Origin of the sequence: Stenotrophomonas sp. 2619 (assembly GCF_040548725.1) — a bacterium.
Classification (GTDB): Bacteria; Pseudomonadota; Gammaproteobacteria; order Xanthomonadales; family Xanthomonadaceae; genus Stenotrophomonas; species Stenotrophomonas maltophilia_AP.
Map to the genome: position 1 here is coordinate 111,692 of NZ_JBEPSF010000008.1, position 101,133 is coordinate 212,824.

Consider the following 101,133-nt stretch of genomic DNA (forward strand, 5'->3'; position numbering starts at 1 on the left):
TCGTCCAGGAAGCCCAGCAGTTCTACGAACTCGGCGTCGGTCTCGCCGGGGAACCCGACAATGAAGGTCGAACGCACGGTGATGTCCGGGCACAGCTGGCGCCAGCGCTGCACGCGCTCGAGGGTCTTGTCGACCGCACCCGGGCGCTTCATCAGCTTCAGGATGCGCGGGCTGGCGTGCTGGAAGGGGATGTCCAGGTACGGCAGGATCCGGTTTTCGGCCATCAACGGCACGATCTCGTCCACGTGCGGGTACGGGTAGACGTAATGCATGCGGGTCCAGGCATCCAGTTCGGACAGGCCTTCGCACAGCGCCTTGAGCCGGGTCTGGTAGGCCTTGTCGCGCCACATCCGCTCGGCGTACTTGACGTCCACGCCATAGGCCGACGTGTCCTGGGACACCACCAGCAGTTCCTTCACCCCACCGCGCACCAGCCGCTCGGCTTCGCGCAGCACCTCATCGACCGGGCGCGAGACCAGCTTGCCGCGCATCGAGGGAATGATGCAGAAGCTGCACTTGTGGTTGCAGCCTTCGGAAATCTTCAGGTACGCGTAATGGCGCGGGGTCAGCTTGATGCCGTAGTCGGGCACCAGGTCCACGAACGGATCATGCTTGGGCGGCAGCGCGGCGTGCACGGCCTCCATCACGCTCATGTAGTCCTGCGGGCCGGACACCGCCAGCACGTTCGGGTATGCCTCGCGGATCTGCTCGGGGCGCTTGCCCAGGCAGCCGGTGACGATCACCTTGCCGTTGGCGTTCATCGCCTCGCCGATCGCATCCAGCGACTCGGTCACGGCCGAATCGATGAAGCCACAGGTGTTGACCACCACGACGTCGGCCGCATCGTAGGAGGGCACGATGTCGTAGCCCTCCGAGCGCAGCTGGGTGAGGATGCGTTCGGAATCGACGAGCGCCTTCGGGCAGCCAAGGCTGACGAAGCCGACTTTGGGGTTCAGCTGGGACATGGAATCGCGGGACTCTGGGGGCCTGGGCCCATGCCGGAATGGCGTGGGGACCTGGGGCCGGAAACGGCGGCAAGTATACCGGCGTTGGGGGCCGGGCCCTGAATCCCGTCGGGGCGATCCCGCCAGACCCGGCACGGTCGCTGACACCGCCCTAACCGGCGCGCGGCCGATAATGAACGCCTGAACCAACAGGAGTCACGCATCATGGGTGAGTGGGTCACGCTCGATACGCACCACGGTCCGGTCCGGGCCTGGCAGGCCACGCCGGCGGGCAAACCCCGTGGCGGGCTGGTGGTCATCCAGGAGATCTTCGGGGTCAACGCGCACGTGCGCGAGGTGGCCGAAGGCTTTGCGGCGCAGGGCTATGCGGTACTGGCGCCGTCGTTCTTCGACCTCATCGACGGGGTCGAGGCCGACCCGGATGCCCTGCCCTATGACCCGGACGGGGTGAAGCAGGGGCTGGAACGGGTGAACGCGCTGGGCGTGGAGAAGGCGCTGGAGATCGTCCGTGCGGCGGCTTCGCGGCTGGCCCCGGCCGGCAAAGTGGGCACCGTGGGCTACTGCTGGGGCGGCAGCATCGCGCTGTTGTCGGCGCTGCGGCTGGGCCTGCCCTCGGTGAGCTACTACGGCGCGCGCAACGTGCAGTTCCTGGACGAAGCGCCCAAGGCACCGGTGATGTTCCACTTCGGGGCCAAGGACAAGAGCATCCCGCCCGAGGCGATCGCCGCCCACCGCGAGAAGCTGCCGCAGATGGCCACCTTCGTGTACCCGGCCGACCACGCCTTCAACCGCAGCGTCGGACATGCGTATGATCCAGACAGCGCCACCCTGGCGCTGGAACGCACCCTGGACTTCTTTGCGGAGCATCTTGGATGAGCGAGTTCGAACTGGATCCACGCCTGGCCACCGACAGCGTACTGGTAGCAGAAGGGCCGTTGTCGCAAGTGCGATTGATGAACGACGAGCGTTACCCCTGGTTGATCCTGGTGCCCCGGCTGGCCGGCATCACCGAATGGATCGACCTGGACGGCGATCAGCAGGACAAACTGCGCACCGAATTGAACCGTGCCTGCAAGGCGCTGAAGGGCACCGACGGGGTGGAAAAGATCAACATCGGCGCGCTGGGCAACATCGTGCGCCAGTTGCATTTCCACGTGATCGGCCGCCACGTCGGCGATCCGGCGTGGCCGGGCCCGGTGTGGGGCCAGGGCCAGGCACACCGTTTCGATCCGGAGGTGCTGGCCGAACGTGTCGCGCACTGGAAGGAACGGCTAGGATATTCGCCCCAGCCCTAGCGGACCCTGCCCCTGATGCGTTCCAACCTCGTCGCTGCCATCGTCCTGATCCTCGTCGGCCTGTTCCTGCTGGCCAGCAACCTGGGCTGGACCAACATGAACATGGGGAAGCTGATCCTCACCTGGTGGCCGGTGGTGCTGGTGGCGGTGGGCATCGGGCTGCTGTTCGGCCGCAAGTAGAGCGGACCGTTGGTCCGCTGCTTTTTGGGTCCGCTGCTTTTGGGTCCGCTGCTTCGGGTCACCACGCCGCACACCGGACCAAGCCACAAAAAAAAAGCGCGGAGTGATCCGCGCTTTTTTTGTGGGTGACGGTCCTCGTTACGGATCACGCAACCGCAGCCGACCAACGGTCGGCTCTACCCGTCGGGGAGCAGGCGCGCAGCAGCCCGCGCGTTCGGCAACCGGGCGCACCGCAGGGCGGGCGTTGGAGACCCGGCGCGCGGCAGTGCGTCCGCAGGGCGTGATCAGGTCCGCGGCAGGGTGACGCCGGTCTGGCCCTGGTACTTGCCACCGCGGTCCTTGTAGGACGTCTCGCAGATATCGTCCTTGTCGGCCTGGAAGAACAGCATCTGGGCGACGCCTTCGTTGGCATAGATGCGCGCCGGCAGCGGCGTGGTGTTGCTGAATTCCAGGGTCACGTGGCCTTCCCACTCCGGCTCCAGCGGGGTCACGTTGACGATGATGCCGCAGCGCGCGTAGGTGCTCTTGCCCAGGCACACCACCAGCGTGTCACGCGGGATGCGGAAGTACTCCACGGTGCGCGCCAGCGCGAAGCTGTTGGGCGGGATGATGCACTCGTCGCCCACGATGTCCACGAAGCTGCCCGGGTCGAAGTGCTTGGGATCGACGATGGTGGAGTTGATGTTGGTGAACACCTTGAACTCGCGCGAGCAGCGCACGTCGTAGCCGTAGCTGGAGGTACCGTAGCTGACGATGCGCTGGCCGTTGGCCTGCTTGACCTGGCCAGCTTCGAACGGCTCGATCATCGCCTGCTGTTCGGCCATCTGACGGATCCAGCGGTCACTCTTGATGCTCATGGGGGGTCCTGGGTGCGGAAAGGAACAACGGCACCGCCAACGGGCGCCCGGGCCACGATTCTAAACAGCCGCCCGGGTTGCGACCAGCCGCGATGCAGGGGGCGCAGACGACAAGGCCCGGCAATGCCGGGCCTTGTGCGGTTCAGACGTACCAGGCCTGGGGCCCGGGCGGTCAGATCAGGGAGGACAGAATCGGGATGCTGGCGCGCGGGCGCTTGCCCACTTCCTCGATCAGGCGCTCGGCCGCGCGCAGGTACGCCTGGGCGGCTGCCGAGTCCGGCAATGCGGCGGTGATCGGAGTGCCGGCATCGCCCTGCTCGCGGATGCCGATTTCCAGCGGCAGCGACCCCAGCAGCGGCACGCCGTACTGCGCGGCCATGCGCTCGCCCCCCCCGTCGCCGAACAGATGCTCGCGGTGGCCGCAGTTGCTGCAGGTGTGCACGGCCATGTTCTCCAGGATGCCCAGTACCGGCACTTCCACCTTCTCGAACATCTTCAGTGCCTTCCTTGCGTCCAGCGTGGCGATGTCCTGCGGCGTGGTGACAATCACCGCGCCGGCCAGCGGAATCTTCTGGGTCAGGGTCAACTGGATGTCGCCGGTGCCCGGCGGCAGGTCGATCAGCAGGTAGTCCAGGTCGTCCCAGAGGGTGTCATTGAAGAACTGGGTCATCGCCGAGGTGGCCATCGGGCCGCGCCAGATCATCGGCGTCTCGTCCTCGATCAGGTAGCCGATCGACATGGTTTCCACGCCGAAGGCGCGCATCGGTTCGATCGACTTGTTGTCCGGGCTTTCCGGGCGGCCACTGAGGCCGAGCATGGCCGGCACGCTCGGGCCGTAGATATCGGCGTCAAGCAGGCCGACGCGCGCGCCCAGCTTGGCCAGGGCCACGGCCAGGTTCACCGCCGTGGTGGACTTGCCCACGCCGCCCTTGCCCGAGCCCACGGCAATCACGTTGCGGATGCGCGGATGCGGGCTGAGCCCTTTCTGCACCTGGCTGGCGTGGGGACGACGCGACTGACTGCTGCTCACTGCATGGCTCCGGGAAGACCGCGATGGGAACCGGCAACTATACAACCCCGGCCGGGCCGCGCCCCGCTGCGATGGGCGGACGTGGACGCCGTGGTGCGTTTCCCAGCCCGCATCCCGCCATGCAGGTGCGACCGCCGCCATTGATGGAAACTTGTCCAAGTATCCCGGTTGTTAACTTCGCTATATATTCATCATTTATTCATAGTTATTCTGAAACCACTCTTTGATAATCCGTAACTGCATGTTTTTTCGTATGTTTTTTACGAATAAACGAATATTGTTTCCAAGACATATATTTCAAGTTAAGCCTGTGCTACGGTCGAAAAACGCTGAAACCCAGCTGAACGATCCGGGTATTGCCAGGAAAGGGAATACCGCGCCATTACCAGTACGGAGATCCACATGTTCCGCAAAGGCCTCAAGTACCCGCGTCACCCGCTCACCGCCGCCGTCCTGTCCGGCCTGCTGTTCGCCAGCGCAGGCGCGCTCGCCCAGGATGCAGCGACCACCGACCTGAGCCGCGTCACCGTCACCGGCTCGCTGATCCCGCAGACCGAGATCGAAAACCAGACCCCGGTACTGACGGTCACCGCCGAGGACATCCAGACCCGCGGCTTCTCCAGCGTGGCCGAAGTGCTGCAGCAGAACTCGCTCACCACCGGCGGCCTGCAGGGTGGCCAGAGCTCGGCATCGTTCACCCAGGGCGCCGAGGCGTCGGGCATGTTCGGACTCAACCCGGGCTACACCAAGTACCTGATCAATGGACGGCCGATGCTGTCCTACCCTGCCCTCTACAACGGCAGCGATACCTTCAACAACCTCAGCGGCATTCCGATCGACATCGTCGAGCGCATCGAGATCCTGCCCGGCGGGCAGTCCTCGCTGTATGGCTCGGACGCGATCGCCGGCGTGGTCAACATCATCCTCAAGGACCGCATGGATGGCGGCGTGCTCAACGTGCGCGGCGGCGCCTATACCGAGGGCGGTGGCAACAGCTTCCGGCTCAGCGGTGCGCATGGCTTCAATGCGCTCGACGACCGCTTCCACGCGCTGGTCAACGTGCAGTATGAAAAGAGCAGCCCGATCTGGGGCTACCAGCGCGACCTGACCAAGGTGAACAATCCGGTCGGCTATTCGGCGCAGGTCCCCACCAACGACTTCCTGGTGTACCTGCCGGACCAGCAGAACGCCTTCGTGATGATGGACCCCACCCGGTGCGCAGGCGTTGCGGGGCAATTCGGTGGCACCACCGTGCTGGGCACGCGCGCCACCGGCGAATCCTGCGGTTCGGCCTACAGCCCCGGCTACAAGACCCTCAAGAACGGCAAGGAAAGCAGTCAGTTCTACACCTCGATGAGCTTCGATGTGAACGACAATTTCCAGCTGTTCGGCGATGCGCTCTACAGCCTGGAAGAAGTCGACTACACCTCCGGCTCGGGTTATGCGTTCTGGGGCAGCGATGTGGGCTTTGGCCAGTTCTACGACCAGACCAGCCAGCAGTACATGAACCTGCAGCGCGCCTTCGCACCGGAAGACATCAGCGGTGCCGGCTACCGCGACATCCTCAGCACCGACCGCAACAAGTCCTACCAGGTCACCCTGGGCGGCCGCGGCAGCGCCGGCAACTGGGATTACAGCGCCAGCTTCAGCCGCGGCGAATACCGCCTGACCGAGCGCAGCTTCGCGCGCTGGGCCGACGAGATCGACAGCTACTTCGAAGACCGTGTGCTTGGCCCGGTGCTGGGCACCACCGATGACGGCTACAACATCTACAACCCCAACTGGGGTGCGTTCTACTCGCGCCTGCCCGCCGGCGACTTCCAGACCTTCACCGGCTTCACCTACAACGAAAGCAAGACCTGGCAGAACCTGGGCCGCGTGCAGATCACCAACGGCTCGCTGTTCACCCTGCCCGGCGGCGATGCCGGCTTTGCGGTGGTCGCCGAGGGCGGCAGCGAAGGCTGGTCCTACCGTCCCGACCAGCGCCTGCTCGATGGCGAGGTGTGGGGCACCACCGCCGTCTCCGGCGCCGGTCACCGCAGCAATTACGCGCTGACCACCGAACTGCGCATGCCTTTGCTGGAGTCGCTCACCGTGACCGGCTCCGGGCGCTACGACGCCTTCAAGATCGCCAACAACACGGTGGACAAGGCGACCTACAGCATCGGCGTGGAATTCCGCCCGATCCAGAGCCTGCTGTTCCGCGGCAAGTACGGCACCGCGTTCCGCGCGCCCAGCCTGTCTGATGCCTTCCAGGGCCGCAGCGGTTATTACGCCAATGCCTCCACCGACTACTACCGGTGTGGCCAGCTCGGCTATGACCCGGCCGATACCCTCGGCTGCGCCTACGACAACGAATCGGTGTTCGGCGAGCAGTCCGGCAACCCGGACCTGGAACCGATCACCGCCGATGTCTGGAATGCGGGCGTGGTGTGGGCACCGATGAACAACCTGTCGGTGTCGGTGGACTACTACAACTGGAAGATCAAGAACGAGGTCAACGTCCTGTCCTCGGACCAGCTGCTGCTGGCCGAGTACTACTGCCGCAATGGCCTGACCAACAACACCTCGGCCAGCTGCCAGAACGTCGACGACTGGATCACCCGCGACGCGGCCGGCAACCTGGAACAGATCTACACGCCCAAGTTGAACGTCGCCGCGCAGAACCTGCAGGCGGTCACGGCGAGCTTCAAGTACGTGCAGGAGATCGGCCGCTTCGGTGCCCTGCAGTTCGGCGCCAACTACACCAACATGCTCAAGCGCGAACTGCAGCCGCAGCCGGGCGATGCATTCCTGGACCTGTTGGGCGACCCGTATGCAATGTGGAACTACGACCAGTTCGCCAAGGTGCGCACCGACGGTTCGGTGGGTTGGGCCAAGGACAAGTGGACCACCACGCTGTACTTCAACTACATCGGCAAGACCCCCAACCGCATGGCGTACCTGGGCAACGGCTACGACTATGTGCATTCGTCCGGCTACAAGGCCGGCAAGTGGGGGTCCTACACGACCTACAACCTGAGCGTGAACTACCAGGCGCTGGAGGACCTGACGCTGTCGGTGATGGTCAACAACGTGTTCAACAAGATGCCCGACGGCCAGGCCCACAGCTACGCCGGCAACGTAGGCGCGCCCTACAACAGCGGCATCTACAACCCCTATGGTCGTGCGGTGTACGTGCAGGCCAAGTACGACTTCGGCCGGTAAGCGCCGACGTCAGCGCTGCAAAGGGCCCCGCTTCGGCGGGGCCTTTTTTTTGTCTTGGCAATCGCTCATTCCCATTTGTCATTAGCCACGAAAATGAACCGTGCATGTACGCCCTGCCGTGTCGCCCGGACAGCACGGGACAGTCCCGAAATCCCGCCCGGGTCGTTTCAACAGCAACTAATTTTCGTTTAATCAATAACTTGGACAAATTGCCCGTCAGCGTTGGCTTGAGCCCGGCTATGTGCCGATCCTGCCTTTATGACGGGGTGATGAACAGTTGACAGTGCAAGTTAAGCTCGTGTTAACTTCTGGTCATCGGCTTGTGAAGCTGATTACAGGGGGCAGCGGTCGGGGCCCGTCGGGAGCACAAAGGTGTCGGAGCCGGCCAAGAAGGCCTACATCCCGCCACCTGGCGCACAGAACTGATTTAAAGGGGAACTATTCATGGCAAATCGCACGCTGCTCAGCCGCAACCCGCTGAGCTTTGCGCTGGCATCGGCGCTGGTCGTTTCGGCCATCGCACCGGCCTTCGCACAGGAAGCCGGCAACGAGGTCGGTGGCAAGAACGCCACCAACCTGGACCGTGTTTCGGTGGTGGGCTCGCGCATCAAGCGCTCGGAAGTCGAAGGCCCGGCGCCGGTGACCGTGATTACCCGCGGCGACATCGACCGTGAAGGCTTCCAGACCGTCGGCGACATGCTGCAGACGCTGACCCAGAACACCACCGCCTCGTTCACCGGCGATCTGGCCGTGTCCGGCTTCACCCCCAACGCCCAGGTGGTCAACCTGCGCAACCTGGGTCCCGGCTACACGCTGACCCTGGTCAACGGCCGCCGCCCGGCCCAGTACCCGCAGCCGTACAACCGCGACAACAACGTCGCCAACATCAACTCCATTCCCAGCAGCATCGTCGAGCGCGTTGAAGTGCTGACCGGTGGTGCTTCGGCCATTTACGGTTCCGACGCCGTCGCCGGCGTGGTCAACATCGTGTTGCGCGAGCACTTTGACGGCAACCTGGTGCGCCTGACCACCGGCACCACCGCCGAAGGCGGCGGTGACACGGTGAATCTGGAGCTGACCGGTGGCCGTACCGGCGACCGCTGGAGCGCGGTGTGGGCACTGCAGTACAGCGACCGCGAACCGGTCTTCGCCAGCCAGCGCAAGTGGCTCTCGGACGTCCGCGAAGGGCCGCTGGGCAGCACCGCTACCCCGGGCCTGTCGCTGATCGCGATCCGCGGCCTGGCCTCGGCCAACGGCCCGGTCAACCACAATGCCTACTACCCCGGCCAAGCCAACTGCGATGCACTGGGCTTCACCACCGTAACCACCAATGCCCGCGGTACCTACTGCGGCTCGTATGACAGCAGCGCCTCGCGCTCGATCTCCAACAAGCGCCAGTTCTACTCCGCCTACGGTTACGGCACCTTCGATTTCACCGACACCACCCAGGGCTGGGCCAGCGCGAACTACTACACCACCAATGGCAAGGCCAGTTCCGGCACGGAGTTCTGGGCCACCAACGGTGACAAGTTCAACATCCTGTCCAATGGCAGCACCAGCGCCTTCTACTACGATGCCGGCCTGCGCGACATCGTGCAGTTGCAGCGTGTGTTCACCGCCGATGAGCTGGGCGGCAACGAAGCGGCCAGCACCACCTACGACGAATACACCTACGACTTCGCCGCGGGCGTGCGTGGCACCATCGCCGATCGTTTCGACTGGGAAGCCAGCGGCGGTTACGGCTATTACAACTACAAGATGGATCGCCCGCGCCTGCTGGCAAAGTCGGTGCATGACTACTTCCTGGGCCCGCAGCTGGGCTGGAGCAACGCGGCCGGCACCGGTACCGGCGTCTATCCGATCCATGCACTGAACCTGCAGCGCTGGGGCTCGCCGATTACCCCGGAAATCTACCAGTCGTTCGCCACCCGCGTGATCAACCGCTCGGAAACCAGCGTCGCCAACGCCACCTTCAACATCAGCGGCGACCTGTTCGAACTGCCGGCCGGTGCCGTCGGCTTCGCCAGCGTGCTGGAGTGGAACCGTCAGAAGATGGACATGGTGAGCGATCCGCGCACCGACCAGCTGCGTCCGATCGATGGCCAGACCATCTACAACCTGACCAGCTCCGGCGAAACCCACGGTACCCGCGACCGTTACGCCGTTGGCGCCGAGTTCCGCGTGCCGATCTTCAGCAGCCTGAGCGCGAACGCGGCGGCCCGCTACGACAAGTACGACGATATCTCGTCGGTCGATGCGGCCAGCACCTACAACCTGGGCCTGGAATGGCGCCCGTTCAGCAACCTGATGTTGCGTGGCAGCTACGCCACCAGCTTCCGCGCGCCGGACATGCAGCTGATCTACGCCGGCGGTGCCGCGTCCTACACCACCGAGCTGGATGAGTACGCCTGCCGTTCCGGTACCGGTGCAGGTGCTGCCCAGGGTCCGCGTACGCGCACCCAGTGCAACGCTCCGACCAGCGATCCGACCAAGTACTCGGTGCAGACCCAGGTTGCCGGCAACCCGAACCTGACCGAAGAAAAGGGCAAGTCGTGGGGTGGTGGTTTCGTGTGGGACATCACCGACGGCATGTCGCTGACGGTGGACTACTACCGCATCCAGCTGGAAGACGCCGCCGCACAGCTCAGCAATGACTACCTGCTGCGCGCCGAAGCGGCCTGCCGTCTGGGCAGCGCCAGCGACGGTCGTGCCGTGCCGAGCCCGTCGGTGTGCGCCAACGTGCAGAGCCTGATCACCCGTGTCAACCTGCCCGGCTCGCCGGATGACGGTCGCATCCAGCTCATCAACAACGCCTACATCAATACCGCGCTGCAGGACACCAGCGGTATCGATGCCAGCTACAAGTACGCGCTGGATACCGACCGTTGGGGCCGTTTCAACGTCGACCTGGGCTACTCGCTGACGCTGACCAACAAGTACAAGCAGACTGCCGACGACGAGCTGATCGACTACCGCGATCTGCCGCCGGAGTTCTTCTACTCCGAACGCAGCCGCGCCCGCGGCAGCCTGACCTGGACCAAGGGTGACTGGGCATCGACCGTCTTTGGTACCCGTTACGGTTCGGCCTTCAGCCAGGCCGAAGCGGACGGTGTCAACGCTGCGGGTGCGTTCTACCCGCGTCGCCTGGCGCCGTACTTCCTGTGGAACCTGAGCGTCGGCAAGAAGTTCGGCGAGAACGTGCTGGCAACCTTCCAGGTGGTCAACGTGTTCGACAACCAGTACCGCAAGGACAACAGCCGCACCACCTACCCGTTCTTCGACCCGTACATCGGTGCCGATCCGCTGGGCCGCCGCTTCTACGTGAGCCTGCAGTACAAGTTCTGATCACCTCCGGGTGATGTAAGGATGCGTGGGAAAGCCCGGTCCTTGACCGGGCTTTCCTTTTTTGACTGCCGCTGCCGGCGACGCAGCGGCCCTGGACAGGAACAGGAACACATGCAGATGAAGTCGATGCTGTACGCCCCCCTGGCGCTGGCAATGGCCTGTGCCGCAGCGCTTCCGGCGGCACAGGCGGCCACCCCGGCCAACACGCCTTACTCGATTGAAGATTTCGCCAAGCACGCCAGCTTCAGTTCGGCCAAGATCTCGCCCAATGGCGACTACCTGGCCATCAGCGTGGACCTCGGCGACCAGGATGTACTGACCATCCTGCGCACCAGCGACCTCAAGGTGCTGAAGATCAACCAGCTGCCGGACAAGAAAAGCGTCGGCAGCTTCTACTGGATCTCGCCCCAGCGGCTGATGTTCAACGCGGTGAAAAAGCAGGGTGGCTATGCCCAGCCCTTCCCCACCGGGGAGTGGTTCGCGGTGAACGCCGACGGCAGCCTGGCCCGCCCGGTGATTTTCTACGGCACCCGCGATGCCACCCAGCGCGGCAAGAGCGTCGGCAACGAGTCCTACTCGCTGCTGGACACCCTGCGCGGCGATGACCAGAACGTGATCATGCAGGTGCGCTATCCGCGCTCGTCCGAAGGCGCTGGCACCCAGGTGGTGAGCCTGGACACCGTCAGTGGCCGGCGCACGCCGCTGGCCCGCGCGCCCAAGGAAAACTGCGACATCGCGCTGGATGCCGCCAAGGAACCGCGGTTCGCGGTGTGCAGCTCCAGCCGCGATGAAAGCGGTGAGTACGACGAGCGCAGCGAGCTGTATCGCCGCGACGGCACCAACTGGACGCTGATCAATGCCTCCAAGTCCGACGGCAAGCACCTGCGTGTATTGCGCACCACGGCCGACGGCACCGTTTACGCCGAGCAGGACGACGGCAAGCTGCCGGCGGCACTGGGGACGCTGGATACCGCCAGCGGCCAGTTCAACAGCCTGTTCCAGGACCCGGTCACCGATGTCTCGCAGATGATGTGGAGCACCGATGACAAGCGCCTGCTGGGCGTGATCAACCAGTCCGGCGCCCCGAAGGTCACGTTGATCGACGAAGACCACGCCGATGCGAAGCTGTACCAGTCGCTGGCTGCGGCGTTCCCCGACCAGATGGTGCAGTTCTCCAGCTATACCGAGGACGGCCAGAAGATCCTGGTATCGGTCTACAGCGACACCAATCCCGGCGAGCTGTACCTGTTTGATCGCGGCACCGGCCAGGCCCGTTTCCTGCTGCAGGGGCGTGACTGGCTCGACCCCAAGCGCATGGCCAGCGTTACCCCGTTCACGCTCAAGGCCCGCGACGGCCGCCAGCTGTACGGCTACCTGACCGTGCCCAAGGGGTCGGAAGGCAAGCCGCTGCCGATGATCGTCAACCCGCATGGCGGCCCGATCGGTCCGCGCGACAACTGGGGCTTCAACCCGGAAGCGCAGCTGCTGGCCAGCCGCGGCTATGCGGTGTTGCAGGTCAACTTCCGCGGGTCGGGTGGCTTCGGCAAGGCATTTGAAGACGCCGGGCACCGGCAGTGGGCCGACGGCATCCAGAACGACATTCTGGACGCGACCCATTGGGCCATCGCCCAAGGCGTGGCCGACAAGGACCGTCTGTGCATCTACGGGGGCAGCTTCGGCGGCTACTCGGCGCTGATGGCACCGATCCGTGAACCGGGCCTGTTCAAGTGCGCGTTCGGCTATGTGGGCGTGTATGACGTGGACATGCTGTTCACCAAGGGCGACATCCCGCAGCGCGAGTCCGGCCAGCGCTACCTGCGCCGCACCCATGGCGTGGATCCGGCCGAACGTGCCAAGGCGTCGCCGGCCAGGCGCGCTGCCGAAGTCCGCATTCCCGTGTTCCTGGCCGCCGGCGCGCGCGATGCCCGTGCGGTGCCGGAACAAACCGAACTGATGGCCAAGGCGTTGACCGAGGCCGGCAACGCACCGGAGGAAGTGATCATCCAGTCCGGGGAAATGCACGGCTTCTACGGAGTCCCCGCACGCGTGAACCTGTACACGAAAATGCTGGCCTTCTTCGACCGCCACATCGGTACCGGTAGCAAACGCTGACCGCAACACGGGCGCGTGGCCGTGAGGTCACGCGCCCTGTCTTTTGGCATAGTGACGTACGCCGCATGCGCCCGGCCCGATCGCGGCCGGACCATGCCCCGGTCGGCATCCGCCCCGGGATGATCAAGGAATGATGCTATGAATACGCCGCGTTATCTGCTTTACCCCCTCTTCGCAGCGCTGCTGCTGCCGGCCGTTGCCACCGCCGCCCCACCGGCGGCCAAGGCCACCTCCCGCACCGCATTGCCCAGTGATCCGGCCGACGATCCGCTGATGATCAGCGCCGGGTTCCTCAACGGCCACCCGGACCTGCGCTTCCGCATGCTGGGCATGGAAAAAATGCGGGGCAACAACCCGACCGCCGCGTTCGCGTTCTTCCAGCGCGCCGGGTTCTATTCGGACAAGGTGTCCCAGGCAATGGTGGCCGAGATGCTGTGGAACGGAACCGGCACGCCGGTCAACCGCGCGTTGGCCTACGCCTGGATGGACCTTGCCGCAGAGCGTGGCTACAAGGGCTTTGTCGAGCTGCGCGAACGCTACTGGGCCGGCTTGAGCGCTGCCGAGCAGACCCAGGCCATCGCCGAGGGTGAGGCGATCTATGCCCGCTTCGGTGACGAGGCGGCGGCGCCGCGATTGAACCAGGCGATGCGCCGCGAGCAGCACCGCCTGACCGGCAGCCGCACGGGCTTTGCCGGCAACGTGAAGATCCTGGTGCCGGGTCCGAACGGCGTGGTCGAGCAGATCGACGGGACCAAGTTCTATGACCAGCGCTACTGGGACCCGGACAAGTACCGCCAGTACCAGGACAGCATCTGGATGACGCCGCGGGTGGGCCGGGTCGATGTGGGGACGGTGAGCACGGTCCCGGTCAGCGGCGACCGCAGTTCGCGCATCCCCGAGGTCAAACCGCAAATGGATGCCAGCGAGCCGCAGACCGAAGAGGTGCAGCCGGATCTCGACGGAAAGTAGCGGCCCCGCTGCTGCTCAGCCGCGCAGGATCACCTGCGCGGCGTTGTGCCCCGGCGCACCGGTGACACCGCCGCCGGGATGCGTGCCGGACCCACACAGATACAACCCCGGCAACGCGCCGCGGTAATCGGCCTGGCCCAGCATCGGGCGTGCACTGAACAGCTGGTTGAGGCTCAGCGCGCCGTGGAAGATGTCGCCGCCGATCAAGCCGAAGGTCCGCTCCAGGTCCAGCGGGCTCAGAACCTGCCGGCCCAGCACCGAGGCGGCAAACCCCGGCGCATGCTGTTCCACCGTGGCGATCATCAGGTCGGCCACTTCATCGCGATGATCGTCCCAGCTGCGCCCGTGCGGCAGCTGCGGTGCCACGTGCTGGCAGAACAGGCTGGCCACGTGCTGCCCGGGCGGTGCCAGCGAATCATCCAGCGTGCTGGGAATGAGCATCTCCACGATCGGTTCGCGCGACCAGCCATGCTGGCGCGCATCGCTGTAGGCGCGGTCCATGTAATCCAGCGACGGAGCGATGATGATGCCGGCGGTGAGGTGGTCGCCCGCGCCGGGCAGGCAGCGGAAGTCGGGCAGCCGCGACAGCGCCACGTTCATGCGGAACGTGCCCGAGCCGCAGCGCCAGTTGGCCATGCGCTCGCGCGTGGGCGCAGGCACCTCGTCGGCGGCCAATAGCTGTTCGTAGAGCAGCTTCGGATTGACGTTGGCCACCACTGCGCGGGCGTCGATGCGCTCGCCATCCAGCGTCTCCACGCCCACCGCCCTGCCCGCCTCGACCCGCACGCGGCGCACGCCGGCATCGGTGCGGATCTGCGCGCCGGCCTGCACGGCCGCGCGCGCCATCGCCTGGGTGATCGCGCCCATGCCGCCGATGGCATGGCCCCAGGCGCCCTTGACGCCGTTGCTCTGGCCGAACGCATGGTGCAGCAGCACGTAGGCAGTGCCCGGCGCATACGGGCTGGCGTAGTTGCCCACCACGCCGTCGAATCCGAACAGCGCCTTGATCGGCGCACTCTCGAACCAGCGGTCCAGGTACTCGGCTGCGGAGATGGTGAACAGGTCCAGCAGTTCCTGGCGCAGCCCGGGCGACAGCGCGTGCAGCCGCCGCCCCAGCTGGCCCGCGCGCCACAGTTCCGGCAGGGCCTGCAGCCAATGTCTGCTGCCCACATTGGGGGGCGCCTGCAACGCCACGGCACGCAGCACGTCGGCGAACACCTCCAGCCGGTGTTCGTACGCCGGCAACTGCTGCGCATCGCGCACGGAGAACCGGCGCAGCTCGGCCTGGGTAAGACCGGCGCCGGCCAGCAGGTAACCGCCGTCGGGCAACGGCAGGAAGTTGTTGATGCGGCGTGGCACCACGGTCAGCCCGTGCGCGGGCAGGTCCAGGTCGGCGATCACCTTGGGCTGCAGCAGGGATACCGTGTAGGACGCCACCGAATTGCGGAACCCCGGATGGAATTCCTCGGTGACCGCCGCGCCCCCGACCACCCCGCGCCGCTCCAGCACCAGCACGCGCTTGCCAGCGCGCGCCAGGTACGCCGCGCACACCAGGCCGTTGTGCCCGGCACCGATGATGACCGCGTCCCACGCCTGCGCAGAAGGGTTTGCCATGGTCGTTATATACACCGCCACGGCAGGGCGTGTCGCCCGATGGGCCCCGGCTTTGCCGCTGCGGTCGTCCGGGCGTGCCGAAGGCGGTGACCGGCCCCACGCAGGCGCGGCTTGCCATCGGCCATGACCTTCGACACCCTTGCAGGCCGGGCCAGCGGCGTATCGTCTGGCCCACGGCCCCGCAGGGGCCAGCCCACGCATGACCCATCGGCCTGGAGGCCATTCACAGTGATCGCTCGCACTCCCAAGATTGTTCTGCTGACCCTGGCCGTTTCGGCCGCGCTGGTCGGCTGCGGCAAGAACGAAACCCCGGCTACGGACAGCGCGGCCTCCACCGCCGCACCGGCCACCCCTGCCGCTGCGGCCACCGAGTACAAGCTCGACGAAAGCAAGCTGCCGGCCTACAACGCCTTCCACCCGTCCGACCTGGACACCAGCCTGGACGCCTGCAACGCGTTCGGCGACTACGTCAACAGCAAGTGGCTGGCCGCCAATGAGATTCCGGCCGACCGCACCAGCTGGGGCGCCTTCACCATCCTGGACGAGCGTTCGGTCGCCGTGCAGCACCAGCTCGCCGAGCAGGTCGCAGCGGTGAAGAACCCGAGCGGCATCGAGAAGATCGTCGGCGACTTCTGGGCCACCGGCATGGACGAAGCCAAGATCAACGCGCAGGGCATCGAGCCGATCAAGGCCGACCTGGCCGCCATCGACGGCCTGCAGAGCAAGGAGGCGGTCGCCGACTTCCTGCGCAGCAGCGCGGCCAAGGGCGAGAACGTGCTGTTCGGCTTCGGTCCGGAAGCGGACTTCAAGAACTCCAGCATGAACATGGCCTACGCCAGCCAGGGCGGCCTGGGCCTGCCGGACACCACCTACTACACCGACGCCAAGAACGCCGACAAGCTCAAGGCCTACCAGGCGCACGTGGCCAAGGTGCTGGAACTGTCCGGCGTTGCCGCCGCCGATGCGGCCAAGCAGGCCGCCGACGTGGTGAAGTTCGAAACCCGCCTGGCCAAGGCCTCCAAGTCCAGCGTCGAGCTGTCGCGCGATGTGTCGCTGTACTACAACCCGGTCACCCTGGCTGACGCCGACAAGCTGACCCCGAACTTCAGCTGGACCGAGTTCTTCAAGGCCCAGGGTGTGGCCGCGCCGGAGAAGTTCTCGCTGGCCATTCCGACCTTCCACCAGGAAGTGAGCAAGGCGCTGGGCGACACCGATCCGTCGGTGTGGCGCGCCTACCTGCGCTTCCACACCGTGGACGGCGCCTCGCCGTACCTGGCCGATGCGTTCGTGGATGAAAACTACGCGTTCTACGGCAAGACCCTGAACGGCCAGAAGGAACAGAAGCCGCGCTGGAAGCGCGTACTGGGCACCATCGAGAACGACGCCGGCGATGCGTTCGGCCAGCTGTACGTGAAGGTTGCCTTCTCGCCGGAAGCCAAGGCCAAGATGGAAGAACTGGTCAAGAACCTGGCCGCCGCGCTGAAGGAGCGCATCCAGGGCCTGACCTGGATGAGCGACGAGACCAAGGCCAAGGCGATCGCCAAGTGGGAAACCTTTACCCCGAAGATCGGCTACCCGGACAAGTGGCGTGACTGGAACGGCCTGACCACCGGTCGCGACAGCTACTTCGGCAACGTGCGCGCGGCCAATGAATTCAACTACAAGTGGTCCCTGTCCAAGATCGGCAAGCCGGTGGACAAGACCGAGTGGGGCATGACCCCGCAGACGGTCAACGCCTACTACAACCCGCTGCAGAACGAGATCGTGTTCCCGGCCGCGATCCTGCAGCCGCCGTTCTTCGACCCGAAGGCCGACGACGCGCTCAACTACGGCGGCATCGGCGCGGTGATCGGCCACGAAATGACCCACGGTTACGATGACCAGGGCAGCCGCTTCGGGCCGACCGGCAACTTCGAGAACTGGTGGAGCGCGGCAGACACCAAGAACTTCGGTGGCCTGACCGGCAAGCTGATCAAGCAGTTCGACGGGTACAGGGTGGACGGCCAGGCGGTCAACGGCAAGCTGACCCTGGGCGAGAACATCGCCGACCTGGGCGGCGTGGCAACCGCCTACGACGCGCTGCAGAAGGCCTCGGCCGGCAAGGAAGATCCGAAGATCGACGGCTTCACCCGCGATCAGCGCTTCTACTTCAACTGGGCCACCGTGTGGCGCACCAAGTACACCCCGGAGAACGCCAAGGTCCGCCTGGCCACCGATCCGCACGCCCCGGCGCAGTTCCGCGCAATGGGCGCGCCGTCGAACCTGCCGACCTTCGCCGCTGCGTTCCAGTGCAAGGCCGGCTCGCCGATGGTCCGCGCCGGCGACCAGCAGGTCGTGATCTGGTAAACCGCACTACCGCCTGATCGGCCGCAGGCGACTGCCCGCGACTTTTCCGGCAATGCGGTTGAGTAAGGAAAAACGCCTCGATTCCGTTGGGAATCGGGGCGTTTTTTTTTGTCTTCCTCGTGGGGGAGAGGCTTGAAGGCACCGGCTATGTGCGTCGCGAGCGTCGGGGCCCGTTGGCGGCCGGCAGACCCCTGCGCAAATGTCCCCCGGCCGCCTGCGGCAGCCTCCTCCTTGAGTTTGCCAAGGGTCTGCCGGCCGCCAACGGGCGCGGCTCGCGTCAGCAACGGTCCATCTCGATCCCTTGGACGCTGGCGCTTTCCCACACAGACTCCTGGACGCCAGTCAACGCACTTCCCGCGCCTGGTCGCGGCTGATCCGCCCGAGAAAGGTCAGCTGCCATCGGTGCGTGGAGCGAAGGAGTCAACTGTTTCCGCAAGCCACGCCTCTTGGCGGCGAACAGGCCCTTGGCAAACTCAAGGAGGAGGTCGCCGCAGGCGACCGGGGGACATTTGCACAAGGGCCTGTTCGCCGCCAAAAGGCCCCAACGCTCGCGCGGGTTGCCGTTCGCCGTTGCTTCCCGCCCTTCGTAGTTATCCTCCCCATCACGCTCTTTTCGCTTTGCTTGGTACACTCGCGCGATCCCAATCCACACTGGATTCGCTTTACATGTCCAACCTCCGTCCGCTCGCCATTGCCCTGGGCCTTGGCCTGGCCTCCCTGGTCATCGCACACGATGCGCACGCTGCGCCGAAGAAGAAGGCCGCGCGTGCGCCGGCGGTCAGCGCCCAGTGCAGCGACTTCTATGAAGCCAGCAATGGCGCGTGGCTGAAAGCCAATCCAGTGCCGCAGACCGGCGCCACCACCGCCCTTGGGCAGCTGGCCGAGCGTACCCGCCTGCAGCAGCGCGACCTGCTGGACGCCTCCATGAAAACCCCGCAGGGCACCGTGCAGAAGCTGCTCGGCGACTTCTGGGCCAGCGGCCTGGACGAAGCTGCGGTGGAAGCCGACGGCTCCAACCCGATCGCCCCGCTGCTGACCCGCATCAACGCCATCAAGAAGGCCAAGGACGTCCCCGCCTCGATCGCCGCCCTGCACCAGGTGGGCATCCCGGTGGCCTTCAACTTCGCCCCCGACGTCGACCTCAAGGCGCTCGACCGCCATATCGGCTACTTCATGCAGGGTGGCATGGGCCTGCCGGACCCGGCCTTCTACACCCGCACTGACGCCGACACCGTCGCGCTGATGGCCCGCTACCGCACCTACGTCAAGCAGATCCTGGCCCTCACCGGCACCCCGGCGGCCAAGCTCGACGCCGAAGCGCAGGCCGTGATCGCGCTGGAAACCGAACTGGCGCGCAACGCACAGTCGCTGGCGGGCATCAACAACCCGTTCAACAACTATGCGCCCATCTCCACCAAGGAGCTCACCAGCCGCTACCGCAACCTGCAGCTGGATGCGTTCCTCAAGGTCCAGGGCGTCAATGACGACCTCGTCTCGCTGGCCGACCCCGCGCTGTTCAAGCAGCTGGACGGCATGGTCACCCGCATCAAGCCGGACCAGTGGAAGGCCTACCTGCGCTGGCGCGTCGGCGATGCCATGGCCCCGTACCTGTCCAAGGCCTACCGCGATGCCGAATTCGAATTCCGCGGCCGCGTGATCCGTGGCGAAACCATTGCCCCGGCGCGTTGGGAACAGACCCTGGATGCGATCAACGTCGCCGCCGGCCCGATGCTCGGCCGCGAATACGCCAGCAAGTACCTGTCCGCCGATGATCGCCGCCAGGCGGCGGTGATCGTCGACAAGGTCCGCGAAGTGCAGATCGATGCCGTCAAGCGCAGCACCTGGCTGAGCAACGAGGCCAAGACCGAGGCGCAGGCCAAGCTGGCCGCGCTGAAGATCGAGATCGGCACGCCGCTGCGCGACCTCGACTACAGCGTGCAGCCGATGGGCCGTGGCAGCTTCGGCGGCAACATGCTGATCGCCTCCACCTGGCGCCACCGCGAAGAAATGAAGCGCATCGGCAAGGGCAACGCCGACCGCCGCTGGGACGTGCTGCCGCAGCAGCCGGCGCTGGCCTATGACATCGCCCAGAACCGCCTGATCGTCACCGCCGCCGTGCTGCAGGGCCCGGTGTTCAACGCCAAGGCCGATGCCGCCGACAAGTTCGGCAGCTTCGGTGCCCTGGTCGCCCACGAACTGACCCGCGCCATCGACGCCAAGGGCGCGCTGGTGGATGCCAAGGGCGAACTGCGCAGCTGGTGGACCCCGGCCGACAAGACCGCCTGGACCCTGCTCGGCAGCCGCGTGGCCGCTCAGTACAGCGCGTACGATTTCCCGGGCATCAAGGGTGCCAAGGTCAACGGCGAGCTGACCCGCGAGGAAAACCTGGCCGACGTGGCGGGTCTCGAACTGGCCTGGGAAGCCTACAAGGCGGTGGAACCGTCGGCCAAGCCGGCCGCCCAGCAGGGCTTCTTCCGCGCCTGGGCCGCGCTGTGGGCGCAGCAGCTGTCGCCGAACGAAGCCGCCCAGCGGCTCACCGCCGACGTGCTGGCCCCGGGCCGCTGGCGCACCAATGGCGCCCTGTCCAACCTGCCGGCGTTCGGTGCGACGTTCAGCTGCAAGCCGGGCCAGCCGATGCAGCGCGTGGACAACGACCAGATCAAGGTCTGGCGCTGAGTCCAGCCGCAGACATGGCAAGGAAAAGGGCGCCTTCGGGCGCCCTTTTTCGTTTCGGACCGACGACCGCCGCCCCTGTTGCCCGGCCGCAACAGCCACGCATGGCGTGGCTCTACCGTGGATCCGCCGCCAGGCTGCCGCGGTAGGCCACGATCAACCCGACCCACGGCGCGGCGATCTCCACGTCGAACACGAAGCGGCCGTCGCGCTCGGTTTCGAACGTGCGCCCGCCCGGCAGCAGCGCCGTCGGCAGCGGAATACCCAGGCACGACCAGCGGCGCGCCACCAGCCGCAGGCAGTCATCCTCGACCACCAGGGCCAGCGCCACATCGACGATGCCGAAGCGTTCCACCAGCAGGTGGGTGTTCCTGCCCTGCCCGCGACGCTGCCAGGAGGAAAACCGGCGGCCGCCGAAATCGCGGGTCCAGCGTTCGCCGCCCCGCTCGGGGGTGAAGCCCACGCTGACCGGCACCGCGCTGGCCGCCGGCGGAAACCCGATCAGCGCCGCCACCATTCGTGCCAGCAGCCCGCGCCCGCGCCGTACCTCGGCGGTGCCCCGCCAGCGCCGTTCGCCCGTGTCGGCATGCAGCGCCTGCACCTGCGCCGGCAACTGCGCGAAGGCATTGCCCAGCACCTGCTGGTACAGGCTGGCGTGCGGGTCCTCGCTGCGGAAGCCGCTGAAGATCGCACGGCCCTCGAACAACCGGTGGTAGTCCGACAACGCCAACGCGTGCGTGGCGGGCCGCGCGCCCTCGGCCGGCCTTTCGCCGGCCAGCAGCTTGCGTACCACCGCCTCGGTCGCCATCGACGGAATGTACGGTCCGTCCTCGCCCTCGGCGAGCAGGTGCCAGCTTTCCTCCACCGCCTGGCCCCCGCGCAGGCCGGTGGCGTGCACGTACATGCCGCCGCGATGCTCGCCGAACCTCATCCGGTTGAGCACGGTGTAGAACAGGCGCGACAACGGCACCAGCGATGGCAGGCCGAACGTGGCACGCGCCCTGGCCAGCAGGTTGAGCACCCGGTGCAGCACTTCGGGCACCGGACCGGCGCCGATCCAGATGTCGGTCAAGGTGGGATGCTCAGGCGGAAGCACCTGCAGGTCGGGCACGTCCACCAGCGAAAAATGCAGGTTGCGCAACGGCACCTTGCCCGGCACGGCGATGGTGAAGCGCCGGCTTTCGGCCAGCCCGCGCCCGTGCGAAGGCACGCCGTTGCGCTGCAGTTTCACCGGTGCGCCCGCATACCCCACCACCGCGCGCATCACGTTGAGCCCGATGCCCGCATACGGCGACGGGGCGATGCCGCCTTCCACCGCCACGATGTCCATGCGCCCGGCGATCTCGCGCAGCACTGCTGCCGTCAATACCGGAAAACTGCTGACCCCGGACAGCACGAATATCCCGGCCGCCCTGGCCTGTGCATCGAACTGAGCGACGCCGAACACGAAATCGGCCGCGTCGGCGAAGTCCAGGTACGGAACACGCGCGGCAATGCAGGCTTCGATCACGCTGTACGGGTGCTCACCGTAATCCTGGAACGGACCGGAGGCGTCCACCAGCAGGTCCGGCTGTTCGGCGTGCAGCAGCGGCGGGATGTGCCGCCGGTCGGCGCGCAGCGGGCGCAGCACCGGCGCGCCGGCGTAGTCGGCACAGAACGCGGACGCCGCAGCGAGGTTGCGGCCGCAGATCAGCAGTTCGAGGTCGGCCCGGTCAGCCAGCAGTCGCGCCAGGCGCCCGCCGAAGACGCCATACCCACCCAGGATCAGTATTTTCATGCGGGAAACGTCCTTGCTTCTGTTCCACCCGTGACCTGGATACGACGAAGGGCACCGTCGGTGCCCTTCGCGTGATGTACCGCCTGCGCGTTCGTCGCTAGCGGACGCTGCGGAGGTGGTTCTTGCGCGGACCGCCACCCGGCGGGCGCTTGTTGAACGGCGGTTGGCCGCGCCAGTAACGGATCAGCAGCCAGCCAAACAGCATTCCGCCCAGGTGCGCGAAGTGGGCCACCCCCGGCTGCCACCCGGTGGCGCCAAGCATCAGCTCCATGGCGCCGAACACGATCACGAAGGTGCGTGCCTTCATCGGAATCGGCGGGAACAGCAGCATCACCCGCTGGTTCGGGAACAGCATGCCGTAGGCCAGCAACAGCCCGAACACGCCACCGGAGGCCCCGAGCACGGTGGCCGGGTCGGCCATCATCATGCCCACCAGCAGCTGGCACAGCCCGGCGCCGACGATGCAGACCAGGTAATAGGTCAGGAAGCGCTTCTCGCCCCAGGTCTGTTCCAGCGGCGCGCCGAACATGAAGAGCGCCAGCATGTTGAAGAACAGATGGCCAAAGCCGCCATGCAGGAAGCCGTAGGTCAGCAGCTGCCACGGCTGGAAGTTGCCGCCCGGCGAGAACGGATCGAAGCCATCGCGCAGCGGCTGCAGCATGAACGGCTCGAAGGTGCCGTTGCCCAGCAGGAACGGTTGCTGCAGCAGGAACAGCACGATGTTGGCAATCAACAGTGCCTTGGTGACGGTGGGCAATCGCGGAAACATGAGGGCATCCTTTGGAACCGTGCCCATCATAGCGGCAGCGCCCCGTCCTGGCCGCCTCCTGCGTCGTCGCATTCAACCACCGGCCGGCCCGTGCCGATGTCAGCCCGGCCCCCACAGGGACGCGTCGAGGTCGTCACCGGTGCTGCGCGGCATCTGCTTGACCCGCCCCCGCTCGATCGCCACCCCCTCGGCACGCAGCCGCTGGCTCTGCTCACGCCACCCGTGCGACCCCTCGGGCATGGCGATGCGACCGTCAGAGCGCAGCACCCGGTGCCACGGCAGGTCCGGGTCTTCGTTCATGCCCAGCACGCGCGCGGTGAGCCGCGCCCTGCCCGGCAAGCCGGCCTTGGCCGCCACCTGGCCGTAGCCCATCACCTGCCCGCGCGGGATCGCGCGGATCACCGCCAGGATGCGCTCGCGCGCCTGCACGGCCGCATCGGCGGCGGACGCGGCATCGGTCGTTTTCACGCGCGTACGCGGCTGACCAGCAGCACCCCGAGCAGCACCAGGGCGGTTCCCAGGATCTGCCACGGTCCCATGGGTTCGTCGAGCAGCCATAGACTCATCACGATGGTGGATACCGGCCCGAGCATACCCACCTGGGCGGCCAGCGACGAGCCGATCCGCTTCACCGCCAGCATGATGGCCAACACTGGCAATACCGTGCACAGGGTGGCGTTGATCAGCGACAGCCCGTACACCGGGGTGGGTGCCTGCCCCAGCGCGGCCAGCGGATGCAGCACCGCGAAGTGCAGCACGCACAGCACGCAGGCCACGCAGCTGGCGTAGGCGGTAAGGCGGATCGCGCCGATCCGTGCCACCACCTGGCCGCTGCCGAACAGGTACAGCGCGTAGCTCAGGGCACTGGCAAACACCAGCGCACTGCCCAGCAGGATGCGCCCTCCCTCCAGCTGCAGGTCATGGCCGAACGCGAGCAGCACGCCCAGGTAGCTCAGCCCCAGCGCAACCAGCTGCCAGCGCCCGGGGCGCTTTTTCAGCAGCACCAGGCTGATCAACAGCACCAGGGTGGGATTCAGATACAGGATCAGCCGCTCCAGGGTCACGCTGATGTACTGCAGACCCTGGAAATCCAGCAGGCTGGACAGGTAATAGCCGGTGAAGCCCAGCCACAGCACCCGGCCGCGATCGCCCCACGACAGCGCCGGAGCCCGCCGCGCCGACCACACCGCCAGCAGCGCGAACAGCGGGAAGGCCATCAACATGCGCAGCGCCAGCAGCGTGGTGGCATCCACGCCATGCCGGTAGGCCAGTTTGACGATCACCGCCTTGCCCGATGCCGCAATGGCGCCGACCGCAGCCAGCGCGATGCCGCCCGCGGCGATACGGGCGGAGGACGTGGGCAGCGCGGAAACGGTAGGCGGCATCGGGACGGCAGACGGCCGCACGGGGCGGCCGGAGGATGGGGTGGAGAACGAATTGTCGCACGGTGATCGACACCGCAGGCCAGGTCGGGACACGCCCCCGCCGTGTGACGCGCTGCTACCGCATCAACACGATCTCTTCGGCCGAGGTCGGGTGGATCGCCACGGTGTCATCGAACTGGGCCTTGGTAGCGCCCATCTTCACCGCCAGTGCGAAGCCCTGCAAAATCTCATCGGCGGCTTCGCCCAGCAGGTGCACGCCCACCACGCGTTCCTCTTCGCCCACGCAGACCAGCTTGAACAGGCTGCGCTGGGTGCCGTCGGACAGCGCCTCCAGCATCGGGCGGAAGTTGCTGCGGTACACGCGCACGTCGCCATGCTGCTCGCGCGCCTCTTCCTCGCTCAGCCCCACCGCGCCCAGCGCCGGGTGCGAAAACACCACGCTGGCCACGTTGGCGTAATCCATCTTCGCCTGCGGGTTGCCGCCAAACAGACGGTCCATCAGCTTGCGCGCCGCCGCGATCGCCACCGGCGTCAAGCCGACCTTGCCGGCAATGTCGCCCACCGCGTGCACGCTGGGCACCGCGGTGGTCTGCCACTCGTCGACCTCGACCTCGCCCTTGTCGCCCACCACGATCCCCAGCGCTTCCAGCCCCAGGCCGGCGCTGTTGCCGCGGCGGCCGGTGGCGAAGAACAGCTGGTCGAACATCGCCTCGTGCGGGCCATCGTGGCCGTAGGCCACCACCGCCTCGCCCTCACGGCGCAGTTCGCGCAGGCGATAGTTGAAATGCACCTGCACGCCCTGGTGGCGCAGGTTTTCAGCCAGCTGCGCGGTGAGTTCGGCGTCGAAGCGTTCCAGCAGCCGCGCGCCCCGCACCAGCAGCGTGACCTTGCTGCCCAGCGCCTGCAGCAGCCCGGCCAGTTCAACGGCGATGTAGCCGCCGCCAACGATGGCCACGCGCTCGGGCGCATCGCACAGGTTGAAGAAATCGTCCGAGACCGCACCCAGTTCCGCGCCGGGAATGTCCGGCCGCTGCGGGTGGGCGCCGGTGGCAATCAGGATGTGGGTGGCGCTGATGCGCACCCCATCGCTGCATTCCACCGTATGCGCATCGACCAACCGGCCCTTGCGCGGCACCCGCACCACGTTGTTCTCGTTCAAGCGTTTTAGGTAGCTGGCATGGATGTTGGCGATGTAGGCCTGGCGATGCACCACCAGTTCCTTCCAGTCCAGCGCCGGCCGCACCGGCACGTCGAAGCCCATGGCCGCGGCCATGCCGATCTTGGCCGACAGATCGGCCGCCAGCCACATCGCCTTCTTCGGCACGCAGCCCACGTTGACGCAGGTGCCGCCCAGTTCGCCGGGCTCCAGCATCGCCACGCGCTGCCCGTGTTGCGCGGCGCGGAACGCCGCCGCCAGGCCGCCGGAGCCGCCGCCCAGCACGATCAGGTCATAGTCGTAGTGATTGCTCATTGGTAGTGCTCGACTCGGTAAGGTGCGCCGCACGTGGCAACGCTGTTGCCGCCACCGCGCATGCAGGCCATGAGCATGCCATGCCCGGCCGCGATCCAGTCGTGACGACGACGGTCAGTGTCAGGCGGCCGCGCGTCGCAACGGCGGCCAGTGCAGGTAGGTCATCGCACGCCACACCCACTCCAGTGGACCGAAGCGGAAATAGCGCAGCCACACCGTGCTGGCCAGCACCTGCAGCGCGAACAGCGCCATCGCGAACGGCACCTGGCCGGCGCGCGGCATCTGTTCAAAGGCGCCCAGGCCATACCCGTAGAACACCCACGTGCACACCAGCGACTGCGCGATGTACTGGGTCAGCGCCGTCCGCCCCACCGGTGCCAGCCATGCCAGGCGCGCACGAGCCCGCACGATCCAGGCCAGGTAGCCCAGGCACATCAGCAGCGACGCCACCGAGTTCAGCGCGAACGCCGCGCCACTGGCGGCGGTGAAGGTGCCCGGCGCCAGGTACGGCTGCCAGAGCGCGCTGGCCACCATCATGACCAGCCCAGTGGGCAGTGCCACCCAGCGCAGCCGCCAGAACAGCCGGGCGAACGTGTCCGGCGTGGCCAGCGCGCCGCTGCGGGCGAACCAGCTGCCGATCAGGAACATGCCCAGCACTTCCGGGCCCACCACGATGATCGCGCTGAGCTGGGCGAAGAAGTCACGCAGGCGCTGCGCCACCGCCTGCAGGTAGGTGCCGTGGCCGTACGCCTGGCGCTGCATGTCGATGGTCTGCCCGGCCTGCGCCACGGCGTCAGTCACCTGCGTGCCAGACGGTTCCAGGTGCGCCGACAGGCCCATCAGCACGCCCAGCAGCAGCATCAGCGCGGCCGCGCACAGATACGTCAGCACCCCCATTGCGGGCAGCCAGCGCGTGGGCGCTTCGCGACAGGCCAGCAAGGGCAGCGACACCAGCGCATACACCACCAGAATGTCGCCGGACCAGACCAGCAGCGCGTGGCACAGGCCGATCAGCAACAGCGCTGCGCTACGTCGCAGGTAGAACGGGGTAAAGGCACGCCGCGCCGCCTCGGCGCGCTGGGCCATGATCGCAAAGCCGGCGCCGAACAACAGCGAGAACAGGGTGAAGAACTTGCCTTGCACCAGCACGTAGATGGCCGCGTCCGCAGCGTAGTCCAGGCCGTGCCAGTGCGGGTCGATGCCGGTGAAGGCCAGGTCCAGCGGCCCGCTGAAGGCCTCCATGTTCATCAACAGGATGCCGAACAGGGCGAAGCCGCGCAGGATGTCCAGCACCGCGATGCGGTCGCCGGCGGCAACCGGCTGCAGAAGGGGGGAAGCAGCGTTCACAGGCACTCCGTCCGGCAAGGCGGTCATTATGCGGCGGCGTGGGCGCCCACGAACGCAGCGTGCGGGGCGCACAACGGCAACGGCCCGCCGAAGCGGGCCGTTGGATCAGGCGGGTTGGCCAGCACTCAGTGCTGGTGGCCACCGTCGCCGTGCACGTGGCCGTGCTCGAGTTCTTCGGCCGCCGCTTCACGCACGTCGACGATCTCGACCGAGAAGTGCAGGTCCTTGCCGGCCATCGGGTGGTTCAGGTCGACGTCGACCACGCTCATGCCGACCTTCTCGACGGTGACCGCGCGCGGGCCGAAGTTGGTCTGCAGCACGACCTGCTGGCCCGGGACCAGCTTGCTGGTGCCGAAATGCTTCTTCGGCACGCGCTGGGTCAGGCCCTCGCGGCGTTCGCCGTAGGCATCGGCCGCCTTGACGTCCACCTCGAAGGTGGCGCCGGCTTCCTTGTCCATCATGGCGTTTTCCAGGCCCGGGATGATGTTGCCGTGGCCGATCAGGATCGCCAGCGGATCACGGTCCTTGGAGCTCTCGATCGGCTCCTGGCCCTGTTCGGCAACGGTGTAGTGGAAACGGACGACGCGGTCTTTTTCGATCTTCATGCGCAACTCTGGCTGGTCGCTGCCGATGGCAGACGGGTGGGGCGGGTTGTTCCCCGCCGGATACGCCGCCATCATGACGGCCTTCTGAGGCCGCGCATTATCCGGACAACCTGCACATGACGCCAGTTCCGCGCACGACCCGACTGGCCCTGCTGGCCCTCACCGCCCTGTTGAGCGCCTGTGGCGGCGGCAAGACCACCCGTCCCGCCACCCCGCCCGCCTCCACCCAGGTCTGGCCCAGCGTGGTTCCCAACGACCCGCAGGCAGCCAATGCGGTGCTGATGCGCGCCATCGGCCTGGTCGGCACGCCCTATCGTTACGGCGGCAACACCCCGGAGTCGGGCTTCGACTGCAGTGGCCTGGTGACCTACGTCTACCGCGAGATGGTCGACCTCAAGCTGCCCCGGACCTCGCGCGACCTGGCCGCGGTGCAGGGCCCGAAGATCGAACCCAAGCGCCTGGCACCGGGCGATCTGGTGTTCTTTGGCAGCCGCGGCAACGTGTCACACGTGGGCATTTACGTCGGCGAAGGACGCTTCGTGCACGCCCCGAGCACCGGCGGCACGGTCCGGCTGGACTCGCTCGGCGGCGCGTACTGGAAGGACCATTACACCGGCGCGAAACGCGTTCTGCACTAAGCTGAACAGGGGTAAGGGTCAAATTTGTGATGCACATCACGTGTTTGTAAACGAAAAATTAACGAAATTTGTACCTAATCACTGCGCTTACACGGCATCATCACCCATCGTTTTTATTAAGTGACCGCCGCGTGACGACAGCCGACCTGCCAAGCCAAGGCCAGACCGCCGCCCCCCAGCGCTGCACCCGCTCCGTTTTTCTCGCCGTCGCGCTCTGCCTGGCCAGCCTTCCGGCCTGGGCCCAGACCGCACCGGCCACCGCTGTCGATGCCGCTTCGGCCGGCGCCAGCACCTCCGAATCCTCCGCGGTGGCAAAGCCCAAGGCTGATGCCCCCGCCCGCAGCAAGGCCGACGCCGCTGCCAGCGCCACCCTCGCCGCCCTGCTTCCCCATCTGGCCGCGAACGACACCATTCCCCTGATGGACCGCTCGGCGATGTTCGCCGGCGACCTGAGCCGCCTGCTGGCCAACTACGACGCCAGCAGTGGTGCCAACGGCGCCGTGGTCGGCGGCGCGGCCGACAACGGCAAGGTGCAGTCGCTGCTGCGCCGCGCGATGACCCTGCTGGGCACCCCGTATCGCTGGGGCGGCACCTCGCCGGACAGCGGTTTCGACTGCAGCGGCCTGGTCGGCTACGTGTTCCGCACCGCCCTGGGCATCGAGCTGCCGCGCGTGTCGCGCGAAATGGCCCACGACGGCGAAGCCGAACTGATCAACGACCGCAACGCGCTGGCTGCCGGCGACCTGGTGTTCTTCGGCCGCAAGGGCCGGGTTGACCACGTGGGCATCTACGTGGGTGAAGGCCGCTTCCTGCACGCCCCCAGCACCGGCAAGGACGTCCGCGTGGACAGCCTGATGACCGGCTACTGGAGCGCCAAGTTCATGCAGGCCCGCCGCGTCGACCTCTAAGTTGCCGCCGCCCGCCTGTTGAAAAAAACCGCTGCCCTGCAGCGGTTTTTTTTTGGTTCTTCTCCCAACTGAAGGGCAAGCAGAAACGTGCCTTGACGCTCTCCAGGCACAGCCGTCGGCGGGTCGGGCGCTGGGCCCCCATGCCCTTTCCGGCGAATGTCCTCCGGCGTCGGCCTGCGGCCGCCCCCTCCCCCTTTACTTCGCCTCCAAGGGCATGGGGGCCCAGCGCCCGACCCACCGACAGCACCAGAAATGCCTGACGCCCCCTGCTAACCGAAAGCAGAGCCCCGTAGCGGCCGGTAGGCCTCTGGGCAAAGTAAAGGAGGAGGCCGCCCCGCGGCCGGGGGACATTTGCGCCAGGGGCCTACCGGCTGCTGCGGGGCCCTCACGCTCGCGACCAGCCCGATCGAAGGCGCCAGCGATCCGAACGGCGCCTGCACACCGGTCACCCGACGCGTCGTGCTCACTCTGCGACGGCCCCTGCAACAAGACGCTCCCCCTCAGATGGGAAACGCCCCCTTCGTTGGCCGCTGCCACCCCCAACCGGCGTTGTCCCTGTTGTCGAACACGCAACAGCCAGCAAACCAAGTGCCTGCCCGCCTCGTCGGTCCAGGCCGCGGACCCGGACGTGGGGCGGCACGTCCAAGGCCACCGGACCAGCATCAGATTCCGCCCGTGATCTTCGTCTACAAGGTGACGCATGGCGGCAGTCCCTGATTTTCCGGCCCGGTGTGTAATCTGGTTTGGGTCCCCGCAGCCGGCCGAACGGGCCGCCTTGGCGGCCGCAGGCTGGCAGGTGCGTGGCGTGGCCACCGACGACTGCGTGGCCATCGGCATGCGTGGCAGCGACCAGGTCGTCGGCCTGCTCGACCTGCGCAGCGCCTTGCCGGCCAACCTGACCCGGTTGCAGGCCCTGCTCGACGAACACCGGCACATGACCCTGCTGGCCATCCTGCCCGCCGGCGCACCGCCGCCCTCGCCCGCCCTGCAGGCACTGCTGGCCGTGTGCGCGGAGACCTTTGCCGCGCCGCTGGACCTGGGCCGCATCGTCCACCGCCTGCAGCAACTGGCCGGCGACGCCGCACAGCCCCCCACCCACGGACCGCAGCAGCTGATCGGCGACAGCGCCGTGCTGCAGGTCGCGCGCAGCGCCATCCGCAAGTTTGCCCCGGTCGACCTGCCGGTACTCATCACCGGCGAAACCGGCACAGGCAAGGAACTGGCGGCCCAGGCCCTGCACGCGTTGTCGCCGCGCCATGCCCGCCCGTTTCTGGCCGTCAACTGCGGCGCCATCCCCGCCGCGCTGGTCCAGTCTGAACTGTTCGGCCACGAGCGTGGTGCCTTCACCGGCGCCGCCAGCCGCCGGCTGGGCCTGTTCGAGACCGCCAGCGGCGGTACCGTCTTCCTGGATGAAATCGGCGACCTGCCACTGGATGCGCAGACCAACCTGCTGCGCGTACTGCAGGAAGGCACCGTCGAACGCGTCGGCAGCAACAAACCGCTGGCGGTGGATGTGCGGGTGCTGGCCGCTACCCACGTCGACCTGGAACAGGCGGTGGAGCGCGGGCAGTTCCGCCGCGACCTGTTCTACCGCTTGAACGTCCTGCGCCTGCCATTGCCCCCGCTGCGCGACCGCGGCAGCGACATCCTGCTGCTGGCCCAGCACTTCCTGGCCAGCTTCCGCGACCGCCACGTCACCCGCGCGCGCGGCTTCAGCGCCGATGCCAGGCGCGCCCTGGAGCGCTTCCACTGGCCGGGCAACGTGCGCGAACTGCTCAACCGCATCCAGCGCGCGGCGATCGTCACCGACGGCGAACTGATCAGTGCCGCCGACCTGGAGCTGGTGCCCGCGCAACTGGACATGCCGCAGCGGCTGCTGCACGACGCGCGCCGATCGGCCGAACGCGACGCGCTGCTGCATGCGCTACGCCAGAACGAATTCAACATCACCGCCTGCGCCCGCGACATGCAGGTCTCACGGGTAACGGTCTACCGACTCTGCCGCAAGCACCAGCTCGCCCTCCCCGAGTTGCGCTGAGGACGAAGCACCGCCGAAGCATGCCCTGCTCCCGAATACCCTCAGCAGCACTCCGCAAATCTATCCGCCGAAGAGCCCCCTTTTTTTGTTAAAGGGGGCGCGCCAACGGCGCGGGGTTTAGGTGGAATGCACATCGTACATGCTGTGAGCGGCACCGCTCACAGCATGTACGGCACCTTGAAGGCCAGAGTGAAGTCCGGCGCATCCGGGGTCAGACCGATGCCCAGCAGGCTCACCAGGGTGGTATTGCGGTTCAGCGCGTAGGTGATGCCCAGGTTCAGCGTGCCGGCGTTGGCGTCGCTGCCGATCACCTTGAACCACTGCCCATCACGGTAGCGCGTGGACGCGCGGCTGCTCAGCTTGTCGCTGAAGGAAATACTCAGGCTGGTGCGCTCGTTGAACGCGAACGCCACGCCCGCACCGAAGTAGTACGAGCCGCCCAGCTTCACCTCGCCGGGGTTGATCGTGTCCGGGTTGGCATCCAGGTCGTCGAAGCTGCGCGGGAAGGAATGGATGTAGCCGATGTTGGCGAACAGGATCGCCGGATCGGCGGTCTTCACTGCCGACAGGCCGACGTTGGCCTGCCACACGCCGTTGCCGGTGGGCTGCTGTTCGGGCACCGCGAAACGGATGAAGTCATCGTCGTCGCGCTCCAGCACCTTCCAGTCCAGGCCATAGGGCGCGCGTCCGGTGGGCGCGGTCGCGCCTACGGTGAGCACCGTTTCCGGCCAGCGACCGTGCTCGGCGAACAACCGGTAGTTCGCGCTCAGGCCGACATCGCCGATGCCGTTGCCGGTGGTTTCTTCCTGCGCGATCGCCGCGGCCGAACCGCCGGCACCGCCCTTCTGGAACACGGTCTTGCGGGCCAGGTAGGGCACGTCCAGGTTCAAGGTAAGCCGCGGGCTGACCCCCCAGCGCGCGGCCAGGTTGTAGGTGAGCGTGTCCGACTCGACGTTCTCGATGGCGATGTTGCCCAGGAAGATCGCATCCAGCGCCAGGAAGCCGTTGAGCGTCACCTGCTTGCGGTCATAGCGTGAGTAGGTGAGGCTGTTTTCGATGGTGAAGCGACGGCTGAACAAGGCCGCCTGCTGTTGCTTCACGTCATCCACGCTGCGCCGCGAGGCCTGCTTGGCCTGCTGCGCCTCTTCGGCGCTGCTGGCGTAGCCGTCCGCGCTGGCGGGGGCAGCCGGGGTACCGGCGGGCAGCGGTGGCGGCGGGGGTGCCGCACCGGCAACAGGCGCGGTCTTGCCCGTCAGTCGGGCCTGCATCGCCTGCACCTGCATGTCCAGTTCGCGCAACCGGCGCACTTCCTGCGCGTAGTTGGCCTTGAGGGTTTCCAGCTGCGCGATCAGCGCCTTGACGTCGGCCTCATCGGCCGGCGCGGGCTGCGCGTGCGCGCCGGCCGCGGCCATCAGTGCCAGCGCCGCCAGCGCCAGCGGTGTTGCTCGTATCGAGGTGTGCATTGCCTTGGCCCACGTTGTGTTGTCACTCCCCCTGCCCGGCCACGGGGACTACTGGCCGGGACCCATGCCGACACCCCGTACCAGCGTCATCGCCTGGGCCACGTTCTGGCTGAGCGGGACGTTGCTGGCGAGGGATTGCCGGACAAGATCGATCTGCATGCGATTGCTCACGGTCTGCCCGTCGCTGCCCAGGGCGATGCTCTGCCCGACACTGCCGCTGCGGATCCACTGCTGTACCGCGCCGACACCTTCGATCTGCAGCTGCACCTTGGCGTTGTTGCCGTCCAGCTGCGCCACCGCGCTGACCCCGCCCTGCTGCACGCTGGCCAGCTGCTGGCCCTGCGCTGCTGGCGCGGGCGCATCGCCCTCGCGCACGTTGAGGTGGGTGGTATTGCCGGCCACGTTGCCGTCACCGGCAACCTGGATGCTTTGGGTCAACCCGGCCACGTTCTGCAGGCCGCTGGCGTCGATACTGCGGCCGGTGGACACCGGCAGCGGCGCATCGGCAGCGGTGACCGTCACCGACGGGGTGAAGCTCACCTTCGGCGCACCGCCGGCACGGAAGTCCATGCCAAGGGTAAGCGCGCTGGTGGCGGCCTGGTTGCCGCTGGTCCATTGGCTGATCATGGTGACCCCGAACCACGCCACGCTGCTGCCATTGACCGTGTAGCGGCCGCGCATCAGGTTCAGCTCGGGATCGGGAATTTCACTGAGGCCCTTGCCGGGCCGTCCTTCATCGGCATGTGCCGGCATGGCCCCCAGGAGGGTCAGCAGCAATACACCGTGCGTCCAGCGTGCGATATTCATGGTGCCTCCTAGAACAGATCGGCATGGGTGAAGCCGAAATCCACCAACTCCGCGTCGGTGATCGGCCCCTGCCGGGCATACAGCGAGCGCGCACTGGGCCGCTCGCCAGGCTGCAGCAACACCGTGTTGCGATCGAAGTCAGTGCCGATCACGATGAACACGGCGCGCGACGGCCACGCCTGCAGAAATTCGCTGACGGGAATGCTGCGGTTGCCCAGGATCGGGTCGGCCACGTCCACCACATCGTTGCGGACCTGTTTAAGGACCACGAAATGGCGGAAGCCCCGCACATCCATCAACACCAGACCGGGCACGCGCAGTGAGCGCAGGCGCTCTTCGTTGACGCGGTAGCCGCGTCCGCGCATGCCCATCGATTCAACGTAACGTTTGATGTCCAGCAGCGAGAACCCGCGCTGGTGGACCAGTTGCGGGTCCGAGACCCCCATCATGCCTTCGATCACCGTCCCTTCGTCCGCCTCCAGGTGGTAGGCGTACCGCAGGATCGTGGCCAGGGCCGCCGCGCCACAGCTGTAATCGGTGTGTTGCCGCACCACGTTGCGGAAGCGCCGTTCCTGCATGCTTTCCACACGCTGGGTCAGCACCGCACCGTTGGGCAGCACGCCACTGAAACCGACATCGCCGGCGCGCGCGGCGCCGAACGGCAGCATCAGCAGCAACAACGACCCGTACAGCGCGTGCTTGAACATTGGCGTGGCTCCGGATAAGGAAGGAGCCCCTGCCCCAAAGGGGGAGAATGGGACAGGGGCCCCCGGGAGCCCGGCCATTGGCGGATGGCCGGGTTTGTTGCGCTCAACGCGTACTGCTTGCGAAAGCGGACAGACTTACTCGCCGGTGCCGCCGCCACCGCCGCCGGTGGCCGGCTGCGCAACGGCCAGGGCCAGGCTGTTGGCCTGCAGGTTGCCCGAGCCGGAGGCGACGTTCACGCCGATGTTGCCGGTGGCGCCGCGGAACGCATCACCGGACAGCGACGCGTTGTTCTCGGCATTGACGTTCACCCAACGGGTGGTGCGCACGGTGCCGCTGAGGCTGGCATACAGGTCCGCGGCCCCGACTTCGATGAAGCCCAACCGGCCTTCTTCGTCGGTGTCGAAGGCGATGCCGCCCACGCCGTCCGTATACGGGTTGGCGGTGGCGTTCTGGATCTCGCTGTCCATGTCGAGATGGCCGGTGCTGTTGCCGCCCGGATGCGGCAGTTCACCGCTCCACGAATCCAGGTAGTAGTTGTCCTTCTGGTAGGCGTTGCCACGACCTTCGTAGACACCGCCACCGATGGCCAACGTACCGCCGGCGACGCGACCACGCATGGTCACTTCGGTGGTGTCGGACATGGCGCGCGTATAGCCTTCGTTGCTCACGGCATTGCCGGTGGAGACCTGGTTGGAGCTGATGCTCGACTGCGCCATGCGCGCGGTGGACACCGAGGCGGCGAGCGCGTTCTTCTGCTCGTTGTTGTTGCCCGCTGCGCTGTTCACGCCAATGTTGCCGCTGGCATCGCGGAAGGCATTGCCGCTGAGGCTGGAGTTGTTGACCACGCCTTCGTTGACGGTGAGGTTGCCCGCGCCGTACTGGTTCACGAACACTTCCGCGTCGGACATGCCGAAGGTGAAGGAGGCATCGGCCGCAGACAGCGAGGCGGCGTTGTCCTGGGCGTTGTTGTCACCGGCGGCGACGTTGAAGCCGAGGTTGCCGGAGGCATCCTGGCCGACGTTTTCACTGATCGACGCATTGTTTTCCAGCAGCGAGTTGGACGCTTGGTTGCTGGTGATCGACTGGCGGTTGTCGATCACGGCGATCGCGGCCGAATTCACTTCCAGCTCACCGGTGATTTCCGGATCACCCGAGAAGTTGATGTCCGAGCTCAGGCGCAGGTCCTTTTCCAGGTTCACGTCGACGCCGTGGTTGTTCTTTTCCTTGCGCTCGTCGGCCTGGATGTTGCTGTTCTCGTTCACCGTCACGGTGCGGTTGCGGGTGACGTCGCTGTTGACGGTGCTGTTGCTGGTGGAATTGCTATTGGTGGTGGTGTTGCGGGTCCGGTTCCAGGTACGCGAGTCGGTGAGCGTATTGGTTTCGGTGTTGGTATCGGTGTTGGTGTTGGTGCGCGTTTCAGCCACGTTGTGGAGGTGGTTGATGTTCGCGTTCTGGTTCTGGTTGTCGCGGTCGTTGCCCCAGCCGTTGGCGCCGGCGGAAGCAGACGCGGCGGCGATGGCCAGCGCAAGTACGGTCCGTTTCATGTTGGTGTTCATGGTGCCCTCTCTCTCATCACAGACAATCGGGTGGATGTGACTACTCACGGGGTGGACTGCACCGAGATGCTCAGTTGATTGGCGGTGGCGTTGCCGGATCCCGCGATCTGATTGAGTTGCAGGACGCCGTCGAAGCCCTGCAGCGCGGTGGCTTCCACCGCCACGCTGCGGGTTCCGGCCGGCCGGCCGCGAGTAGCGGCCGCCTGCCCCCCTGCTGACACGAGCGCCCCCGATGAGGCCAGGGCCTCGTCGTTCGACTCGCGTATGCCCTGTTGCGCCAGCGTGGCAGTGACGACGTTGATGGTCGCGTTGCCGGTTCCGCTGGCCTGGTTGATCATGGCGACGCCGCGGGCGCCGCTGAGTGCCTGTCCGCCAATACTGGCGCTGGCGTCCATCGGGCCGTCGCCGAGCACCTGGTTGGCGCTGTGTTGCTGGCGGGCGTTGATGGCAATGTGTGCGTTGGAGCCGTTGGCGATGCCGAGCAGGTTGGCCTGCTGGTTGAGGTCGCCGGCGGTCATGTTGACGGTGATGGCACCGTCGGCGCCGGACAGCGCGCGGCCGTCGATGCGGCTGGTGTTGAGGTAGGACAGCATGGCGGCATAGTCATCGGCCTGCTGCGCGTGGAGCGGCAGCGGTGATGCGATGACGGTGGCCAGCAACAGGGTGCGATGCAGGCGGTTCATTTGCCGGGCCCGCCCGCAGGTTGGCCCAGCGGGAACTGCGCGAGCGCGCCGCGCACCTGGTCGCCGATGCCGCGGGTGGCACCGGTGACGGCGCCCATGGGGCCGCCGATGACGTTGCTGAGCTGGCCGCCGGAGAGCACGCCGCTGTCGGTCACTTTGCCCAGGGTGGCGGTAACGTTGGTGCCGGTGACGCGTTCGATGGTGGTCTGGGTGTGGGTGACGCCGGCGCCGGTGTTGGAGCCCAGCGAGGCATAGTCGTCGTCGCTGAGTTCGTCCATGCCGGTAGCGGTGCCCAGGGCCTGGTTGACTTCGCGCTTGGGCGAGGGGTCGGCGATGAGGGCCATGCCGGGAGGCGCGGGCCGGTACGCCGGCCGGGCGGAGACATCGCGCAGGAGGACGATTTCACCGGGCTGTGCTTTGACGCCCTGGCGCGCGCCGGAGGCCTGTGCAGCCATCGGCAGGGCCAGCGCGGTGGCCAGCAGCCAGAGCCCGGCGGTGGTGGTGCGGTGTGCGGCAACGCTGTCCATGGCGCCCTCCTCGAAACATGCGGAGGGGTAACGCAGCAATCGTGCCAAGTCCGCGCGCCAGCAAATACGGGCTTTCGCCGCCATGCGGGGTGTAACGCCGCAACAGTGGTGTTACAGATTCGTTGGAAATAACATCTGCTGAACACGACCATCACGCGCCCTACAAGCCCGCCGTTGCTCGGTTTTTGCCGGGTGTATCACCTGTGTTACACCGGCTGATACAGGGGTTACAGCGCGTAGTCAGCTTTGGTGAGCCCACTGCTCCGGGGCGAAGAGCGACGGTTGCCTTTTACTCCCGGGCTGGGGCTGGGATGGGTGGGTTCACGGGACACGCTGCAAGTACGTCCATGTAAGCTCCGTCGCGCCATCCATGGCGCTCAGGGTCCCGTGAACCCACCCACCCCACCCCTCGACAGTTGGCTGGTGGCCTCGGCAAAAACTCCCAGCAACAGCGAGCTGTCTGACTCCATTCCACTACCAGAATCCGGCCTTCGGCCAACTGCCGAACGGCAGTGCGCATGCACGTGCCCGTGTAGTTCAGCTCTCGCTCTCCTGTGCACACCGATGCAGTGTCGATGGGTCGGCAGGGGTGGGTAGCCGGGACCCTGAGCGCCATGGATGGCGCGACGGAGCCTACACGGACGTACTTGCGGCGTGTCCCGGATACCCACCCCTGCCGACCCACCCCAGCAGAATCCGGACGAGGATCTTGCTGTTGCTGTTGCTGTTGCCGTTGCTGTTGCTGTTGCTGTTGCTGTTGCTTTCAGCTTCCAAAAAAAACAGGCCCGCTTTCGCGGGCCCATCTTAATCACCACCAAACCCGGCATTCAGGACGATCGTTTTTCCAGCTCGTCCACGCCCAGATTGGTGGATGGGTTGTCGTACACCGACTGGTCCAGCAACCCCGTTTCCTTGGCCACCAGCACCGGCACCAGCATCTGCCCGGTCACATTGGTCATCGTCCGCATCATGTCCAGGATCCGGTCGATCGCGTACAGATACCCGATCGTCTCCAACGGCAGGTTGGCCGCACTCAGCACCACCGTCGCCATCACCACCGCCGTGCCCGGCACGCCCGCCGTCCCGAAACTGCCCAGCACCGAAGCGATCAACACCACGATGTACTGCTCCGGCGTCAACGGAACCCCCGTGTACTGCGCGATGAACACCGCGCACAACGCCGGATAGATCGCACCGCAACCGTCCATCTTGATGCTTGCGCCCAGCGGTACCGCGAACGACGCGTAGTCCTTGTTCACGCCCAGATTGTGCGTGATCGACCGCATCGCCGCCGGCATCGCCGCAAAGCTCGACGAACTCACGAACGCCACCTGCATCCCCGGCGCCGCCCCGCGGAAGAACTTCAGCGGATTCAACCCGTGCGACAACAACAGCCCCCCGTACACCACCACAATGTGGAACGCACAGGCCACGTACAGCGCCAGCACGAAGTTGCCCAGCGGCAGCAGCTTCTCGAACCCGTAACTGCCCACCAGCCCCGCGATCAGCCCGAAGGTTCCCAGCGGCGTCATCTCCAGCACGAAGCGCGTCACCTGGATCATGATGTCGCTCATCTGCCCGGTCAGCTTGCGCGCCTCGGCCACCTTGTCGCCCAGCTTCACCATCGCAAAGCCCAGCAGCCCCGCGAAGAAGATCACCGGCAGGATCGACCCGCGCCCCGCCGCCAGCACCGTCTCACCGGCCGCGTTCACCCGCGTGCCAATCCCCGTCAGCGCGTAGAACACATTCGACGGCACCACATCCATCAGCACCTTCACCACGCTGGGCACTTCGCGCGGCGTATAGCCGTGGTCCATGCTCAGGCTCAGGTTGCCCGTGCCCGGCTGCAGGAGCGTGCCCACCGCCAGCCCCACGCAGACCGCCAGCGCCGCGGTGATGATGAACCACAGGAACGTGCGCCCGCCCAGGGCCGCCACCGACTTCTGCCCGTGCAGCGAAGAGATCGCATTGATCACCGCGAAGAACACCAGCGGCACCGCGATCATCTTGATCAGCGTCACGTACAGATCGCCCAACGGACCGAACCATACCTCGGCCGCCGGGCCCAGCAACCACCCGGCCAGCGCACCCAGCACGAAGCCGCCCAGCACGCGTTGCCAGAACGGAATCCGCAACCACGCAGAAACCAGCTTCATGAGCTTTCCAGAGAGAATTCGACAGCTAGGCACCTTAGCCCAACCGCGCCTGCGGAACGAGGCGCACACGGAAAATCAGCGTGTCATCGGCGTGCCTTGCGCCGTTCTGCATAATGAACGCCCGATTCACCTGTGAGATATGCCTGTCCATGTCCCGTTCCACGTCCCTGGTGGCGGCCATCGCCACCACCCTGCTGCTGGGCGCCTGCGCCACCAGCACCCCCGCCGCCACGGCCCCCGGCGCGATTGCCGTCGATGTTCCCGCCGTCGCCCACCCGGCCGGTGAAACCCCCCAGTGGTGGTACCGCAGCGGGGCCGCCCGTGCCGCCGGCAGCGGCGCCATGGACGGCAAGGCCAAGAATGTCATCCTGTTCCTGGGTGACGGAATGAGCCTCACCACGGTCGCCGCCGCGCGGATCTTCGAAGGCCAGCGCAACGGCAACCCGGGTGAAGAGAACCTGCTGTCCTGGGAGCGCTTCCCGGCCACCGCGTTCAGCAAGACCTACAACACCGACTCGCAGACCCCCGATTCGGCCGGCACCATGACCGCCATCACCACCGGCGTGAAGACCCACATGGGCGCCATCGGCGTCAGTGCAGGCACCCGCAACGATTGCGCCGACAGCCTCAACAAAGGCCTGCTGACCTGGCTGCAGCTGGCCGACAGCGCGCACATGGCCACCGGCATCGTGTCCACCGCGCGCCTGACCCACGCCACCCCGGCGGCCACCTACGCGCACTCGCCCGAGCGCAACTGGGAAAACGACACCGACGTGCCCGAGGCCGCCAAGGCTGCCGGCTGCACCGACATCGCCCAGCAGCTGCTGTCCACCGCGCGCTATGGCCGGGGCCCGCTGGTCGCCCTGGGCGGCGGCCGCGGTGAATTCACCACGGTGGAAGAGCGCGATCCCGAGTATGACGACAAGGTCGGCCAGCGCCTGGACGGGCGCAGCCTGGTCACCGAATGGCAGCAGGCCCACCCGCAGGGCGCCTATGTCTGGAACGCCAAGCAGCTGCAGGCCGCGCGCAATGCCCCGGCGCTGCTGGGCCTGTTCGAGCCGGACCACATGCGTTACGAGATCGAGCGCAAGGACGACCCGTCCGGCGAACCCAGCCTGGCCGAGCTGACCAAGGCCGCCATCAACACCCTCTCCCGGCACAAGGAAGGCTACGTGCTGATGGTCGAGGGCGCCCGCATCGACCATGCCAACCACAGCGGCAACGCGTACCGCGCCCTCAGCGATACCGTGGCCCTGTCCGATGCCGTGCGCGCGGCCGTCGAGGCGACCTCCGACCAGGACACCCTGATCATCGTCACCGCCGACCATTCGCATACCCTGAACTTCGTCGGCTACCCGGCCCGCGGCAACCCGATCCTGGGCAAGGTCAAGGACAAGGGCGGCGAAGATGGCGTGGGCGGCCTGGACGTGGCCCGCGACGGCCTCGGCCTGCCCTACACCACCCTCAGCTATGCCAACGGCCCCGGCTATACCGGCGCCACCAACCAGCAGCCGGCCGGCCCGAAGGTGTACCCGCACAACCCGAGCAGCTTCGACCCGGCCGCCGGCCGACCGGACCTGAGCCACGTGGACACCGAGCACCCCGATTACATGCAGGAAGCGCTGGTACCGACCAAGAGTGAAACCCATGGCGGCGAAGACGTCGGCATCTGGGCACGTGGCCCGGGCAGCAAGGCCATCCGCGGCACCATGGAACAGAACACGATCTACCACATGATCGTGCAGGCCACCCCGCGCCTGCGCCAGCGCCTGTGCGAGGCCGGCACCTGCGACGCCAAGGGCGTGCCGGTGGACCTGCCCACGCCGAAGGCGTTCGAGCGCAAGGCCGACGCCAACTGATGCCGGCCCGGCTCTCCGCCGCCCGCAGCAGGGGCCGCCATGTGCGGTTCCTGCTGTTGATCGCCGGACTGGCCAGCACCGGCCACGCGCTGGCCCAGGGGCCGGCTTGCCGGGTCCTCACCGAGGAGCACGGGCTGTGGCCGTTGCCCGGCTGCGAGGTGGTCGACGGCGCGCCACGGATCGCCGCGGACGTCCTGCCCGACCTCCCTTACGATGCCGACGGACTGGCGGCGGTGTACGCCGCCGACAGCTTTCATTACGTCACCCGTGCCGGCCGCACCCAGGCCGTGCTGACTTGGGACAGCGGGCCGGACTACGTCGAAGAGGGGCTGCTGCGGGGCCGCGTCGGCCCACGCGTCGGCTACTTCACGCCCGCGCTTGAACAGGCCTTCCCGGCCACGTTCGACTTTGCCTGGCCCTTCGCCGATGGCATTGCCCAGGTCTGCGAGGGGTGCCGCCCCGGCACCTCCGACGGCGAGGGCCACACGCCGGTGGAAGGCGGCCACTGGTTCCATATCAATCGCCAGGGCATCCGCGTGCCCGAGCCGACCACTCCCTGATCCGCGTGCGTGGCGAGCCTGGCCCGCAGCGTCGATACTGCCTCCCTGCCCGAGCCTGCCCGAACCGATGTCGTCGCCATTACCCAACCTGTCTGCTGCACCCCGCCCGGTCCTGGTGGGCTTCAGTGGTGGACTCGATTCCACCGTGCTGCTGCATTGGCTGGCGCAGTCGGCCGCGCAGCGCGATGCCGGCGTGCGGGCGGTGCATGTCCACCATGGCCTGCAACCGGCGGCCGACGCGTGGGCGCAGCATTGCCAGGCGATCTGCACCGCCTGGAACATCGACCTGCAGGTAATCGGCGTCGACGTGGCCCGCGACAGCGGCCACGGCCTGGAAGCGGCCGCGCGCCATGCCCGCCGCGATGCCTTCGCCACCGCCCTGCGCCCGGGTGAACAGCTGGCGCTGGCCCATCACCGCGATGACCAGGCCGAAACCTTCCTGCTGCGCGCCCTGCGCGGGTCCGGCGTGGATGGGCTGGCCGCGATCCGCAGCGAGGCGCCGTTTGCCACCGGTACGGTGTGGCGACCGCTGCTGCAGGTACCGCGCGCGGCGCTGCTGGCCTACGCGCAGTCGCAGGCACTGCAGTGGGTGGACGATCCCAGCAATGCCAGCGACGAGGCCGACCGTAATTTCCTGCGCCTGCACGTGCTGCCGCTGCTGCAACAACGCTGGCCGCAGGCCGATGCCGCCTTCGCCCGCAGCGCCGCACTCTGCGCGCAGGCGCAGCAGTTGCTGGACGTGTCCGACCAGGACGCCCTGCGCCGCTGCAGCCTGGCCCCCGGCGTGCTCGATGGCACGCGCCTGCTGCGGTTGCCGCGCGAACGCCGCGCCCGCCTGCTGCGACAGTGGGTGCGCAACTGCGGACTGCCGCCGCTGCCGGCCGCTGGCGTGGACGCCATCGAGCGCGACCTGCTGCCGGCCGCGCACGACGCCGACGCCCAGTTCGCCTGGCAGGGCGCGCGGATCCGCCGTTGGCGCAGCGAACTGCACCTGCTGTCGGCCACGCTGGCGTTGCCACCGCACTGGAGCGTGCACTGGGATGGCCGTGCGCCCTTGGCGTTGCCCGACGGCGGCCAGCTGGAGCTGCTGGGCGCCAGCCAGCTGGCCACGCCGCTGCAGGTAAGCGCGCGCCGCGGCGGAGAGCGTATCCAGCTGCCCGGGCGCACCCATTCGCACGCGCTGAAGGACCTGCTGCAACAACGGGGGCTGCCGCCGTGGCAGCGGCGCCAGCTGCCGCTGTTGTTCGACGGGGAGGTGCTGATGGCTGCCGGCGACCGGGTCATCGCCGCACCGCTGCAGCATTGGCTGGATGAACACCACGCACAGCTGCGCTGGACGCCGGGCGCGGCCTGAATTGACCCCGCTGGGTTGGCGCATCACACTTGTCCCATGCCCAAGAAGTCCCCCAACGAAACCTCCCCGGTCGTCCACTTCGAGCAGTCGCTGGAAGAGCTGGAACAGCTGGTGGAGAAGATGGAAGCCGGTGATCTGAGCCTGGAACAATCGCTCAGCGCCTACGAGCGCGGCGTCGGCCTGTACCGCCAGTGCCAGCAGGCGCTGGAACAGGCCGAACTGCGCGTGCGCCTGCTCAGCGACCCGGCCCGCCCCGACACCGCCGAACGCTTCGATCCGCCCGGCCATGATGGTTGAGGCCACGTTCGCGCGTTGGCGCGACCGCATCGAAAGCCAGCTCGACGCCAGCCTGCCTTCTCCCGAACACGCACCGCAGCGCCTGCACCAGGCGATGCGCTACGCCGTGCTCGGCGGTGGCAAGCGCATGCGCCCGCTGCTGGTGTATGCCAGCGGCCAGGTATTCGGCGCCGACGAGCACGCACTGGATGCACCGGCGATGGCGGTGGAGCTGATCCACGCCTATTCGCTGGTGCACGACGACCTGCCGGCGATGGACGACGACGCGCTGCGTCGCGGCCGTCCCACCACCCATATTGCGTTCGACGAAGCCACCGCGATTCTCGCCGGTGACGCGCTGCAGACCCGCGCGTTCGGTCTGTTGGCCGATGCGGCGCTGCCCGCGCTGTTGCGCGTGCACTGTCTGCAGGCACTGACCCACGCTTCCGGTGCTGCCGGCATGTGCGGTGGCCAGGCGCTGGACATCGATGCCACCGGCCAGGCGCAGCCGCTGGCATCGCTGCAGCGCATGCATGCACTGAAGACCGGGGCGCTGATCCGCGCGGCCGTGCGCATGGGCGCGCTGTGCGGCGATGCGCCGCAGAGCGACCTGCTGCAGCTGGATGATTTCGCCAGTGCGCTGGGGCTGGCGTTCCAGGTGCGCGATGACATCCTCGACGTAGAAGCCAGTTCCGAACAGCTGGGCAAGACCGCCGGCAAGGACGAGGCGCAGGCCAAGTCGACCTTCCCCGCCCTGCTCGGCATGGACGGCGCGAAAGCCGAACTGGCCGCGCTCAGCCAGCGCATGCACGACAGCCTGGCCGGCTACGACGAACGCGCCGATGCCTTGCGTGCACTGGGGCGGCTGGCGGTCGAACGCGATCACTGACGCGCCTGGCGGCGCCGGGCGGGTGCGATGTCTTCGCTCGGCCGTTGCGCGCGCGTTCGGGCCGTTTTGGCGGTCGGCAGGCCCTTGCGCAAATGTCCCCCGGTCGACGCCTGCGCGCCGCCCTCCGCCTTGATTTTGCCAAGGACCTGCCGGCCGCCAAACGGCTCGGCGTGCGGAGGGTGAACAGCGGCGTCCACGCATGGCGAGGCGCTGCTGGATACAGGCATTCCTGCGAAACAGCACCCCCAAAAGGTACGTGGGGAGCGGGGTCGCGCCCGTTGGGGTGACGCTTTCGCTGCAGGCGAGGGCGTGTGTCTTCGGTCGGGAATCGCGCGCGCGTCCGGGCCCCTTGGCGGCCGGCAGGCCCCCTGTGCAAATGTCCCCCGGCGCCGGCCTGCGGCCGTCACCTCCTCCTTTACTTTGCCAAGGACCTGTCGGCCGCCAAGGGGCTGGACTTGCGGGCTGTGAGTGCGGCCTTCGACGCTTGCTGGTGCTGCCACCAACTCTTTGCACGCGATGCGCACGCGATGCGCATATGCGGTACGTCGCCCCCCTTTTCGCGTGTTGACCAGGCCGCGCGCCAGACCGCTTCCGCGCAGGGGATGCACACAAAAAAACGCCCGGCGGTGCCGGGCGTTTTTTGTTTCCACACTGCGGGGCGGATTACTTGATCAGGCGCAGGGTGAACGGGTAGCGGTACGCTTCGCCGTTGTTCGCCTTCACCGCGGCGATGATGCAGAAGACCAGGTTCAGGATGCCGACCAGCGGGGCCAGCAGGCCGCCGATGATCACGATCATCAGCACGAAGCTGATCAGCATCGCGATGGTGATGGTGATCTGGAAGTTCAGCGCTTCCTTGGCCTGGTCGGTCACGAACGACTTGCTGCTGTCATCCTTGTTGATCATCCAGATGATCAGCGGGCCGATGAACCAGGTGAAGATGCCCAGGATGTGGGCCACCAGCGCCATGGTGCGCTGGTCGGCCGGCGCGGCGCCGGTCGGGGCCGGCGGCGGGGCGGTGACGTTGTCGAATTCGCTCACGGTGAAACTCCTTGTTCGGTGTGTGTGGGTATTGCGCGACAGGCTCCCCGCCTGCCAGAGCAGCCGGGATAGGATACGTCAATCGTTGCCTGCAACGGTCATCCGCCCCACCAGGATCGACCCCACCTGCACGTGCGAACGACGGTCCACGTCGCTGCCCACCGCTTCGATGCTGGCGAACATGTCCTTGAGGTTGCCGGCGATGGTGACGCCATCGACCGGATAGCTGATTTCGCCGTTCTCCACGCGGAAGCCACCGGCACCGCGCGAGTAGTCGCCGGTAACCCCGTTGACCCCCTGGCCCATCAGTTCGGTCACCAGCAGGCCCTCGCCCATCTGCCGGGCGATGGAGGCCAGGTCGCCGGCATTGGCCGCCACCTTCAGGTTGTGCACGCCGCCGGCATTGCCGGTGGTGGTCAGGCCCAGCTTGCGCGCCGAGTAACTGCCCAGGATGTAGCGTTGCAGCACGCCGTCGGTGATCAACGCCGCATTGCGGGTGGCCACGCCATCGCCGTCGAAGGCCGACGAACGCAACCCGCGGCGCAGCAACGGCAGCTCTTCCACCTGGAACCACTCCGGGAACAGGCGGGTGCCGACGCTGTCGAGCAGGAAGCTGGCCCGCCGGTACAGTGCGCCGCCCGAAACCGCGCCCAGCAGGCTGCCGATCAACGACCGTGCCACCTCCGGCGAGTACAGCACCGGCATCTGCGCGGTCGCCATCGAGCGCGGCTGCAGCCGGGCCACGGTGCGCTCGGCGGCACGGCGGCCGATCGCGGCGGCCGATTCCAGGTCTTCCCGGGCCAGCGCGCTGCTGTACCAGCCATCGCGCTGCATGCCGTCGCCCTGCCCGGCGATCAGCGCGCAGCCCACCGAGTGGTGGCTGCTGCGCTCACGACCGATGAAACCGTGTGAATTGGCGTACACCGACAGGCTCTGCGAGGTGGCGGCCGAGGCGCCATCGGAGTTGCTGATGCGGCCATCGGCTTCACGCCCGGCCGCTTCACAGGCCAGGGCCAGGTCCAGCGCCTCGTCGGCGCCCAGGTCCCAGGGGTGCCAGCCGTCCAGGTCGGGGAACTCGCGCGCCATCAGGGCGGCCTCGGCCAGCCCGGCCGCGGCGTCATCCTCGGTGTGCCGGGCGATGGCGCAGGCCTGGGCCACGGTCGATTCCAGGCTGGCGTCCTGCAGGTCGGCGGTACTGGCGCTGCCCTTGCGCTGGCCGAAGTAGACGGTCACCGCAATACCGCGGTCGCGGGTGGATTCCACCGTTTCCACCTCGCCCAGGCGCACATTCACGTCCAGGCCGCGCTCGTCGCTGCAGCTGACCTCGGCCTGGCTGGCGCCCATGGCTTTGGCCCGCTCCAGCAGGCGTTGGGAGATGTCGGCCAGCTGCTCCAGGCGCTGCAGGCTGTCGTCGGCCGGGGAGACTTCAGGGGAGATCACGTTCAATGCTTTATCCTGTACGGGTGAGTGCCTGGCGCAACGCGGGGCACAGTTTACGGATGTGGAAATAAGACGATGCGCGGACGCGACGAAGATACCGGTGAATTCCTAGACATCAGCCGTAGCCAGAACCGCCGGGACGCCCTGGACGTGCTGGCGCTCGGCGAGAAGCTGGTCGCGCTGACCCCGGCCCAGCTGGCCCGGGTGCCGGTGCCCGAAGACCTGCTGCCGCACATCGCCGAGGCCAAGCGCATCACCGCGCACATCGCCCACAAGCGCCAGCTGGCGTTCCTGGCCAAGCACATGCGCCGCGAAGACGATGCCGCGCTGGATGCCATCCGCGATGCGCTGGATGCCAACAGCGAAACCTCGCGCCGTGAAGTGGCCACCATGCACCGCGTGGAAGACTGGCGCGAGCGCCTGTTGAAGGACGGCGACAAGGCGCTGGGCGCGCTGCTGGACGAATACCCGCATGCCGACCGCCAGCAGCTGCGCACGCTGGTGCGCAACGCCCAGGCCGAGAAGGCCAAGAACAAGCCGCCGCGCGCCTACCGCGAGATCTACCAGCTGCTGCGGACGCTGCTGCTGCCGGCCGCGCTGGGCCTGGACGCGGCCAACCTGACCGCGGCCGACGACCTGGATGACCAGGACGACCAGGACGGCGACGACACCGCCGAAGACTGAGCCCGGCCGCCCACGCGGCGGTGCCAGCCCAGGGCTGGCCCCCGCGGGGCGCTCGAACCGGTAGCACGGGCGCATCGCCTGGCTCAGGCCTGGGTGCCGCCCACGGTGATGCCATCGATCAGCAACGACGGCTGGCCCACGCCCACCGGCACGCTCTGGCCATCCTTGCCGCAGACCCCCACGCCTTCGTCCAGGGCCAGGTCGTTGCCGATCATGCGGACCTTCTGCATGGTTTCCGGCCCGTTGCCGATCAGCGTGGCGCCCTTCACCGGGGCGGTCACCTTGCCGTCCTCGATCAGGTAGGCCTCGGTGGCCGAGAACACGTACTTGCCGCTGGTGATGTCGACCTGGCCGCCGCCGAAGTTGACCGCGTACAGGCCCTTCTTCACCGAACGGATCATTTCTTCCGGGTCGTGCTGGCCGGCGCGCATGTAGGTGTTGGTCATGCGCGGCATGGTCATGTGCGCGAACGATTCGCGGCGGCCGTTGCCGGTCGGGGCCACGCCCATCAGGCGCGCATTGAGCGAGTCCTGCATGTAGCCGACCAGGATGCCGTCCTCGATCAGCGTGGTGCACTGGGTGGGATGGCCCTCGTCGTCGATGTTGAGCGAACCGCGGCGCCCGTCCAGGGTGCCGTCATCGACGATGGTCACGCCCGGGGCCGCCACGCGCTCGCCGACGCGGCCGGCATAGACGCTGGTGCCCTTGCGGTTGAAGTCGCCTTCCAGGCCGTGACCCACCGCCTCGTGCAGCAGCACGCCGGGCCAGCCCGGGCCGAGCACCACGGTCATCACCCCGGCCGGGGCCGGGATCGCCTCCAGGTTGACCAGCGCCTGGCGCAGCGCTTCGCGGGCGAACCGCTCGGGGCGGTCGTCGGCGAACAGTTCGGCATAGCTGTAACGGCCACCGCCGCCGGAATAGCCGGACTCGCGGCGACCGTGCTGCTCGACGATGACCTGCACGTTCAGCCGCACCAGCGGCCGGATGTCGGCCGCGAGCACGCCGTCGCTGCGCGCGATCAGCACCGTGTCCACGCCGCCGGACAGGCTCACCATCACCTGCTGCACGCGCGGGTCGGCGGCGCGCAGGTAACGGTCCAGGCGCTTGAGCACCTCGACCTTGGCTTCGTTGCCCATTCCGTCGATCGGGTCCAGCGCCGGGTACAGCGCGCGACCGTTGCCACGCACCAGCGAGCGGGCCTGCTGCGCCCCGCCCTCGCGTGAGATCGCACGGGCCGACTGCGCCGCCGCCAGCAGTGCGTCACGGTGGATGTCATCGGAGTAGGCAAAGCCGGTCTTTTCACCGGCGATGGCGCGCACGCCAACGCCCTGTTCGATCGAATGGGCACCGTCCTTGACGATGCCATCTTCCACGCTCCAGCTTTCGCGGCGGGCGTGCTGGAAATACAGATCGCCAAAATCGATGCCCGGGCCCAGCAGGGTGCCGAAGGTACGTTCCAGTCCACCGGCATCAAGCCCGGCGGGCAGCAGCAGGCGGTCGTTGGCAAGGGTAAGTGCGTTATCGGTCATGTCATCTATCTGAGGGCGCGGGCCGCTATCGCAACCCGGGCGCGGGAAAGGGGTCAGCGTACCGGGGGCGGCAACGCAACGGGAGCCGCACGTGGCGGCGGGGCATCGTCACGGTCGATCACCTCGACCTTGGGTTCGGCCCAGGGGCCGGTCACCCGGTAGGTCTTGGCCCCGATCGCCCCCAGCGGCTTGCCCAGCACCGCGTTGGCGGCGGCGCCCACGGCGGCGCCCACCGGGCCGCCGGCCACCGCGCCGACCACGGTGAGCAGGTTGCCGGCACGGGGGTTGACGTCGATGGTCTGGTCGAACTGCTGGCGGCGCAGGTCGGTCTGGCCGCGGATGCTGATGTTGGCCGCCGGGCCTTCGATCAGCACCTTGTCGGTGGTGGCCATGCCGTTGGCGAACGCCAGCGCGCCCTCGACCTGGTTGAAGGCAAAGCCCTTGGAGAAGAAGTCGCGGAAATCGAACATCAACCGGCGCGGCAGCTGGGTCACGCTAAGCAGGCCCAGCACACGCCCGGCACCGGGTTCCAGCTCGAGCAACTGGCCGTTGCGCGCATGCACCTGCAGCTGCCCCTGCAGCGCGCCCAGCTGGAAGTCCGACGGACCGCCCTGCCAGCCGGCGTCGAGGCTGAGCTGGCCCTGGCCACCGCGCAGCTGGCCGCCGTAGTCGAGGTTCTGCATCAGGCCGCCCAGGTCCTCGCTTTTCACGTCCACCGAAACCTGGGTGCGCGCAGCGGCACCCATGCCCAGCCAGCGGCCCTGGATGTCGATGGCCTGCTTGGGCGCGCGGAACTGCAGCTGGTCCACGCTCAGGCCATTGCCGAACGGACGCGTGCGCAGCACCGCCTGGCCCAGCTTGGCCTTGCCGAACTGCAGGTCTTCGATGTCCAGCGCCAGCGGCGGAATCTTCGCCGGGTTGGTGTCGTTGGCGCTGGCCTGGACCCGGGCCGGCAGGGTGGCATCGGGCGGCAGCAGGATCGGCGCGCCATCGGAGGGCACCTTGGCCGGCGTCGGCAGCGATTGCCAGTGCACGCGGCTGAGCTTGCCGACGATGGTGCCGCCCTCGGCGTTGGGCACGCTCAGGGTGCCTGCCAGCGAGGGGCCGTCCAGGCGCACCTCCACCGTGGACGGGGTGGGCCGCAGCTGCAGGCGGGTCTGCGCGAACACGCCACCGGCCAGCAGCAGCTGCCCGACCTGTACATCCACCTGGCGCAACGGCATGGCGTCCTTGCCGTCGTCGCCATCGGGCGTGCGTGCCAGGCCGATCCATTCCAGAGCATCCAGCGAACCGCTGCGGCCATTGACCGCCAGCCCACTGGCCGGCGGGTCGCGGTCGACCCGGTCGCTGCCCAGCGTCACCTGCACGCCGGTCTGGTTGTTATGGGTGCGCGCGGCCAGGGCCAGGCGCTGGCCGAACGCCACGTCCACGCGCCCGCTGCCCATCGGCAGCTGGGCGTTGACCGTGGTCGCCAACGGCACGCCCGGGTCCTTGTCCAGCGGCGCTGGCAGGTCCAGGCGGGTGCCGACCAGGTCCGAGCGCAGGGTCAGCAGGGTCGGCGGTTCGGTCTTCGCCCCGGCCGCGACCTTGGGCAGGGTCACCCCGATCGTCCAGCGCGAGTTGCCGGCGATGTAGGGCTTGAGCCAGTTCAACTCGGGCGCGCGATCCAGCAAGGTGCCGGCATCCAGTGACGCAGTGAGTTCGGATTCAAAGGCCTGCTGCGGGTCGCGTACGAAGCCCCCGGCGCGCAGGCTGAGCAGCCCGTCCTGGCCGAGGTGGCGCACGTTGAGCCCTTCGGCACCGAAGCCGTCGCGGCTGTAGCGGGCCTGGCCGCGCATGGCGTCGAAGGCCAGCGCGAAGCGTTTTTCGGTCAGGGCCACGCCCTGCAGATCGACCGTGCCCAGCATGTGGCCCGGGCCCTGGTCGGGATGCAGCGGCTGCAGCAGGTCATAGCTGACCTTGGCCGGGCCCTTGGCGGTGAGATTGTCCAGGGTCTCGGCATAGGTGAGGTGCAGCGGGCTCTGCTTGAGCATCGCCAGCAGCGCACCGGTCTCGGTCTGGGTGGTGGCCTTTACGTACAGCGGGGTTTCGCCGAAATCGACAATGCCGGCATCGAAGTGGTTGACCGCCACGCCGGCCAGGTCGCCGCCGCCGTGCAGTTCGAACCCGGGCCCGATGAAGGCGATATCGGCATCCACCTTGCCCATGGCCGGCCAGTCGTGCTGGAAGCGGATGGTGCCGTTGCTGATATGCCCGGTGGCCTCGAAGCGGCCGTTGTTGCGGTCGAACGGCCAGTCGTCGAGGTCGCCGCTGACCAGGCCCACGCCGTTGCGGACCTGCCCGGCCACCAGCGCGGCATCCAGCCAGTCGGTGGCCCCCTTGCTCATCTTGGAGTGGATCCAGAAGCGCTTGGCCACGGTCATCGGCACGTCGTCGATGCGCGCGGCCAGCTGCAGCCACGGCCGGGTGCCGTCGCCCTGGAACCAGACACTGCCACGCACGTCGGCGGCGTAGTCGGTGCCCTGCACGCGCAGTGCCGGGGTGCCGAAGCGCCAGCCGCCGGCTTCGTCACGCCAGCCGACCAGCTGCCCGGCCAGGCGCACGTCGTGGCGCTGGCCGAAGCCGCTGGGCCAGTCGAAGTGCATCACCCGGTTCGGCTGCAGGTCCAGCTGGAAACCGTCGGCGTCGGCGCTGAAGCGCCCGCCCACGCCACTCAGCCCGGGCGCGTGCCCGGACGGTGCGAAACCAACGTCGGCCAGTTCGCCCTGGATCGACACCGGGCCGCCGCGTTCGGCGGCGATCCGCACCTGGGTCATGCGCGCATGCGGCGCGGCGTGCTGCAGCCACTCGCGCAGACCCGGTTCGATGCGGTCGCTGAGCGCCAGCCCGCGCAGCAGCGCGGTGGCATCGATGTTGTCGCCGGCCAGGGCCATGTGCTGGCCCCCGGCCAGCAGCACCCCGTCCAGGCGCTGCACCGCGTTGCTGCCGGCCAGGCCGATGCGCAGCCGCGGCGCGTCGGCGCGCCAGCCGCCGGTCACCCAGCGCCAGCGCGCGCGCAGCTCCAGGGTGTCCAGTTGCAGCTGCGGGCGCTTGCCATCGGCCAGCGGGGCACCGCGCAGCAACAGGCCCTGCAGGTTGGCATCGGCGGTGACCATCACCGGGCGGTGGTCGCGCAGGTCCACCCAGGCATTGAGCTCCCCGGTGCCCTGCTGCAGCGACACCCCGGCGAACTGCAGCAGGTGCGACCAGGCACGGAAATCGGCCGGATCGGCCGACAGCCAGGCCTGGCCATCGCCCTTGGTGCGCTCGAAATCCACAACCGCGGTCAGCGGCTGACCGTCCAGGTCGGCCCAGGCACGTGCGCCCACGCGCAACCGCTGGCCGTTCACGCGCAGACGCAGGTCGATGCGGGGCAGCTCGGCCTGCAGGTTCAAGGACGGAGCATCCACCCGCAGGCGGCCACCGATCACCTGCAGTTCGCCCAACCGCCGCAGCGCATCGAGTGGATCGCCACTGCCCGACTGCGGCATCCCGCGCACCGACCAGCGGCCATCGTCGGCCCGCTGCAGCACCAGGGCCAGGCCGCGCAGGCGCAGCTCGGTCAGCGAGTGGCCCGGCAGCAGCCCGGCATACATGGACACCAGCACCTCGGCCTCGCCGATGGCGATGCCCTGCCCTTTGCCGATCCGCAGGCCCTTTAGTTGCAGCAGCGGCCCGCGCCGGGTCCAGGTCGTATCCAGATGCTCGAAGCGCACCGGCTGACCGGCACGCGCGCTCAGCCAGGCCGCCACCTTGTCGGGGTGGCGCTCGGCGAACGGCAACACTTGACTGACGGTGCCCACCAGCACCGCCACGCACACCAGCACGATCGCCAATGCATACACGGCATGGCGGCGAATCCTTCGCAGTCGCAGTCGGAGCGGCGTGCTCATCGCAACGCGAAGGCACCGGCGCGCACGCGCGCCAGTGGGCGGGAATCAGAGCAACACAACATCGAACTGCTCCTGCAGGTACTGCTCGTCGGCCTGGAAGCGGATCGACTTGCCAAGGAATTCCTCCAACTCGGCCACGGCCGTGGATTCCTCATCGGTGATGCGCGCCACCACCTTGGACGAGGCGATCACCAGCAGGCGGGCCGCATCGAACTGGCGCACCGCACGGGTGATTTCGCGGAAGATCTCGTAAGTGACCGTTTCGGCGGTCTTGATCGACCCGCGCCCGCTGCACTCCGGGCACGGCTCGGACAGCTGCCGCTCCAGGCTTTCCACGGTGCGCTTGCGGGTCATTTCGACCAGCCCCAGCGGCGAGAAATCGTAGACGGTGGTCTTGGCATGGTCGCGCGCCAGGGCCTTTTCCAGGGTGCGCAGCACCTGGCGGCGGTGCTCGGCGTCATCCATGTCGATGAAGTCGATGATGATGATGCCGCCCAGGTTGCGCAGCCGCAGCTGGCGGGCCACCGCCTGCGCCGCTTCCAGGTTGGTGCGGAATACCGTCTCTTCCAGGTTGCGCTGGCCCAGGAACGACCCGGTGTTGACGTCGATGGTGGTCATCGCCTCGGTCTGGTCGATCACCAGGTAACCACCGGACTTGAGCGGCACCTGCTTGTCCAGCGCGCGGCCGATCTCGTCCTCGACCCCGAACATGTCGAAGATCGGGCGGTCGCCACTGTACAGCTCGATCTTCTCGGCCAGCACCGGCATGTACTTGGCCACGAACGCCTGCAGCTGGGTGAAGGTCTCCTTGGAGTCCACCTTCACCTTGTCCACGTCCTTGCGGATCAGGTCGCGCACCGAGCGCAGCGGCAGGCTGAGGTCTTCGTAGATCACGCTGAGCGGGGCGGCATCGCGGCCACGCCGCTCGACCACGTTCCAGACCCGCGACAGGTAGGCCACGTCCTCGGCGATGGCTTCGGCCGGCTGGCCTTCGGCGTTGGTGCGCACGATATAGCCGTAGCCGCCGTGCTGGGCCGACAGTTCGGTAACCAGCGACTTCAGGCGCGCGCGCTCGGCCTCGTCCTCGATCCGCGCCGAGACCCCGACCACCTTGGACTGCGGCAGCAGCACCATGTAGCGCGAGGGAATGCTGATCTGGGTGGTGAGGCGTGCGCCCTTCGTGCCGATCGGGTCCTTGACCACCTGCACCACGATGTCCTGGCCGTCGCGCAGCAGCTCCACGATCGGCACCGACGACGGCGGCGGCAACGTGGTGCCCTCGGTATCCGGGCTGGCCACCGGGGCCGGGCGGATCACATCGTTGGCGTGCAGGAACGCGGCGCGCTCCAGGCCCACTTCGACGAAAGCCGCCTGCATGCCCGGCATCACCCGCTGCACCTTGCCCTTGTAGATGTTGCCCACCACCCCGCGGCGCCAGCCACGTTCGATGTGCAGCTCCTGCAGCATGCCGTTCTCGATGACGGCCACGCGGGTTTCGCGCGGGGTGACATTGACCAGGATTTCTTCAGACATGGGCGACACCCTCCGTTGGCGTGGTGAAAGCAGCGGGCGAAACGCCAAACGCCTGCAGCAACTGCTCGGTCTGTTGCAGGGGCAATCCCATCACACCCGAATAGCTTCCCGCCAGATGGCGGATGTAACGTTCGGCGCCGCCCTGGATGGCGTACGCCCCGGCCTTGCCCATCGGCTCGCCGCTGGCCACGTAGGCGGCGATGGCGGCCTGCCCGATCTCGATGAAACTCACCTCCGACACCACCAGCACACTGTCCTGGCGGCCGTGGGCCACCACCGCCACCGCGGTCATCACCTGGTGGGTGCGCCCGGACAGGGCGGCCAGCATGGCGGCAGCGTCCTCGGCATCGACCGGCTTGCCGAACACCCGTCCGTCCAGCACCACTTCGGTGTCCGAGCCGATCACCACCGCGTCGGCATCGGCGGCCACCAGGGCAAGCCCGGCCCGCGCCTTGTCGGCGGCCACGCGCTGCACGTAGCCAAGCGCCGACTCACCGGCGGCACGGACTTCAGGCACCTCAAGGTCCAGCGCACGGAACGGTCGGTCCAGGCGCGTCAACAGTTGGGTACGTCGGGGGGAACGGGAGGCAAGATAAAGCATCTTGGAAGCATAACCTGCGGCCCGTGTGTGAATCGAAAGCAACCGCACCCAATCGCCTCTCAACCCCGGAAAAGCTCACGGAGCGTTCATCGCCCCGACACCAACCTCAACGCCTTCACAAGGAGATGTACATGCGCCGCCCATCCCTGTCCCCGCTGCTGCTCGCCCTGTCCCTTGCCCTGGGAACCTCGATGACCGCCCACGCCCAGACCTCGCCCGCCGTTGCCGTCGCCGCCGACAGCACCCTGCTCAACATCTCGGCCAATGCCGAAGCCAAGCGCGTGCCGGACGTGGCCACGCTGTCGGCCGGTGTGGTCACCCAGGCCGTCGATGGCAACAGCGCGATGCGCCAGAACGCCGAGCAGATGGTCAAGGTGCTGGCCGCGATCAAGGCGGCCGGCATTGCCGAACGTGACGTGCAGACCAGCGGGGTCAACCTCAGCCCGCAGTACCGCTACGTGGAGAACGAGCCGCCGAAGATCACCGGCTACCAGGCCAGCAACACGGTCAGCCTGAAGGTGCGCGACATTGCCAAGCTGGGCAAGGTGCTGGACGCGCTGGCCGCCCAGGGCGCCAACCAGATCAACGGCCCGCAGTTCGAGATCGACCAGCCCGAACCGGTGTATGACGAAGCCCGCCTGGCCGCGCTGAAGAAGGCCCAGGCCCGCGCCGAGACCTACGCCAAGTCGCTGGGCCTGCGCGTGCGCCGCATCGTGAGCATCTCCGAGAACGGCGGCGGCAACTTCCGCCCGGTGATGATGCGCGCGGCCGCCGCGCCGATGGCCGCCGATGTCTCCACCCCGGTCTCGCCCGGCGAGTCGTCGGTGTCGGTGAACCTGGACGTGGTGTTCGACCTGGGCCGTTGACAAAAGCGGACCATGGGGAGAGCGGACCAACGGTCCGCTCCCACATGACATGCGATGACGGCGCCTGCGGGCGCCGTCATGCGTTCCGGGCCCGGTTCCTGAGCGCCAGCCAAACACCGACATGCCCCCTGACTTCCGGGCCGAGTCCCGCTCCGGTATTGCTGTCATTGCGCGGCCCCGCCTTCTGCGTCCTGCAACCCCACCGGCCGCGCCCGCACGTTTGATGTTCCCGCACATCTGGCAAGGAGAGTGGAGCATGGTCCGTACCCAACCCCGCGTAGTGCCGCTGCAGATCGAGGTTTCCCGCGTGCTCGGCTGGAGCACCGCCCTGGCCCTGCACGTGCTGGCGTTGATGCTGTTGCTGATCCCCGCGGCCTACGTGGCCGCGCCCCTGCCACGTGAACGCATGCAGATACGGATGCTGGTGCCGCCCGAGCCCATGCCGCCGGTGCCGGTGCCGACCGAGCCGGACACCCCCAGCCTGGTGCAGCCGCGCACCGTGCCCAAGCCGCAGGTGGCCCCGCTGCCGCCGCCGACCGCCAGCGCCGACGACGCCCTGGCGGTGGCCCCACTGCCGGCCAGCGAACCCCAGGCCCCGGTCCTGGCCCCCAGCGTGCCGGCGCCGGCTGCCGGCGGCGCCGGGGCGCAGCTGCAGTACCGCAGCGCGCCGCCACCGGCCTACCCGATCGCCGCCCTGCGCAACCACGAACAGGGCACGGTGCTGCTGCGGGTGCGGGTGGAGGCCGATGGCCGGGCGTCCAGTGTGGTGATCGAGCGCAGCAGCGGCTCCCGGGCGCTGGACAACGCCGCGCGCCAGCAGGTGCTGCGCCAGTGGCGGTTCGTGCCGGCCATGGTGGACGGCCAGCAGGTGCCGGCCGATGGCCTGGTGCCGGTGAGCTTCAGCCTGCCGGACTGAGGCCGCAGTGACGTAATAGGCGCGGGGGACCGGCCACGGCCTCCCCGCGCCCTTGGTCGCCGACGGACGGCGACCCGAATTAAGCAATTTTTCACGGCTTCGTCACCCTCCGGAAACCTAGATTGTCGCGGTCGTCACTCATTTTCAGTGTCGATCCATCGTCATTGTTGGTTTTCCCAGTCAGGAGAGAAGCTGTGAAACACCCGGTCCAACGGCTCAACAGCAGCCGCAATAGCCTCGCCCAATCCATTTCCACCGTACTCGCCAGCAGCACCCTGTTGCTGGTCGGAGCGCTGGCATCCTCTTCCGCGTTCGCGCAGGAACAGGCCACCAACCTTGACCGGATCACCGTCACCGGGTCCAACATCCCGCGTACGAACACCGAAACCCCCTCGCCGGTCCAGGTGATCACCCGCCAGGAGATCGACCGCACCGGCAAGACCACGGTTGCCGAATACCTGCAGACCCTGACCGCCGACGGCTCCGGCTCGATTCCCAAGACCTTCGGCAACGGCTTCGCCGGTGGCGGCGCGGGCATTTCGCTGCGCGGCCTTGGCGCCGGTTCGACGCTGGTGCTGTTGAACGGCCGCCGCATGGCCACCTATGGCCTGGCCGATGACGGCCAGAAGGTCTTCACCGACCTGAGCACCATTCCGCTGGATGCGGTTGAGCGTATCGACGTCCTCAAGGACGGCGCCTCGGCCATCTATGGGTCGGACGCGATCGCCGGCGTGGTCAACATCATCCTGCGCAGCGACTTCCAGGGCGCCATCCTGCGTGGCTCCTACGGCACCTCCGGCGACGGCGACGGCAATGCCAAGAAGGCCACGCTGACCGCCGGCACCGGCGACCTCAACAGCGATGGCTGGAATGCGTTCTTCAGCCTGGACGTGGGCAAGACCGACGCGATCAAGATCAGCGACCGCAAGAACCGCAAGTGGATCGGCACCGGCGACACCCGCCCGTGGGGCTACGCGGCCACTGACGCCCAGTTCCTCGGCGGCGCCTTCCTCAACGGCGGCACGGGCGGCGGCACGGGCCCGAACGGCTCGGTGTTCGACGCCACCGGCCACCTGGTTGCGCTGCCGGGCTGCGCCGGCCTGACCACCATCCCGGGCCAGACCGACGCCACCGCACAGGCGCAGGGCTGCCTGTGGGATCCGAACCAGCAGTACCGTGACCTGACCCCGGAAGAGAAGTACGTGAACGTGTTCGGCCGCGCCAGCTTCGCCTTCGGCGAAGGCGGCGAGGTGTACACCGAAATCGGCTACTCCAAGAAGGACACCACCTTCACCAACACCCCGTCGGGCGTGTCGGGCGGCTGGGGCTACCCCGGCGGTCCGGTCAACGCCAACAGCGGCGCTGGCGCCACCGTGCTTGGCCCGGGCCACCCGGACCTGCCGCCGGCACTGTCGGCCACCGGTGCCCGCCTGCGCTACTCGGCGTGGGACGTGGGCCCGCGCGTGACCAACAACACCAACGAGTTCAATCGTTTGCTGGTCGGCGTGAAGGGCAACTGGGGCGAGTGGAGCTATGACACCGCCTACCTGCATTCGGGTACCGACCTGACCAACAAGCGCACCGGCTTCCTGCGTTACAGCGCCGTGCGTTGCGCGCTGGGCAATGCAGCCTGCCCGGGTGGCGTGTGGCGTATCGGTGACAATGCCGGCCTGAACTCGCAGGCGCTGTACGACTACATCTCGCCGGACATCAGCGCCCGCGCCAAGTCCAGCCTGGACATGTTCGACTTCACCGTGTCGCGCAGCCTGATGGACCTCAAGGGCGGCCCGCTGGGCCTGGCGCTGGGTACCGAGTGGCGCAAGACCAGCAACAGCCTGACCCCGCAGACCTACACCGACCAGGGTGACATCATCGGCCTGGGTTACTCGGCCTATGACGGCACGCAGAACGTGTACGCCGGCTACGCCGAACTGTCGGCCCCGGTGCTGGAGCAGTTGGAACTGAGCGCCGCGCTGCGTTATGACAAGTACGAAAGCGGTGAAGGCAAGGCCACGCCGAAGCTGGGCGTGAAGTGGAGCCCGGTCGACTGGCTGGCGCTGCGTGCCAGCTATGCCGAAGGCTTCCGCGCCCCGAACCCGGCCGAAAACGGTGACGGTGGCCTGGCCGCCTTCTCCAACGCGGTCGATCCGGTCCGCTGCGGCATCACCGGCGCAACCGCCGACTGCCAGGCCCGCCAGGTGGCGATCATCACCCGTCCGAACCCGAACCTGAAGCCGGAAGAGTCCAAGAGCTACTCGGTCGGCATCGTGATGCAGCCCACCTCGACCACCTCGCTGACGGTGGATGCATGGGAGATCAAGCGCACCAACGAAATCGCCCCGGGCGACACCGACGATGCGATTGCGGCTGGCAACGTGCTGCGTGACAGCAACAACCTCAATGGCGTGCCCAACAGCGGTACGATCCTTGCGGTCAACACCGACTACGTCAACGCCACCTCCTCGCGGGTGCGCGGTATCGACACCGATATCCGCCAGACCTTCGATATCGGCCCGGGCCAGCTGGAGATGGATCTGCAGTGGAGCCATGTGCTCAAGTTCGAGCGCACCAGCGGCACCACCACCGATGACTACGCGGGCACGCACGGCAACTGCGACGTGACCAACTGCATCGGCACGCCGAAGGACCGCATCAACTTCGGCACCACCTGGAAGCAGGGTGTGTGGAGCGTGAGCGGCGTGGCCAACTACATCTCCAAGATGGACAACATCGACAAGCGCGGTGGTTCCTACCAGGCCTTCTATGCCGACGAGACGCCGGTGACGAAGATCTCCTCGTTCACCACCTTCGACCTGTCCGGCCGTTGGAACGTCACCGAAGCCTTCGAGCTGAACGCCTCGGTGCAGAACGTGTTCGACCGCATTGCGCCGCTGGATCCGACCACCTACGGCGCGGTCAACTACAACCCGCTGCACTTCAGCGGTGCGATCGGCCGTTACTTCACCGTGGGGGCCAAGTACACCTTCAACTGATGTAACCGCACGTGCGGAACGAAAAGCCCGGGCATTGCCCGGGCTTTTTTTGTGGCGGCGGCGGAGGTTTCGATCATTGCCGCGCGTTGTGTGGCCAGCCGACCAACGGTCGGCTCTACCCCCGTGCGGGCAAAAAAAAGCCTCGCATCGCTGCGAGGCTTTTCAAAACTTGGCGCCCGAAGTTGGACTCGAACCAACGACCCCCTGATTAACAGTCAAGTGCTCTAACCGGCTGAGCTATTCGGGCGGGGTGCGCATTGTAGCCCGTTTTTCACAGGATGTAACCCGTTTTCGCAGGTTTTCTTCAAGCCCGTTGTCAGGCGCGATGGTACGGGTGGTTGGCCAGCATCGCCGCCGCGCGATACAGCTGTTCGGCCACCACCAGGCGCACCAGCATGTGCGGCAACGTCAACGGACCAATCGACCATTTCTCATCGGCGAGCGCGGACACTTCGGCCGAGTGGCCCTCAGGGCCACCGATCAGGAAGGCCATGTCCCGGCCCTGTCCGCGCCAATGCTCCAGGCGCTGCGCCAGCTGCTCGGAACTGAGCTGGCGACCCGGCACATCTAGCGCCACCACGTAGGCATTCTTCGGCAGCGCGGCAATCACCCGCTTGCCTTCATCGTCGGTGGCCCGGCGCGCGTCGCGGCCCTTGCCGCGCAGGCCCGGCTCGATCTCCACCAGCTCGAAGGGCAACCAGTGCGACAGACGCTTCTGATATTCGGCAAAGCCCTGCGCCACCCAGGCGGGGGCGCGTTCGCCGGTGGCAATCAGCCTGGCTTTCATCTGCAGTCTCCCGGCATCGGCGGCGATGCCGTTGAAATGACAACGGCGCCATCGGCGCCGTCATCGTGTCCGCTACGCAATGCTTCAGCGTGCGCCGTGGCCGTACTCGTCGCCTTCTTCGGCGTCGTCGTCCAGCAGGCTCGGCGGCTGGTCGCCGACCGTCCACAGGCGCTCCAGCGCGTAGAACTCGCGCACGCGCGGCAGCATCACGTGCACCACCACGTCGCCCAGGTCGACCAGGACCCACTCGGCTTCGCGCTCGCCTTCCACGCCCAGCGGCATCACGCCCAGGGCCTTGGCGAACTTGACGACCTCATCGGCGATCGACTTCACGTGGCGGCTGGAGGTGCCCGAGGCGATCACCATGTAATCGGCGACGCTGGACTTGCCGATCACATCGATTTCGACAAGATCCTTGGCCTTCAGTTCTTCGGTGGCCTTGCGCACGCACTCCAGCAGCTGCGCGTTGGAGGGTGCCGGGTTCGGCATCTGGACCTTGATGGTCTGGGGCTGGGCTTGGTTGCTCAAAGCGGGTGAACTCGATAAATGTGGGGCCGATTATACGGGCCCGAGGCCCTGCGCGTATTCACACCCGGCGGGCACCGTACAGGCCACGGTCGGCGATGTAGTCGGCCACGGCCGGCGGCAGCAGGCTGCGCCAGTCTTCGCCGGCGGCGATCCGGGCGCGGACCGCACTGGCCGATTCCTCGCGCAGCGGGGTCTGCAGGCGCAGCAGGCGCCCGGCTGGCGCCCCCAGCAGCGCGCGCTCATGGTCGGCCCAGCGCCCGGCCAGGGCGGCCTCCAGCGCGGGCGGCAGGGCCTGCTCCAACGGGCTGCCCGGGCGGTCGGCGACGATGAAGTGGGCCAGCCCGAACAGGGCCTCCCAGTCATGCCAGCCGGTCAGGCCCAGCAGGCTGTCGGCGCCCACCAGCCAGGCCAGGGGCTGATGGGCGCCCAGCTCGGCGCGCAGCTCGCGCAGGGTGTCCACCGTATAGGACGGCACGCCGGGCTGGCGCGCGGACCGTTCCAGCTCACGCAGGTCGAGCAGCAGGCCCGGTTCGTCGCCGATCGCCAATGCCAGCATGTGTGCCCGCTGCCCGGCATCGGCGCCCGGCGCGGTCCGGTGCGGCGGGTCGGCCGCCGGCAGCAGGCGCACCGCCACCTGCAACTGGTCGCGCGCCGCGCGCGCGATCGCCAGGTGGCCCAGGTGCACAGGATCGAAGGTGCCGCCGTAATGAATGCGCAGGCCCATGCCGCTCAGGCGCGGGCCAGCAGGCGCACGGCGCGGGCTTCGGCCACGGCCAGCAGCAGGCGTTCCAGCCCCAGCCACGGGTCGCCGTCGGCACGGCCCTTGGCCATGCGGTCAACCAGCCCGGCCTCGGCCACGAAACGCTCCCAGCGCTTGGGTTCGGGATGCCGCTGCAGGGCGCGCTTGAACGGCGCCTGCCGCGATTCCCAGATCCCGCGGCTCTTCATCTCGGCGGCCAGGTTGCCGCCCCGGGCCTGCACGCGGGCGAGCCCGGCGGTGGACAGCAGTTCGCGGATGACCATCGGGGTCAGCGCCGCCACCGCTTCGCCTTCGCCCCGCAGCCCGGCCAGCATGCGCAGCACCGCCACCGGCTGCCCCGAGAACGTGGCCTCCAGCAGGCGGAACACGTCATAGCGGGCGGCGTCGGCCACCAGCGATTCCATGGTGTCCACGTCCAGGGTCTGCCCGGCAGCCAGCAGGGCCAGCTTATCGATCTCCTGCGCGGCCGCCAGCAGGTTGCCTTCCACGCGCTCGGCCAAACGCTGCACGGCGGCCGGCTCGGCGCGCAGGCCCTTGCTGCGCAGGCGGCGTTCAATCCAGTCCGGCAGCTCGTGCGGCTTGATCGCCCAGGCCACCGACAGCACGCCGACGCGATTGACCGCCTCGGCCCACTTGCCCTGGTGGGCCTTGCTCCATTCGTTGCAGGTGATCAGCAGGATCACGTCCGGCGCGGGATTCGCACAGAACTGGCTGATGACTTCGGCGCCGTCCTTGCCCGGCTTGCCGCTGGGCAGGCGCAGTTCCATCAACCGCCGTGGGCTGAACAGGCTGGGCGCATTGAAGCTGGCCTCGACCTGGTGCCAATCGAACTCGCGGCCATCCGCGTCGAAGACCTCGCGCTCGTCGATGCCGTCGGCGCGGGCGCGGGCGCGCACCGCGTCGGCCGCTTCCAGCACGCGCAGGGTTTCCGGGCCGGCGATCAGATAGACCGGGGCCAATCCCTGGCTGGCCGGTTGGCTGGCCAATTGTTCGGGTCGCAGTTCCATCCTGGCGCCGGTCCGGAGGGACCGGTCAGTGCCCCGGGATCGGAGCAGCCGGGGCCGCCGGCGGCGGCACCGCCGGTTCCACCGGCACGCTGTCCGGGGGGGCCGGCTTGGCCGGAACGCGGCCTTCCATCTCGGCGCGCACCACGCTGTCGATGCGGCGCATGATCGAGGCCGACATCTCACGACGCAGTTCGTCGGCGAGGATCTCGCGCTCGGTGGTGGTACCGGTGGCGTCGGTGGGCGGGGACACGTAGTCGCGCGACAGCTCGATCACCTGCTGCGGCACCAGCTCGCTGCCATCCTCACGCAGGAACTTGAAGATCACCGCGTAGCGCAGGCTGTATTCCTGGGCACGGCCCTGGGCATCGATGGCAATGGGCAGATCGCCCCAGCGCTCGGACAGCACCTGCAGCTGGGCCGCCTTGCCGGTGTCGTCCGACGCGGCGATCTGCGCCCCCGACGACTGCAGCCCTCGGCGCAGCAGCTTGGCCAGTTCGCTGTACGGCGCGGTGGACACCACCTTCACCGCGGCGGTATCGGCCGGCAGCATCAGCTTGTTGCGCAGGTGGAAACCGCAGCCGGCAAGGGACGCGGTCAGGACAAGGGCAAGCAGGAATCGGGTCATGGGCACAGTCTGGGGGAGCCGGGCGGGCGCGGCAACAGGCATTGAAGATGCCCGATGCCGCGTGAACGTAGCACGTAGAGCGGGGCTCTGCCCCGCTTCACGATAGCCGGGTAGAACCCGGCTCTACGCGGGTACTGCAGCCGGGTAGAACCCGGCTCTACGTGGGTGCTGCAGCCGGGTAGAACCCGGCTCTACGTGGGTGCTGCAGCCGGGTAGAACCCGGCTCTACGCGGGTGCTGCAGCCGGGTAGAACCCGGCTCTACGCGGGATCAGGCGGCCACGATGTTCACGATCTTGCCGGGCACGATGATGATCTTGCGCACCGTCAGCCCGTCCAGGAACTTGGCCGCGTTCGGTTCGGCCAGGCCCAGCGCTTCGATCTGGTCGCGCGGCGCATCGGCGGCCACCTCGATGGTGCCCCGCAGCTTGCCGTTGACCTGCACCGCCAGGGTGACGGCATCGCGCACCAGCGCACTGCTGTCGGCCTGCGGGAACGCCTGGTCTTCCAGCAGCGTCTCGCCGTGGCCCAGCACCTGCCACAGCGCGTGGCTGGCATGCGGGGTGATCGGGTTGAGCAGCAGCACGGTGGCCTGCAACGCTTCCTGGCGGACCGCACGGCCCTGCCCGCTTGCGTCGTCGAACTTGGCCAGCGCGTTCATCAGCTCCATCACCGCGGCAATGGCGGTGTTGAAGCTGTGGCGGCGGCCATAGTCGTCGCCCACCTTGCCGATGGTTTCGTGGGTCTTGCGGCGCAGCACCTTCTGCTCGGCATTCAGCGCGGCCACGTCCAGCGCCGGTGCCGGGCCTTCGGCGGCGTGCTTCTGCACCTGCGTCCACAAGCGGCGCAGGAACCGCGCCATGCCATCGACGCCGGCCTCGTTCCACTCCAGCGACTGCTCCGGCGGCGCGGCGAACATCGAGAACAGGCGCACCGTGTCGGCGCCGTACTTGCTCACCATCACCTGCGGGTCCACGCCGTTGTTCTTGGACTTGGACATCTTTTCGGTGCCGCCGATCACCACCGGCTGGCCGTCGGCGATCAGGGTGGCGCCGGTGATGCGGCCGCGCTCGTCGCGCTGCACGTCCACGTCGGCCGGGTTGATCCAGTCCTTGGAGCCATCCGGGTTCGGGCGGTAGTAGGTCTCGGCGATCACCATGCCCTGGCACAGCAGGTTCTGCGCCGGTTCGTTGCTGTCCACCATGCGCGCATCACGCAGCAGCTTGTGGAAGAAACGGAAGTACATCAGGTGCAGGATCGCGTGCTCGATGCCACCGATGTACTGGTCCACCGGCAGCCAGTAGTTGCCGCGCTTGTCCACTGCGTCGCGGGCACCGGGCGAGGTGTAGCGCGCGTAGTACCAGCTGGACTCCATGAAGGTGTCGAAGGTGTCGGTTTCGCGTTCGGCCGCGCCGCCGCAGTCCGGGCAGGTGGTCTTGCGCCATTCCGGATCGGCCTTGATCGGCGAACCGGTGCCGACGAAGTTGACGTTCTCGGGCAGCACCACCGGCAGCTGTTCTTCGGGCACCGGCAACGCGCCGCACTTTGGGCAGTAGATCACCGGGATCGGGCAGCCCCAGTAGCGCTGGCGGCTCACGCCCCAGTCGCGCAGGCGGTAGTTGACGCGGCGCTGGCCCTGGGCCTTGCGCTCGAACCGTTCGGCCAGCGCCTCGAAGGCGCCCTGGAAATCCAGGCCGTCGAACTCGTCGGAGTTGACCAGCTCGGTCTCGCGGGTCTTGTCGCCGTACCAGTCCTGCCAACGCGTGGCGTCGTACGCGCTTTCTTCCTTGCGCAGCGCCTTCAGTGCGATGACCTGGCGGATCGGCAGCGCGTACTTGGTGGCGAATTCGAAGTCGCGCTGGTCGTGGCCCGGCACGGCCATCACCGCGCCGGTGCCGTAGCCCATCAGCACGAAGTTGGCCACCCACACCGGCACCTGGGCGCCGGTAACCGGATGCACGGCGCGCAGGCCGGTATCCATGCCGCGCTTTTCCTGGGTTTCCAGTTCGGCTTCGGACACGCCGCCCTGCTTCATCTCGGCCAGCAGCGCGGCCAGGGCCGGGTTGGACTTGGCCGCGTGCTGGGCCAGCGGGTGTTCGCCGGCGATCGACACGAAGGTCACGCCCATCACCGTGTCCGGACGGGTGGTGAACACGCGCAGCGAATCCAGCGCGCTGCCGTCGGCGTCGCGCACGTCGAACTGGATTTCCAGCCCTTCGGAGCGGCCGATCCAGTTGCGCTGCATGGTCTTGACCGAATCGGGCCAGCCCGGCAGTTCATCCAGGCCGTCCAGCAGTTCCTGGGCGTAATCGGTGATGCGCAGGAACCACTGCGGGATCTCGCGCTTTTCCACCAGCGCGCCGGAACGCCAGCCGCGGCCGTCGATGACCTGCTCGTTGGCCAGCACGGTCTGGTCGATCGGGTCCCAGTTCACCACCGCATTGCGGCGGTAGGCCAGGCCCTTGCGCATCAGCCGGGTGAACATGCGCTGCTCGTGCACGTAGTACTCCGGTGTGCAGGTGGCGAACTCGCGCGACCAGTCCACCGCATAGCCCATGGCCTTGAACTGGCCCCGCATGTGCTCGATGTTGGCGTAGGTCCACTTGGCCGGCGCGGTCTTGTTCTTGATCGCCGCATTCTCGGCCGGCAGGCCGAAGGCATCCCAGCCCATCGGCTGCAGCACGTTGTGCCCGGTCATCCGCTTGTAGCGGCTGATCACGTCACCGATCGTGTAGTTGCGCACGTGGCCCATGTGCAGCGCCCCGGACGGGTACGGCAGCATCGAGAGGCAGTAGTACTTCGGCTTGTCCGAAGTCTCGCTCACCTCGAAGGCACGGGTGGCATCCCAGAACTTCTGGGCGGCGGATTCAACCTGCTGCGGATCGTAAACGTTGGGTTCGACGCTGGTCATGGAAACGCTAGTGCGGCGGCAAAGCGGGACAGGGTACCGCAGTGCGGCATGGGGCTCCAATCGAGCCCACCTACCCCGGCCTACAAAGCCCTCATCCTGTTGAATCGCCAAGGGTTTTCCCCAGGCGACCGATTCCGCTCAGCGCCGACGATGCGCCAAGGGCAGCGCCGCTACCAGCCACACCACCCAGACGGCGAAGGCCAGCCGCTGCGCCAGCGGTGCCGGCATCCACGCCTGCAGCACGAACGCGGCCAACACCATGCCCACGGCGCAGCCCAGGTGCAGCAGCGCCTGCGCGCGCCAGCCCGTCACGCGCAGCGCGCCCAGCCCATACAGGAGCGTGCCCGGCACGAATGCCAGCACCCACACCATCCACGCACTGGCATGGAACTGGCTGGCCGGGCTTTCAATATCGCTGGCGTCCAGCGGCAGCAGCCCCATCGCGGCGAAGCCGGCTCCCGCCAGCACCAGCAGCTGCACGCCCACGCGCAGCGTCCAGGGCGCCGTGCGCGGCACCCGCAGCAGCAGGCGCAGCGCCACCGCGCAGGCCAGCACCCCCGGCAGCACCAGCCCCAACCAACTGAACGCCTGCGCATGCGGCACCCCGGTGGCGCCGAGCAGTGCCACCGGATGCGACAGCGCGCGGTACCCGGGCAGCGCCGCACCGAAGCCGATAACCGCCACCACGAACGCAAGTGCGGCCAGCGCGCCGATGCCGCGATCAATACGGGGCGAAATGTGCATGAAGGTCTGCCTGGGCCAAAGAGGACGCCACGCATTGTCACCGGTTTGCGCCGATCCCGGGCGCCGGGGTTGCGTCCCGCAACCTGCGCACCCATACACTGCGTACATCTTTAATCGTTGATTGCCGACCATGAGCGAATTGCCGCACGTCTTCGACGCCACCACCGCCACCTTCGAAACCGAGGTCCTGCAGAAGTCCCTGCAGACGCCGGTGCTGGTCGATTTCTGGGCCAGCTGGTGCGAGCCCTGCAAAACCCTCGGGCCCATGCTGGAAAAGCTGGCCGGTGAGTACCACGGCGCCTTCGAGCTGGCCAAGGTCGACGTGGATGCCGAACAGCAGATCGCAGCGGCCTTCCAGATCCGCTCGGTGCCCACCGTGTTCCTGGTCAAGGGTGGCCAGCTGGTGGACGGCTTCCCCGGTGCGATCCCGGAAGGCCAGCTGCGCGAGTTCCTGGCCCAGCACGGGGTCACGCCTGCCGAGCCGGCCGCTGACGCAGTTTTCGAACCCGAGCCGCTGGACCCGCAGGCCCAGGTCGACGTGCTGCGTGCGGCGATCGCCGCCGAGCCGGACAAGGACGAGCTCAAACTGGACCTGGCGTTGGCCCTGCTGCAGACCGGTGGCACGGCCGAGGCCAGCACGTTGATCGATGCGCTGCCGGCCAACTTGGCCACCGACGACCGTGCGGTGCGTGCCCGTGCGCGCCTGGATTTCGCCAACGCACTGCAGGATGCACCGGCCGCCGAAACGCTGGACGCCCGCATCGCGGCCAATGGCGACGACCTGCAGGCCCGTCACCTGCGCGGCGTGCAGTTGCTGCTGGGCGGCGAGGATGAAGCCGCGCTGGAGCAGTTCCTGGCCATGCTGCGCAGCGACCGCAGCTTCGCCGAGGGCCTGCCGCGCAAGCTGCTGATCGACGCCTTCAAGGTTATCGCCGATGAGGATCTGGTGGGGCGCTATCGCCGCCGGATGGCCTCGCTGCTGTTCTGATCCGGCGCCGGATGCGCCACGTGTTCAGTTAGCCGGGACGAATGCCCCTCGCCCGCATGGAATGTGACGGAAGTCACGTTCAGAAACTCTGCACGGGTCCCGGGCAATAATGCGACCGCGGCGTCCACGACGCCGCGATCCATTCGGGGGGATGAGGTCTGGGCCATGGGGGCCGCACGGCTGAGCCCCGCCCAGCAGGGCCCTGATGACCGTGAGTTCGACCCGTTTGCTTCACCCCTGTTCGCTGCCCGCACGCCTGTTGATGGTGGCAGCCCTGCTGTTCTCCGCATTTCCCTTGCTGGCCCAGGACTGGACCTACCGCGTGCGTCCCGGCGACACCCTGTGGGACCTGGGATCGCGCTACCTGAAACCGTCGGTACCGTGGCAACACCTGCAATCCCACAACCGCGTGAGCGACCCCTACCGGTTGCCGCCGGGCAGCCAGCTGCGCTTCCCGGTGGCGTGGCTGGCGGTGCAGCCTGTCCCGGCCCGGGTGCTGGCCCTGCGCGGGTCCGTGCAGGTTGGCGACGCGACGCACGGCGGCCTGCGCGAGGTGATCGAAGGCCAGCTGCTGACGATCGGCCAGCATCTGGTCACTGGCGCCGATGCCAGCGTCACCCTCGTCTTTGCCGATGATTCGCGGCTGCAGCTGCGCGAAAACTCGCGACTGCGCCTGGACCAGCTCAGTCGCTACGGGCACACCGGCATGGTCGACACCCGCGTGCGCCTGCAACAGGGCCGCACCAGCAACCGGGTAACCCCCGCCACCGGTCCGGCGTCGCGCTACATCATCGATGCGCCAACGGCGACCAGCAGCGTGCGCGGTACCGTGTTCCGGGTCAGTGCCGGCGGTGACGGGCGCAGCGCGGCGACCGAAGTCATCCAAGGCAAGGTGCAGGTTGGCAACGAGCGCGGCCAACGCCTGGTCACCCGCGGCCAGGCCACCCGCAGCACATCGCAGGACACCCGCCCGGGCGAACTGGAGCCATTGCTGCCGGCGCCGTTGCTGGACCCGGCGCAGCTGCGTCTGGACCCGCTGCCCGCGCAGCTGGCGTGGACGGCGGTGGACCGTGCCGCGCACTACCGCGTGGAAGTGGTGCGTGCCGACCAACCCGAGATCCTGCTGTTCGCACAGGACACCCCTGCCACCTCCCTGACCCTGCCAGACCTGGCGCCGGGCGCGCTGCGCGTGCTGGTCCGCGCCGTCAGCGCCGACGACGTGGAAGGTCTCGACGCCGAACACGATTTCGAGGTGCGCGATCAACCGCCGCCCCCGTTGACGGTGCGCCCGGTCAACCAGGAAACCGTCAACAGTGCGCGTCCGCGCTTCCAGTGGAGCCAGGTCGATGGCGCGGCGACCAGCGTGCTGCAGATCGCGCGTGACGCACAGTTCCTTTCGCCCGTGCTGGAACAGCAGAGCACCAGCCCGCACGCACGGGCGGCCGCCGACCTGGCCCCGGGCGCGTACTTCTGGCGTGTGGCCTCGCGCGATGGCAACGGCCACCGCGGACGCTTCGGCCAGCCGGTGGCGCTCACCCTCACCGATACCCCTGTCGACCCTGCCCTGCAGCCACCGCAGGCGGCCAAGGGCCAATTGACGCTGCGCTGGCAGGCCGGTGACGCCGGGCAACGCTACCGCGTGCAGATCGACCGCAAGGGCGATTTCGCGCACCCGTTGCTGGACCGCGAGGTCGACCAGCCGGAGGTCTCGCTCAAGCGGCCCTGGCACGGCACCCTGCACGTACGCGTGCAGTACATCGACGACGACGGTTATGCCGGCACGTTCTCGCCGGCGCAGCAGGTCACGCTGCCCTGCCGCACCTGCTACGGCGCCGGCGGCGGCGCACTGCTGCTGTGGCTGCTGCTGTGACACCACTGGCACTGTCGTGGCCGCAGCGGCTGGCGCTGTCGGTGATGGTGGGCGGCCTGGCCGCCATCGCCAGCCACTTCCAGTGGTTCTGGCAGCAGGACGAGGCGGTTTACGATGCGTATGTCGGGGCATGGGACTACCCGCCCGACCCGCGCCTGCTGATCGTGGCGATCGACGACAACAGCCTGCAGCAGATCGGCCAGTGGCCCTGGCCACGCTCGACCCACGCCCGTTTGCTTGACCGCCTTACCGAGGCGGGCAGCGCGCGGGTGGTGCTGGACCTGATGCTGTCCGAACCGGACCGCCAGGACGCGGCGCAGGACGCGGAGCTGGCGGCAGCGATCCGCCGCAACGGCAAGGTGGTGCTGCCCGTACTGGCCGCCCCGGCCAGCGGCCCGAACATGGCCGAGGAACTGCTGCCGATCCCGCTGATCGCCGCCAACGCGGCCACGCTGGGGCACAGCGATATCGAAGTGGACGCCGACGGCGTGGCACGCGGCCTGTACCTCACCGCCGGGATCGGCTCACCGCACTGGCCCGCGCTCGGGCTGGCGCTGGCCGACGCGCGTGGCCCGCTGCCCGGCCTGCGCGACCCGGACCCGGGACAGTCCTCGCCCTATCAGTGGCGACGCGACCACTACGTCCGGGTGCGCTACGCCGGCCCACCCGAACGGTTCCCGCAGGTGTCCTACGTGGACCTGCTCAACGGCGACGTCGACCCGGCACTGCTGCGTGGGCGGCTGATCCTGGTGGGCATGACCGCCAGCGGCATCGCCCCGCGCCTGCTCACCCCGACCACGCGCGAGCGCTGGATGAGCGGCAGCGAGTACCAAGCCAACGTGGCCTCGATGCTGCTCACCGACAAGGTGATCACCCTGCCCCCGACGCTGTGGCGCGACCTGCTCAGCGGCCTGCTGGTGGCGCTGTGCTGCCTGGGCCTGTCACTGCCCCGCGCATCGGCCAGCGCACTGCTCGCACTGCCGTCCACCCTGCTGCTCAGCTTCGTGCTGCTGCGTGCCGGCAACCTCTGGTTTGCCCCGGCAGCAGCGCTGACCGGCATGCTGGCCGTGATCTGCGCCTGGGTGTTGTGGCGGATCAGCGCGTGGCGCCGCCAGGCCAACAGCGATGCCCTGACCGGGCTGGGCAACCGCCTGCGCTTCGAGCAGACGCTGCAGCAGGAACACGACGCCGGCCGCCGCAGTGGCCGCCCGCTGAGCCTGGTGCTGATCGACGTGGACCACTTCAAACACCATAACGATGTGTACGGCCACCAGGCCGGCGACACCGTGCTGCGCCTGATCGCCACCGAGATCGGCGCGCACGCCCGGCGGCCGCGCGACATGGCCGCGCGTTTCGGCGGCGACGAGTTCGCGCTGATCCTGCCCGATACCGCCGCCGACGGCGCGGTGCAGGTGATCGAGGACCTGCTGGCACGGGTACGCCGGCTGGAGGTACCCGGCGCGCAGGGGCAACGCATCCACATCACCCTGACCGTGGGCGTCTACACGCGTGTGCCCGCCGTCCGCAGCGAACCGCGGCACTTCTTCGAAGGCGCCGATGCGGCGCTGTACAAGGCCAAGGCCGCCGGGCGCGACGGTTACATGGCCGACGACGGCGACTGACCGCATCACGGCAGGGGAATCGCGTGGGACCTATACCAGTCTCAACACCCCTTTGGTGGTGACCCCATCGCCGAACAGGATGGATGCCCCCGGTGCGAAGGCGTGCTGTGCGTCCTCGTGATTGAGGAAGGACACCAGGCATGTGACGGATTGACCCGGCGAAATGGATTCGACCGCGCTGTCATTGATGACGAACCCGTACCACAGCTCCCCCCGCGGCGGGACAGCGCCATTGGGCGCCAGTATTTTTGCAGCATCTCCTGCACTGGCTCGCCCGATGAGTCCGTGACATCCAGATGGATTTCCGCCCACGTCGGCACCATGTTGGGGTACACAACGGCCATCTCAGCAACGCTTCCGTTGGATGTGTGAGTGGGTGGAGTGGATCCTGTGGAACTGCGAACCTGGCATGGCGATGGACTGCATGGGGCACCCTGGGGAGATGATGTTCACGATATACAGCGGCCCGCGGCGGCCAGCAAGAAACCCAGCCGCGCCCCGCGCCCACCCGCCATACGCTTGCGAATGGTAAGCTGCCCGCCTCGTTCGCAACCTGGGTCGACCCGATGAAAGCCAGCGTGTTCCGCCACGGCATGAACCTGTGGCCGCCGTTCCTGTTCACCGGCATCCACGTCAGCCAGGTCAGCCCCGACTACCGCCACGTGCAGGTCGAGCTGCGCATGCGCCCCTGGAACCGCAACTACGTGGGCACGCATTTCGGCGGCAGCCTGTTTGCGATGACCGATCCGTTCTGGATGCTCACCGTGATGCACAACCTGGGCCGCGACTACTACGTGTGGGATCGGGCCGGCGAGATCGAATTCCTGAAGCCGGGCCGCGGCACGGTGCGTGCGGAGTTCCATCTGGATGACGCGCTGCTGGACCAACTGCGTGCCGCCACGGCCGGTGGCGAAAAGTACCTGCACTGGTTCAGCAACGACATTCTCGATGCACAGGGCGAGGTGGTCGCGCGGGTACGCAAGCAGGTGTATCTGCGGCTGAAGCCGGACGCACGCAACGGCAGCGCCCGCACGGGCTGAGCACGCCGGGGGGCTTGCTATGCTCGGCGCCCCCGACACCGGTCCCTGCCCCATGCGCACCCTGTTTGCCGCCCTGCCCCTGCTGTGCCTGCCGGCGCTTGCGCACGCACTGGACATCCCGCCGGTGGACTACCCGACGCTGCCGGCCACCGCCACGGATGCCAACGGCTTCGTGCCGCGCGGCTGGCGCATCGAACAGCGGCTGGATGGCGACCTCAACGCCGACCGGCGGGCCGACCTGGTGCTGGTGCTGCGCCAGCAGGATCCCCGCAACGTGCTTGAACACGACGGCATGGGCATCAGTCCGCTGGACAGCAACCCGCGCCTGCTCGCGATCGCCTGGGCGCGGCCGGACGGCAGCTATGCGCTGGCCGCGCAGAACCACCAGCTGATTCCGCGCCACGAGTACCCGAACCTCTCGGACGTGTTCGAAGACGGCGCCGGCGGCGTATCGATCGTGCGCGGCACGCTGCAGGTGGGCCTGTACGCGTTCTCCAACGCCGGCAGCTGGGCCACCGGTTCCACCCGCTTCACCTTCCGCTGGCAGCACGACGCCTTCGCGCTGATCGGCTACGACGACGATTCCATGATGCGCAACTCCGGGCAGACCGCATCGGTGAGCATCAACTACGCCACTGCGAAGGTGCGCCGGGCGAGCGGCAGCATCGAGACCGACGGCGAGCAGGTGAGATGGGAGAAACTGGTCTCGAAGAAGCGCTGGACGCTGGACAGCATCGGCGACGGCGCGGCGTTCAATCCGCTGCCGTAACCGCGCCGCTCACTGCGGGCGCCATGCCTGCGGCAGCGGTGCGCTGATCAGGGCCGGGCCCCCGTCGCCCGCCCGAGCGTAACGCGGCACCTGCACCCGCTGCCGATCGGCACCGAGCTGCAGCGGGCGCTGCGTGCTGCGCAGCGCCGGCGGCATCACGGCCAGGCGGTCCAGCGCGTCGGCCGGGCCACGCGGCTGACCGTGCAGCCACAGCATGGCCCCGGCGAGCCGCAGCTGGGCGCCGGCATCCTGCATGCGAGGCGGGTAGCCGGCGTAGACCGGCGCACTGATGTTCATCACCACGCAGCCGGCCGCGTTGGCCACGCAGGCCAATGACCAGACCGACGGCGGCGCCGGCAACTGCACGGGGCGATCGTCGCGGATCTGCGCCTGCACCTCGGTGCTGCAGGTACGCGACATCTGCCAGGCATTGCGGGCCTGGGTCTTGCCCTCGTCGTGCAACCAGCCTTGCGCCTGCTCCAGCTCCGGCTGGTTGGCCATCGCCGCCCGCATGAAGGAGAACTCGCCGCGCAGCGGCAGGCACAGGTCCAGCTCGGCCACCGTGGGGGCGGCAAGCGCGTGGTGGCACGTGGCCGGGACAGCGGTGCCCGCCGGCAGCTCGGCCAGGATCTCGGTGAACAGACCCGCATTGCGCTCGGCCATCGCCGAACCCACCATCGCCACCAGCAGGCTGTCGCTGTGCGCCATCAGCATGCGCCCGGTGCGGATATCCTCGCAGGTGCCCTGCAATGCCTGGGCGCTGTTGCCGCGCACGTGCGCCAGCGCATGCCACGACGTGCGCTCCATCAACACCTGGAACGACGGGAACGGCATCGCCATGTCGGGCACGAACAGCGAGCGGTAGTGATCGTCCTCGCCCAGCGCCGCAATGCGGGCGTGCAACCCGTCATGGCCGGCATGGGCCTGCGCCACCGCCTCGGCGTCGGCGCGTACCGCGGCCAGACAGGCGCTGACGTCGCGCCTGCACCAGCCGGTGGCCGGCGTGACCTTGGTGAACCCCGCTTCGTCCGCGCCGTCCGGGTCCGCGCCGCGGGCCGGGCCCGGCGCCCAACGGCGCGCATCGTCGGCGGTCTGCGCCTGTATCTGCGCCGGCGTCATGCCGTCATGGTCCAACAGCCAGATCGCCGGGAACGCGTTGCGTTCGGGCGCCATCGCGGGCAACCCGGCCTCCATGACCTGCAGCGCCCGGCGTTCGTCAGCCGGCACCGGCAGCAGCCACGACACCAGCAGCACCCCGCCCACCAGCCCCCCCATGCCCAGCACGGTCACGGCCACCCACCTCAGTCCCTTCAACACAGCATTCCCTTCATGCGCCGCTCCCTGCGACCGCAGGCAGGGTAATCCGGGCGGCCGCACCGCTACAATGCGCCGATGTCGCCCGAAGCCCCCCAACTTGTTCCGCGCCCCTCCCTGCAGCGCCTGTTCCTGACCGGCCTGCTGACCCTGCTGCCGATCTGGCTGACCTGGGTGGTGGTCAAATTCGTGTTCGTGCTGTTGTCGGGCATTTCCAGCCCGGTGGTGGTGCCCCTGTCCGAGCAGATCGCCGCCTCGTTCCCGCACTACCTGGGCTGGGTCAAGGTCGAATGGATGCAGAACCTGATCGGCCTGGCCGCCACCCTGCTGGTGATCCTCAGCGTGGGCGTGCTCAGCCGGCGGGTGATCGGCCAGCGCCTGCTGCGCTGGTTCGGCGCGGTGATCAAGCGCATTCCGCTGGCCAGCATCATCTACGACAGCGCCAAGAAGCTGCTGGACATGCTGCAGACCGAGCCGGGCAGCACCCAGCGCGTGGTGCTGATCGACTTCCCGCACCGTGACATGAAGTCGGTGGGCCTGGTCACGCGGGTGATCCGCGAGCAGGGCACCGACCGCGAACTGGCCGCGGTGTACGTGCCAACCACACCCAACCCCACCTCCGGCTACCTGGAAATCGTGCCGGTGGAACTGCTGACCCCTACCGACTGGACCGTCGACCAGGCGATGAGCTTCATCATCTCCGGCGGTGCCGTCGCGCCGGAAAGCGTGCCGTTCACCCGCGCCGGCGACCGCTGACATGAGCGCGCGGCCGCTGCAGGACCGCGCGGTGCTGTTGTTCATCGCGCTGGCGGCGTTCTTCTGCGCCAACGCGGTGCTGGCCGAACTGATCGGGGTGAAGATCTTCGCGCTCGAGGACACGCTCGGGCTGGCGCCGTTCAACTGGAACCTGTTCGGCCAGACCGGCTCGCTCAGTTTCACCGCCGGCACGTTGTTGTGGCCGGTGGTGTTCATCATGACCGACACCATCAACGAGTTCTTCGGCCGCCGCGGGGTGAAGTTCATCTCATGGCTGGCGGTGGTGTTGATCAGCTACGGCTTCCTGTTTGCCTTCGCGGCGATCTCGCTGGTGCCGGCCAGCTGGTGGGTCACCTCGATGAGCGCCCACGGCGTGCCCGATTACCAGGCGGCATTCGCCGCGGTGTTCGGCCAGGGCATGTGGACCATCGCCGGGTCGTTGGTGGCCTTCCTGGTCGGGCAGCTGATCGATGTCTCGATCTTCCATCGCATCCGCCGGGCCACCGGCGAACGCCACGTCTGGTTGCGCGCCACCGGCTCCACGGCGGTGTCGCAGCTGGTGGACAGCTTCGTGGTGATCTGGATCGCGTTCGTGCTGGGCCCGCAGCAGTGGCCCACCGCACTGTTCCTGGCCGTCAGCAGCGTCAACTACGTCTACAAGATGGGCTTTGCCATCGCCCTGATTCCCTTGCTGTACCTGATGCGGCGCGCCATCACCCGCTACCTGGGCGCCGAGCGCGCCGCGCAGCTGCGTGCCGATGCCGCAGCTGACTGAGGCCCGTACCGCACGAAACTGACCAGGGGCCAGTGCTGGCCGTATGGGCACGGATCGGGCAAGCTCCCCGGTCTGTGTGTTTTACGGATACCGCCGATGCCCCATCCCGCCCGCGCCCTGGCGCTCGCCATCGCCGCCCTGCTGCTGTTCGGCAGCGCCGCCCCGGCTGAAGCTGCCAAGAAGAAGGCCAACCGGCCGGCTGCCGCGCAGACCCGCTCCGCCGCCAAGCCCAAAGCCAAGCCGCGCGCACGTCCGGCCGCCGCGCCCACGCGCCAGCCGCTGGTCCGCCAGCAGAGCAAGGCCGCCCAGCTCAACCGCATCTATGATGAATACTGGGACGCCTCGATGCGGCTCAACCCGCTGCAGGCCACCTTCCAGGGCGATGCCCGCCACAACGACCAGCTGCCCAATATCCTGTCGGCCGCCTACCGCCAGCAGTCGCATGATTTCACCGTGGAATGGCTGGGCAAGGTCGAGAAGATCGGCACCGACGGCCTGACCGGGCAAGACCTGCTCAGCTACGAGATCTTCGTGCGCGACGCGCGCATGTCGCTGGCCGCCGAGAAGTACCCCAGCTGGATGCTGCCGGTCAGCCAGTACTACAACCTGGGCAGTATCATGGCCATCCTGGGCTCCGGTTCGGGCGCGCAGCCGTTCAATACCGTGGCCGACTACGACAGCTGGTCCAAACGCTCGCTGGGCATCGCGCCGCTGTTCGACCAGGCCGTGGCCAACATGCGCGACGGCATGAAGGCCGGCGTGGCGCAGCCGCGCGACCTGATGGAAAAGGTGCTGCCGCAGCTGGATGCGGTGATCAAGCCGACCGCCGAGGAAAGCATCTTCTGGGCTCCGGTACGCAACATGCCCGAGGATTTCCCGGAGGCGGACAAGGCGCGCATCAGCGCCGAATACAAGCGCATGATCGAGTACCGCATCATGCCGGCCTACCGCGCCCTGCGCGGCTTCATCGCCACCGAATACCTGCCGGCCACGCGCACCAGCGATGGCCTGGGTGCGCTGCCCAACGGCCAGGCCTGGTACACCCAGAACATCGTGCAGAGCACCGCCGCCACCCTGGATGCCAGGCAGATCCACGCCGTGGCCGAACAACGCGTGGCCAGCCTGCAGGCGCAGATCGCCGCGACGCTCAAGGACAACAAGATCCGCGGTTCGCAGCAGAAGGTGCTGCGCAACATGCGCACCGACCGCAGTTTCCAGTACGCCAACAGCGAGGCGTTGCTGAGCCGCTACAAGCAGTTGCAGGCCCAGGTGGGCGGCCGCCTGCCAGCGCTGCTGGGCACCCTGCCGAAGGCACCACTGGAGGTCCGTGCGGTTGAACCCGAACGTGCCGCCAGTGCGTCGGCGGTGGCCTACCAGCCGCCCCTGCCCGATGGCATGCGTCCGGGCATCCTGTACGTCAACACCACCAACCTGCCGAGCCGCCGCCGCTGGGCGGCGCCGATGCAGTTCCTGCATGAAGGCATTCCGGGCCACCACGTGCAGCTGGGCCTGCAGCAGGAGCTGGACAAGCTGCCGCGCTTCCGCCGCCTCGGCGGCGATATCGCCTTCATCGAAGGCTGGGGCCTGTATGCCGAATCGCTGGGTGAGCAGCTGGGCGTGTACCAGGACCCTTACGAGCGTATCGGCTACCTGCAGGCCGCGCTGACCCGCGCCGCGCGCATGGCCGCCGACACCGGCGTGCATGCGCAGGGCTGGAGCAAGCGCCAGGCCGTGGATTACCTGGTCAAGACCGCCGACATGCCCACCGAAGATGCCACCGCCGAAGTCGAGCGTTTCATGGCCCTGCCCGGGCAGACCCTGCCCAACGGCCTGGGCGAACTGAAGATGGTGGAGCTGCGCGATCGCGCCAAGGCCGCGCTCGGCCCGCGCTTCGACCTGCGCCGTTTCCATGAGGAAATCCTGCGCGACGGCTCGATGCCCCTGGACATCCTCGACGCCAAGATGACCCGCTGGATCGCGGCCGAAATCGCCGGCACGCCGACGCCCGCAGCGAGCCCCTGACCCATGCACGGAGCCGGCCATGCAGCCCCCTGATCGCCGGCGTTACCGCAGCAGGCTGATGGCGGGCGGCCTGGTCTGGCTGGGCCTGTTGGCGGCAGGTGGCGCGCTGGCAGCGCCGGCGCCGTCGCCGCCCGACCCCGGCATCGACGCCCTGCTGCAGCGCTATGACGGCCAGGTTCCGGGTGCGGCAGTGCTGGTCCTGCACGAGGGCCAGCCGGTGTTCCAGCGCGGCTACGGGCTGGCGGTGGTCGAGGACCACACGGCCGTGACCGCCCGGACCAACTTCCGCCTGGCCTCGGTCAGCAAGCAGTTCACCGCCGCGGCGATCCTGCTGCTCGCCGAAGACGGCGCGTTGCGCCTGGACGACCCGCTCAAGCGCTGGCTGCCGTCGCTGCCCGCCGCCGCCGACGCGATCACGCTGCGCCACCTGCTCAGCCATACCGGCGGCCTGCTCGATTACGAAGACCTGATGCCGGCCGCGGCCACCACGCAGGTGCACGACATCGACGTGCTGCACCTGCTGGACGCCCAGAACCGCACCCTGTTCCCCCCGGGCAGCCAGTACCGCTACAGCAACAGCGGCTATGCGCTGCTGGCACTGGTGGTGGCCAAGGCATCGGGTCAGGACTTCGCCACGTTCCTGCGCGCCCGGATCTTCCAGCCGCTGGGCATGCGCGACACCGTAGCCCACCAGGACGGCGTGGACGACGTGGCCCGGCGCGCCTATGGCTACAGCGAAGTCGACGGGCGTTGGCAGCGCACCGACCAGAGCCCGACCAGCGCGGTGCTGGGCGACGGCGGCATCTACGCGTCGCTGGAGGACCTGGCCCGGTGGGACGCGGCGCTGTACGACCAGCGCCTGCTCACGGCCGCCTCCCTGCGCCAGGCCTTCGCCCCGGCCACGCGCACCACCGAGCCCGACGTGCCGTTCTACGGCTTCGGCTGGCGGCTCAACGGCGACGCGCAATGGCACAGCGGCGAAAGCATCGGTTTCCGCAACGTGATCCTGCGCTATCCCCGCCAGCACCTGACGGTCATCATCCTGACCAACCGCGACGGCCCCGAACCCTATCCGCTGGCGCTTCAGATCGCCCAGCGCTGGATGGACACCCTGCAATGACGCCCCCCAACGATACCCCGCTGCTCGGCATCCACCACGTGGCCGTGATCGGCGCAGACTACGCCCGCTCCAAAGCCTTCTACACCCAGGTACTGGGCCTGCGGGTCCTGGACGAGAACTACCGGGCGGCACGCGATTCCTGGAAGCTGGACCTGGCCCTGCCCGACGGCAGCCAGCTGGAGCTGTTCTCCTTCCCCGGCGCCCCACCCCGGCCCAGCCGCCCCGAAGCGCAGGGCCTGCGCCACCTGGCCTTCCGGGTAGCGGCGCTGGAACCCATGATCGCGCGGCTGGCCGCCGCCGGCGTCGACTGCGAACCGATCCGCACGGACGCGTACACCGGCCGCCGCTTCACCTTCTTCGCCGATCCGGACGACCTGCCGCTGGAGCTGTACGAAATCGCCTGACCCCGTTGCCCATACCCCGGCGAATGGGTATACAGTCGGCCTGTACCGGCACTGCGCCGGCCTTCACCGACATCCCTGGGAGGGGAACATGCGCAAGACTTTCAAGACCCTGTTGCTGGCGCTGCCGCTGATGCTGGCCGCGATGTCGGCCAGCGCCGCCGATGGTGCGGTTGGCCGCTGGAAGACGATCGACGACAAGACCGGCAAGGTAAAGTCGATCGTGGAGATCACCCAGGCCGCCAACGGCGCGCTGACCGGCAAGGTCGTGGACATCCTGCATTCGGACAAGGGCCCCAACCCGGTCTGCGACGGCTGCGAAGGCGCCAACAAGAACAAGCCGGTCAAGGGCATGACCATCCTGTGGAACCTGAAGGCCGACGGCGCCAACGCCTGGTCCGGCGGCACCATCCTGGACCCGGCCAACGGCAAGACCTACAAGTCCAAGGCCAAGCTGCAGACCGGCGGCGCCAAGCTCGACGTCTCCGGCTGCATCGCCTTCATCTGCCGCTCCCAGACATGGGTGCGGGAGTAATTTGGCGCTGATTGTCTAGTCATTGCTACGGCGTGGTCGAGGCGGGTTTACCCCCACCGGGACACGCCGTGAACCCGTCCATGGGGGCTCGTCCACGGCATCCATGCCGTGGACGGTCCCGGTGGGGGTAAACCCGCCTCGCCCTCCCGGCATGTGCATCGCCGGTTGGGAAGAGAAAGAAGGCCGAAGCGGCTGCGCCGCTTCGGCCTTTTGCATCTCTACTCTCCCCCACACCCCGAACCAAACCGCTCTGGCTCGGGCTTCGGCAGGAAGAAGCTCGGCTCGGTCCGTTTCGTCCGTTTAGTCTGTTTCGTCCCGGTTCGCTTCGCTAAGGCGTCGGCGTCGGCCTCTGCCCCCGCCGTTCCCATGCACACCAGCCAACTATGGAAGGGTTGGGGTGGGTGAGGTTGCGGGGCCCTCCACCGCATGGATGCGGTGGCGGAGCTTACAAGGACGTACTTGCAGCGTGCCCCGCGGCCTCACCCACCCCAGCCCTCCCCCAGCAGACCGGTCAACAGGCTTCGGCTCTGCTGTGGCTGTGGCTGTGGCTGTGGCTGTGGCTGTAGCCCTGGCTCCGGCTTCGAAAAAAAGCCCGCCGCAGGCGCCCACCCCCTCCATGCGATAATCCCCGGTCCCCAAAGCAACAACGCAGACCATGACCCGCACCGCTCTAGTCACCACCGCACTGCCCTACGCCAACGGCCCCCTGCATCTGGGCCACCTGGTCGGCTACATCCAGGCGGACATCTGGGTGCGTGCGCGTCGAATGAGCGGCGGCAAAACCTGGTTCGTCTGCGCCGATGACACCCACGGCACCCCCATCATGCTCGCCGCCGAAAAGGCCGGCGTCACCCCGGAAGCCTTCATCGCCAACATCCAGGCCAGCCACGAACGCGACTTTGCCGCCTTCGGCGTGGCCTTCGACCACTACGATTCCACCAACTCGGCCGCCAACAAAGCGCTCACCGAAGCCTTCTACCTCAAGCTTGAGGCCGAAGGCCACATCGCGCGCCGCTCCGTGGCCCAGTTCTACGACCCCGCCAAGGGCATGTTCCTGCCCGACCGCTACATCAAGGGCATCTGCCCGGTCTGCAGCAGCCCGGACCAGTACGGCGACAACTGCGAAGTGTGCGGCGCCACCTACGCCCCCACCGAACTGAAGGACCCGCGCTCGGTCATCTCCGGGGCCACCCCGGAAATGCGCGACTCCGACCACTTCTTCTTCGAGGTCGGCCACTTCGACGCCTTCCTCCGCGAATGGCTGGCCGGCGACGTCGCCCTGCCCGGCGTCAAGGCGAAGCTCGGCGAATGGCTCAACGCCGACGGCGGCCTGCGCGCCTGGGACATCTCCCGCGATGCCCCCTACTTCGGCTTTGAAATCCCCGGCCAGCCCGGCAAGTACTTCTACGTCTGGCTCGATGCCCCGATCGGCTACCTGTCCAGCTTCAAAACCCTGTGCGACAAGAACGGCGAAGACTTCGACGCCCACCTCCGCGCCGGCACCAGCACCGAACTGCATCATTTCATCGGCAAGGACATCGTCAACTTCCACGGCCTGTTCTGGCCCGCCGTGCTGCACGGCACCGGCCACCGCGCGCCCACCCGCCTGCATGTCAACGGCTACCTGATGGTCGACGGCGCCAAGATGTCCAAGTCGCGCGGCACCTTCGTCATGGCCCGCACCTACCTCGACGTCGGCCTGGAAGCCGAGGCCCTACGCTACTACTTCGCCGCCAAGTCCGGCGGCGGCGTCGAAGACCTCGATCTGAACCTGAGCGACTTCACCGCCCGCGTCAACGCCGACCTGGTGGGCAAATTCGTCAACCTGGCCAGCCGCTGCGCCGGCTTCATCAGCAAGCGCTTCGACCGCCGCCTGGCCGACAGCCTGCCCGATGCCGCCCAGTACGACCGCTTCGTCGCCGCCCTCGCGCCCATCCGCGAGGCGTACGAACGCAACGACCCGGCCGCCGCCGTGCGCCTGACCATGACCCTGGCCGACGAAGCCAACCGCTACATCGACGACCAGAAACCGTGGGTGATCGCCAAGCAGGAGGGCGCCGACGCGCAGCTGCAGGCGGTCTGCACCCAGGGCCTGAACCTGTTCCGCGTGCTGGTCACCGCGCTCAAGCCGATCCTGCCGGCCACCGCTGCCCAGGCCGAGGCCTTCCTGGCTGCGCCGGTGCAGGACTGGACCGACATCGCCCGCCCGCTCACCGCGCACACCATCGCCGTGTACGCCCCGCTGTTCACCCGGATTGACCCGAAAATGATCGACGCCATGACCGACGCCTCCAAGGACACCCTCGCCGCTGCCGCCCCCGCCGCCCCGGCCAAGCCCGCCAAGCCTGCTGCCGCACCGGCACCGGCCGTGGCCGCCGCACCCGCCGACGGCCCGGCCTACATCGGCATCGACGACTTCGCCAAGCTCGACCTGCGCATCGGCAAGGTGCTGGCCTGCGAATTCGTGGACGGCTCGGACAAGCTGCTGCGCTTCGAACTGGATGCCGGCGACCTGGGCACGCGCCAGATCTTCTCCGGTATCCGCGCCAGCTACGGCGAGCCGGAGAAGCTGGTCGGCCGCAGCGTGGTGTTCATTGCCAACCTGGCCCCGCGCAAGATGCGCTTCGGCCTGAGCGAAGGCATGATCCTGTCGGCCGGCTTCGACGGCGGCGACCTGGCCCTGCTCGACGCCGACAGCAGCGCCCAGCCCGGCATGCCGGTACGCTGATCGCATCCGGGGGCGGCGCTGCCGCCGTCCCCGCCTGCTGGCCTGCACGGACGGAGGTGCGGTTTGGAACTGGCGTTGTTCGATTTCGACCACACGGTCACCACCTGCGACACCTACGGCCGCTTCCTGCGCCGCGTGGCCACCCCGGAACAACTGGCCCAGGCCTGGTGGAAAGTGGGTCCCTGGCTGCTGGCCTACCGGCTCAAGCTGATCTCGGCCGCGCGCATCCGCGCCCGCGTAACCCGGCTGACCTTCAGCAACCGCCACAGCGAGGACATCGCCACCCAGGCCGCCGGCTACGCCCGCGACGTGCTGCCCGGCGTGGTGCGCCCGCAGATGCTCGAACAGATCCGCTGGCACCTGCAGCAACGGCATACCGTGGTGATCGTGTCCGGCTCGCTGGACCTGTACCTGCGGCCGTGGTGCGAATCGCTGGGGCTGGGCCTGATCTGCAACCGGCTGGAAAGCCGCGACGGTCGCCTGACCGGGCGCTATGCCGACGGCGACTGTGGCCCACGCAAGGCCGAACACATCCGGCAACGCTACGACCTGTCACGCTTCCAGCGCATCCACGCCTACGGCGACAGCCGCGAAGACCGACCGATGCTCGCGCTCGCCCACGACCGCTGGTATCGCGGCAAACCCCTCACCTGACGCCCCGCGCAGCCGACGCCACGCATGCCCAGCACCACCGCCAGTTTGATCGAACGCCTCGACCGCCTGTTGCCGCAGACCCAGTGCGGCCAATGCGGCTATGACGGCTGCCAACCGTATGCGCAGGCCATGGCCCGTGGCGAGGCCGGGGTCGACCACTGTCCGCCGGGCGGTGACGACGGCGCCCGTGCGCTGGCCCATGTGCTGGGCGTGCCCGCGGTGCCGTTCGACCGCAGCCGCGGCGCGCACAAACCCGCACAGGTCGCGCTGATCATCGAAGCGGACTGCATCGGCTGCACCAAATGCATCCAGGCCTGCCCGGTGGACGCCATCGTGGGCGGTGCCAAGTACATGCACACCGTCCTGCCCGACCTGTGCACCGGCTGCGAACTGTGCATTCCACCGTGCCCGGTGGATTGCATCGCACTGATCCCAGCCCCCATCGCGTAGCGCCGGGCTCTGCCCGGCGACCGTAAACCTTGCACGGCTGACGCGTAACCGCGTAGCGCCGGGCTCTGCCCGGCTGCCGTAGACCTTGCATGGCTGACATGCAGCCGCGTAGCGCCGGGCTCTGCCCGGCGACCGTAGACCTTGCATGGCTGACGCGTAACCGCGTAGCGCCGGGCTCTGCCCGGCGACCGTAAACCTTGCACGGCTGACAAGCAGCCGCGTAGCGCCGGGCTCTGCCCGGCTGCCGTAGACCTTGCATGGCTGACAATCAGCCGGGCAGAGCCCGGCTCTACGTGCACCGCGAACAGCCGGGCAGAGCCCGGCGCTACGTGCACCGCAAACAGCCCGGCGCTACGTGCACCGTAAACAGCCCGGCACTACGTGCACCGTGCCCGGCTGCCGTTTACGGCAACGCAGCGGTGATCACGATTTCGACCTTCCAGCTCGGGTCGGCCAGCTTGGCTTCCACCGTCGCGCGCGCCGGGGTCATGCCCGCCACCACCCACTCATCCCACGCGGCGTTCATGCCGGCGAAGTCGTTGATGTCGGCCAGGAACACTTCCGCGCGCAGCACGTGCTGCTTGTCGCTGGCCACCAGTGCCAGCAGCTTGTCGATCTCTTCCAGCACCTGCCGGGTCTGCCCGGTGATGTCCTGGCTGGTGTCTTCCGGGATCTGCCCGGACAGATAGGCAACCTTGTTGTGCACGGTCATTTCAGACATGCGCGGACCGACGTCGAAACGTTCCAACATGGCGATGGCTCCTCTGGGTGATGGGCCATTGTCACCGATGCGGCGTGAGCCTGTCCTTGCCCTGGATCATTGCCGCCACGGCAGGCACAGCGCACACCCTTGGCAAGCGTGCGCATCCGGCGCACGATGCGCGCGCACCACCGTTCCGCCTGTCTTGACTCTTTCATCGCCCGCCCCGGAGCACGCTTCACCGATGACCGAAACAACCCCTGCTCCCGCGCCGGCCCGCCTTGCCTGGCGCCGTGCCGCCACCGTCATCTTCAGCCTGGCGATCCTGGCCCTGGCCCTGCGCGGGCTGGCCAGCGAATTCGACGAACACGGCTACCGCGCCATCCGCGAGGCCTTCCGCCATCTCGGCGCGGGGCAGATCGCGCTGACCGTGGTACTGGGCCTGGCCAGCTACGCCTGCCTGATCGGCTTCGATGCCATCGGTCTGCGCCGCAGTGGCAAGCGCCTGCATCCGGCGCGCGTGGGCATCACCGCGTTCCTGGCACACACGCTGGGCCAGACGCTGGGCTTTGCCGCCCTCACCGGCGGTGCCGTGCGCCTGCGCGGCTACGGCGGCGCCGGACTCAGCCTGGGCGAGATTGGCCAGGTGGTGCTGATGAGCACGCTCGGCTTCGTGTTCGGCGCCTGGCTGCTGCTCGCCCTGGCCTTCGTGCTCGAACCCGGCGCGGCGGCGCTGGCGCTGCCGGTATCGGTGCAGGCGGTGCGCGTTGCCGGCGTCGTCGGCCTGCTCGGCTATGTCGCCACGCTGCTGCTGGTGGGTCGTGAGGGGCGCAGTTTCAGCATCCGTGGCCACGCCCTGTGGCTGCCCGACCGCCGCACCATGCTCTGGGTCACCGCCCTGAGCGTGGTCGAACTGGTGCTGGCCAGCGCCGCGTTCTACGTGTTGCTGCCGATGGACACCCCGACCGGCCTGCCCGGCTTTGTCGGCCTGTACCTGGTGGCGGTGCTGGCCGGGCTGATCTCCAGCGTGCCGGCCGGGCTGGGCGTGTTCGAGTGGAGCCTGCTCAAACTGTTGCCGCAGGTGGCACCGGCCGCCGTGCTGGCCGCCGCGCTGATCTACCGGGTCACCTACTACGTCCTGCCCTTGCTGTTGGCCACGCTGCTGGCGCTGGGTCCTGCCCTGCGCAAACCGCTGCGCGTCGGCGCCGGGGCCACCCGCGCCGGTTGGACCGCGCTGCGCCCGTGGCTGCCGCAGATCATCGCGCTGGCGGTGTTCAGCGTGGGCGCGGCGCTGGTGATCGACGGCACGTTGCCCACGCCGCGCCGGCACCTGCTCAACGCCTCGCTGCCGATCCTGGAAACCTCGCACCTGCTCGGCAGCCTGGCCGGCGTGGCGCTGCTGCTGATCGGCCAGGGCCTGCAGCGGCGCAGCCACGCCGCGTGGATGCTGGCACTGGGCATCTGCGTGATCGCGCCGCTGCCGATCTGGCTGCGCGGCGGCCAGGTGCTGATCGCGTTGTCGGCGCTGCTGGTGGCGATGGCGCTGTGGGCCTCGCGCCGCGAGTTCTACCGCCAGGGCGCGCTGCTGGACGAAGCCTGGTCGTGGCCGTGGATCCGCAACCTTGGCCTGGTGCTGGTGGCGGTGATCTGGCTGTTGTTCTTCGTCTACAGCCACGTGGAATACCAGAACGAGCTGTGGTGGCAGTTCGCCCTGCAGGGCAATGCGCCGCGCGCCCTGCGTGCACTGTTGGTGGTGGCCATCGCGTTGACCATCTTCGGCCTGGCACGGCTGCTGCACAGCACCCGCAGTCCGCTGCCACCGGCGGATATGCCCACGCTGGATGCGCTTGCGCCCATCCTGCTGGCCGCCGAAGACACCCAGGCCTGCCTGGTGCTCACCGCCGACAAGGCGGTGCTGCGTGATGCCGACCAGCGGGGCTTTGTGATGATGCAGCGCTACGGCGGTTCGCTGATCGCCATGGGCGACCCGGTCGGCCCGCCGGACGTGGCGCGCGGGCTGATCTGGCGCTTCCGTGAGGAAGCCGACCGGCTCGGCCTGCGCCCGGTGTTCTATCAGGTTGGCGAGGCCTACTGGCAGACCTACCTCGACCTGGGCCTGACCCTGGTCAAGCTGGGCGAGGAGGCGATGGTGCCGCTGCAGGATTTCGGCCTGGAAGGACGCGAACGCGCCGACCTGCGCCAGGCCTGGAACCGCGGCAAGCGCGGCGGCCTGAGTTTCCGCGTGGCCGCACCGGCCGAGGTGCCGGCACTGCTGCCCGCACTGGCAGCGATTTCGCAACAGTGGCTGGACGACAAGGCCGGCGACGAAAAGGGCTTCTCGCTGGGCAGCTTCGATCCGGACTACCTGGTGCGCTTCCCGGTCGCGCTGGTGGAAGCCGACGGCCGCATCGTGGCGTTCGCCAACCTGTGGCAGGCACCGGCCGGGCATGAGCTGTCGGTGGACCTGATGCGGCACGTCGACGATGCGCCCAAGGGCACCATGGATTTCCTGTTCATCGAGTTGTTCCTGTGGGGCCGCGCGAATGGCTTCCACCGCTTTTCGCTGGGCATGGCGCCGCTGTCCGGGCTGGCCCAGCACCGGCTGGCCGGCCGCTGGAACCGCTTTGCCAACATCGTGGCCCGCCACGGGGAACGCTTCTACGGGTTCAGCGGGCTGCGCCGCTTCAAGTCCAAGTTCGCCCCGCAGTGGCGCGCGCGTTACCTGGCCGCACCGGGCGGCGTGCACCTGCCTGCGGCCCTGCTCGATGCCACCCGGCTGATCTCGCTGGACCCGCGCCGGTAGAGCCGACCGTGGGTCGGCTGTTCGGATGCGCGGCGATACGGCAGCTGACCAACGGTCAGCTCTACCCACGGTCAGCTCTGCGGCAGCTGACTAACGGTCAGCTCTACCCACGGTCAGCTCTGCGGCAGCTGACCAACGGTCAGCTCTACCCACGGTCAGCTCTGCGGCAGCTGACCAACGGTCAGCTCTACCAACGGTCGGCTCTGCGGCAGCTGACCAACGGTCAGCTCTACCCACGGTCAGCTCTGCGGCAGCTGACCAACGGTCGGCTCTACCGCGCGGGGAGATGCTCGAGCAGTGTCTGCGCCAGGCGATCGTAGTCGCCCTTGAAATGATGGTCGCCCGGCAGCTTGATCACCTGCGCGTTGCCTGCCGGCAGCGACGGGCACAGTGCGTCGTCGTCATCTTCGCCATACAGGCACAGCGTCTTGCCCGCCGGCAGCTTGGCGATCTCCGGCGCAATCGGAATGCCGCCCCCGCCACCGCCCAGCCAGTTGCTGACGTGGAACTCGTAGTCGGCGTTCTTGCCGACCGACATCAAGCCGATCATCGCCACGTTGGCGCGCGTGGCCGGGGACAGCTGGTTGATCGCCGCCGGCAGCACGTCGGCGCCCTGCGAGAACCCGACCAGCACCACCCGCTTGCGCAGCCATTGCTGGCTGTAGTGGCTGGCAATGCGCTCCAGGTCGCGGGCAAACCCTTCCGGGGTGCGCGCCGTCCAGAAGTAGCGCAGTGAATCCACGCCGACCACCGGCACCCCCGCCTCGCCCAGTGCCGCTGCCACTTCCTTGTCCAACCCCGCCCAGCCACCGTCGCCGGACACGAAAATGGCAAACGTGTCGCCGGGCTTGCTCGCAGGCACCTCCACCACGGGCAGGCCTTTGAGCGCATCCGGCGGCGGCGCCAGGCTCACGCCTTTCTGCGCCCCGACCACCTGCGCGGCGGCCAACAGCCCGGGCAGGTCGTCGCCATCGGCGGTGCGCTGGAAATCACGCCCCATCGCCACCTTGCGCACGAATGCGGCCGCGTTGCCGGCCGCGCAATGGCTCTCGCCCGCCGCGTTCAACCACGGGAAATTCAGCTCGGCCGGTTGCAGCCGGCCATGGCTGCTGCCGGCACCGCAGACCTTGCGCTCGCGCGCGTGGTCGGGGCAGAAGCCAGTGGTCAGCAGGCCCGCAAACACCTGCGTATCGGCCTGCGCGGCCACCGCGTAGGCCAGTTCGGCCCCTTCGCCGTCACCGCCGATCAGCGGCAGGTGGTAGCCGGGTACGTGCAGGTACGCCTGGAACCAGCGCGAGAAGTTTTCCACGTCACCGGCGCCGAATGCGCAGGTGCCACTGCCTTCCTTGACCAGTACCTGGCGCAGGCGCGCAACGTCCACCTGCGCCACCAGCGCGCCCTGGGCGCGCAGGGCGTCGATCCGTGCACGGCTGCGCTCGCGTTCGTGGCCGCCGTCGAACCACACCACCACCCGCTGCGGGTGGCCGTCGGGCAGGTACATCGGCACCTGCTGGAACCGCCCATGGCTGACCTGTTGCGGGGGCGCGGCAGCTGCCATCGACACCCAGCTCCCGACCACCAGACCCAGAACCTTCCCCCACCCGGCTCGCCGCATCGTTACGCATCCCAAAAGAGTCCACGCCACGATACGCCGGTCCCCCGGCAACGGCATGTACACAGACTGGCTGCAACTTCCCGCCTGCTTACCCGGCCCGGTGGCGCGCGTGCTGCCACTGGCGCAAGGCCACCACCAACAGCCACAGCACGACGGCGGCAATCACCAGCTTCTGCCCTGCCCCGCGTGGCGGACCGCGCCACAGCACGTGCAGCCACAGCAGCACGAAGCAGCCCCAGGCCCACCACCAGGCCGGGCCCGCCCAGCGCGACCACTGCGGGTCGGCGCGCAGATACCAGCTCTGCAGCAGCATGGCCACGCTCGCGCACAGAAACGCGGTATTGGCCGCCAGCCCATGCACCAGTGGCGCCAGCAGCGGCGCGTACGTCGGCAACCAGCTGTCACCGATCGCCACGCCCATCAGGCCGAGCCCGGCCACGCAGAACAGCAGCGGTGCGGCCGTGCTGCGCCGGGGCGACCGGCTGCCGGCATGCAGCGACCAGGCCAGCAGCATGATCGCCACCGCCAGCACGCAGTACGCGCTGCGCAACGCCAGCCCGCCCGGACCGTGCAGGTAGAGGCTGAGCGTGGCCTGCACCCAGTCCAGATCCTGGCGGGCCCATTGGAGCCAGAGCGCAGTGGCGGAAAACACGACCAGCGCCGCCACCGCCACCAGCGCGGCATGGCCGTGCCGGGGCGAGACGCCGTGGGCAGCGCGCGCAACGTTCGTCACGGCCGCCCCGCTCAGTCGGTGATGTCGGGGTGGCGCAGCCTCCACGCCGCCAGCGCGGCCCGGTAGCGCTGCAGCTCGTCGCTGTACAGATCCAGCACGCACAGCGGGCAGCCACTGCCACAGCACTCGTTGGGGCCGGGTTCTTCCGGCGGCTGCGGGCGCGGGTCGGGATCAGGGGAAGCGGCAGGCAGGGACATGGGCAGACGGGACGTGGTGAAGGGAGACCGGCAGCGCCACGACGGCGCACGCCGCCATTATCCGATGCGACGGCGCAGATTGGCGCGCGCGGCGGCATCCAGCCGCGCATGGAAGAACGCGCTCAGGAAGATGCGCGGCTTGAGCAGCAGCTGCTTGAGAAAGCGGCGGCGGTTGAGCCGGAACAGGAACCCTGGCACGTGGCCAGCGTACTCCTCGGCGATGCCCTGGTCGTAAGCGTCGAACACCGCCGCCGGGGCGCCCAGGATGGCCATGTCGCAGTCCAGGAACAGGGCTGCTTCGGCATCGATGTCGGCCGCCCCCAACGCGCCGTGACGGGCCGTCAGCTCGATCAGCTGCACCACCCGGGCCACATCGATGCCGGCGTCGGGCAACCAGCGCTGGATCGCCTCGCGCGCCAGCACGGCCGAGCGCGCCTCGTTGTCGCTGCGCCCGGCGTCATAGATCGCATCGTGGTACAGCGCGGCCAACTGCACTTCGCGCGGATGCTCCCAGCCCGGGCCATCGGCCACCGCGCCGCAGTGCTGCAGCACCGCCTGCACGTGCGAAAAATTGTGGTACGCCCGCGCCGGCATCGCGTAGGCGGCTTCAAGGTCGGCCTGCATGGCCGCTGGCAAGGTCATCGGTTCAAAGCGCATGCGCCAACAGTGGCGGTCCGGCCAGCGGCTGGCAAGCGGGTGCTGATGGCGGTTTTTTGACCACCCATCGCAAAGGCACGCCGCACGGCGCGCGCACCGGCTTATCCACAGGTTTGCCCATGGCTGGTCCACACCACCTGTGGATGGGCGATCGCGCCGACGGACGGCACCCCGGCCGCCCGGCGCAGGCCTAGACTGGGGTCGGCAACGACCGTCCCCGCGAGGTGAGCGACATGTCCGCCTGGAGAATGCTGTGTGTGCTGGCCCTGCTGTCGGCGCTGCCAGCGCTGCCGGCCGCCGCCGCTGCCCCGGCCCCGGTGCCCGCACCGTGGACCGCCGTGCCCCCGCCCACGCCCGAACAGATCCTGGCGATACCGCCTGGGATGCAGGCACTGCTCAAAGAGCGGGTGATCGCCCCGGTCTACTCGCGCGAGCAACGCCTGCAGCGGCTGGTGCACATGATCTTCGACGAGGACGGCATGCACCTGTCCTACGACCCGTATGCCACCCAGACGCTGACCGAGACCTGGCAGAACCGGCGTGCCAACTGCCTGTCCTTCACCTTGATGTTCGTGACGCTGGCGCGCGCGGCCGGCATCGATGCGCGCGTGCAGGAGGTGGCCCAGGTAGTTACCTGGTATGAAGACCAGGGCGCCATCTACAACATCGGGCACGTCAACGCCGGGGTGAACCTGGACGGCCGCATCGCCCTGGTGGACCTGGATCGCAACGTGCTCTACGACCGCTACGGCCCGCAGCAGATCGAGCAGCCGCGTGCCCTGGCGCACTTCTACAACAACCGCGGCGCCATGCGCATGAGCGAGGGCGACCTGGTGCAGGCACGCGCCTACTTCCAGGCCGCGCTGGCGCAGGACCCGGCCTTCGTGGCGGGCTGGAACAACCTTGGCGTGCTGGATGCCCGCAGCGGCAACCTGGCCGATGCCGAGCGCGATTACCGCACCGCGCTGCGGATCAAGCCACGCAATGCCGCCAGCCTGACCAACGCCACCGCGCTGTACCGCCGGCTGGGCGACACCCGCCAGGCCGGGCTGCTGGCCAAACGCCTGCAGCAGGTGCAGCGCAGCGATCCGTTCGTGCAGTTCCGCCTCGGCAACGAGGCCGAGCAGCGCCACGATTACGCCGACGCGATCCGCGCCTACCGACGCGCGATCAGCCTGTACGGCACCGCGCACCAGTTCCATTTCGGGCTGGCCCGCGCCTATTTCCTGGCCGGCGACAACCGGCGCGCCTCGGTGGAAATGTCCAAGGCGCGCGACCTGGCCGGGACCAACGCCGATTTTCTCAAGGCACAGTACCAGGCCAAGCTGGACACCCTGCACCGCCTGCGGCAGGGCACCGCGGCGGTCAACTGAGGCCGGCTCAGGCCTTCTTGAGGAAGCAGGTCTTCAACACCAGGCCCTTGATCTTGTCCGAGTTGCCTTCGATATGCTCGGCGTCGTCCTCGACCAGGCGGATGTTGCGGATCACCGTGCCCTGCTTGAGCGGGATGGAGGAGCCTTTCACCTTCAGGTCCTTGATCACGGTGACGGTGTCGCCCCCGGCCAGCACGTTGCCGTTGCTGTCGCGCACCACCACGCCGCCGGTGCTGGCCTCGGCGGCGGTCCACTCATGCCCGCAGTCGGCGCAGATCCACAGCGCGCCATCGGCGTAGGTGTTTTCCAGGGTGCATTGCGGGCAGGCGGGAGCGGTCGACATGGTGAAGCCTTCGGAAACTGAACAACCCCCATTGTAACCGCCCGCCTTCCGGCCCTTGCACCGCTGGCCCGCTTGCCGCACAGTGCGCGCCCCCTGACCTCCGGCCCGGCCCCGCATGAAAATCGGCATCGACTTTGGTACCAGCAACTCCGCCGCCGCCGCGGTGGTGGACGGGAGGGTCGTGCCGATCCAGTTCGGCCAGGCCGAGCAGTTCCGCACCACGGTGTATTTCCCGGAAGTGATGCGCGACCCGAACGACTTCGAGCTGACCCCGGCGCTGGAACATGAGCTGGCCCGGCTGATCGACGCCGCCGCCCGCGATGCACGTGCGGCCGGCCAGGAGCGCGCCCACGACGCGCTGCGCCGCGAAGCGCTGCGCGTGGTGCGCCGGCAGTGGATGGAAGAGCAGATGCGCGCGCCGCTGACCTCGACCAAACTGCTGCAGAACGCGGTGTATGGCGATGAGGCGCTGGAAGCCTATTTCGAAGAGAACGAGGGCAACCTGGTGCAGAGCCCGAAGTCGATGCTGGGCTACAACCTGCATCCGCGCGCGCGCCAGACCATTACCGGTATTGCCACGCACATCCTGGAACACATCCGCCTGACCGCCTCGCGCCAGCTGGACAGTCCGGTGCGCACGGCCACGCTGGGGCGTCCGGTGCAGTTCCGCAGTTCGATCGGCGCGGCCGGCAACGACCAGGCGCTGGAGATCCTGCACAGCGCGGCGATCGCGGCGGGCTTCGACGATGTGGATTTCCTGGAGGAGCCGGCCGCGGCGGCGATGCACTACCACGCCGAGAGCACGGAGGAGCACGAGGCCATCGTGGTGGACATCGGCGGCGGTACGACCGATATCGCGCATGCGCGGGTGGGTGGGCAGCACGCGCCGAAGATCCACCGCGCGTGGGGTATCGCGCGCGGCGGTACGGATATCGATCTGGCGTTGAGCCTGGGCGCGTACATGCCATTGTTCGGCCGTGGCGTGAGTCGGGTGCCGGCGCACCATTACGTGGAAGCGGCGATGGTGCAGGACATGACGCGCCAGCGCGATTTCCGCCAGCACACCTATCGCGACGCCGAAGCCCCGTGGGGAAAGCGGCTGCAGGCGCTGCAGGACACGGGCAACACGGCGCGGCTGTACCGCGAGGTGGAACACTGCAAAATCGCGCTGAGCAGTGCGGTGGCGCATGAGAGCGCACTGGATTTCATCGAGCGCGGGATGGCGGTGCAGGTGGAACGGGCGCGGCTGGAAGCGGCGGCGGGCAACTACCTGGCCGAGCTGACGACGCTGCTGGAGCAGGTGCGTGCGGACATCGGCCACGACCCGGCTGCGGTGTTCCTGACCGGCGGGATGTCGCGCGCGGGGTATCTGCAGGACGCCGTGGCGGCAGCCTTTCCGGGTTCGACACTGATCCGCGGCAACCCGTCCTTCGGCGTCGTCCACGGATTGGCATGGGCTGCTGCGGAACAGCGGTGAATCTACGGCGGGGTTCACGGTCTTCTGGTTTGGGTCGGGGTGGGTGAGGTTGCGGGGCACGCTGCAAGTACATCCCTGTAAGCTCCGCCACCGCATCCATGCGGTGGAGGGCCCCGCAACCTCACCCACCCCGCCCCTCGACAGTTGGCCGGTGCGCATGCAAAAAGCACCGCAGCTTTTTTTGGGGGGAAGGATGCCGAGCGTAGCTCGGCACTTTCGAAGCAACGGCCACTGCCACTGCCACTGCAACAGCAAAGGCCACTGCAAAGGCCACTGCAAAGGCCGAAGCAACGGCGAAAGCAGCAGCCAAAGCAGCAGCCAAAGCAGCAGCTACAGGCGCTGTCGCTCTCGCGGCCTTTGCCCACTGCCACACCCATCCATACATCCAAACTTAAGCCGCAGCCGCAGCCTCAGACAGTGCTGCCGATCAATCCGCGTGCCCGTCCCCCCTGCCAAACCGGCTTATCTGCCGTTGCTCCGGCTATCCCCTTGCGCACCGACCCTGTGTGCAGGTGCGTCGTGTGTGGGTTGGCAGGGCCCTCCACCGCATGGATGCGGTGGCGGAGCTTACATGGGTGAGCGCGCATTGCTTGCGAGGCACTGCCTCGCATGCGCGCGAACGCACAGCCGCCAGCGGCTGGGCCGGGCCGCGGAGCGGGACTTGCAGCGTGCCCTGCCCAGCCACACACGACGCGCCCCACCCAGGACCCCGCAGCCCAAGGCTTTCGGCTTCGGCTCCAGCTTTGGACTTGGACTTGGACGTGGCTCCGGACGTTGCCCTTCGCTCTTGAATTCCACCCCTCCCACCCCCATCAAAGGGAAGGCAAGGAAGGCTGAAAGCCAGGTCCCGCAAGGGTTTCGCCCCAGCAGCCACGCGCATTAACAAAACGTTACGCCAAAAGCGCTATCATCTTTCGGCGTCAATGCGCAATGCGCACGTCGTCTCGGGCCTGGTACAGGCCACCGTCCTCCTCGATGCTGCCGCCCTGGACATGTCCCGGGCGCCGGGATCGCTTTTACGCTGTGATCCGGCTCGTTCCCAGCATGTAGCGCCCTGAGCCGCCAAGAGATATCCGATTGGGCGAACGCCTGGTTGTACCAGCCCCAGTTACCGCTGCCGAACCCGACCCCATCGACTGCCGCCGTTGTGACGCGGTCTGTTGCCGGATGTCGGTGACCGTCATGCCCGACGACAACGTACCCAGCTACCTCCTGGATACCGATGAAGCCGGCCGCACCGTCATGGCGCGCAACGACGAAGGCTGGTGCGCCGCCATCGACCCCTATCACCTGCGCTGCACCATCTACTCGCAGCGTCCCGCCATCTGCCGCCAGTTTGACATGGGCGGCGATGACTGCCGCCTTGTGCGGCAGGACTACCGTCGACAACAGCACGATCTGTCGACGCTTTTTCCCTCGTTCCAACCATGACAGGAGCATCCATGGCTCGTACGCCAAAGACCTCCCCCAAGGCAGGCAACACCGTTCGCGTCGACCGTAAGCAGGGTTCCAGCACGGCCGTCAACAGCACCAGCATCGCAGCCGACCTGGCCGCGTTCCGCAAGGGCGGTGGCAAGATCGAAGTGCTTGGCAACACCCTGGCACTGAAGAAAACCGGCTGACCTGCAGCCGTCCGCACCGGCCCCGTGCCGGTGCGGAGGCCGCACTCAACGCCCGCCCAGGCCCACCCGCACGCTGCCCGAATGGGCATTGATCGCGATATCGCCATCGCCGCCTCCCAGTTTTGCATCCAGCGTCCGGCCCGGCCCGTACCGCGGCCGCTCCACCGTGCCCGAATCGGACTGGATATCGCCACTGAACGTCTTCACGCTCAGCTGTGCCGACACCGACCGCGGCAACTGCAGCCCGATTGACCCGCTCACCGTCTGCAACGTCACCTTGCCGCCCGGCGCCAACCCTGCGGCCGCCACGGTCAGGCTGCCCGATACCGCTTCCGCCGACAGCCGCTGCACCCGGCCCGCGTCCACCCGGATGCTGCCCGACACCGTCTCCAGCGCCACCTCGCCCGACGCACCGCCGCCGGCCTGGATCGCACCGCTGACCGCCCGCAGGTCCAGCCGCGGCGTCTGCACCTGCGAACGGATCGCGCCGCTCACCGTGGTCAGCGCCGTCTCGCCGCTGCGCCCGGCCGCCGAAATGGCCCCGCTCACCGCATTGGCCTGCAACCGTCGCACGTCCACGTCGGCCACCTCGATGTCCGCGCTCACCGTGCCCAGCTGCACCTCCACCGCACGCGGCACCCGCAGTTCCAGCGTCGCGCCTCCGTTGCTCCGGCCGCGCGGATAGACCACCTCCCAGCGCACCCGGTTGGCGCTGCGGTCCTGCTTGAGCGTCAGCCCGTCGGCCATCGAACCGCTCAACGCCACTTCGTTGCGGTCCCACCCGCGCACACTGACCTTGCCGGCGATGTTGCTCACTTCCACGCGACCGCCCGCTCCCAGCGGGGCGCGCTCATCCACACGGGTGGCCGCCTGCGCCGCCAACGGCAGCAGCAGGGCCAGGGCTGCGATCAGACGCAATGAATGGTGCATGGTGGTGTCTCCTTCAGGATGGCAGGCCAGCGGCCATCACGGCCTGCTGGGTAAGTTCAAGGCGCAGCGCGTAGGTGCGCTGCAATTGCCCGAGCAGAACGCGCGAGCGGGGGTTTTCACTGAGGGCGGCGCGGATGTGGTCGGCACTGCTGTCCAGCTCGCGCAGCGCCGGCTGCCATTCGCCGCCCACCTGGGCGGTTGGCAGGGTCGCCATCGCCTGTTGGTACTCGGCCGCCATCGCCTCGGCCTGGCGCTGTACCAGCGTCGGCGGCGGGGTCTGCGGCACCGGCGTTGGCACCACCATCAGCAGGCCCAGTGCGGCCGCCATGCCCAGGCCAATGCGCAGCGGCCAGCGCCGGCGCCGGGTCCATCCGGTCACCGTTGCCGGTGTCGGCACAGGCGCGGGCATCGGCATGGCCGGCAGCTGCGCGGCAATGCCCTGCCACACCCGTGCCGGCGGCAGCCGCTCGGCCGGCAGCGCGCGCAACCGCGCCTGCAGCGCATCGGCGTCGTCGTGGTGGTTCATGTCGTTCATGCGGTTTCTCCCAGGCGTGCGCGCAACAGTCCGCGTGCACGGTGCAACTGCGCCTTCGAACTGCCCACAGCCATCTGCAGCTGTTCGGCGATCTCGTGGTGTTTCCAGCCTTCTATGTCATGCAGCACCAGCACCGCACGGGCGCGCGGCGGCAGGGTTTCCAGCGCGCGCTCCAGGTCCAGCGTGGTGCTCGCACACCGGTCCACTGCCACCAGCGTGGCCAGGCTGTCGTGCCCTTCCTCGCCGGCATCGGTCAGCTGCCAGTGCGCGCTGGCGCGCAGCTCCATCAGCGCCGCGTTCACCCCCAGCCGGTGCAGCCAGGTGGCCAGGCTGCTGTCGAAGCGGAACCCCGGCAACGCCTTCCATGCCTGCAGGAACGCGTCCTGCAGGGCGTCCTCGGCGCGTGCGGCGTGGCCGCCACACAACCGCCAGAGCACCGCGTAGATGCGCGGCGAATGGCGTCGGTAGATCTGTTCGTAGGCGGCCATGTTGCCCGCCACCGCGGCGCGGACCAGGGCGTGGTCGTCGGCGGGGTCGGCCTCGGTCGGGGCACGGGATGCAGGCATGGTGGCGTTGAGCATATCCGTTGGATGCGGGGTCCACCGAAAAGGTTTAAACCGGTTGCCGCGATGTTCGTGGGCGCCGGTTCTAAACCTTTTGGCCGCCGCCGGCATCCAAGCCTGCGTACCCCACGGGCCATCGCCAAGGAATCGCCATGTCCACCAGTTGCCTTGTTCTGTTGCTGTCGCTGGCCAGCAGCTGCACCCTTCCCTGGAGTCCGGTGACTGTCCGCCTGTCGGTGTCCCCGCAACCGGACCTGTGCGTGCAATATGCCGCGCATGACCCGGTCTGTGCCTCGGTACTGATCGCACGGCTGGCATCGCAGCCCGTGGTTTGAACGAGGGCGGCGGTCGTCGGCGCGCAGCCGCATTAAGATAGGGGCTCGACGCACTATCGCTGCAAGGATCCACGCTGCACATGAAAGACCATCTGCCTACCTGGACCCACGAGTGGCTGCATTATGGGGTCCCTGCCCTGCAGATCCTGCTGACCCTGCTGGCCGCCTGGCTGCTGCGCCTGATCGCACGGCGCCTGATCCGCCGCATCGGCGAGCACTACACGCTGCCACCGGAAATGATCATGGGTGCACGCCGCGTGTTCACCTTCGTGGTGTATTTCACGGTGCTGCTGGTGATCCTCAACATCGTCGGCGTATCGGCCACGGTGCTCTGGACCGCTTTCACCGGCTTTGCCGCCGTGGGTGCGGTGGCGTTCTTCGCCGCATGGAGCGTGTTGTCCAACATCTTCTGCACGCTGCTGATCTTCACCACGCGGCCGTTCCGCCTGCACGACTACATCGAGCTGCTGGAGAACGGCGAGAAGCCGGGGTTGAAGGGCCGCGTGATCGACGTGAACCTGATCTACACCACGCTGCAGGAAACCGACGGCCACCACGAAGGGACCGTGCTGCAGATTCCCAACAACATGTTCTTCCAGCGCACCGTGCGCCGCTGGCGTGACCCGTCGCAGGCCCCGGGCGGCATCCAGGGCGACGGTTGAACAACGGCGGCGCGGCCCCGGCGCGCCGCGCAGGGATCAGCGCAGCTGGCTGTCCTTGCTGCCACGGCGGTTGTAGCCGCCGCTCTCGTGCTGGGCCGCGTCGTCTTCTTCCTGGCAGCGCACACACAACCGCACGCCGGGCACGGCCTTTCGTCGCGCTTCGGGAATCGGCGCGTCACAGTGTTCGCAGTGGGTCAGCCCGGGGCCCTGCTTGAGCTGCGCGCGGGCGCGCTGGATGGCGTCGTCAACGGTGGCGTCGATCTGGTCCTGCACCGCGCCGTCGCCTGCCCAACCTGTCGCCATGATGTGTCTCCCATGCCGGTGTCAGGCCACCAGCATAGACCTTGCCCCGCGGGCGCAGCCGACGTGCGGCTGAACGCGGCCAGCGCCGCGTGAATGCTTCAGCCGTGGGTCACCAGACCAGGTCGTCGGGCACCTGGAACTGGGCGTAGTAGGCATCGTCGTCGGCGTTGCCGGTGCTCGGTTCGGCGCTGGGCTGGGCGTTGTCGAGCACGATGGCGCTGGCATCGCGTTCGCGCACCTTGTCAGCCGCCGCGCGCGGCAGCAGTTCGAAGCCTTCGCCGTGGCGGGCGATGACCAGCGCGCCGGACGCCAGCTGCCTGCGCAGGGGGGCGTTGACCAGCAGCGTGCGGATCACGGTGCCGTCGTTGAAGCGATACTCGCTGTCGCCGTCACGTTTGACCTTGTTGGTCTCGATGATCTGCCGGATCTGCGCCTGCAGTTCCTGCGCACGTGCCTTCTCCTTGCGCTCGGCCTCCAGGGCACGATCGCGTTCAGCTTTCTCGGCACGCAGCCGGTCCGCCTCGCGCTGGCTTTCGCTGGGCGCAACGGGGGCCTTGCCGTGACGGGCCTTGACCTGTTCACGCGCGGCCTGTGAGACCTGGGACTTTTTGACCAGCCCGGCCTTGAGCAGCTGCTCCTGCAGGGGATTTGCCTTCGCCATACGCTTGCATCTGTTGTTGCGGGATTCCGGAGGCCATCATACTGGTCTGTCCGCCCAGCCCCAACCGTCGTCCATGACCGCCCTGAAGTACCTAGCCGGTTACCCCGAGGCCCTGCAGCAGCAGGTGCGCGAGCTGATCGCGGGCGATCGCCTGGGGCCGTGGCTGGAGCGGCGCTATGCGGACCTGCACACGGTGCGCAACGATCGGCAGCTGTACGACTACACGCAGGGGCTGAAGGAGCGTTATCTGCGGCAGTCGGCGCCGTTGTCCAAGGTGGTCTACGACAGCAAACTGCAGGTGTTGAAGCATGCGCTGGGGACGCACACGACGGTGTCACGGGTGCAGGGCAGCCGGCTGAAGGCGAGCCGCGAGATCCGGATCGCAACGGTGTTCCGCGAGGCGCCAGCGCCGTTCCTGAAGATGATCGTGGTGCACGAGCTGGCGCACCTGAAGGAGTCGGACCACAACAAGGCCTTCTACCAGCTGTGCACGCACATGGAGGCGGATTACCACCAGCTGGAATTCGATCTGCGCCTGTACCTGACCCACCTGGAACGCCCCACCCGCTGACCGCCCAACGCGGTAGTGCCGCCCGCTGGCCGGCTGTCAGGTAGTGCCGGCCGCTGGCCGGCTCCTCGCGAAGCCAAAGCGGAGCCGAAGCAACAGCAACAGCAACCGCAACCGCAACGGCTTCTGGCGCAACGATCGCTGGATTGGGCGGGGGTGTGTGGGCCCGCGGGACACGCTGCAAGTCCCGCTCCGCGGCCCGGCCCAGCCGCTGGCGGCTGTGCGTTCGGGCGCATGCGAGGCGGTGCCTCGCAAGCAATGCGCCCTCACCCATGTAAGCTCCGTCGCCGCATCCATGCGGCTCAGGGTCCCGCGAACCCACACACCCCCACCCCAGACAGACCACCGGTGGCCTATGAAGAGTCAGAAGCGGGGGCAAGGGCGAGCGAAGCGCAAAGCCAAAGCCAAAGCCAGGGCCAGGGCCAGGGCCAAAGCCCAAGATTCGATTTGAATGTTAATTTCAATTCAATTTTCAAATTAATTCATATCAAGAATTAAATTTTAATATTTGAATTTTAATAATTGAATTTAGAAAATTAAATTCAAATCAGCTTTCAGCCTCAGCCGTCAAGCCGAGCCCCCACACACCAATTCGCCTCCCTGCAAAAAAAGCCGCCCCTCGCCACTCGCCGTTGCCTCCCCCAAAGGCCACCAGCCAACTGTCGGGGCTGGGGGTGGGTGGGTTGGCGGGACCGTTGGGCGCCATGGATGGCGCCCACGAGCCTCCAGGGATGGATTTACGGCGTGT

86 protein-coding genes and 1 tRNA gene (1 of these 87 running past the window's edge) are annotated in these 101,133 nt (G+C 67.9%); 43 read left to right on the plus strand and 44 right to left on the minus strand.

The genetic code is table 11. The features are described 5' to 3' along the window. Positions 1–965: the 5' portion of a 30S ribosomal protein S12 methylthiotransferase RimO gene (rimO, locus tag ABIA71_RS10005; protein ID WP_354285069.1), read on the minus strand. It extends 400 nt beyond the left edge of the window; only the first 965 of its 1,365 coding nucleotides appear in the window; the start codon lies at positions 963–965; its stop codon lies beyond the left edge, outside the window. A 204-nt stretch (positions 966–1,169) separates the two neighbouring features. Here rimO and ABIA71_RS10010 point away from each other — a divergent pair, with 204 nt between their 5' ends. From ABIA71_RS10010 to ABIA71_RS10020, 3 genes are read left to right on the plus strand one after another with little or no spacing between them, the layout of a single operon-like run. Beyond that, positions 1,170–1,841, plus strand: coding sequence for a dienelactone hydrolase family protein (locus ABIA71_RS10010; protein WP_354285070.1), 672 nt, complete (start codon positions 1,170–1,172; stop codon positions 1,839–1,841). Next, positions 1,838–2,260 (plus strand): HIT domain-containing protein, encoded by a 423-nt coding sequence (locus ABIA71_RS10015; RefSeq protein ID WP_128098168.1) that lies wholly within the window; start codon positions 1,838–1,840, stop codon positions 2,258–2,260. The genes ABIA71_RS10010 and ABIA71_RS10015 overlap by 4 nt, the downstream gene beginning before the upstream one ends. Before the next feature lie 15 nt (positions 2,261–2,275). Then, a complete protein-coding gene (locus tag ABIA71_RS10020; protein ID WP_167390309.1) occupies positions 2,276–2,440 on the plus strand; it encodes a LiaI-LiaF-like domain-containing protein in 165 nt (54 codons plus the stop codon). 284 nt (positions 2,441–2,724) lie between these two features. On the opposite strand, the gene dcd is transcribed toward ABIA71_RS10020, so the two are convergent. Both dcd and apbC read right to left on the minus strand, forming a co-directional pair. Further along, a complete protein-coding gene (gene dcd / locus ABIA71_RS10025) occupies positions 2,725–3,297 on the minus strand; it encodes a dCTP deaminase (RefSeq protein ID WP_038687170.1) in 573 nt (190 codons plus the stop codon). Between the two features lie 172 nt (positions 3,298–3,469). After that, positions 3,470–4,327, minus strand: a complete 858-nt coding sequence (gene apbC / locus ABIA71_RS10030; RefSeq protein ID WP_354285071.1) for an iron-sulfur cluster carrier protein ApbC — start codon at positions 4,325–4,327, stop codon at positions 3,470–3,472. 402 nt (positions 4,328–4,729) lie between these two features. On the opposite strand from apbC, the gene ABIA71_RS10035 reads away from it, so the two are divergent. The 4 genes from ABIA71_RS10035 (at position 4,730) to ABIA71_RS10050 (ending at position 13,960) form a co-directional block, all read left to right on the plus strand. Beyond that, positions 4,730–7,534 (plus strand): TonB-dependent receptor domain-containing protein, encoded by a 2,805-nt coding sequence (locus tag ABIA71_RS10035; protein WP_354285072.1) that lies wholly within the window; start codon positions 4,730–4,732, stop codon positions 7,532–7,534. A gap of 444 nt (positions 7,535–7,978) precedes the next feature. Beyond that, complete coding sequence (locus tag ABIA71_RS10040) at positions 7,979–10,879, plus strand: TonB-dependent receptor domain-containing protein (RefSeq protein ID WP_354285073.1); 2,901 nt, start codon at positions 7,979–7,981, stop codon at positions 10,877–10,879. A gap of 117 nt (positions 10,880–10,996) precedes the next feature. After that, entirely contained in the window at positions 10,997–12,991 is a 1,995-nt protein-coding gene (locus tag ABIA71_RS10045) for an alpha/beta hydrolase family protein (protein ID WP_354285074.1), read from the plus strand. Positions 12,992–13,129: 138 nt separating this feature from the next. Next, positions 13,130–13,960: an SEL1-like repeat protein gene (locus tag ABIA71_RS10050; protein ID WP_354285075.1), complete on the plus strand. Its 831-nt coding sequence runs from the start codon at positions 13,130–13,132 to the stop codon at positions 13,958–13,960. 15 nt (positions 13,961–13,975) lie between these two features. Here the strand turns inward: ABIA71_RS10050 and ABIA71_RS10055 are convergent, their stop codons facing one another. Beyond that, the gene (locus ABIA71_RS10055) at positions 13,976–15,574 is read right to left on the minus strand and encodes a phytoene desaturase family protein (RefSeq protein ID WP_354285076.1); all 1,599 of its coding nucleotides are present in this window, start codon (positions 15,572–15,574) and stop codon (positions 13,976–13,978) included. A 231-nt stretch (positions 15,575–15,805) separates the two neighbouring features. Here ABIA71_RS10055 and ABIA71_RS10060 point away from each other — a divergent pair, with 231 nt between their 5' ends. Beyond that, the gene (locus ABIA71_RS10060; RefSeq protein ID WP_354285137.1) at positions 15,806–17,920 is read left to right on the plus strand and encodes a M13 family metallopeptidase; all 2,115 of its coding nucleotides are present in this window, start codon (positions 15,806–15,808) and stop codon (positions 17,918–17,920) included. Between the two features lie 666 nt (positions 17,921–18,586). Then, positions 18,587–20,596: a M13 family metallopeptidase gene (locus ABIA71_RS10065; RefSeq protein WP_354285077.1), complete on the plus strand. Its 2,010-nt coding sequence runs from the start codon at positions 18,587–18,589 to the stop codon at positions 20,594–20,596. Between the two features lie 112 nt (positions 20,597–20,708). Here the strand turns inward: ABIA71_RS10065 and ABIA71_RS10070 are convergent, their stop codons facing one another. The 7 genes from ABIA71_RS10070 to ABIA71_RS10100 form a co-directional block, all read right to left on the minus strand. Next, positions 20,709–22,370, minus strand: a complete 1,662-nt coding sequence (locus ABIA71_RS10070; protein ID WP_354285078.1) for a saccharopine dehydrogenase family protein — start codon at positions 22,368–22,370, stop codon at positions 20,709–20,711. A gap of 97 nt (positions 22,371–22,467) precedes the next feature. After that, positions 22,468–23,139: a rhomboid family intramembrane serine protease gene (locus tag ABIA71_RS10075; RefSeq protein ID WP_038687159.1), complete on the minus strand. Its 672-nt coding sequence runs from the start codon at positions 23,137–23,139 to the stop codon at positions 22,468–22,470. Between the two features lie 99 nt (positions 23,140–23,238). Continuing rightward, positions 23,239–23,607, minus strand: a complete 369-nt coding sequence (locus tag ABIA71_RS10080; RefSeq protein WP_354285079.1) for an MGMT family protein — start codon at positions 23,605–23,607, stop codon at positions 23,239–23,241. Continuing rightward, complete coding sequence (locus ABIA71_RS10085; protein WP_354285080.1) at positions 23,604–24,524, minus strand: DMT family transporter; 921 nt, start codon at positions 24,522–24,524, stop codon at positions 23,604–23,606. Before ABIA71_RS10085 ends, ABIA71_RS10080 begins: the two co-directional genes overlap by 4 nt. Before the next feature lie 115 nt (positions 24,525–24,639). Then, positions 24,640–25,995, minus strand: a complete 1,356-nt coding sequence (gorA, locus tag ABIA71_RS10090) for a glutathione-disulfide reductase (protein ID WP_354285081.1) — start codon at positions 25,993–25,995, stop codon at positions 24,640–24,642. Between the two features lie 120 nt (positions 25,996–26,115). Further along, positions 26,116–27,369 (minus strand): DUF418 domain-containing protein, encoded by a 1,254-nt coding sequence (locus ABIA71_RS10095; protein WP_354285082.1) that lies wholly within the window; start codon positions 27,367–27,369, stop codon positions 26,116–26,118. A gap of 98 nt (positions 27,370–27,467) precedes the next feature. Further along, entirely contained in the window at positions 27,468–27,947 is a 480-nt protein-coding gene (locus ABIA71_RS10100; RefSeq protein WP_128096127.1) for an FKBP-type peptidyl-prolyl cis-trans isomerase, read from the minus strand. 110 nt (positions 27,948–28,057) lie between these two features. On the opposite strand from ABIA71_RS10100, the gene ABIA71_RS10105 reads away from it, so the two are divergent. The 3 genes from ABIA71_RS10105 to ABIA71_RS10115 all read left to right on the plus strand — a co-directional run bounded on the left by ABIA71_RS10105 (position 28,058) and on the right by ABIA71_RS10115 (position 31,531). Then, on the plus strand, positions 28,058–28,585 hold the full coding sequence (locus ABIA71_RS10105; RefSeq protein ID WP_502961229.1) for a C40 family peptidase: 528 nt from the start codon (positions 28,058–28,060) through the stop codon (positions 28,583–28,585). Positions 28,586–28,716: 131 nt separating this feature from the next. Next, positions 28,717–29,493 carry a C40 family peptidase gene (locus tag ABIA71_RS10110; RefSeq protein WP_502961226.1) on the plus strand — a complete coding sequence of 259 codons (777 nt, stop codon included), beginning with the start codon at positions 28,717–28,719 and terminating at the stop codon, positions 29,491–29,493. A gap of 700 nt (positions 29,494–30,193) precedes the next feature. After that, positions 30,194–31,531 carry a sigma-54 interaction domain-containing protein gene (locus ABIA71_RS10115; RefSeq protein ID WP_354285084.1) on the plus strand — a complete coding sequence of 446 codons (1,338 nt, stop codon included), beginning with the start codon at positions 30,194–30,196 and terminating at the stop codon, positions 31,529–31,531. A 158-nt stretch (positions 31,532–31,689) separates the two neighbouring features. On the opposite strand, the gene ABIA71_RS10120 is transcribed toward ABIA71_RS10115, so the two are convergent. The 7 genes from ABIA71_RS10120 to ABIA71_RS10150 all read right to left on the minus strand — a co-directional run bounded on the left by ABIA71_RS10120 (position 31,690) and on the right by ABIA71_RS10150 (position 39,431). Beyond that, positions 31,690–32,994, minus strand: coding sequence for a hypothetical protein (locus ABIA71_RS10120; protein ID WP_354285085.1), 1,305 nt, complete (start codon positions 32,992–32,994; stop codon positions 31,690–31,692). Between the two features lie 48 nt (positions 32,995–33,042). Further along, a complete protein-coding gene (locus ABIA71_RS10125) occupies positions 33,043–33,801 on the minus strand; it encodes a hypothetical protein (RefSeq protein ID WP_354285086.1) in 759 nt (252 codons plus the stop codon). A gap of 8 nt (positions 33,802–33,809) precedes the next feature. Continuing rightward, positions 33,810–34,508, minus strand: a complete 699-nt coding sequence (locus tag ABIA71_RS10130; protein ID WP_137191752.1) for a C39 family peptidase — start codon at positions 34,506–34,508, stop codon at positions 33,810–33,812. A 135-nt stretch (positions 34,509–34,643) separates the two neighbouring features. Beyond that, the gene (locus ABIA71_RS10135) at positions 34,644–35,777 is read right to left on the minus strand and encodes a FapB/FapC family functional amyloid domain-containing protein (protein ID WP_502961230.1); all 1,134 of its coding nucleotides are present in this window, start codon (positions 35,775–35,777) and stop codon (positions 34,644–34,646) included. Positions 35,778–36,109: 332 nt separating this feature from the next. Next, positions 36,110–36,748, minus strand: a complete 639-nt coding sequence (locus tag ABIA71_RS10140; RefSeq protein ID WP_354285088.1) for a FapB/FapC family functional amyloid domain-containing protein — start codon at positions 36,746–36,748, stop codon at positions 36,110–36,112. Continuing rightward, a complete protein-coding gene (locus tag ABIA71_RS10145; protein WP_354285089.1) occupies positions 36,745–37,275 on the minus strand; it encodes a FapA family amyloid fibril periplasmic chaperone in 531 nt (176 codons plus the stop codon). Before ABIA71_RS10145 ends, ABIA71_RS10140 begins: the two co-directional genes overlap by 4 nt. 827 nt (positions 37,276–38,102) lie before the next feature. Beyond that, positions 38,103–39,431 (minus strand): dicarboxylate/amino acid:cation symporter, encoded by a 1,329-nt coding sequence (locus ABIA71_RS10150; protein WP_354285090.1) that lies wholly within the window; start codon positions 39,429–39,431, stop codon positions 38,103–38,105. Positions 39,432–39,580: 149 nt separating this feature from the next. Between ABIA71_RS10150 and ABIA71_RS10155 the strand changes: the two genes are divergently transcribed. The 5 genes from ABIA71_RS10155 (at position 39,581) to ABIA71_RS10175 (ending at position 44,369) form a co-directional block, all read left to right on the plus strand. Beyond that, positions 39,581–41,290 (plus strand): alkaline phosphatase, encoded by a 1,710-nt coding sequence (locus ABIA71_RS10155; protein ID WP_354285091.1) that lies wholly within the window; start codon positions 39,581–39,583, stop codon positions 41,288–41,290. After that, a complete protein-coding gene (locus tag ABIA71_RS10160) occupies positions 41,290–41,850 on the plus strand; it encodes a WG repeat-containing protein (RefSeq protein WP_354285092.1) in 561 nt (186 codons plus the stop codon). The genes ABIA71_RS10155 and ABIA71_RS10160 overlap by 1 nt, the downstream gene beginning before the upstream one ends. Before the next feature lie 67 nt (positions 41,851–41,917). After that, positions 41,918–43,204, plus strand: coding sequence for a tRNA lysidine(34) synthetase TilS (gene tilS / locus ABIA71_RS10165; RefSeq protein WP_354285093.1), 1,287 nt, complete (start codon positions 41,918–41,920; stop codon positions 43,202–43,204). 36 nt (positions 43,205–43,240) lie between these two features. Beyond that, positions 43,241–43,501, plus strand: coding sequence for an exodeoxyribonuclease VII small subunit (locus tag ABIA71_RS10170; protein WP_038687128.1), 261 nt, complete (start codon positions 43,241–43,243; stop codon positions 43,499–43,501). Then, positions 43,494–44,369: a polyprenyl synthetase family protein gene (locus ABIA71_RS10175; protein ID WP_502961231.1), complete on the plus strand. Its 876-nt coding sequence runs from the start codon at positions 43,494–43,496 to the stop codon at positions 44,367–44,369. The genes ABIA71_RS10170 and ABIA71_RS10175 overlap by 8 nt, the downstream gene beginning before the upstream one ends. A gap of 663 nt (positions 44,370–45,032) precedes the next feature. On the opposite strand, the gene ABIA71_RS10180 is transcribed toward ABIA71_RS10175, so the two are convergent. Both ABIA71_RS10180 and pmbA read right to left on the minus strand, forming a co-directional pair. Further along, positions 45,033–45,410 (minus strand): DUF4870 domain-containing protein, encoded by a 378-nt coding sequence (locus tag ABIA71_RS10180; protein ID WP_354285095.1) that lies wholly within the window; start codon positions 45,408–45,410, stop codon positions 45,033–45,035. 78 nt (positions 45,411–45,488) lie between these two features. Further along, on the minus strand, positions 45,489–46,856 hold the full coding sequence (pmbA, locus tag ABIA71_RS10185; RefSeq protein ID WP_354285096.1) for a metalloprotease PmbA: 1,368 nt from the start codon (positions 46,854–46,856) through the stop codon (positions 45,489–45,491). Positions 46,857–46,925: 69 nt separating this feature from the next. Between pmbA and yjgA the strand changes: the two genes are divergently transcribed. Next, positions 46,926–47,534 (plus strand): ribosome biogenesis factor YjgA, encoded by a 609-nt coding sequence (yjgA, locus tag ABIA71_RS10190; protein ID WP_354285097.1) that lies wholly within the window; start codon positions 46,926–46,928, stop codon positions 47,532–47,534. A gap of 83 nt (positions 47,535–47,617) precedes the next feature. Here yjgA and tldD read toward each other — a convergent pair whose 3' ends face one another. From tldD to ABIA71_RS10210, 4 genes are read right to left on the minus strand one after another with little or no spacing between them, the layout of a single operon-like run. Continuing rightward, positions 47,618–49,063 carry a metalloprotease TldD gene (gene tldD / locus ABIA71_RS10195; protein WP_354285098.1) on the minus strand — a complete coding sequence of 482 codons (1,446 nt, stop codon included), beginning with the start codon at positions 49,061–49,063 and terminating at the stop codon, positions 47,618–47,620. Between the two features lie 53 nt (positions 49,064–49,116). Then, a complete protein-coding gene (locus tag ABIA71_RS10200; protein ID WP_354285099.1) occupies positions 49,117–52,995 on the minus strand; it encodes a YhdP family protein in 3,879 nt (1,292 codons plus the stop codon). 45 nt (positions 52,996–53,040) lie between these two features. Then, positions 53,041–54,528 carry a ribonuclease G gene (rng, locus tag ABIA71_RS10205; protein ID WP_038687114.1) on the minus strand — a complete coding sequence of 496 codons (1,488 nt, stop codon included), beginning with the start codon at positions 54,526–54,528 and terminating at the stop codon, positions 53,041–53,043. Beyond that, entirely contained in the window at positions 54,521–55,129 is a 609-nt protein-coding gene (locus tag ABIA71_RS10210) for a Maf-like protein (protein WP_354285100.1), read from the minus strand. The genes rng and ABIA71_RS10210 overlap by 8 nt, the downstream gene beginning before the upstream one ends. A 131-nt stretch (positions 55,130–55,260) precedes the next feature. Here ABIA71_RS10210 and ABIA71_RS10215 point away from each other — a divergent pair, with 131 nt between their 5' ends. The 3 genes from ABIA71_RS10215 (at position 55,261) to ABIA71_RS10225 (ending at position 59,904) form a co-directional block, all read left to right on the plus strand. Then, positions 55,261–55,995, plus strand: a complete 735-nt coding sequence (locus ABIA71_RS10215) for an SIMPL domain-containing protein (protein WP_354285101.1) — start codon at positions 55,261–55,263, stop codon at positions 55,993–55,995. A gap of 256 nt (positions 55,996–56,251) precedes the next feature. Beyond that, positions 56,252–56,911, plus strand: a complete 660-nt coding sequence (locus ABIA71_RS10220; RefSeq protein ID WP_354285102.1) for an energy transducer TonB — start codon at positions 56,252–56,254, stop codon at positions 56,909–56,911. 194 nt (positions 56,912–57,105) lie between these two features. Continuing rightward, positions 57,106–59,904: a TonB-dependent receptor gene (locus ABIA71_RS10225; protein WP_354285103.1), complete on the plus strand. Its 2,799-nt coding sequence runs from the start codon at positions 57,106–57,108 to the stop codon at positions 59,902–59,904. 170 nt (positions 59,905–60,074) lie between these two features. Here ABIA71_RS10225 and ABIA71_RS10230 read toward each other — a convergent pair. From ABIA71_RS10230 to ABIA71_RS10265, 8 genes are all read right to left on the minus strand, one after another. After that, positions 60,075–60,151: transfer RNA gene (locus tag ABIA71_RS10230), tRNA-Asn, on the minus strand. Between the two features lie 69 nt (positions 60,152–60,220). Beyond that, positions 60,221–60,691, minus strand: coding sequence for a 23S rRNA (pseudouridine(1915)-N(3))-methyltransferase RlmH (gene rlmH, locus ABIA71_RS10235; protein WP_038687106.1), 471 nt, complete (start codon positions 60,689–60,691; stop codon positions 60,221–60,223). Between the two features lie 84 nt (positions 60,692–60,775). Next, positions 60,776–61,180, minus strand: coding sequence for a ribosome silencing factor (rsfS, locus tag ABIA71_RS10240; protein ID WP_051598970.1), 405 nt, complete (start codon positions 61,178–61,180; stop codon positions 60,776–60,778). Between the two features lie 97 nt (positions 61,181–61,277). Further along, positions 61,278–61,943, minus strand: coding sequence for a nicotinate-nucleotide adenylyltransferase (nadD, locus tag ABIA71_RS10245; RefSeq protein WP_354285104.1), 666 nt, complete (start codon positions 61,941–61,943; stop codon positions 61,278–61,280). 5 nt (positions 61,944–61,948) lie between these two features. Next, complete coding sequence (holA, locus tag ABIA71_RS10250; protein ID WP_354285105.1) at positions 61,949–62,986, minus strand: DNA polymerase III subunit delta; 1,038 nt, start codon at positions 62,984–62,986, stop codon at positions 61,949–61,951. 25 nt (positions 62,987–63,011) lie between these two features. Next, positions 63,012–63,611: an LPS-assembly lipoprotein LptE gene (locus tag ABIA71_RS10255; RefSeq protein WP_354285106.1), complete on the minus strand. Its 600-nt coding sequence runs from the start codon at positions 63,609–63,611 to the stop codon at positions 63,012–63,014. A 269-nt stretch (positions 63,612–63,880) separates the two neighbouring features. Continuing rightward, entirely contained in the window at positions 63,881–66,520 is a 2,640-nt protein-coding gene (leuS, locus tag ABIA71_RS10260) for a leucine--tRNA ligase (protein WP_128097957.1), read from the minus strand. Positions 66,521–66,658: 138 nt separating this feature from the next. After that, positions 66,659–67,264, minus strand: coding sequence for a DUF998 domain-containing protein (locus tag ABIA71_RS10265; RefSeq protein WP_354285107.1), 606 nt, complete (start codon positions 67,262–67,264; stop codon positions 66,659–66,661). Positions 67,265–67,394: 130 nt separating this feature from the next. On the opposite strand from ABIA71_RS10265, the gene trxA reads away from it, so the two are divergent. From trxA to ABIA71_RS10290, 5 genes are all read left to right on the plus strand, one after another. Beyond that, positions 67,395–68,252, plus strand: a complete 858-nt coding sequence (gene trxA / locus ABIA71_RS10270; RefSeq protein ID WP_354285108.1) for a thioredoxin — start codon at positions 67,395–67,397, stop codon at positions 68,250–68,252. A 205-nt stretch (positions 68,253–68,457) separates the two neighbouring features. Beyond that, a complete protein-coding gene (locus ABIA71_RS10275) occupies positions 68,458–70,122 on the plus strand; it encodes a FecR domain-containing protein (RefSeq protein WP_502961227.1) in 1,665 nt (554 codons plus the stop codon). A gap of 44 nt (positions 70,123–70,166) precedes the next feature. Further along, positions 70,167–71,744 carry a CHASE2 domain-containing protein gene (locus ABIA71_RS10280; RefSeq protein WP_354285140.1) on the plus strand — a complete coding sequence of 526 codons (1,578 nt, stop codon included), beginning with the start codon at positions 70,167–70,169 and terminating at the stop codon, positions 71,742–71,744. 566 nt (positions 71,745–72,310) lie between these two features. After that, complete coding sequence (locus ABIA71_RS10285) at positions 72,311–72,784, plus strand: DUF4442 domain-containing protein (RefSeq protein ID WP_354285109.1); 474 nt, start codon at positions 72,311–72,313, stop codon at positions 72,782–72,784. A 52-nt stretch (positions 72,785–72,836) separates the two neighbouring features. Further along, positions 72,837–73,553 (plus strand): hypothetical protein, encoded by a 717-nt coding sequence (locus tag ABIA71_RS10290; RefSeq protein ID WP_354285110.1) that lies wholly within the window; start codon positions 72,837–72,839, stop codon positions 73,551–73,553. Positions 73,554–73,562: 9 nt separating this feature from the next. On the opposite strand, the gene ABIA71_RS10295 is transcribed toward ABIA71_RS10290, so the two are convergent. Continuing rightward, a complete protein-coding gene (locus ABIA71_RS10295; protein ID WP_354285111.1) occupies positions 73,563–74,867 on the minus strand; it encodes a hypothetical protein in 1,305 nt (434 codons plus the stop codon). Between the two features lie 78 nt (positions 74,868–74,945). Between ABIA71_RS10295 and ABIA71_RS10300 the strand changes: the two genes are divergently transcribed. The 9 genes from ABIA71_RS10300 (at position 74,946) to rnfB (ending at position 84,308) form a co-directional block, all read left to right on the plus strand. Next, entirely contained in the window at positions 74,946–75,623 is a 678-nt protein-coding gene (locus tag ABIA71_RS10300; protein ID WP_128097102.1) for a DUF502 domain-containing protein, read from the plus strand. Between the two features lies 1 nt (position 75,624). Continuing rightward, complete coding sequence (locus tag ABIA71_RS10305) at positions 75,625–76,398, plus strand: queuosine precursor transporter (RefSeq protein WP_128097103.1); 774 nt, start codon at positions 75,625–75,627, stop codon at positions 76,396–76,398. A 96-nt stretch (positions 76,399–76,494) separates the two neighbouring features. After that, complete coding sequence (locus ABIA71_RS10310; RefSeq protein WP_354285112.1) at positions 76,495–78,420, plus strand: DUF885 domain-containing protein; 1,926 nt, start codon at positions 76,495–76,497, stop codon at positions 78,418–78,420. A gap of 58 nt (positions 78,421–78,478) precedes the next feature. After that, on the plus strand, positions 78,479–79,540 hold the full coding sequence (locus ABIA71_RS10315; protein WP_354285141.1) for a serine hydrolase domain-containing protein: 1,062 nt from the start codon (positions 78,479–78,481) through the stop codon (positions 79,538–79,540). Continuing rightward, positions 79,537–79,944 carry an SMU1112c/YaeR family gloxylase I-like metalloprotein gene (gene gloA2, locus ABIA71_RS10320; protein ID WP_354285113.1) on the plus strand — a complete coding sequence of 136 codons (408 nt, stop codon included), beginning with the start codon at positions 79,537–79,539 and terminating at the stop codon, positions 79,942–79,944. Before ABIA71_RS10315 ends, gloA2 begins: the two co-directional genes overlap by 4 nt. An 88-nt stretch (positions 79,945–80,032) precedes the next feature. Next, entirely contained in the window at positions 80,033–80,476 is a 444-nt protein-coding gene (locus tag ABIA71_RS10325; protein WP_354285114.1) for a DUF2147 domain-containing protein, read from the plus strand. A gap of 655 nt (positions 80,477–81,131) precedes the next feature. Then, the gene (gene metG / locus ABIA71_RS10330) at positions 81,132–83,204 is read left to right on the plus strand and encodes a methionine--tRNA ligase (protein WP_354285115.1); all 2,073 of its coding nucleotides are present in this window, start codon (positions 81,132–81,134) and stop codon (positions 83,202–83,204) included. 63 nt (positions 83,205–83,267) lie between these two features. Next, positions 83,268–83,858 carry an HAD family hydrolase gene (locus ABIA71_RS10335; protein ID WP_354285116.1) on the plus strand — a complete coding sequence of 197 codons (591 nt, stop codon included), beginning with the start codon at positions 83,268–83,270 and terminating at the stop codon, positions 83,856–83,858. A gap of 24 nt (positions 83,859–83,882) precedes the next feature. After that, entirely contained in the window at positions 83,883–84,308 is a 426-nt protein-coding gene (rnfB, locus tag ABIA71_RS10340) for an Rnf electron transport complex subunit RnfB (RefSeq protein WP_354285117.1), read from the plus strand. 403 nt (positions 84,309–84,711) lie between these two features. On the opposite strand, the gene ABIA71_RS10345 is transcribed toward rnfB, so the two are convergent. Further along, positions 84,712–85,059 carry a RidA family protein gene (locus ABIA71_RS10345; RefSeq protein WP_038687069.1) on the minus strand — a complete coding sequence of 116 codons (348 nt, stop codon included), beginning with the start codon at positions 85,057–85,059 and terminating at the stop codon, positions 84,712–84,714. 193 nt (positions 85,060–85,252) lie between these two features. On the opposite strand from ABIA71_RS10345, the gene mprF reads away from it, so the two are divergent. Further along, positions 85,253–87,811, plus strand: a complete 2,559-nt coding sequence (gene mprF, locus ABIA71_RS10350; protein WP_354285118.1) for a bifunctional lysylphosphatidylglycerol flippase/synthetase MprF — start codon at positions 85,253–85,255, stop codon at positions 87,809–87,811. Positions 87,812–88,082: 271 nt separating this feature from the next. Here the strand turns inward: mprF and ABIA71_RS10355 are convergent, their stop codons facing one another. From ABIA71_RS10355 to ABIA71_RS10370, 4 genes are all read right to left on the minus strand, one after another. Next, a complete protein-coding gene (locus tag ABIA71_RS10355; RefSeq protein WP_354285119.1) occupies positions 88,083–89,426 on the minus strand; it encodes a virulence factor family protein in 1,344 nt (447 codons plus the stop codon). Between the two features lie 88 nt (positions 89,427–89,514). Then, a complete protein-coding gene (locus ABIA71_RS10360) occupies positions 89,515–90,159 on the minus strand; it encodes a DUF998 domain-containing protein (protein ID WP_354285120.1) in 645 nt (214 codons plus the stop codon). Positions 90,160–90,170: 11 nt separating this feature from the next. Beyond that, a complete protein-coding gene (locus ABIA71_RS10365) occupies positions 90,171–90,356 on the minus strand; it encodes an oxidoreductase-like domain-containing protein (protein ID WP_354285121.1) in 186 nt (61 codons plus the stop codon). A gap of 57 nt (positions 90,357–90,413) precedes the next feature. Beyond that, positions 90,414–91,013: an HD domain-containing protein gene (locus ABIA71_RS10370; protein WP_354285122.1), complete on the minus strand. Its 600-nt coding sequence runs from the start codon at positions 91,011–91,013 to the stop codon at positions 90,414–90,416. 233 nt (positions 91,014–91,246) lie between these two features. Here ABIA71_RS10370 and ABIA71_RS10375 point away from each other — a divergent pair, with 233 nt between their 5' ends. Next, positions 91,247–92,386, plus strand: coding sequence for a tetratricopeptide repeat protein (locus tag ABIA71_RS10375; protein ID WP_354285123.1), 1,140 nt, complete (start codon positions 91,247–91,249; stop codon positions 92,384–92,386). Between the two features lie 7 nt (positions 92,387–92,393). On the opposite strand, the gene ABIA71_RS10380 is transcribed toward ABIA71_RS10375, so the two are convergent. Continuing rightward, entirely contained in the window at positions 92,394–92,729 is a 336-nt protein-coding gene (locus ABIA71_RS10380; RefSeq protein ID WP_128095696.1) for a zinc ribbon domain-containing protein YjdM, read from the minus strand. 115 nt (positions 92,730–92,844) lie between these two features. Here ABIA71_RS10380 and ABIA71_RS10385 point away from each other — a divergent pair, with 115 nt between their 5' ends. The 3 genes from ABIA71_RS10385 (at position 92,845) to ABIA71_RS10395 (ending at position 95,828) form a co-directional block, all read left to right on the plus strand. Beyond that, complete coding sequence (locus ABIA71_RS10385) at positions 92,845–94,206, plus strand: Hsp70 family protein (RefSeq protein ID WP_354285124.1); 1,362 nt, start codon at positions 92,845–92,847, stop codon at positions 94,204–94,206. A 1,131-nt stretch (positions 94,207–95,337) separates the two neighbouring features. Beyond that, entirely contained in the window at positions 95,338–95,637 is a 300-nt protein-coding gene (locus tag ABIA71_RS10390) for a YkgJ family cysteine cluster protein (RefSeq protein ID WP_081797314.1), read from the plus strand. Positions 95,638–95,648: 11 nt separating this feature from the next. Beyond that, on the plus strand, positions 95,649–95,828 hold the full coding sequence (locus ABIA71_RS10395; RefSeq protein WP_038687055.1) for a hypothetical protein: 180 nt from the start codon (positions 95,649–95,651) through the stop codon (positions 95,826–95,828). A 45-nt stretch (positions 95,829–95,873) separates the two neighbouring features. On the opposite strand, the gene ABIA71_RS10400 is transcribed toward ABIA71_RS10395, so the two are convergent. The 3 genes from ABIA71_RS10400 to ABIA71_RS10410 are packed head-to-tail and all read right to left on the minus strand — an operon-like array spanning position 95,874 to position 97,874. Then, positions 95,874–96,758 (minus strand): DUF4097 family beta strand repeat-containing protein, encoded by an 885-nt coding sequence (locus ABIA71_RS10400; RefSeq protein ID WP_354285125.1) that lies wholly within the window; start codon positions 96,756–96,758, stop codon positions 95,874–95,876. 13 nt (positions 96,759–96,771) lie between these two features. Further along, positions 96,772–97,284 (minus strand): anti-sigma factor, encoded by a 513-nt coding sequence (locus ABIA71_RS10405; protein WP_502961232.1) that lies wholly within the window; start codon positions 97,282–97,284, stop codon positions 96,772–96,774. A gap of 5 nt (positions 97,285–97,289) precedes the next feature. Continuing rightward, entirely contained in the window at positions 97,290–97,874 is a 585-nt protein-coding gene (locus tag ABIA71_RS10410) for an RNA polymerase sigma factor (protein WP_354285127.1), read from the minus strand. 134 nt (positions 97,875–98,008) lie between these two features. Here ABIA71_RS10410 and ABIA71_RS10415 point away from each other — a divergent pair, with 134 nt between their 5' ends. Both ABIA71_RS10415 and ABIA71_RS10420 read left to right on the plus strand, forming a co-directional pair. Next, positions 98,009–98,191 (plus strand): hypothetical protein, encoded by a 183-nt coding sequence (locus ABIA71_RS10415; RefSeq protein WP_038687047.1) that lies wholly within the window; start codon positions 98,009–98,011, stop codon positions 98,189–98,191. Positions 98,192–98,271: 80 nt separating this feature from the next. Next, a complete protein-coding gene (locus ABIA71_RS10420; protein ID WP_128097779.1) occupies positions 98,272–98,853 on the plus strand; it encodes a mechanosensitive ion channel family protein in 582 nt (193 codons plus the stop codon). Between the two features lie 36 nt (positions 98,854–98,889). On the opposite strand, the gene ABIA71_RS10425 is transcribed toward ABIA71_RS10420, so the two are convergent. Both ABIA71_RS10425 and ABIA71_RS10430 read right to left on the minus strand, forming a co-directional pair. Continuing rightward, positions 98,890–99,156, minus strand: coding sequence for a DksA/TraR family C4-type zinc finger protein (locus ABIA71_RS10425; RefSeq protein ID WP_354285128.1), 267 nt, complete (start codon positions 99,154–99,156; stop codon positions 98,890–98,892). Positions 99,157–99,265: 109 nt separating this feature from the next. After that, on the minus strand, positions 99,266–99,817 hold the full coding sequence (locus ABIA71_RS10430; protein WP_354285129.1) for a DUF2058 domain-containing protein: 552 nt from the start codon (positions 99,815–99,817) through the stop codon (positions 99,266–99,268). A 73-nt stretch (positions 99,818–99,890) separates the two neighbouring features. On the opposite strand from ABIA71_RS10430, the gene ABIA71_RS10435 reads away from it, so the two are divergent. After that, the gene (locus tag ABIA71_RS10435; protein ID WP_354285130.1) at positions 99,891–100,388 is read left to right on the plus strand and encodes a YgjP-like metallopeptidase domain-containing protein; all 498 of its coding nucleotides are present in this window, start codon (positions 99,891–99,893) and stop codon (positions 100,386–100,388) included. The last annotated feature ends 745 nt before the right edge of the window (positions 100,389–101,133 follow it).

What these genes read in the sequence shown, in the direction of transcription:
- ABIA71_RS10010 (WP_354285070.1), top strand. Translation starts at nt 1,170, where the DNA reads ATGGGTGAGTGGGTCACGCTCGATACGCACCACGGTCCGGTCCGGGCC.
- ABIA71_RS10015 (WP_128098168.1), top strand. Translation starts at nt 1,838, where the DNA reads ATGAGCGAGTTCGAACTGGATCCACGCCTGGCCACCGACAGCGTACTG.
- ABIA71_RS10020 (WP_167390309.1), top strand. Translation starts at nt 2,276, where the DNA reads ATGCGTTCCAACCTCGTCGCTGCCATCGTCCTGATCCTCGTCGGCCTG.
- dcd (WP_038687170.1), bottom strand. Translation starts at nt 3,297, where the DNA reads ATGAGCATCAAGAGTGACCGCTGGATCCGTCAGATGGCCGAACAGCAG.
- ABIA71_RS10035 (WP_354285072.1), top strand. Translation starts at nt 4,730, where the DNA reads ATGTTCCGCAAAGGCCTCAAGTACCCGCGTCACCCGCTCACCGCCGCC.
- ABIA71_RS10040 (WP_354285073.1), top strand. Translation starts at nt 7,979, where the DNA reads ATGGCAAATCGCACGCTGCTCAGCCGCAACCCGCTGAGCTTTGCGCTG.
- ABIA71_RS10045 (WP_354285074.1), top strand. Translation starts at nt 10,997, where the DNA reads ATGAAGTCGATGCTGTACGCCCCCCTGGCGCTGGCAATGGCCTGTGCC.
- ABIA71_RS10050 (WP_354285075.1), top strand. Translation starts at nt 13,130, where the DNA reads ATGAATACGCCGCGTTATCTGCTTTACCCCCTCTTCGCAGCGCTGCTG.
- ABIA71_RS10055 (WP_354285076.1), bottom strand. Translation starts at nt 15,574, where the DNA reads ATGGCAAACCCTTCTGCGCAGGCGTGGGACGCGGTCATCATCGGTGCC.
- ABIA71_RS10065 (WP_354285077.1), top strand. Translation starts at nt 18,587, where the DNA reads ATGTCCAACCTCCGTCCGCTCGCCATTGCCCTGGGCCTTGGCCTGGCC.
- ABIA71_RS10070 (WP_354285078.1), bottom strand. Translation starts at nt 22,370, where the DNA reads ATGAAAATACTGATCCTGGGTGGGTATGGCGTCTTCGGCGGGCGCCTG.
- ABIA71_RS10075 (WP_038687159.1), bottom strand. Translation starts at nt 23,139, where the DNA reads ATGTTTCCGCGATTGCCCACCGTCACCAAGGCACTGTTGATTGCCAAC.
- ABIA71_RS10085 (WP_354285080.1), bottom strand. Translation starts at nt 24,524, where the DNA reads ATGCCGCCTACCGTTTCCGCGCTGCCCACGTCCTCCGCCCGTATCGCC.
- gorA (WP_354285081.1), bottom strand. Translation starts at nt 25,995, where the DNA reads ATGAGCAATCACTACGACTATGACCTGATCGTGCTGGGCGGCGGCTCC.
- ABIA71_RS10095 (WP_354285082.1), bottom strand. Translation starts at nt 27,369, where the DNA reads ATGACCGCCTTGCCGGACGGAGTGCCTGTGAACGCTGCTTCCCCCCTT.
- ABIA71_RS10100 (WP_128096127.1), bottom strand. Translation starts at nt 27,947, where the DNA reads ATGAAGATCGAAAAAGACCGCGTCGTCCGTTTCCACTACACCGTTGCC.
- ABIA71_RS10115 (WP_354285084.1), top strand. Translation starts at nt 30,194, where the DNA reads ATGGCGGCAGTCCCTGATTTTCCGGCCCGGTGTGTAATCTGGTTTGGG.
- ABIA71_RS10120 (WP_354285085.1), bottom strand. Translation starts at nt 32,994, where the DNA reads ATGCACACCTCGATACGAGCAACACCGCTGGCGCTGGCGGCGCTGGCA.
- ABIA71_RS10125 (WP_354285086.1), bottom strand. Translation starts at nt 33,801, where the DNA reads ATGAATATCGCACGCTGGACGCACGGTGTATTGCTGCTGACCCTCCTG.
- ABIA71_RS10130 (WP_137191752.1), bottom strand. Translation starts at nt 34,508, where the DNA reads ATGTTCAAGCACGCGCTGTACGGGTCGTTGTTGCTGCTGATGCTGCCG.
- ABIA71_RS10140 (WP_354285088.1), bottom strand. Translation starts at nt 36,748, where the DNA reads ATGAACCGCCTGCATCGCACCCTGTTGCTGGCCACCGTCATCGCATCA.
- ABIA71_RS10145 (WP_354285089.1), bottom strand. Translation starts at nt 37,275, where the DNA reads ATGGACAGCGTTGCCGCACACCGCACCACCACCGCCGGGCTCTGGCTG.
- ABIA71_RS10150 (WP_354285090.1), bottom strand. Translation starts at nt 39,431, where the DNA reads ATGAAGCTGGTTTCTGCGTGGTTGCGGATTCCGTTCTGGCAACGCGTG.
- ABIA71_RS10155 (WP_354285091.1), top strand. Translation starts at nt 39,581, where the DNA reads ATGTCCCGTTCCACGTCCCTGGTGGCGGCCATCGCCACCACCCTGCTG.
- ABIA71_RS10160 (WP_354285092.1), top strand. Translation starts at nt 41,290, where the DNA reads ATGCCGGCCCGGCTCTCCGCCGCCCGCAGCAGGGGCCGCCATGTGCGG.
- tilS (WP_354285093.1), top strand. Translation starts at nt 41,918, where the DNA reads ATGTCGTCGCCATTACCCAACCTGTCTGCTGCACCCCGCCCGGTCCTG.
- ABIA71_RS10170 (WP_038687128.1), top strand. Translation starts at nt 43,241, where the DNA reads ATGCCCAAGAAGTCCCCCAACGAAACCTCCCCGGTCGTCCACTTCGAG.
- ABIA71_RS10175 (WP_502961231.1), top strand. Translation starts at nt 43,494, where the DNA reads ATGGTTGAGGCCACGTTCGCGCGTTGGCGCGACCGCATCGAAAGCCAG.
- yjgA (WP_354285097.1), top strand. Translation starts at nt 46,926, where the DNA reads ATGCGCGGACGCGACGAAGATACCGGTGAATTCCTAGACATCAGCCGT.
- tldD (WP_354285098.1), bottom strand. Translation starts at nt 49,063, where the DNA reads ATGACCGATAACGCACTTACCCTTGCCAACGACCGCCTGCTGCTGCCC.
- ABIA71_RS10200 (WP_354285099.1), bottom strand. Translation starts at nt 52,995, where the DNA reads ATGAGCACGCCGCTCCGACTGCGACTGCGAAGGATTCGCCGCCATGCC.
- rng (WP_038687114.1), bottom strand. Translation starts at nt 54,528, where the DNA reads ATGTCTGAAGAAATCCTGGTCAATGTCACCCCGCGCGAAACCCGCGTG.
- ABIA71_RS10210 (WP_354285100.1), bottom strand. Translation starts at nt 55,129, where the DNA reads ATGCTTTATCTTGCCTCCCGTTCCCCCCGACGTACCCAACTGTTGACG.
- ABIA71_RS10215 (WP_354285101.1), top strand. Translation starts at nt 55,261, where the DNA reads ATGCGCCGCCCATCCCTGTCCCCGCTGCTGCTCGCCCTGTCCCTTGCC.
- ABIA71_RS10220 (WP_354285102.1), top strand. Translation starts at nt 56,252, where the DNA reads ATGGTCCGTACCCAACCCCGCGTAGTGCCGCTGCAGATCGAGGTTTCC.
- rlmH (WP_038687106.1), bottom strand. Translation starts at nt 60,691, where the DNA reads ATGAAAGCCAGGCTGATTGCCACCGGCGAACGCGCCCCCGCCTGGGTG.
- rsfS (WP_051598970.1), bottom strand. Translation starts at nt 61,180, where the DNA reads ATGCCGAACCCGGCACCCTCCAACGCGCAGCTGCTGGAGTGCGTGCGC.
- nadD (WP_354285104.1), bottom strand. Translation starts at nt 61,943, where the DNA reads ATGGGCCTGCGCATTCATTACGGCGGCACCTTCGATCCTGTGCACCTG.
- holA (WP_354285105.1), bottom strand. Translation starts at nt 62,986, where the DNA reads ATGGAACTGCGACCCGAACAATTGGCCAGCCAACCGGCCAGCCAGGGA.
- ABIA71_RS10255 (WP_354285106.1), bottom strand. Translation starts at nt 63,611, where the DNA reads ATGACCCGATTCCTGCTTGCCCTTGTCCTGACCGCGTCCCTTGCCGGC.
- leuS (WP_128097957.1), bottom strand. Translation starts at nt 66,520, where the DNA reads ATGACCAGCGTCGAACCCAACGTTTACGATCCGCAGCAGGTTGAATCC.
- ABIA71_RS10265 (WP_354285107.1), bottom strand. Translation starts at nt 67,264, where the DNA reads ATGCACATTTCGCCCCGTATTGATCGCGGCATCGGCGCGCTGGCCGCA.
- trxA (WP_354285108.1), top strand. Translation starts at nt 67,395, where the DNA reads ATGAGCGAATTGCCGCACGTCTTCGACGCCACCACCGCCACCTTCGAA.
- ABIA71_RS10275 (WP_502961227.1), top strand. Translation starts at nt 68,458, where the DNA reads ATGACCGTGAGTTCGACCCGTTTGCTTCACCCCTGTTCGCTGCCCGCA.
- ABIA71_RS10280 (WP_354285140.1), top strand. Translation starts at nt 70,167, where the DNA reads ATGGTGGGCGGCCTGGCCGCCATCGCCAGCCACTTCCAGTGGTTCTGG.
- ABIA71_RS10285 (WP_354285109.1), top strand. Translation starts at nt 72,311, where the DNA reads ATGAAAGCCAGCGTGTTCCGCCACGGCATGAACCTGTGGCCGCCGTTC.
- ABIA71_RS10290 (WP_354285110.1), top strand. Translation starts at nt 72,837, where the DNA reads ATGCGCACCCTGTTTGCCGCCCTGCCCCTGCTGTGCCTGCCGGCGCTT.
- ABIA71_RS10300 (WP_128097102.1), top strand. Translation starts at nt 74,946, where the DNA reads ATGTCGCCCGAAGCCCCCCAACTTGTTCCGCGCCCCTCCCTGCAGCGC.
- ABIA71_RS10305 (WP_128097103.1), top strand. Translation starts at nt 75,625, where the DNA reads ATGAGCGCGCGGCCGCTGCAGGACCGCGCGGTGCTGTTGTTCATCGCG.
- ABIA71_RS10310 (WP_354285112.1), top strand. Translation starts at nt 76,495, where the DNA reads ATGCCCCATCCCGCCCGCGCCCTGGCGCTCGCCATCGCCGCCCTGCTG.
- ABIA71_RS10315 (WP_354285141.1), top strand. Translation starts at nt 78,479, where the DNA reads ATGGCGGGCGGCCTGGTCTGGCTGGGCCTGTTGGCGGCAGGTGGCGCG.
- gloA2 (WP_354285113.1), top strand. Translation starts at nt 79,537, where the DNA reads ATGACGCCCCCCAACGATACCCCGCTGCTCGGCATCCACCACGTGGCC.
- ABIA71_RS10325 (WP_354285114.1), top strand. Translation starts at nt 80,033, where the DNA reads ATGCGCAAGACTTTCAAGACCCTGTTGCTGGCGCTGCCGCTGATGCTG.
- metG (WP_354285115.1), top strand. Translation starts at nt 81,132, where the DNA reads ATGACCCGCACCGCTCTAGTCACCACCGCACTGCCCTACGCCAACGGC.
- rnfB (WP_354285117.1), top strand. Translation starts at nt 83,883, where the DNA reads ATGCCCAGCACCACCGCCAGTTTGATCGAACGCCTCGACCGCCTGTTG.
- ABIA71_RS10345 (WP_038687069.1), bottom strand. Translation starts at nt 85,059, where the DNA reads ATGTTGGAACGTTTCGACGTCGGTCCGCGCATGTCTGAAATGACCGTG.
- mprF (WP_354285118.1), top strand. Translation starts at nt 85,253, where the DNA reads ATGACCGAAACAACCCCTGCTCCCGCGCCGGCCCGCCTTGCCTGGCGC.
- ABIA71_RS10355 (WP_354285119.1), bottom strand. Translation starts at nt 89,426, where the DNA reads ATGCGGCGAGCCGGGTGGGGGAAGGTTCTGGGTCTGGTGGTCGGGAGC.
- ABIA71_RS10365 (WP_354285121.1), bottom strand. Translation starts at nt 90,356, where the DNA reads ATGTCCCTGCCTGCCGCTTCCCCTGATCCCGACCCGCGCCCGCAGCCG.
- ABIA71_RS10370 (WP_354285122.1), bottom strand. Translation starts at nt 91,013, where the DNA reads ATGCGCTTTGAACCGATGACCTTGCCAGCGGCCATGCAGGCCGACCTT.
- ABIA71_RS10375 (WP_354285123.1), top strand. Translation starts at nt 91,247, where the DNA reads ATGTCCGCCTGGAGAATGCTGTGTGTGCTGGCCCTGCTGTCGGCGCTG.
- ABIA71_RS10380 (WP_128095696.1), bottom strand. Translation starts at nt 92,729, where the DNA reads ATGTCGACCGCTCCCGCCTGCCCGCAATGCACCCTGGAAAACACCTAC.
- ABIA71_RS10385 (WP_354285124.1), top strand. Translation starts at nt 92,845, where the DNA reads ATGAAAATCGGCATCGACTTTGGTACCAGCAACTCCGCCGCCGCCGCG.
- ABIA71_RS10395 (WP_038687055.1), top strand. Translation starts at nt 95,649, where the DNA reads ATGGCTCGTACGCCAAAGACCTCCCCCAAGGCAGGCAACACCGTTCGC.
- ABIA71_RS10400 (WP_354285125.1), bottom strand. Translation starts at nt 96,758, where the DNA reads ATGCACCATTCATTGCGTCTGATCGCAGCCCTGGCCCTGCTGCTGCCG.
- ABIA71_RS10405 (WP_502961232.1), bottom strand. Translation starts at nt 97,284, where the DNA reads ATGAACCACCACGACGACGCCGATGCGCTGCAGGCGCGGTTGCGCGCG.
- ABIA71_RS10410 (WP_354285127.1), bottom strand. Translation starts at nt 97,874, where the DNA reads ATGCTCAACGCCACCATGCCTGCATCCCGTGCCCCGACCGAGGCCGAC.
- ABIA71_RS10415 (WP_038687047.1), top strand. Translation starts at nt 98,009, where the DNA reads ATGTCCACCAGTTGCCTTGTTCTGTTGCTGTCGCTGGCCAGCAGCTGC.
- ABIA71_RS10420 (WP_128097779.1), top strand. Translation starts at nt 98,272, where the DNA reads ATGAAAGACCATCTGCCTACCTGGACCCACGAGTGGCTGCATTATGGG.
- ABIA71_RS10425 (WP_354285128.1), bottom strand. Translation starts at nt 99,156, where the DNA reads ATGGCGACAGGTTGGGCAGGCGACGGCGCGGTGCAGGACCAGATCGAC.
- ABIA71_RS10430 (WP_354285129.1), bottom strand. Translation starts at nt 99,817, where the DNA reads ATGGCGAAGGCAAATCCCCTGCAGGAGCAGCTGCTCAAGGCCGGGCTG.
- ABIA71_RS10435 (WP_354285130.1), top strand. Translation starts at nt 99,891, where the DNA reads ATGACCGCCCTGAAGTACCTAGCCGGTTACCCCGAGGCCCTGCAGCAG.